91 protein-coding genes and 2 pseudogenes (1 of these 93 running past the window's edge) are annotated in these 115,343 nt (G+C 71.3%); 52 read left to right on the forward strand and 41 right to left on the reverse strand.

What is annotated here, in order from left to right:
- The 19 genes from rho to ABEA93_RS00095 form a co-directional block, all read left to right on the forward strand.
- Nucleotides 1-1,769, forward strand: a 1,769-nt coding sequence (rho, locus tag ABEA93_RS00005; RefSeq protein WP_345673086.1) for a transcription termination factor Rho, incomplete at its 5' end; no start/stop codon positions are given.
- Between the two features lie 269 nt (nt 1,770-2,038).
- Nucleotides 2,039-2,263: a 50S ribosomal protein L31 gene (gene rpmE, locus ABEA93_RS00010; RefSeq protein WP_345673087.1), complete on the forward strand. Its 225-nt coding sequence runs from the start codon at nt 2,039-2,041 to the stop codon at nt 2,261-2,263.
- Between the two features lie 172 nt (nt 2,264-2,435).
- A complete protein-coding gene (gene prfA, locus ABEA93_RS00015; RefSeq protein WP_345673088.1) occupies nt 2,436-3,506 on the forward strand; it encodes a peptide chain release factor 1 in 1,071 nt (356 codons plus the stop codon).
- Between the two features lie 117 nt (nt 3,507-3,623).
- Nucleotides 3,624-4,469 (forward strand): peptide chain release factor N(5)-glutamine methyltransferase, encoded by an 846-nt coding sequence (gene prmC / locus ABEA93_RS00020; protein WP_345673089.1) that lies wholly within the window; start codon nt 3,624-3,626, stop codon nt 4,467-4,469.
- 58 nt (nt 4,470-4,527) lie between these two features.
- The gene (locus ABEA93_RS00025) at nt 4,528-5,175 is read left to right on the forward strand and encodes an L-threonylcarbamoyladenylate synthase (protein ID WP_345673090.1); all 648 of its coding nucleotides are present in this window, start codon (nt 4,528-4,530) and stop codon (nt 5,173-5,175) included.
- Nucleotides 5,172-5,801, forward strand: a complete 630-nt coding sequence (locus ABEA93_RS00030; RefSeq protein ID WP_425584753.1) for an arsenate reductase/protein-tyrosine-phosphatase family protein — start codon at nt 5,172-5,174, stop codon at nt 5,799-5,801. The genes ABEA93_RS00025 and ABEA93_RS00030 overlap by 4 nt, the downstream gene beginning before the upstream one ends.
- A gap of 64 nt (nt 5,802-5,865) precedes the next feature.
- Nucleotides 5,866-7,155, forward strand: a complete 1,290-nt coding sequence (locus ABEA93_RS00035; protein WP_345673092.1) for a serine hydroxymethyltransferase — start codon at nt 5,866-5,868, stop codon at nt 7,153-7,155.
- A gap of 99 nt (nt 7,156-7,254) precedes the next feature.
- On the forward strand, nt 7,255-8,616 hold the full coding sequence (locus tag ABEA93_RS00040) for an MraY family glycosyltransferase (protein ID WP_345673093.1): 1,362 nt from the start codon (nt 7,255-7,257) through the stop codon (nt 8,614-8,616).
- 223 nt (nt 8,617-8,839) lie between these two features.
- Nucleotides 8,840-9,244 (forward strand): Cg1360 family ATP-synthase-associated protein, encoded by a 405-nt coding sequence (locus ABEA93_RS00045; protein ID WP_345673094.1) that lies wholly within the window; start codon nt 8,840-8,842, stop codon nt 9,242-9,244.
- A gap of 61 nt (nt 9,245-9,305) precedes the next feature.
- The gene (locus ABEA93_RS00050; RefSeq protein WP_345673095.1) at nt 9,306-9,551 is read left to right on the forward strand and encodes an AtpZ/AtpI family protein; all 246 of its coding nucleotides are present in this window, start codon (nt 9,306-9,308) and stop codon (nt 9,549-9,551) included.
- Nucleotides 9,552-9,638: 87 nt separating this feature from the next.
- The gene (gene atpB / locus ABEA93_RS00055) at nt 9,639-10,448 is read left to right on the forward strand and encodes a F0F1 ATP synthase subunit A (RefSeq protein ID WP_345673096.1); all 810 of its coding nucleotides are present in this window, start codon (nt 9,639-9,641) and stop codon (nt 10,446-10,448) included.
- 77 nt (nt 10,449-10,525) lie between these two features.
- Nucleotides 10,526-10,750, forward strand: a complete 225-nt coding sequence (atpE, locus tag ABEA93_RS00060) for an ATP synthase F0 subunit C (RefSeq protein ID WP_345673097.1) — start codon at nt 10,526-10,528, stop codon at nt 10,748-10,750.
- 29 nt (nt 10,751-10,779) lie between these two features.
- Nucleotides 10,780-11,331: a F0F1 ATP synthase subunit B gene (locus ABEA93_RS00065; protein ID WP_345673098.1), complete on the forward strand. Its 552-nt coding sequence runs from the start codon at nt 10,780-10,782 to the stop codon at nt 11,329-11,331.
- Nucleotides 11,331-12,146, forward strand: coding sequence for a F0F1 ATP synthase subunit delta (locus tag ABEA93_RS00070; protein WP_345673099.1), 816 nt, complete (start codon nt 11,331-11,333; stop codon nt 12,144-12,146). Before ABEA93_RS00065 ends, ABEA93_RS00070 begins: the two co-directional genes overlap by 1 nt.
- Before the next feature lie 129 nt (nt 12,147-12,275).
- Nucleotides 12,276-13,919: a F0F1 ATP synthase subunit alpha gene (gene atpA, locus ABEA93_RS00075; protein ID WP_345673100.1), complete on the forward strand. Its 1,644-nt coding sequence runs from the start codon at nt 12,276-12,278 to the stop codon at nt 13,917-13,919.
- A gap of 19 nt (nt 13,920-13,938) precedes the next feature.
- A complete protein-coding gene (locus ABEA93_RS00080) occupies nt 13,939-14,847 on the forward strand; it encodes a F0F1 ATP synthase subunit gamma (protein ID WP_345673101.1) in 909 nt (302 codons plus the stop codon).
- A gap of 2 nt (nt 14,848-14,849) precedes the next feature.
- On the forward strand, nt 14,850-16,298 hold the full coding sequence (atpD, locus tag ABEA93_RS00085) for a F0F1 ATP synthase subunit beta (RefSeq protein WP_345673102.1): 1,449 nt from the start codon (nt 14,850-14,852) through the stop codon (nt 16,296-16,298).
- A gap of 293 nt (nt 16,299-16,591) precedes the next feature.
- Complete coding sequence (locus tag ABEA93_RS00090) at nt 16,592-16,966, forward strand: F0F1 ATP synthase subunit epsilon (RefSeq protein ID WP_345673103.1); 375 nt, start codon at nt 16,592-16,594, stop codon at nt 16,964-16,966.
- 58 nt (nt 16,967-17,024) lie between these two features.
- Complete coding sequence (locus ABEA93_RS00095) at nt 17,025-17,630, forward strand: DUF2550 domain-containing protein (RefSeq protein WP_345673104.1); 606 nt, start codon at nt 17,025-17,027, stop codon at nt 17,628-17,630.
- Between the two features lie 31 nt (nt 17,631-17,661).
- Here the strand turns inward: ABEA93_RS00095 and ABEA93_RS00100 are convergent, their stop codons facing one another.
- Nucleotides 17,662-18,234 carry a cob(I)yrinic acid a,c-diamide adenosyltransferase gene (locus tag ABEA93_RS00100; RefSeq protein WP_345673105.1) on the reverse strand — a complete coding sequence of 191 codons (573 nt, stop codon included), beginning with the start codon at nt 18,232-18,234 and terminating at the stop codon, nt 17,662-17,664.
- A 100-nt stretch (nt 18,235-18,334) separates the two neighbouring features.
- Here ABEA93_RS00100 and murA point away from each other — a divergent pair, with 100 nt between their 5' ends.
- Nucleotides 18,335-19,609, forward strand: coding sequence for a UDP-N-acetylglucosamine 1-carboxyvinyltransferase (gene murA / locus ABEA93_RS00105; RefSeq protein WP_345673106.1), 1,275 nt, complete (start codon nt 18,335-18,337; stop codon nt 19,607-19,609).
- 53 nt (nt 19,610-19,662) lie between these two features.
- On the opposite strand, the gene ABEA93_RS00110 is transcribed toward murA, so the two are convergent.
- Both ABEA93_RS00110 and ABEA93_RS00115 read right to left on the reverse strand, forming a co-directional pair.
- A complete protein-coding gene (locus ABEA93_RS00110; protein ID WP_345673107.1) occupies nt 19,663-22,188 on the reverse strand; it encodes a hypothetical protein in 2,526 nt (841 codons plus the stop codon).
- Between the two features lie 179 nt (nt 22,189-22,367).
- Complete coding sequence (locus tag ABEA93_RS00115) at nt 22,368-22,685, reverse strand: hypothetical protein (protein WP_345673108.1); 318 nt, start codon at nt 22,683-22,685, stop codon at nt 22,368-22,370.
- Nucleotides 22,686-22,821: 136 nt separating this feature from the next.
- Here ABEA93_RS00115 and ABEA93_RS00120 point away from each other — a divergent pair, with 136 nt between their 5' ends.
- The 3 genes from ABEA93_RS00120 (at nt 22,822) to ABEA93_RS00130 (ending at nt 26,621) form a co-directional block, all read left to right on the forward strand.
- Nucleotides 22,822-23,673, forward strand: coding sequence for a 3-hydroxyacyl-CoA dehydrogenase family protein (locus ABEA93_RS00120; RefSeq protein ID WP_345673109.1), 852 nt, complete (start codon nt 22,822-22,824; stop codon nt 23,671-23,673).
- 303 nt (nt 23,674-23,976) lie between these two features.
- Nucleotides 23,977-24,282 carry an STAS domain-containing protein gene (locus ABEA93_RS00125; protein ID WP_345673110.1) on the forward strand — a complete coding sequence of 102 codons (306 nt, stop codon included), beginning with the start codon at nt 23,977-23,979 and terminating at the stop codon, nt 24,280-24,282.
- Nucleotides 24,283-24,638: 356 nt separating this feature from the next.
- The gene (locus tag ABEA93_RS00130; protein ID WP_425584775.1) at nt 24,639-26,621 is read left to right on the forward strand and encodes a protein meaA; all 1,983 of its coding nucleotides are present in this window, start codon (nt 24,639-24,641) and stop codon (nt 26,619-26,621) included.
- Nucleotides 26,622-26,789: 168 nt separating this feature from the next.
- Here the strand turns inward: ABEA93_RS00130 and ABEA93_RS00135 are convergent, their stop codons facing one another.
- Nucleotides 26,790-29,777, reverse strand: a complete 2,988-nt coding sequence (locus ABEA93_RS00135) for a LamG-like jellyroll fold domain-containing protein (protein WP_345673112.1) — start codon at nt 29,775-29,777, stop codon at nt 26,790-26,792.
- 1,012 nt (nt 29,778-30,789) lie between these two features.
- Here ABEA93_RS00135 and ABEA93_RS00140 point away from each other — a divergent pair.
- The 4 genes from ABEA93_RS00140 (at nt 30,790) to ABEA93_RS00155 (ending at nt 36,961) form a co-directional block, all read left to right on the forward strand.
- Nucleotides 30,790-33,591, forward strand: a complete 2,802-nt coding sequence (locus tag ABEA93_RS00140; RefSeq protein ID WP_345673113.1) for an ATP-binding protein — start codon at nt 30,790-30,792, stop codon at nt 33,589-33,591.
- A 109-nt stretch (nt 33,592-33,700) separates the two neighbouring features.
- Nucleotides 33,701-34,141: a hypothetical protein gene (locus ABEA93_RS00145; RefSeq protein WP_345673114.1), complete on the forward strand. Its 441-nt coding sequence runs from the start codon at nt 33,701-33,703 to the stop codon at nt 34,139-34,141.
- 10 nt (nt 34,142-34,151) lie between these two features.
- On the forward strand, nt 34,152-35,657 hold the full coding sequence (locus ABEA93_RS00150; protein WP_345673115.1) for a hypothetical protein: 1,506 nt from the start codon (nt 34,152-34,154) through the stop codon (nt 35,655-35,657).
- A 23-nt stretch (nt 35,658-35,680) separates the two neighbouring features.
- Entirely contained in the window at nt 35,681-36,961 is a 1,281-nt protein-coding gene (locus ABEA93_RS00155; protein WP_345673116.1) for a S8 family serine peptidase, read from the forward strand.
- 10 nt (nt 36,962-36,971) lie between these two features.
- Here the strand turns inward: ABEA93_RS00155 and ABEA93_RS00160 are convergent, their stop codons facing one another.
- Together ABEA93_RS00160 and nucS are read right to left on the reverse strand one after the other, a co-directional pair.
- Nucleotides 36,972-37,559 carry an SH3 domain-containing protein gene (locus ABEA93_RS00160; protein ID WP_345673117.1) on the reverse strand — a complete coding sequence of 196 codons (588 nt, stop codon included), beginning with the start codon at nt 37,557-37,559 and terminating at the stop codon, nt 36,972-36,974.
- A gap of 161 nt (nt 37,560-37,720) precedes the next feature.
- A complete protein-coding gene (gene nucS, locus ABEA93_RS00165; RefSeq protein ID WP_345673118.1) occupies nt 37,721-38,380 on the reverse strand; it encodes an endonuclease NucS in 660 nt (219 codons plus the stop codon).
- Nucleotides 38,381-38,507: 127 nt separating this feature from the next.
- On the opposite strand from nucS, the gene ABEA93_RS00170 reads away from it, so the two are divergent.
- From ABEA93_RS00170 to ABEA93_RS00200, 7 genes are all read left to right on the forward strand, one after another.
- Nucleotides 38,508-38,918, forward strand: a complete 411-nt coding sequence (locus tag ABEA93_RS00170) for a type VII secretion target (protein WP_345673119.1) — start codon at nt 38,508-38,510, stop codon at nt 38,916-38,918.
- A gap of 6 nt (nt 38,919-38,924) precedes the next feature.
- Complete coding sequence (locus ABEA93_RS00175) at nt 38,925-41,030, forward strand: hypothetical protein (protein ID WP_345673120.1); 2,106 nt, start codon at nt 38,925-38,927, stop codon at nt 41,028-41,030.
- Between the two features lie 32 nt (nt 41,031-41,062).
- Nucleotides 41,063-42,025, forward strand: a complete 963-nt coding sequence (locus ABEA93_RS00180; RefSeq protein WP_345673121.1) for a hypothetical protein — start codon at nt 41,063-41,065, stop codon at nt 42,023-42,025.
- A gap of 191 nt (nt 42,026-42,216) precedes the next feature.
- Entirely contained in the window at nt 42,217-42,609 is a 393-nt protein-coding gene (locus ABEA93_RS00185) for an SCO5389 family protein (RefSeq protein WP_345673122.1), read from the forward strand.
- Between the two features lie 240 nt (nt 42,610-42,849).
- Nucleotides 42,850-44,511 (forward strand): acyl-CoA synthetase, encoded by a 1,662-nt coding sequence (locus ABEA93_RS00190; protein WP_345673123.1) that lies wholly within the window; start codon nt 42,850-42,852, stop codon nt 44,509-44,511.
- The gene (locus ABEA93_RS00195; protein ID WP_345673124.1) at nt 44,508-46,022 is read left to right on the forward strand and encodes an aldehyde dehydrogenase family protein; all 1,515 of its coding nucleotides are present in this window, start codon (nt 44,508-44,510) and stop codon (nt 46,020-46,022) included. Before ABEA93_RS00190 ends, ABEA93_RS00195 begins: the two co-directional genes overlap by 4 nt.
- Nucleotides 46,023-46,180: 158 nt before the next feature.
- Nucleotides 46,181-47,005 carry a class I SAM-dependent methyltransferase gene (locus tag ABEA93_RS00200; protein WP_345673125.1) on the forward strand — a complete coding sequence of 275 codons (825 nt, stop codon included), beginning with the start codon at nt 46,181-46,183 and terminating at the stop codon, nt 47,003-47,005.
- A 3-nt stretch (nt 47,006-47,008) separates the two neighbouring features.
- Here the strand turns inward: ABEA93_RS00200 and ABEA93_RS00205 are convergent, their stop codons facing one another.
- The gene (locus ABEA93_RS00205) at nt 47,009-47,812 is read right to left on the reverse strand and encodes a leucine-rich repeat domain-containing protein (protein WP_345673126.1); all 804 of its coding nucleotides are present in this window, start codon (nt 47,810-47,812) and stop codon (nt 47,009-47,011) included.
- Between the two features lie 194 nt (nt 47,813-48,006).
- Between ABEA93_RS00205 and ABEA93_RS00210 the strand changes: the two genes are divergently transcribed.
- Entirely contained in the window at nt 48,007-49,404 is a 1,398-nt protein-coding gene (locus tag ABEA93_RS00210) for an LPXTG cell wall anchor domain-containing protein (RefSeq protein WP_345673127.1), read from the forward strand.
- A 27-nt stretch (nt 49,405-49,431) separates the two neighbouring features.
- Here the strand turns inward: ABEA93_RS00210 and ABEA93_RS00215 are convergent, their stop codons facing one another.
- On the reverse strand, nt 49,432-49,842 hold the full coding sequence (locus ABEA93_RS00215; RefSeq protein ID WP_345673128.1) for an ATP-binding protein: 411 nt from the start codon (nt 49,840-49,842) through the stop codon (nt 49,432-49,434).
- Between the two features lie 181 nt (nt 49,843-50,023).
- Between ABEA93_RS00215 and ABEA93_RS00220 the strand changes: the two genes are divergently transcribed.
- Both ABEA93_RS00220 and ABEA93_RS00225 read left to right on the forward strand, forming a co-directional pair.
- A complete protein-coding gene (locus ABEA93_RS00220) occupies nt 50,024-50,836 on the forward strand; it encodes a helix-turn-helix domain-containing protein (RefSeq protein WP_345673129.1) in 813 nt (270 codons plus the stop codon).
- Nucleotides 50,833-51,081, forward strand: a complete 249-nt coding sequence (locus ABEA93_RS00225) for a DUF397 domain-containing protein (protein WP_345673130.1) — start codon at nt 50,833-50,835, stop codon at nt 51,079-51,081. The genes ABEA93_RS00220 and ABEA93_RS00225 overlap by 4 nt, the downstream gene beginning before the upstream one ends.
- On the opposite strand, the gene ABEA93_RS00230 is transcribed toward ABEA93_RS00225, so the two are convergent.
- The 3 genes from ABEA93_RS00230 to ABEA93_RS00240 form a co-directional block, all read right to left on the reverse strand.
- Complete coding sequence (locus tag ABEA93_RS00230; protein WP_345673131.1) at nt 51,050-52,447, reverse strand: flavin-containing monooxygenase; 1,398 nt, start codon at nt 52,445-52,447, stop codon at nt 51,050-51,052. The two genes, ABEA93_RS00225 and ABEA93_RS00230, sit on opposite strands and share 32 nt — an antisense overlap.
- Before the next feature lie 100 nt (nt 52,448-52,547).
- Nucleotides 52,548-54,425 carry a hydroxysqualene dehydroxylase gene (locus ABEA93_RS00235; RefSeq protein WP_345673132.1) on the reverse strand — a complete coding sequence of 626 codons (1,878 nt, stop codon included), beginning with the start codon at nt 54,423-54,425 and terminating at the stop codon, nt 52,548-52,550.
- A gap of 134 nt (nt 54,426-54,559) precedes the next feature.
- The gene (locus ABEA93_RS00240; RefSeq protein WP_345673133.1) at nt 54,560-55,270 is read right to left on the reverse strand and encodes a TetR/AcrR family transcriptional regulator; all 711 of its coding nucleotides are present in this window, start codon (nt 55,268-55,270) and stop codon (nt 54,560-54,562) included.
- A gap of 148 nt (nt 55,271-55,418) precedes the next feature.
- On the opposite strand from ABEA93_RS00240, the gene ABEA93_RS00245 reads away from it, so the two are divergent.
- Nucleotides 55,419-56,747, forward strand: a complete 1,329-nt coding sequence (locus ABEA93_RS00245; RefSeq protein ID WP_345673134.1) for an NAD(P)/FAD-dependent oxidoreductase — start codon at nt 55,419-55,421, stop codon at nt 56,745-56,747.
- A gap of 21 nt (nt 56,748-56,768) precedes the next feature.
- Here the strand turns inward: ABEA93_RS00245 and ABEA93_RS00250 are convergent, their stop codons facing one another.
- Together ABEA93_RS00250 and ABEA93_RS00255 are read right to left on the reverse strand one after the other, a co-directional pair.
- Complete coding sequence (locus ABEA93_RS00250) at nt 56,769-57,128, reverse strand: helix-turn-helix domain-containing protein (RefSeq protein WP_345673135.1); 360 nt, start codon at nt 57,126-57,128, stop codon at nt 56,769-56,771.
- Nucleotides 57,125-57,490, reverse strand: a complete 366-nt coding sequence (locus tag ABEA93_RS00255) for a type II toxin-antitoxin system RelE/ParE family toxin (RefSeq protein WP_345673136.1) — start codon at nt 57,488-57,490, stop codon at nt 57,125-57,127. Before ABEA93_RS00255 ends, ABEA93_RS00250 begins: the two co-directional genes overlap by 4 nt.
- A gap of 189 nt (nt 57,491-57,679) precedes the next feature.
- Here ABEA93_RS00255 and ABEA93_RS00260 point away from each other — a divergent pair, with 189 nt between their 5' ends.
- From ABEA93_RS00260 to ABEA93_RS00275, 4 genes are all read left to right on the forward strand, one after another.
- On the forward strand, nt 57,680-58,945 hold the full coding sequence (locus ABEA93_RS00260; RefSeq protein WP_345673137.1) for an MFS transporter: 1,266 nt from the start codon (nt 57,680-57,682) through the stop codon (nt 58,943-58,945).
- A gap of 79 nt (nt 58,946-59,024) precedes the next feature.
- Complete coding sequence (locus ABEA93_RS00265; protein WP_345673138.1) at nt 59,025-60,107, forward strand: nitronate monooxygenase; 1,083 nt, start codon at nt 59,025-59,027, stop codon at nt 60,105-60,107.
- Nucleotides 60,108-60,225: 118 nt separating this feature from the next.
- A complete protein-coding gene (locus ABEA93_RS00270; protein WP_345673533.1) occupies nt 60,226-61,167 on the forward strand; it encodes an RNA polymerase sigma-70 factor in 942 nt (313 codons plus the stop codon).
- 415 nt (nt 61,168-61,582) lie between these two features.
- Nucleotides 61,583-63,358, forward strand: coding sequence for a 3-hydroxyacyl-CoA dehydrogenase family protein (locus ABEA93_RS00275; RefSeq protein WP_345673139.1), 1,776 nt, complete (start codon nt 61,583-61,585; stop codon nt 63,356-63,358).
- A gap of 160 nt (nt 63,359-63,518) precedes the next feature.
- On the opposite strand, the gene ABEA93_RS00280 is transcribed toward ABEA93_RS00275, so the two are convergent.
- The 5 genes from ABEA93_RS00280 to ABEA93_RS00300 all read right to left on the reverse strand — a co-directional run bounded on the left by ABEA93_RS00280 (nt 63,519) and on the right by ABEA93_RS00300 (nt 71,434).
- Nucleotides 63,519-64,139, reverse strand: coding sequence for a hypothetical protein (locus tag ABEA93_RS00280; protein WP_345673140.1), 621 nt, complete (start codon nt 64,137-64,139; stop codon nt 63,519-63,521).
- A 62-nt stretch (nt 64,140-64,201) separates the two neighbouring features.
- The gene (locus ABEA93_RS00285; protein WP_345673141.1) at nt 64,202-66,715 is read right to left on the reverse strand and encodes an Hsp70 family protein; all 2,514 of its coding nucleotides are present in this window, start codon (nt 66,713-66,715) and stop codon (nt 64,202-64,204) included.
- A gap of 3 nt (nt 66,716-66,718) precedes the next feature.
- Nucleotides 66,719-67,321 carry a nucleotide exchange factor GrpE gene (locus ABEA93_RS00290; RefSeq protein ID WP_345673142.1) on the reverse strand — a complete coding sequence of 201 codons (603 nt, stop codon included), beginning with the start codon at nt 67,319-67,321 and terminating at the stop codon, nt 66,719-66,721.
- 62 nt (nt 67,322-67,383) lie between these two features.
- The gene (locus ABEA93_RS00295) at nt 67,384-67,779 is read right to left on the reverse strand and encodes a hypothetical protein (protein ID WP_345673143.1); all 396 of its coding nucleotides are present in this window, start codon (nt 67,777-67,779) and stop codon (nt 67,384-67,386) included.
- 19 nt (nt 67,780-67,798) lie between these two features.
- Nucleotides 67,799-71,434, reverse strand: coding sequence for a hypothetical protein (locus ABEA93_RS00300; protein WP_345673144.1), 3,636 nt, complete (start codon nt 71,432-71,434; stop codon nt 67,799-67,801).
- A 210-nt stretch (nt 71,435-71,644) separates the two neighbouring features.
- On the opposite strand from ABEA93_RS00300, the gene ABEA93_RS00305 reads away from it, so the two are divergent.
- Complete coding sequence (locus ABEA93_RS00305) at nt 71,645-71,989, forward strand: hypothetical protein (protein ID WP_345673145.1); 345 nt, start codon at nt 71,645-71,647, stop codon at nt 71,987-71,989.
- A 23-nt stretch (nt 71,990-72,012) separates the two neighbouring features.
- Here the strand turns inward: ABEA93_RS00305 and ABEA93_RS00310 are convergent, their stop codons facing one another.
- The 11 genes from ABEA93_RS00310 to mce all read right to left on the reverse strand — a co-directional run bounded on the left by ABEA93_RS00310 (nt 72,013) and on the right by mce (nt 88,411).
- Nucleotides 72,013-73,245, reverse strand: coding sequence for a styrene monooxygenase/indole monooxygenase family protein (locus ABEA93_RS00310; protein ID WP_345673146.1), 1,233 nt, complete (start codon nt 73,243-73,245; stop codon nt 72,013-72,015).
- Between the two features lie 2 nt (nt 73,246-73,247).
- Nucleotides 73,248-73,874 (reverse strand): GTP-binding protein, encoded by a 627-nt coding sequence (locus ABEA93_RS00315; protein ID WP_425584754.1) that lies wholly within the window; start codon nt 73,872-73,874, stop codon nt 73,248-73,250.
- Nucleotides 73,855-74,268, reverse strand: a complete 414-nt coding sequence (locus ABEA93_RS00320; RefSeq protein ID WP_345673147.1) for a DUF742 domain-containing protein — start codon at nt 74,266-74,268, stop codon at nt 73,855-73,857. The genes ABEA93_RS00315 and ABEA93_RS00320 overlap by 20 nt, the downstream gene beginning before the upstream one ends.
- A 5-nt stretch (nt 74,269-74,273) precedes the next feature.
- Complete coding sequence (locus ABEA93_RS00325; protein WP_345673148.1) at nt 74,274-74,726, reverse strand: roadblock/LC7 domain-containing protein; 453 nt, start codon at nt 74,724-74,726, stop codon at nt 74,274-74,276.
- A complete protein-coding gene (locus ABEA93_RS00330; RefSeq protein WP_345673149.1) occupies nt 74,723-77,032 on the reverse strand; it encodes an ATP-binding protein in 2,310 nt (769 codons plus the stop codon). The genes ABEA93_RS00325 and ABEA93_RS00330 overlap by 4 nt, the downstream gene beginning before the upstream one ends.
- Before the next feature lie 270 nt (nt 77,033-77,302).
- Nucleotides 77,303-78,250, reverse strand: a complete 948-nt coding sequence (locus tag ABEA93_RS00335) for a hypothetical protein (protein WP_345673150.1) — start codon at nt 78,248-78,250, stop codon at nt 77,303-77,305.
- Nucleotides 78,251-78,252: 2 nt separating this feature from the next.
- Nucleotides 78,253-79,317 (reverse strand): ABC transporter ATP-binding protein, encoded by a 1,065-nt coding sequence (locus ABEA93_RS00340; protein ID WP_345673151.1) that lies wholly within the window; start codon nt 79,315-79,317, stop codon nt 78,253-78,255.
- Nucleotides 79,318-79,636: 319 nt separating this feature from the next.
- Nucleotides 79,637-80,575, reverse strand: a complete 939-nt coding sequence (locus tag ABEA93_RS00345; RefSeq protein ID WP_345673152.1) for a coiled-coil domain-containing protein — start codon at nt 80,573-80,575, stop codon at nt 79,637-79,639.
- A 109-nt stretch (nt 80,576-80,684) separates the two neighbouring features.
- Nucleotides 80,685-85,310 (reverse strand): hypothetical protein, encoded by a 4,626-nt coding sequence (locus ABEA93_RS00350; protein ID WP_345673153.1) that lies wholly within the window; start codon nt 85,308-85,310, stop codon nt 80,685-80,687.
- 1,136 nt (nt 85,311-86,446) lie between these two features.
- A complete protein-coding gene (gene ccrA / locus ABEA93_RS00355; RefSeq protein WP_345673154.1) occupies nt 86,447-87,784 on the reverse strand; it encodes a crotonyl-CoA carboxylase/reductase in 1,338 nt (445 codons plus the stop codon).
- Between the two features lie 186 nt (nt 87,785-87,970).
- A complete protein-coding gene (gene mce, locus ABEA93_RS00360; RefSeq protein WP_345673155.1) occupies nt 87,971-88,411 on the reverse strand; it encodes a methylmalonyl-CoA epimerase in 441 nt (146 codons plus the stop codon).
- Nucleotides 88,412-88,630: 219 nt separating this feature from the next.
- Here mce and ABEA93_RS00365 point away from each other — a divergent pair, with 219 nt between their 5' ends.
- Nucleotides 88,631-89,818 carry an acetyl-CoA C-acetyltransferase gene (locus ABEA93_RS00365; RefSeq protein WP_345673156.1) on the forward strand — a complete coding sequence of 396 codons (1,188 nt, stop codon included), beginning with the start codon at nt 88,631-88,633 and terminating at the stop codon, nt 89,816-89,818.
- 140 nt (nt 89,819-89,958) lie between these two features.
- The gene (meaB, locus tag ABEA93_RS00370) at nt 89,959-90,933 is read left to right on the forward strand and encodes a methylmalonyl Co-A mutase-associated GTPase MeaB (protein ID WP_345673157.1); all 975 of its coding nucleotides are present in this window, start codon (nt 89,959-89,961) and stop codon (nt 90,931-90,933) included.
- Between the two features lie 133 nt (nt 90,934-91,066).
- Here the strand turns inward: meaB and ABEA93_RS00375 are convergent.
- Both ABEA93_RS00375 and ABEA93_RS00380 read right to left on the reverse strand, forming a co-directional pair.
- Nucleotides 91,067-91,519, reverse strand: a pseudogene (locus ABEA93_RS00375) (MarR family winged helix-turn-helix transcriptional regulator); the annotation flags it as partial.
- 121 nt (nt 91,520-91,640) lie between these two features.
- On the reverse strand, nt 91,641-92,516 hold the full coding sequence (locus tag ABEA93_RS00380; protein ID WP_345673159.1) for a DUF2127 domain-containing protein: 876 nt from the start codon (nt 92,514-92,516) through the stop codon (nt 91,641-91,643).
- Between the two features lie 111 nt (nt 92,517-92,627).
- Here ABEA93_RS00380 and ABEA93_RS00385 point away from each other — a divergent pair.
- From ABEA93_RS00385 to ABEA93_RS00395, 3 genes and pseudogenes are all read left to right on the forward strand, one after another.
- A pseudogene (locus ABEA93_RS00385) lies at nt 92,628-93,125 on the forward strand (MarR family transcriptional regulator); the annotation flags it as partial.
- Between the two features lie 217 nt (nt 93,126-93,342).
- Nucleotides 93,343-93,669: a DUF3817 domain-containing protein gene (locus tag ABEA93_RS00390; protein ID WP_345673160.1), complete on the forward strand. Its 327-nt coding sequence runs from the start codon at nt 93,343-93,345 to the stop codon at nt 93,667-93,669.
- Nucleotides 93,670-93,761: 92 nt separating this feature from the next.
- Nucleotides 93,762-94,094, forward strand: a complete 333-nt coding sequence (locus tag ABEA93_RS00395; RefSeq protein WP_345673161.1) for a DUF3817 domain-containing protein — start codon at nt 93,762-93,764, stop codon at nt 94,092-94,094.
- Nucleotides 94,095-94,196: 102 nt separating this feature from the next.
- Here ABEA93_RS00395 and ABEA93_RS00400 read toward each other — a convergent pair whose 3' ends face one another.
- A complete protein-coding gene (locus ABEA93_RS00400) occupies nt 94,197-94,823 on the reverse strand; it encodes a TetR/AcrR family transcriptional regulator (RefSeq protein ID WP_345673162.1) in 627 nt (208 codons plus the stop codon).
- Nucleotides 94,824-95,223: 400 nt separating this feature from the next.
- Between ABEA93_RS00400 and ABEA93_RS00405 the strand changes: the two genes are divergently transcribed.
- The 3 genes from ABEA93_RS00405 (at nt 95,224) to ABEA93_RS00415 (ending at nt 99,447) form a co-directional block, all read left to right on the forward strand.
- Nucleotides 95,224-96,207, forward strand: coding sequence for a tetratricopeptide repeat protein (locus tag ABEA93_RS00405; RefSeq protein ID WP_345673163.1), 984 nt, complete (start codon nt 95,224-95,226; stop codon nt 96,205-96,207).
- A 561-nt stretch (nt 96,208-96,768) separates the two neighbouring features.
- Complete coding sequence (locus tag ABEA93_RS00410; RefSeq protein WP_345673164.1) at nt 96,769-97,398, forward strand: DUF6230 family protein; 630 nt, start codon at nt 96,769-96,771, stop codon at nt 97,396-97,398.
- Between the two features lie 111 nt (nt 97,399-97,509).
- Nucleotides 97,510-99,447 (forward strand): DUF6114 domain-containing protein, encoded by a 1,938-nt coding sequence (locus ABEA93_RS00415; protein WP_345673165.1) that lies wholly within the window; start codon nt 97,510-97,512, stop codon nt 99,445-99,447.
- A 149-nt stretch (nt 99,448-99,596) separates the two neighbouring features.
- Here the strand turns inward: ABEA93_RS00415 and glgB are convergent, their stop codons facing one another.
- The 4 genes from glgB to ABEA93_RS00435 all read right to left on the reverse strand — a co-directional run bounded on the left by glgB (nt 99,597) and on the right by ABEA93_RS00435 (nt 107,179).
- Entirely contained in the window at nt 99,597-101,924 is a 2,328-nt protein-coding gene (glgB, locus tag ABEA93_RS00420; RefSeq protein ID WP_425584756.1) for a 1,4-alpha-glucan branching protein GlgB, read from the reverse strand.
- Between the two features lie 64 nt (nt 101,925-101,988).
- Nucleotides 101,989-103,506, reverse strand: coding sequence for a maltokinase N-terminal cap-like domain-containing protein (locus ABEA93_RS00425; protein WP_345673167.1), 1,518 nt, complete (start codon nt 103,504-103,506; stop codon nt 101,989-101,991).
- Nucleotides 103,503-105,197: a maltose alpha-D-glucosyltransferase gene (gene treS / locus ABEA93_RS00430; protein ID WP_345673168.1), complete on the reverse strand. Its 1,695-nt coding sequence runs from the start codon at nt 105,195-105,197 to the stop codon at nt 103,503-103,505. Before treS ends, ABEA93_RS00425 begins: the two co-directional genes overlap by 4 nt.
- Nucleotides 105,194-107,179, reverse strand: a complete 1,986-nt coding sequence (locus ABEA93_RS00435) for an alpha-1,4-glucan--maltose-1-phosphate maltosyltransferase (RefSeq protein WP_345673169.1) — start codon at nt 107,177-107,179, stop codon at nt 105,194-105,196. The genes treS and ABEA93_RS00435 overlap by 4 nt, the downstream gene beginning before the upstream one ends.
- Before the next feature lie 482 nt (nt 107,180-107,661).
- Here ABEA93_RS00435 and glgP point away from each other — a divergent pair, with 482 nt between their 5' ends.
- Entirely contained in the window at nt 107,662-110,286 is a 2,625-nt protein-coding gene (gene glgP, locus ABEA93_RS00440) for an alpha-glucan family phosphorylase (protein WP_345673170.1), read from the forward strand.
- A 66-nt stretch (nt 110,287-110,352) separates the two neighbouring features.
- On the opposite strand, the gene ABEA93_RS00445 is transcribed toward glgP, so the two are convergent.
- The 5 genes from ABEA93_RS00445 to ABEA93_RS00465 all read right to left on the reverse strand — a co-directional run.
- Nucleotides 110,353-111,009: a hypothetical protein gene (locus tag ABEA93_RS00445; protein ID WP_345673171.1), complete on the reverse strand. Its 657-nt coding sequence runs from the start codon at nt 111,007-111,009 to the stop codon at nt 110,353-110,355.
- Complete coding sequence (locus ABEA93_RS00450; RefSeq protein ID WP_345673172.1) at nt 111,006-112,640, reverse strand: alpha/beta hydrolase; 1,635 nt, start codon at nt 112,638-112,640, stop codon at nt 111,006-111,008. Before ABEA93_RS00450 ends, ABEA93_RS00445 begins: the two co-directional genes overlap by 4 nt.
- A gap of 10 nt (nt 112,641-112,650) precedes the next feature.
- Nucleotides 112,651-113,109, reverse strand: a complete 459-nt coding sequence (locus ABEA93_RS00455; RefSeq protein ID WP_345673173.1) for a hypothetical protein — start codon at nt 113,107-113,109, stop codon at nt 112,651-112,653.
- A 318-nt stretch (nt 113,110-113,427) separates the two neighbouring features.
- Entirely contained in the window at nt 113,428-114,975 is a 1,548-nt protein-coding gene (locus ABEA93_RS00460) for a M28 family metallopeptidase (RefSeq protein WP_345673174.1), read from the reverse strand.
- A 244-nt stretch (nt 114,976-115,219) separates the two neighbouring features.
- Nucleotides 115,220-115,343: the 3' portion of a hypothetical protein gene (locus tag ABEA93_RS00465; protein WP_345673175.1), read on the reverse strand. 29 nt of this gene lie beyond the right edge of the window; only the last 124 of its 153 coding nucleotides appear in the window; its start codon lies off the right edge, out of view; it ends in the stop codon at nt 115,220-115,222.

The raw sequence follows: 115,343 nt of genomic DNA on the forward strand, positions 1-115,343 counted from the left end.
AGCCCGCCGCCGACAGCGCCGCGCAGGCCCCCGCCGAGCCCGCCGCCCGCCCGCGCCGTGCCGCGCGCCGTGGCGTCACCGACGTCTCGCAGAGCGCCCCGAGCACCGCCGCGCAGACCACCGCCGCCGCGACCGGCGCGCCGGTCGCGCCGCAGACCATCGAAATCCCCGAGCAGCCGGCCGGCGAGGTCGCCCGCTCGCGCCGCGGCGAGGCCGCGGACACCGCCGAAGCCGCGCCGCGCCGCGGCCGTGCCGCCGAGCGTGCCGCCGAGAAGGCCGAGGGCGAGCAGCCCGCGGCCGCCGCCGAGGAAGGCCAGTCCGGCCGCGGCGAAGGCGGCGAGCGGGAAAGCCGCCGGGACCGCCGGGAGCGAGGCCAGCGCCGCGACCGCGGCGGCGACGGCGTCGATCAGCGCGACGGCCAGCGCGCCGGGCGCGACCGCAACCGCGACCGCGACCGGGACCGCGGCGCCGACCGCGGCGAGCAGCAGCAGCGCGGCGGCGGCGACAACGCCCAGCCGCAGGACGACGACGACTTCGAGGGCGGCGGCCGCCGTCGCCGCGGCCGCTACCGCGACCGCAACCGGCGCCGCGGCCGCGACGGCTTCGAGACGAACGAGCCCGTGGTCGCCGACGACGACGTCCTGATCCCGGTCGCGGGCATCCTGGACATCCTCGACAACTACGCCTTCGTGCGGACCTCCGGCTACCTGCCGGGCCCGAACGACGTGTACGTCTCCCTCGCCCAGGTCCGCAAGAACGGCCTGCGCAAGGGCGACGCGATCGTCGGCGCGGTGCGCCAGCCGCGCGACGGCGAGCGCCGCGAGAAGTTCAACGCGCTCGTCCGCCTGGACACCGTGAACGGTTCCGAGCCGGAACACTCGCGCCAGCGCCCGGACTTCACCAAGCTGACCCCGCTGTACCCGCAGGACCGGCTGCGTCTGGAGACCGAGCCGAACATCCTGACGACCCGGATCATCGACCTGGTCGCCCCCATCGGCAAGGGCCAGCGCGGCCTCATCGTGGCGCCGCCGAAGGCCGGCAAGACGATGGTGCTGCAGGCGATCGCCAACGCGATCACGCACAACAACCCCGAGTGCCACCTGATGGTCGTCCTGGTCGACGAGCGTCCGGAGGAAGTCACCGACATGCAGCGGTCGGTCAAGGGCGAGGTCATCTCCTCGACCTTCGACCGCCCGGCCGAGGACCACACGATCGTCGCCGAGCTGGCGATCGAGCGGGCCAAGCGGCTCGTCGAACTGGGCCACGACGTCGTCGTGCTGCTCGACTCGATCACCCGCCTGGGCCGTGCGTACAACCTCGCCGCGCCGGCGTCCGGCCGCATCCTGTCCGGTGGTGTCGACTCGACCGCGCTGTACCCGCCGAAGCGCTTCTTCGGTGCCGCGCGCAACATCGAGAACGGCGGCTCCCTGACGATCCTCGCCACCGCGCTGGTGGAGACCGGCTCGCGCATGGACGAGGTGATCTTCGAGGAGTTCAAGGGCACCGGCAACATGGAGCTGAAGCTCGACCGGAAGCTCGCCGACAAGCGCATCTTCCCGGCGGTGGACGTCGACGCGTCCAGCACCCGCAAGGAAGAGATCCTGGTCGCCGCGGACGAGCTCGCGGTCGTGTGGAAGCTGCGGCGCGTGCTGCACGCGCTCGAGCAGCAGCAGGCGATCGAACTGCTCCAGGACAAGATGCGCAAGACCAAGAGCAACGCCGAGTTCCTGCTGCAGATCCAGAAGACCACGCCGATGCCGAACGACTGACGTCGGTCCGGCGCCGCGGGGGCCCTGCCGCAGTAGTCGCAGCAGAGCCGAAGCAGCGCCGAAAGCAGTCAGGAGGGCCCCGCCGCGGCGGGGCCCTCCGCTGCGTCCGCCGCTCCGCGCGGCCTCGCCGGTTCCCCCTGCGGGGACCCGATTTTGGTCGGGGCCGGGCGGACTGGCAGACTGGTATGTCGGCCCCGGTTCACGTCCGCCTCGCCCGTCCGGCGAGGGCGGCGACCCGGTGCCCTCCCGAATTCGTCAAGGAGACTCCTGTGAAGCCCGACATCCACCCGGAGTACGTGGAGACCGTCGTCACCTGCACGTGCGGCGCCTCGTTCACCACCCGCAGCACTGCGCCGAACGGCCAGATCAAGGCCGAGGTCTGCTCGCAGTGCCACCCGTTCTACACGGGCAAGCAGAAGATCCTCGACACCGGCGGCCGCGTCGCCCGCTTCGAGAAGCGCTTCGGCAAGGGCCCGGTCGCGGGGACCAAGTAGCGACCTTCGGCGCCGGAGGGGACCGTGCGGCTCTGCTGAGCCGCACCCACCCCCCTCCGGCGCCGTTTTGGTTTCTCCGCCCCTCCCGAGGCACCCCGCATTCCGAGCGGTTTTCCCGAGCGGCATTCCCCAGCGAATCCCACGCGACTTTTCCGAGCGACAGGAGCACCCCGTGTTCGAGGCGATGGACGAACTGCTCGCCGAGCACGCCGATCTCGAACGGCGGCTCGCCGATCCGCAGGTCCACGCCGACCAGGCGAAGGCCCGCACGCTCGGCCGCCGGTACGCCGAGCTGAGCCCGATCGTCGACACGTACCGCTCCTGGGTGCAGACCGGCGACGACATCGCCACCGCCCGCGAACTCGCCGCCGAGGACCCGGACTTCGCCGCGGAGGCGGACGAGCAGGAGCGGCGCCGCGAGGGACTCGCCGAGCGTCTGCGACACCTGCTCGTGCCGCGCGACCCGGCGGACGACAAGGACGTCATCCTGGAGATCAAGGCGGGTGAAGGCGGCGAGGAGTCCGCGCTGTTCGCGGGCGACCTGCTGCGCATGTACCTGCGCTACGCGGAGCGGGTGGGCTGGAAGACCGAGGTGATCGACGCCAACGCGTCGGACCTCGGCGGCTACAAGGACGTGTCCGTCGCGGTGAAGGCGAAGGGCAGCCCGGCGCCCGGCGAAGGGGTGTTCGCGCGGCTGAAATTCGAGGGCGGCGTGCACCGCGTGCAGCGGGTTCCGGCCACCGAGTCGCAGGGCCGCATCCACACGTCCGCGGCGGGCGTGCTGGTGCTGCCCGAGGCCGAGGACGTCGACGTCGAGATCAACCCGAACGACCTGCGCATCGACGTGTACCGGTCGTCCGGGCCGGGCGGGCAGTCGGTCAACACCACCGACTCGGCGGTCCGCATCACGCACCTGCCGACCGGTGTCGTGGCGTCCTGCCAGAACGAGAAGAGCCAGCTCCAGAACAAGGAGCAGGCGATGCGGATCCTGCGGTCCCGGCTGCTCGCCGCGGCGCAGGAGGAGGCCGAGCGCGAGGCCGCCGACCAACGGCGCAGCCAGGTTCGCACGGTCGACCGGTCGGAGCGGATCCGGACCTACAACTTCCCGGAGAACCGGATTTCGGACCACCGGGTGGGCTACAAGGCGTACAACCTGGACCAGGTGCTCGACGGCGACCTGGATGCCGTGGTCCAGGCGTGCGTGGACGCCGACATGGCGGCCAGACTGGCCCACGCGGGCTGAGCGCGGGCCGGCCCACCCGACGGGGTGGCGACCGGCCGCCGGGCGGCTCCCGGGCCGCCCGGGCACCTTCACGGCACCTTCCCGAGGACCAGCCCCCGGGACTGCGGACGGAGAAAGATGAACCTGCTGCTCGCCGAGGTGGCCCAGGCCACCCTGCGACTGGCCGACGCGGGCGTCCCCTCGCCGCGCTTCGACGCCGAGGAGCTGGCCGCCTACATCCACGGGGTCAAGCGGGGCGAGCTGCACACGGTCGCCGACGGCGATTTCGACGCGCGGTTCTGGGAGGCGGTGGCGCGCCGCGAAGCCCGTGAGCCGTTGCAGCACATCACCGGGCGGGCGTTCTTCCGCTACCTGGAACTCGAGGTCGGCCCGGGGGTGTTCGTGCCGCGCCCGGAGACCGAGGTGGTCGTCGGGTGGGCGATAGACGCGCTGCGTGCGATGGATGTTGCCGAGCCTCTGGTGGTCGACCTGTGCACGGGGTCCGGCGCGGTCGCGCTGGCGGTCGCGCAGGAGGTGCCGCGGTCGGTGGTGCACGCCGTCGAGCTGGACGAGCGGGCGTTCGCGTTCGCGATGCGCAATGCCTCCGGGTCGCGCGTGAACCTGCACCACGGGGACGCACTCCTCGCGCTGCCGCAGCTCAACGGCACGGTGGACCTGGTGATCAGCAATCCGCCGTACATCCCGCTCGAGGAGTGGGAGAACGTGGCCCCCGAGGCCCGCGACCACGATCCGGAGATGGCGCTGTTCTCCGGGCAGGACGGGCTCGACGTGATCCGCGGCCTGTGCGCGACCGCGTACCGGCTGCTGCGTCCGGGCGGCCTGGTGGTCGTCGAGCACGCGGACACGCAGGGCGGCACCGTGCCGTGGATCTTCAACGAGGAATCCGGCTGGGTGGACGCGGCGGACCACCGCGACCTCAACAACAGACCGCGGTTCACCACGGCGCGCAAGGAGGGGGCGTGACCGCGCGCCTCTCGTGCTTCCCGCCTTCTGCCGACCTCCCCCTGAAAGGCGTCTTCCGATGAGCCGACGGTACGACTGCTCGGACCCGACGGACCGCGCGCTCGGCCTGCGCGAGGCGGCCAGTGCGGTCAAGCGCGGCGAGGTCGTGGTGCTGCCCACCGACACGCTGTACGGCGTCGGCGCCGACGCGTTCTCCCCGCATGCCGTCAAGGCCGTGCTGGACGCCAAGGGCCGCGGCCGCAGCATGCCCTCGCCCGTCCTGATCGGCTCGCCGACGACCCTGCACGGCCTGGTCACCGGCTTCCCGGAGGTCGGCTGGGAGCTCGTCGACGCGTTCTGGCCGGGCGGGCTGACGATCGTGGCGTTCCACCAGCCGTCGCTGCAGTGGGACCTGGGGGAGACCCGCGGCACCGTCGCGGTGCGCATGCCGCTGCACCCCGTCGCGATCGAGCTGCTCAACGAGACCGGGCCGATGGCGGTCAGCAGCGCGAACCGCTCCGGCAACCCGGCGGCGACCACCGTCGACGAGGCCGTGGCGCAGCTCGGCGAGTCCGTGTCGGTGTACCTGGACGGCGGCCCGTGCCCGGCGACGCTGCCGTCGTCGATCGTCGACGTCACCGGCGGCCGCCCGCGCCTGCTGCGCGAGGGTGCGCTGTCCCTGGAGACGCTGCGCGAGGTCGTGCCCGACTTGGAGGGCGTCAATTGACGCCGCCCCCGCCCTCGGAGCCCGTCCCCGGCGGGGGTCCGTTCCGCATCCTTTTCGTGTGCACGGGCAGCATCTGCCGGTCGCCCATCGCCGAGCGGCTCACCCAGTTGGGCCTGTCGCGCCGGCTGGCCGGCTACGAGTCGGGCCGGATCGCCCTCGCGAGCGCCGGCACGTGGGGCCACGAAGGCGCCCTGATGGAGCCGTTCGCCGCCGAGGTGGTGCGCGAATTCGGCGGCGACCCGGAGGACTTCCGCGGGCGCGAACTCCAGGACGAGCACGTCGCGGAGGCCGACCTGGTGCTCACCGCGACGCTCGACCACCGGGCGCACGTGGTGTCGATGGGGCATGCGTCCGGTCTGCGGACCTTCACGCTCAAGGAGTTCACCCGTCTGGTCGGCGTCCTGGACGGGTCCGCGGTGCCGGACGGCGACCTGGTGGAACGCGGCCGCTTCCTGGTGCGCGCCGCGGCCGCGCTGCGCGGCAGACTGGCCGCGCCCGGCCCGGAATGGGACGAGGTGGCGGACCCGTACGGGTCGCCGCTGACCGTCTTCCGGGCCTGCGCGTCGGAGATCAACACGGCGATCGACCCGATGTTGACGGCGTTGACTGCCCGGACGGGGATGTGATGTAGGTCTCTCCGACCTACAGTGGAGGTGCCTTCCTCCCCGTCCCTCCGTGAGGAGTTGTGCCATGGGCACGACCGACGTCCCCTTCTGGGGCCCGGACTTCTCTTTGCTCCGCGAGACCGACCCGGACATCGCCGACGTGGTCCTCGGCGAACTGTCCAGGCAGCGCGAAGGCCTGCAGCTGATCGCGAGCGAGAACTTCACCTCACCGGCGGTGCTCGCGGTCCTCGGGAGCACCCTCTCCAACAAATACGCGGAGGGCTACCCGGGCCGCCGCTATTACGGAGGCTGCGCCTTCGTCGACCGCGCCGAGGAGATCGGCGTCGAACGCGCCCGGATGCTGTTCGGCGCGGAGCACGCGAACGTCCAGCCCCATTCGGGCGCCTCGGCGAACCTCGCCGCGTACGCGGCGCTGCTGGTGCCGGGCGACACCGTGCTGGCCATGTCGCTGCCGCACGGCGGGCACCTCACCCACGGGTCCCGGGTGAACTTCTCGGGGCGCTGGTTCAGCACCGTGGCCTATGGGGTGGACGAGCGCACCGAGACGATCGACTACGACCAGGTCCGTGATCTGGCACTGCGGCACCGGCCGAAGATGATCATCTGCGGGGCCACCGCCTACCCGCGCTTGGTCGATTTCTCGCTCTTCCGAGAAATCGCCGACGAGGCGGACGCGTACCTGGTCGTGGACGCCGCGCACTTCATCGGCCTGGTGGCCGGCGGGGCGGTCCCGTCGCCCGTTCCGTACGCGGATGTGGTGACTTGCACCACCCACAAAGCCCTGCGCGGGCCGCGCGGCGGCATGATCCTGTGCCGCGAGGAAATTGCGGAACGAATCGACAAAGCGGTGTTCCCCTTCTGTCAGGGCGGCCCGCTGATGCACGCCGTGGCGGCCAAAGCGGTCGCGCTGCGCGAAGCCGCGCAGCCCGGTTTCGCGGCCTACACCCGGCAGGTGATCGCCAACGCGCAGGCCCTCGCGACCGGCCTGGAAGCCGAGGGCATGCGGGCGGTCTCCGGCGGCACCGACACCCATCTGGCGCTGCTCGACCTGCGCGGCCTCGGGGTGAGCGGACGGGACGCGGAGATCCGCTGCGAACGCGCCGGGATCACCCTCAACAAGAACGCGATCCCGTTCGACCCGGTCAAGCCGATGATCGCGTCCGGCATCCGGGTGGGCACCCCGGCGGTGACCACGCAGGGCATGGCGGACGGCGAGATGAAGGAGATCGCGACGCTCGTCGGACGGGCCGTGCGGGACACCGACGGGAGCGCCGCGCCGGAGATCCGGGCCGCGGTCGCGGATCTGGTGGCCTCGCATCCGGCGTACCCTGCTCCGGTGGATGCATCCCTCTGACGCCTGACGTGCGTCGGAACGACGATGACCCTTAATGTGCTGCCCGTGCTGAGTACCTGTGTGCGGCGGTTGGCAGAGTCCGGGGACGGTGGCTGAGTCTTGCGCGAGTACCTGCTGACGCTGTTCGTCTCGGCAGCCGTCACCTACCTCCTGACGGGTGCCGTCCGCAGGTTCGCGATCGCGGCGGGCGCCATGCCCGAGATCCGCGCCCGCGACGTGCACAAGGAACCCACCCCGCGGCTCGGCGGCATGGCGATGTTCGGCGGCCTGTGCGCCGGCCTGCTGATCGCCCGTCACCTGCCGGGCATGGAAGTCGTGTTCACCGGCTCCACCGACGTGCAGGCGCTGCTGTCCGGGTGCGCGCTGATCTGCCTGCTCGGCGTCGTCGACGACAAGTGGGGCGTCGACGCGATCATCAAGCTGCTCGGCCAGGCGCTGGCCGCGGGCGTCATGGTGTGGCAGGGCATCGTCATCCTGTGGCTGCCGATCCCGGGCCAGGGCACCGTCAGCCTCACGCCCACCCAGGGCGCCATCCTCACCATCGCCGTCGTGGTGATCACCATCAACGCGGTGAACTTCGTCGACGGCCTCGACGGCCTGGCCGCGGGCATGGTCTGCATCGCCGCCGTCGCGTTCTTCGCCTACGCCTACCGGCTCTGGTTCGGTTACGGCATCGAAGGCGCCGCCGCACCGACCATGTTCACCGCGCTCCTCATCGGCATCTGCGCCGGCTTCCTCCCGCACAACCTGCACCCGGCGCGGATCTTCATGGGCGACTCCGGCTCGATGCTGATCGGCCTGATGCTCGCCGCCGCCGCGATCACGCTGACCGGGCGCCTGGACCCCGAGGTCATCGCCGCGCAGGCGGGCTCCGAGACGTTCGCCACCCACAAGCTCGTGCCGGTGTACATCCCGCTGGTGCTGCCGTTCGCGGTGCTCATCGTGCCGCTGATCGACCTGGTGATGGCGGTCACCCGGCGCGGCTGGGCCGGCCGGTCGCCGTTCGCCGCGGACAAGGGCCACCTGCACCACCGGCTGCTGGAGATCGGGCACTCGCACAGCCGCGCGGTGCTGATCATGTACTTCTGGTCCGGCCTGATCGCGTCGTTCACGGTGCTGATTTCGGTCCGTCCGGACCGGCGGCCGATCGTGTACGCGGGTCTCGGATTCATCGCGCTGGGACTGCTGGTGCTGATGCTGCCGTGGTTCCGGCCGCGGGTTCCGAAGACGCTGCACGGTGTGGTGCCGCCGCGGTACCGCGGGCGCGGCCGCCGTCGCGCACGTGACGTAGCCGACAGCGCCGGAAGCGCCGACGGCTCTGTCATAACGGCCGAGGACGAGCACCACCGCGCGACCGCCGAACACGGCCAACAGCCTTGGCGGGGAAGCGAGTCCGGGACGCAGCCGGGGTCGGCTCCGGTATCGGGAACGCGCTCGCGTTCCCAGTCTCCGCTGCTGTGAGCTTGGGCACAGGAACGGGTAAAGCTCTGCTCAAATAGTTTGTGATACCGTTCACGAACCAGGAGTAAGGGCCGATGGACCCTAGGGAAACCGAGAGATCGGGGTCCCGAACTCAGCGCAGTCCGGGGGACATCACCCCAGGCCTCCCGGTGACGCACCGGAATTGCCCTTGAACGACCCTGGAACACCCCCCGCACCCCAGACTCTTGCCGGAGACACCGACATGCAGGCCAATGACGCACGGCTTCTGCGCGGCTCGGCCATCCCCACGGCCGTCGTCGCGATCGTCGCGATGATCGTGGGCACGGTTGTCGCAGGATCCAAGGGCCTCATCGGCGCGGCGTTCGCGTCGGTGGTCGTCCTTGCGTTCTTCTCGCTCGGGCAGATCGCCATCGGAAAGATCACGAACGGCAACCCGTTCATGATCATGAACATGGCGATGCTGACGTATCTCGTTCAGGTGGGCGCTGTCGCGATCCTGCTGTTCGCGTTCGCCGATGCCACGTGGTTCGACACCAAGGTGTTCGCCTTGGCGATTCTGGCCGCGACGCTCGTGTGGATCGCCGCGCAGGTGCGGGTGTTCAGCCAGCTCAAGATCGCTTACGTCGAGCCGGACGGGAAGCGATGACGCATGATCGACGGGGCGGGTGCAGAAACCGGCCTTGCCTCCTGCTATCGTCCGGTGCGTCATGAGCGAGAGTGGACGCCGCCACGGTCCGAACGGTTCCCGAGACGAGGTTCCGAAGGACCCGAAGCTGGCCGACGCCGCTTGGTCGAGCATCAGCTACATCCTGGCCGGAATGGCCGTGTACGGGGGCCTGGGCTGGCTGATCGACCGGTGGACGGGGCATTCCACGCTCTTCCTGCCGATCGGCGTGATCGTCGGAGTCGCTCTGTCCCTGGTCCTTGTCTATGTCCGCCACGGCAGGTCGTAAACCGCTCCTGCTGCGTGCCGCTCCGTGGCCGAAAGCCACGCCGACACACTGAGGTTGCCGCAAAGATGCTTCACGACGAAGGAGTCGATGGTGGCTGCTGACGTCCAGCTCGCCAGCAGCTGTCACCTGTTTGACGACGGCTGCGGCTTCCCCGCCCCCGGTCTGGACATCTTCGAGTTCAAGCCGATCTTCTCGATCGGCAGCTTCGACTTCACCAAGCCGATGCTGCTCTGCCTGATCTCGATGCTCATCGTGATCAGCTTCTTCTGGGCTTCGTTCTCGAAGCCGAAGCTGGTTCCGCGCGGTATCCAGAACGTGGGCGAACTCGGCTACCTGTTCGTACGCGACCAGATCTCGCGGGAGACGATCGGCAAGAAGGGCGACAAGTTCGTCCCCTTCCTGGTCTCGATGTTCTTCTTCGTATGGATCATGAACTTGATGTCGATCATCCCGATCGCTCAGTTCCCGGTCACCTCGCGTATCGCGTACCCGGTCTCCATCGTCGCCATGGTGTGGCTCACCTACCTGTACCTGGGCATCAAGCACCAGGGCTTCGTGGGCTACTTCAAGAACATGATGTTCCCGCCCGGCCTGCCGAAGTGGATCTACGTCCTCCTCGCGCCGATCGAGTTCCTCTCGAACATCATCGTCCGGCCCTTCACCCTGGCCGTGCGGCTCTTTGCCAACATGTTCGCCGGCCACATGCTGATCGTGACCTTCAGCGTCGCGGCCTGGTACCTGCTCGGCCCGACCATCGGCGCCCTGTACTCGGCGACGTCGTTCGTCGTGGTCGTCGCTCTGACCGCGTTCGAGCTGCTGATCCAGGGGCTGCAGGCGTACATCATCACCCTGCTGACCGCCTCCTACATCTCCAGCTCGCTCGAATCAGAGCACTGAGAGACACCAGACCAACTCTCTCCTCGACCGTCGTCCGGTGGAAAGTCCACCGGCCTCGAATAAAGGAAACAGCCCAAATGCTTCTCGCTGAAGTTACCGGCAGCCTCGGTTCCATCGGTTACGGCCTCGCGGCGATCGGCCCCGGCGTCGGCATCGGCATCATCTTCGGTAACGGTGTCCAGGCGATGGCCCGCCAGCCCGAGGCGACCGGCCTGATCCGCCAGAACATGCTGCTCGGCTTCGCCCTCGCCGAGGCGCTCGCCCTCATCGGCGTCGTGATGCCGTTCGTCTTCGGTAAGTGACGCTTAACCCCCCAACGGAGGTTCCCACCGTGATTTACCTCGCCAGCGAAGGTGAGCAGAACCCTCTGCTCCCGCCGCTCGACGAAATCATCATCGGTGGCGTGGCGTTCCTCATCGTCTTCTTCTTCCTCGGCAAGGTCCTCCTGCCGCGGATCGCGAAGACGCTGGCGGACCGTACGGACGCCATCGAAGGCGGCCTTGCGCGTGCGGAAGAGGCCCAGGCCGAGGCCCAGGCCGAGCTGGAGCGCTACCGCGCTCAGCTGATCGACGCCCGTCGTGAAGCCGGCCGCCTGACCGAGGACGCCCGTGAGCAGGGCGCCGCGGCGATCGCCGACATGCGCGCCGAAGGCGCCCGCATCAAGGACGAGATCGTCGCGTCCGGCCACGCTCAGATCGAGGCCGACCGCAACCAGGCGCAGACCGTGCTGCGGAACGACATCGGCAAGCTCGCCACCGAGCTGGCCGGCCGGATCGTCGGAGAGTCCCTGGAAGACGAGGCGCGCCAGCGCCGCATCGTCGACCGCTTCCTCGACGAACTGGACACCAAGGCCGCGGCCGCGACCGCCGAGCAGGTGCGCTGATGCAGGGCGCCAGCCGGCAGTCGCTCACCGAGGCCCGCGAGCGCCTGGACGGGCTCGCCCAGTCCACCGGCTCGTCCATGGTGGCCTTGGCCGAGGACCTCAACTCCGTCGTGCTGCTGCTCGACCGCACGCCGGTGCTGCGCCGGGTCCTGACCGACCCGGCGCGCTCCGGGGAGTCCCGGGCCGCGTTCCTGGCCCAGCTCCTCGACGGCCAGATCGGCGGCGAGTCCGCCGACCTGCTCGGCGGACTGGTCCGGGCGCGCTGGTCGCAGCCGCGCGACCTGGTCGACGCGATCGACGAACTGTCGGTCGACGCCGAACTCATCAGTGCCGAACGGGACGGCGACCTCGACGACGTCGAGGACGAACTGTTCCGCTTCGGCCGCATCGTGGCCGGCCAGCGCGAGCTGCGGTCCACGCTGACGAACCCGTCCATCGCGGACAGCCGCAAGGCCGAGCTGGTGTCCGGGCTCCTGGAGGGACGCGCCCACGCGTCCAGCCGCCGCCTGATCACCCGCCTGGTCGCGCAGCCGCGGGGCCGTAGCCTGGAGGCAGGGCTCGAGGGCTACGCCCGGCTCGCCGCCGAGCGCAGGCGCCGCATGGTCGCCCTGGTCACGGTGGCTCTGCCCCTCACGCAGGAGCAGAACACCCGCCTGGCCGCCGCGCTGGGCCGCCTCTACGGGCGCCCGGTGCACCTCAACGTCGAGGTCGACCCCGAGGTTCTCGGGGGCGTGCGCGTGCGGATCGGTGACGACGTCATCGACGGCACCGTCGCGACCCGCCTTGAGGAGGCCGGACGCACCCTGGTGCGTTGACCGGCGCGAACGTTGGCCCGCGGTCGACTCAGTGGTTGACAGCGTAAACAGACACAGCAGCACGCGGTTCCGAGATTCCGTCGCCACGGCGGACCGTAACCCCACCACCTAGGAGAGCAGGGACACCAGATGGCGGAGCTCACGATCCGGCCGGAGGAGATCCGGGACGCGCTGGAGCGCTTCGTCGACTCGTACGAGCCCGACGCGGCGTCGCGCGAGGAAGTCGGCACTGTCAGCGACTGCGCGGACGGCATCGCCCATGTCGAGGGCCTGCCCTCGGTCATGGCCAACGAACTGCTGAAGTTCGAGGACGGCACCCTCGGCCTCGCGCTGAACCTCGACGTGCGCGAGATCGGTGTCGTCATCCTCGGTGACTTCAGCTCGATCGAAGAGGGTCAGACGGTTCGCCGCACGGGCGAGGTCCTCTCGGTGCCGATCGGCGACGGCTTCCTCGGCCGCGTCGTCGACCCGCTGGGCAACCCGATCGACGGCAAGGGCGAGATCGAGAACGAGGGCCGCCGCGCCCTCGAGCTGCAGGCCCCCGGCGTCATGATGCGCAAGTCGGTCCACGAGCCGATGCAGACCGGCATCAAGGCCATCGACTCGATGACCCCCATCGGCCGCGGCCAGCGCCAGCTGATCATCGGCGACCGCCAGACCGGCAAGACCGCGGTCTGCGTCGACACGATCATCAACCAGCGTGAGAACTGGAAGTCGGGCGACCCGAAGAAGCAGGTCCGCTGCATCTACGTCGCCGTCGGCCAGAAGGGCTCGACGATCGCGGGCGTTCGCCGCTCGCTCGAAGAGGCCGGCGCGATGGAGTACACGACCATCGTCGCCGCCCCGGCGTCCGACCCGGCCGGCTTCAAGTACCTGTCGCCGTACACCGGTTCGGCCATCGGCCAGCACTGGATGTACCAGGGCAAGCACGTCCTCATCGTCTTCGACGACCTGACCAAGCAGGCCGAGGCGTACCGCGCCGTGTCGCTGCTGCTGCGCCGCCCGCCGGGGCGCGAGGCCTACCCGGGCGACGTCTTCTACTTGCACTCCCGCCTGCTCGAGCGCTGCGCGAAGCTCTCGGACGAGCTGGGCGCGGGCTCGATGACCGGTCTGCCGATCATCGAGACCAAGGCGAACGACGTGTCGGCGTACATTCCGACCAACGTCATCTCCATCACCGACGGCCAGTGCTTCCTGGAGTCGGACCTGTTCAACCAGGGCGTCCGCCCGGCCGTCAACGTCGGTATCTCGGTCTCCCGCGTCGGTGGTTCCGCGCAGACCAAGGCGATGAAGTCGGTCTCCGGCCAGCTGCGTCTGACGCTCGCCCAGTACCGCGAGCTGGAGGCGTTCGCCGCCTTCGGTTCCGACCTGGACGCCGCGTCGAAGAGCTCGCTGGAGCGCGGTGCGCGCATGGTCGAGCTGCTCAAGCAGGGCCAGTACCAGCCCTTCCCGATGGAGGAGCAGGTCGTCTCCATCTGGGCCGGCACCACCGGCAAGCTGGACGACGTCCCGGTCGAGGACATCCGCCGCTTCGAGCGCGAGTTCCTGGACACCCTGCGCACCTCGCGCAAGGAGATCCTGACCACCATCGCCGAGACGGGCAAGCTGGAAGACGGCACCATCGACGCGATGACGGACGCGATCACGTCCTTCAAGCAGATCTTCACCAAGGCCGACGGTTCGCCGCTGATCAGCGACGTCGCGGTGGAGGCGCTGGGCAAGGACGAGGTCGGCCAGGAGACCATCAAGCGCCACGTCAAGTCCGGCCACTGAGAACGGAGAGTCCTGACCCATGGGAGCCCAACTTCGGGTCTACCGGCGTCGGATCCGTTCCGTGTCGGCGACCAAGAAGATCACGCGCGCCCAGGAGCTGATCGCGGCGTCACGGATCGTCAAGGCGCAGCAGCGCGTGGCGGCGGCCAAGCCGTACGCCGACGCGCTGACCCGCGCGGTTTCCGCGGTCGCCACCTTCTCCAACGCGCAGCACCCGCTGACCGAGGCCAAGCCGGACGCGAAGCGTGCGGCCGTGCTGCTGGTCACCAGTGACCGCGGTTTCGCGGGCGCGTACAACTCCGGTGCCATCAAGACCGCGGAGCAGCTCGTCGAGCTGCTCCAGGGCGAGGGCAAGGAAGTACTGCGCTTCGTCATCGGCGCCAAGGGTGTCGGCTACAACCGGTTCCGCGACCGGACGCTGGCCGGCGAGTGGAGCGGTTTCTCCGACAACCCGGAGTACACCGACGCGAAGAAGGTGGCCGGCGCGCTCATCGACGCGTTCGTCACGCCTACCGAGGAAGGCGGTGTGGACGAGATCCACATCGTCAGCACCGACTTCGTCTCGATGCTCACGCAGCAGCCGGTCGCGCACCGGGTCCTGCCGCTGGTCGTCGAGGACACGGACGAGGAGCCCCCGGGCGGCGCCTTCCCGCTCTACGAGTTCGAGCCCTCGGCGGACGGCGTGCTCGACGCGCTGCTGCCGCGGTACGTCGAGAGCCGCATCTACAACGCCCTCCTGCAGTCCGCGGCTTCCGAGCACGCGGCGCGGCGCAAGGCGATGAAGTCGGCCACCGAGAACGCCGAGGAACTCATCCGTACGCTGACGCGGCTCGCGAACAACGCCCGTCAGGCCGAAATCACCAATGAAATCAGCGAGATCGTCGGTGGCGCTGACGCCCTGGCCGACGCGACCGCGGGGAGTGAATGAGAATGACTGCCACTGCAACGACGGCCGAGGCCACGGGCCGCGTCGCCCGGGTCATCGGCCCGGTCGTCGACGTGGAGTTCCCCGTCGACGCGATGCCCGAGGTCTACAACGCGCTCAAGGTCACCGTCGACCTGACCGGCCAGGGCGAGGGCGAGGGCCTCAAGACCCTCACCCTCGAGGTCGAGCAGCACCTCGGTGACGGCATCGTCCGCGCGGTTTCGATGCAGCCGACGGACGGCCTGACCCGCGGCGCCTCGGTGACCGACACCGGCTCGCCGATCATGGTGCCGGTCGGCGACATCACCAAGGGCGTGGTGTTCAACGCCCTCGGCGAGCCGCTGAACGTCGAGAAGGCGAAGTTCGAGGTCGCCGAGCGCTGGGGCATCCACCGCAAGGCCCCGGACTTCGACCAGCTCGACTCGAAGACCGAGATGTTCGAGACCGGCATCAAGGTCATCGACCTGCTGACCCCGTACGTCAAGGGCGGCAAGATCGGCCTCTTCGGTGGTGCGGGCGTCGGCAAGACGGTCCTCATCCAGGAGATGATCGTCCGTGTCGCGCGCAACCACGACGGTGTGTCGGTGTTCGCGGGCGTCGGCGAGCGTACCCGTGAGGGCAACGACCTCATCGACGAAATGCGCGACTCGAACGTGCTCGAGCAGACCGCGCTGGTCTTCGGCCAGATGGACGAGCCGCCGGGCACCCGGCTGCGCGTCGCCCTGTCGGCGCTGACGATGGCGGAGTACTTCCGCGACGTGCAGAAGCAGGACGTGCTTCTGTTCATCGACAACATCTTCCGCTTCACGCAGGCCGGCTCCGAGGTGTCCACGCTCCTCGGCCGCATGCCTTCCGCGGTGGGTTACCAGCCGACGCTGGCCGACGAGATGGGCATCCTCCAGGAGCGCATCACCTCGACCCGCGGCCACTCGATCACCTCGATGCAGGCGATCTACGTCCCCGCGGACGACCTGACCGACCCGGCCCCGGCGACGACGTTCGCGCACCTCGACGCCACGACGGTGCTCTCGCGTCCGATCTCCGAGCTGGGCATCTACCCGGCCGTGGACCCGCTGGACTCGACGTCCCGCATCCTCGACCCGCGGTACATCGCGCAGGACCACTACGACACCGCGATGCGGGTCAAGAACATCCTGCAGAAGTACAAGGACCTCCAGGACATCATCGCGATCCTCGGTATCGACGAGCTTTCCGAAGAGGACAAGCTGGTCGTGCACCGCGCTCGCCGCATCCAGCGGTTCCTGTCGCAGAACACCCACGTCGCCAAGCAGTTCACCGGTCTCGACGGATCGGACGTGCCGCTGTCGGAGACGATCGAGGCGTTCAACGCGATCGCGGACGGCAAGTACGACCACGCTCCGGAGCAGGCGTTCTTCATGCTGGGTGGTCTCGACGACCTGGAGAAGAAGATCGCGGAACTCGCCAAGAGCTGACGCGGTCCGCGGCGGCCGACGGGTTTCCGACAGGTTCCCGGCGGCCGCCCGGCAGGCGGTACGTCCGTACAGGTGCGAGGGGCGGTCCGGTCCGGGCCGTCCCTCGCCCTGCGCGGAGCCCCGCGCGTCCCGGCCTCCCGGGCCGGACGCGCGGTCCAGCGGTCTCCGCGGTCCCGGTTGGAATCGGGGTCCGCGGGGCGGATATTCTGACAGCATCCCGCGCCGGAGGCATTCCGGGCCGCGGGCCACGGCCGGGCGGAGCGCGCCCGTCCGTACGACCTGAGGAGCCCACGTTGGCTGAGCTGCACGTCGAGCTGGTCGCGGCCGACCGCAAGGTGTGGTCGGGCGAGGCCACGATCGTGGTCGCCCGCACGACCGACGGCGACGTCGGTCTGCAGCCCGGGCACACGCCCCTGCTCGGTGTCCTGGAGTCCGGCCCGGTGACGATCCGCCAGGCCGACGGGAACACCGTCGTCGCGGCGGTGCACGGCGGGTTCGTGTCGTTCGAGAACAACCGTCTCGCGGTGCTCGCGGAAATCGCCGAGCTGGCCGACGAGATCGACGTCGCCCGCGCCGAGCGCGCGTTCGAGCGGGCCGGACACGACAAGGACGTGGCCGCGGAGCGCCGGGCCGACACGCGCCTGCGCGTGGCCACGCACGGACGCTGACGCGAGTCCACGGCCGGCCGGGGACCAGGACGCAGACGGAACGAGGAGGTCTGACGAGATGGTCCTCGTACTGCTGGCGGTGGTCCTTGCCGTCGTCGTCGCGACCGCGCTGGCGATCGGCGTGTTCGCGTTGCGGCGCCGGCTGATCCAGCGGCCGGGCGGCACGTTCGACTGTTCGCTGCGCGTTTTGCCCGAGGTACCACCCGCCCCCTCCCGCGAGGGGGCGGATTCCGCCGCGGCGCCGTCCGGGAGTTCGGTCCCGGAAGGCGCCGCGTCCGATTCCCGGGGAAGTTCTCCCGCGGATCCCGCAGACCCTGCCGAGCCCGCCTCCGCCGACGGCGAGGCCGTGCCGCCGCTCGCGGTGGACCACGGCAAGGGCTGGGTGTTCGGCATCGCCCGCTACAGCGGCGACCGCATCGAGTGGTTCCGGGTCTTCTCTTATGCGCCCCGTCCGCGCCGGACGCTGGAGCGCCACGACATCGTCGTCATCGAACGCCGCCTGCCCGTCGGGCAGGAGGAACTCGCGCTGCTGGCCGGGGCCGTGGTGCTGGTGTGCAGCCACGGCGGGCGGCTCCTGGAGCTGGCGATGAGCGAGGACGCGCTGACCGGGTTCCTGGCGTGGCTGGAGGCGGCGCCTCCCGGACAGCGCGTCAACGTCGCCTGAGCGCGACGGGTCCCGCTCGGGCTGACGGTGCTCAGCGGTTGGCGCCGGGAACCCACAGGATGTCGCCGTTCTCCCGGTTCGCGTGCCGGGCGAGGATGAACAGCAGGTCCGACAGCCGGTTGAGGTACTTCGCGGTCAGCGGGTTCATCGCTTCGCCGTGCGCGTCCAGCGCGGCCCACGTGCTGCGTTCCGCGCGGCGGGCGACGGTGCGGGCCCGGTGCAGCAGCGCGGCGCCGGGGGTGCCGCCGTTGAGGATGAAGCTGCGGAGCTTCGGCAGGTCGTCGTTGTAGCGGTCGCACGCGGCTTCGAGGGCGTCCACGTAGGACTGCTCGACGCGCAGCGGCGGGTACTTCGGGTCCTCGACGATCGGCGTGCACAGGTCGGCGCCGACGTCGAACAGGTCGTTCTGGATGCGGGTCAGCAGGTCCGCGACGTCCTGCTCCAGGCGGCCGAGCGCGAGGGCCACCCCGAGGACCGCGTTGGTCTCGTCGACGTCCGCGTACGCCACCAGGCGCGGGTCGTTCTTGGATGTGCGGCTCATGTCGCCGAGCGCTGTCGTACCGTCGTCGCCGGTACGCGTATAGATGCGTGTCAGGTTGACCATGTCCGCAAATTTACGCGGACGTGTCACACCTGTGCGACGGTGCCCACCCGGCTTTCGGACGGTGGTCGGAACGGGTCTCCGGAGACCCTACGATGCCGTGATGGACAGGTTCCGGGTGACAGGCGGGGCTCGGCTCGCCGGTGAGGTGCGCGTGACGGGCGCGAAGAACAGCGCGCTCAAGTTGATGGCCGCGGCGTTGCTCGCGGAGGGGGTGACCGTCCTCGACGAGGTGCCCCGGATCCTGGACGTGTCGATCATGAGCGAGCTGCTGCGCCGGCTCGGCTGCGTGGTCGAAGGAGTCGGCACCGGCACGTTGTCGATCGACGTGCCGGCCGTGCCCGGCCACGAGGCGGACTACGACCTGGTGCGCAGCATGCGGGCGTCGATCTCGGTGCTGGGCCCGCTGCTCGCCCGCTGCGGCGAGGTGCATGTGGCGTTCCCGGGGGGCGACGCGATCGGGTCGCGCGGTCTGGACATGCACATAGACGGGCTGGTCAAGCTCGGTGCGACGGTGGAGAACGAGCACGGCTACCTGATCGCCAAGGCCCCCAAGGGCCTGGTGGGTACGTCGGTGTGGCTGGACTTCCCGAGCGTGGGCGCGACCGAGAACATCCTCATGGCGGCGGTGCTGGCCAAGGGCACCACGGTGATCGACAACGCGGCGCGCGAGCCGGAGATCGTCGACATCTGCGCGATGCTGACCGCGATGGGCGCGAAGATCGACGGCGCGGGCACGTCGATGCTGGAGATCCACGGGGTGGACGGGCTGGCGCCGGTGCGGCACCGCACCGTCCCGGACCGGATCGTGGCGGCCACGTTCGCGGTTGCGGCGGCGGTGACGCACGGGGACGTGATGGTGCGGAACGCGCGCTCCGAGCACCTGGAGATCGCGCTGGACAAGCTGACCGCGGCGGGGGCCGCGGTGTCCGCGCTGGACGACGGGTTCCGCGTGGTGATGGAACGGCGGCCGCACGCGGTGGACGTGGTGACGCTGCCGTATCCGGGGTTCGCGACCGACATGCAGCCGCAGTTCGCGGTGCTGAACGCGGTCTCCGACGGGCACGCGATGATCACCGAGAACATCTTCGAGGCGCGGTTCGTGTTCCTCCAGGAACTGCTGCGGCTGGGCGCCTCGATCCGCACCGACGGCCACCACGCGATCGTGCGCGGCGTGGAGCGGCTCTCCGGTGCCCCGGTCGTGGCCACCGACGTGCGGGCGGGGGCCGGGCTGGTGCTGGCGGGGCTGGTCGCGGACGGCGAGACGCTGGTCAGCGGCGTGCACCACATCGACCGCGGCTATGACGACCTGGTCAGCCAGCTCACCGCGCTGGGCGGCTCGATCCAGCGCGAGTTGGAGCCGGAACCGCGCTTCTGACGGCCTGCCGGATCGGCTGTCCGGGAGGGCCGCGGGGAGCGGCGCCTCGGGCGCTACCGGCCGAGCAGGCGCACGATTTCCCGGGTGCGCCGGTCCGGCCCGCGGGCCGCCTGACGGTCGGTGGGCGGCTTCTGCGGGGCGACGTGCCGCGCGCCGCGCGTCCGGCCGGCCCGCGTGACCGGGCCCGTGAGGCGGCTCGCCACGGCCCGTCCGGCCGCCACGAGGCCGGAGCGTGCCGCGACTTGGACGGGGACGGCTCGGCGCCGCGTTTCGGCGGCTTGGAGCGGCGCCGGTGCGTTCGGGGCGACGGCGACGCCGGGCGGGATCCGGGGGCCCGCGATGTTGACCGCGGAGGCGAGCGGGTGGCGTCCGGTGATCTCGCCGACGACCGCCGAGATCACCGCCTGCGGCCCGGCCGCGGGGAAGTGCCCGCTGTCGTTGGCGATCACGTAGAGGTACCCGCGGGGTCCGTCCTTGAGCTTGTCGGCGAATGGGCCGAGCCGACGCAACTGGGCGTCTTCCAGAGCCGCAGCCGTTCGCAGCACGCCTTCGGGCGGGACGCGGAAATCGACGACACCGGGGATGAGCCTGATCGGCTTGCGGGGGCCGGTCGGCGCTTCCCGGATACCTCCCGCCTGGGCATGCCCGGCGCGCCGGTCGCGCCGCAGGTCGATACGCATGTGGACCGGGTGGTTTCCCCGGCCCTTGCGCAGCGAATCGGTTGCCGGGACGTTGCCCACGAATCCCGCGAACCGGTGCGGCAGATGGCGGACGGCATCGAGCAGGGTCATGCCGCCGGCGGACTGGAAGAAGCCGAAGCGCCGTGCGCGGTCCAATCCCGGTACGCCGTCGAGGAACCGGGTGCCGGCGGCCATGTCGCGGACCGCGCGGCGGCGCGCCACCGCCCGTGGGGCGGTCACTTCGCGGTAGCTGTGCGCGCCGCCCCCGTAAACCGGCGCGTGGACCCACGCGATGTCCTTGGCCAGCGCCTTGGCCATCGCCGGGTCGAAATTCGGGTTCTGTACGGCGAGGTTGAAGAAGGGATAGGCCGAGTACATGTAGGGGAGCTTCACCTCGGCCGGGACGTGCGTGGGCCGCACGACGAGCAGTGACGTTTTGCGGAGGGCGCCGCTGCGGGCCCGGTGCAGGGTGACGGTGACGTCCGGGACGCCCTTGGCACGTGCTTCGGCTCGGCTCGGGCCGGCGACGCGGCGGGGCGCGACACCGGGCTTGATCGTGTCGAGGTGGTAGAGCCGGTGCGGGACGGACTCGCGGGCGGCGTACTCGATGTGCAGGCCGCCGCGGCCGTCCAGGCCGGGCCTGGGCGTCATGGCCGCGATGGTGCCGTACCACCCGCGGACCGGGACACGCCTGTCGGTGGCGGTGACGGGCTGGGCGTCCGGGAGGGGCACCGTCCAGCGGCGTGCGGCCGTCGGCCGGCCGCGCCACCGCGATTTCTTCAGGTCGACGATGTCCACCCGGGCTTCGGCGCCGTGACGGCGGATGGACAGGGCGAGCGAGGGGAGCCGCCCGGGGCCGCGATCGATCACCTCGATCTCGCGGATGACGTCGCCGCGCCGGCCCGCGACGATTTGCCGCCGACGTGGTCGGCGGAACCAGCGGCGTTTGGGTGGTTCGACGAGGACGACGCGTCCGGCCCGGAACGACCGCAGGTCGTTCCGCAGCACGAACAGCGGGCGGGCGCCGTCTTCGCGGGCCGGCCCGGGGCGGACCCGGGCCAGGACCCGGTTCTCGCGCTGCACGGGGAAGCCGCGGCCCCGGCCGTCGAGGTCGACGACCCGGACGGACTGCGGGGTGTTGAGGATGTTGCTGTAGGAGAGCAGTGTTGCCGTGCCGGGGAACGGGCCGGGCACGACGTCGTAGCGGGAGCCGTCGGCGGCGCGCTCGAACTCCGGCACAGGCCGATCGGTGGCGTTTCCGTCCGGGCCGAGGGTCCGCAGGAAGAGCCGCCAATGCTGACGCCAAGGCTGCTCTTCGCCGGGAGCGGCCTTGGCGAAGAGGAACCGGCGGTCGTCGATCCAACTGCCGGACGGGAAACCGGCTTCGATCGGCGCAGTGACGGCTTCGCCGGTATCGGTCCGCACCATGTGCAGCGTTGCGCCGCTCTCGTCGACGTGGTCGGCGTCGGAATAGATGACGTGCGCCCCGTCCGGCGAGGCCCAGAACCCGCGCGGATACACGTCGGGGTACTCCAGGCTGGGCGAGAAGTCCTCTTTGAGGACGCGCAGTCGACCGGCGGTGTCGCGGAACATCAGCTTCGTGGTGTCCGCACCGGACTCGCGGTGGACGTAGACCGCCCCGCGGCCGGTCGCGACGTCGGGGTGCCGCCGCTCGAAGCGGCGCATCTCCGTGATGGCGCGGGCGTCGTCCTCGACGACCGCGCGGAGCGATGCCAGGTAGCGTGCCGACTGCTCGTAGTGCTGCCGGGCGAAGGCGTTGCCCGGCTCGCCCGCCCGGTGGTACTCGTCCGGATAGAGGTCGCCGCTGTCGTAGGGCGACGGCATCACTGCCCCGGGGGTGCGTATGGCATCGAGTGCGGTCCGTCGGCCGGTGAACAAGAGGGCCCTCCCAGCGTGTCCCACGCGTGTCCCAGCGTGTTTCGGACTGCCGATGCAGGTCCCCGAGCCGTCATCGCAGTGGGCTCATGCTAGGGAGCCGCCGCCGGGCCCACCGGCCTTCGCGCTGTTCGGCCACGTCGGCGCGCCTGCCGGCAACCGCGTTCGGCGGGCGGGCGGATTCAGCCTTGGTGACGTTCCAGCACCGATTTGGCGGCTTCCTCGTCGGGCGGCCAGACCATGAGGCGAAGGCCTTCGGTGGTGTCGACCAGGGTGCAGCGGATTCCGTCGGCGACCAGCACCTGGCAGAGGCGGCGTCCGGCGGCCCGGTCGGCGGGCTCGGCGATCGCGACCAGCAGGCCGTAGTCGTCGGGTGTGCTTTGCCGTGGGACACGCGCGACGAGCGAATGCCCGCGCGAGAACGTCCAGCGCAGCATTGCCGCGAGGACGGCCACCACGGCGAACCCGACCAGCGGCGTGAGCAGGTACGAACGGTCCATTTCGCCTCCCCTTCCAGGGTGCCCCAGGGGGTGTATACGGGACCAGCGGCAGGGGCCGATCGAGTGGCCGTTACTCTCGCGACAGGTATCGCATGTACGAGCGCATGTACGTGAACGTGTACGAGAGAGGTTCGACGTGACGAAGAAGATCGCAGTGATCGGTGCCGGGCTGATGGGCGCCGGCATCGCGCAGGTGTCCGCCCAGAACGGCTACGAGGTGACCCTGCGCGACGTGACCGACGCCGCGCTGGAGCGGGCGAAGTCGGGCATCGGCGCGTCGTACGAGAAGTTCGTCGCCAAGGGCAGGATGTCCGCGGAGGACGCCGAGGCGGCCCTCGCGCGCCTGACCGTCACGACCGACCTGGACGCGGTCGCCGACGCGGACCTCGTCGTCGAGGCCGTGTTCGAGAAGATCGAGGTCAAGCAGGAGGTGTTCCGGCAGCTCGACGCCGTCGCCAAGGACGGTGCGGTGCTGGCTTCCAACACCTCGGCGCTGCCGATCACCCAGATCGCCGCGGTCACGTCGCGTCCGGAGTTCGTCGTCGGCACGCACTTCTTCTCCCCGGTCCCGCTCATGCAGCTGTGCGAACTGGTGCGCGGCTACAAGACGTCCGACGAGACGCTGGCCGTGGCCCGCACGTTCGCCGAGAACGTCGGCAAGACCTGCATCGTGGTGAACCGGGACGTCGCCGGTTTCGTCACCACACGCCTGATCACCGCGCTGACCACCGAGGCCGTGCGCCTGTACGAGGCGGGCGTCGCGACGGCGGAGGACATCGACATCGCGTGCAAGCTCGGCTTCGGCCACGCGATGGGCCCGCTCGCGACGATCGACCTCACGGGCGTCGACATCATGCGGAACGCCACGAGCAACATCTACGACGAGACCAAGGACGAGAAGTTCGCGGCCCCCGAGCTGCTGAACCGCATGGTCACGGCGGGGGACCTGGGCCGGAAGAGCGGCAAGGGCTTCTACTCGTACGAGTGATCCGCGCGACGTTCGGGTGATCCGGGGCGCCCTGCGGATTCGCGGGCGGCCGACGGGGCACAACGGCGTCGGGAGGCGGAGCGTGCGTGATGAGACGTACGCGACAGGTGGTGCGCAGCCGGTCCGGGAATGATCCCGGACCGGCTGTTGTCGCTCGAAGGGGTGGTTTTCCTCAAGGAATCGGAGCAATCGGGAACTCCGGTGGTCTGATGGGCACTCTCTGACGCAAAGGCCTGACGTGCACGCCCGGCGGCCAGGCGCCAGCAGAGGCCCGACGGGCCGCTCCCACCCGGAGGAGGCGACATGCATGTCTGGGGCGACGACCACGAGCTTCATCTGCGCGGGGCGTTGGACGTGCACACGGCCGCCGATGTCCGCCAGCGCGTGCACACCGCGGTCGACCGCGGCGTGGGGGACTTCGTCCTCGACGTGTCCGAGGTCGAGATCCTCGACGCGACCGGGCTCGGCCTGCTCGTCGCGATACACCGCCGCGCCGGCCGCCGGGAGCGGCGCTTCGTGCTGCGCGGGGTGACACCCCCGGTGCACCGCATTCTGGTGATCACCAAACTGCACCGGATCCTGGCGCTGGAAGGGGCGGTCGCCGCCTGACCCGGCCCGTTCCGCCGGGGTGGGCACGGGTGTCCGCTGCGCGCCGGAATGACACGGTGTCAGGCGGATGGCGGAACCCGTGGCGGGTTGTGGCGTGACACACCCTCCCCCCTGCTATTACCCGTCAGTACACTCCGAGGTAAGCAGGGCCGCGCCTGGTGCGGCGTACGCCGGACCCTTCGGACGTGGTGCGCGGATCGCGGATCCGGCCACGACCACCGGGCCGGCAGTCGCCGTGGCCGTGCCGGCCCGGAACCCTCCGGAGGTCTCCCGTGGCGAGCCAGACGCCCTCAGCTCAGCCTGCCCCTTCTTCCCACTCTCCCGCCGAGCGGCCGCAGCGCGACCGTCCGTGGGTGATGCGCACGTACGCCGGCCACTCCTCGCCCGCCGAGTCGAACGCCCTGTACCGCCGCAACCTGGCCAAGGGCCAGACCGGCCTGTCGGTGGCGTTCGACCTGCCGACGCAGACCGGCTACGACCCGGACCACGAGCTGGCCCGCGGCGAGGTCGGCAAGGTCGGCGTGCCGGTGTCGCACATCGGCGACATGCGGCAGCTCTTCGACGGGATTCCGTTGGAGGGCATGAACACGTCGATGACCATCAACGCGGTGGCGCTGTGGATGCTCGCGCTCTACCAGGTCGCGGCGGAGGAGCAGGGCGCGGACATCGCCAAGCTCAACGGGACGACGCAGAACGACATCATCAAGGAGTACCTGTCGCGGGGGACGTACGTCTTCCCGCCCGGGCCGTCGCTGAAGCTGATCACCGACACCGTCGCGTACACGGTCGCGAACATTCCCAAGTGGAACCCGATAAACATCTGCTCGTACCACCTCCAGGAGGCCGGTGCGACGCCGGTGCAGGAGATCGCGTACGCGATGTGCACGGCGATCGCGGTGCTGGACGCGGTGCGGGACAGCGGGCAGGTGCCGCCGGAGCGCATGGGCGACGTCGTCGCGCGGATCTCGTTCTTCGTGAACGCGGGCGTGCGGTTCGTCGAAGAGATGTGCAAGATGCGCGCGTTCGTCGAGCTGTGGGACGAGCTGACGCGCGAGCGGTACGGGGTGACCGACGCGAAGCAGCGGCGGTTCCGGTACGGCGTGCAGGTCAACTCGCTGGGCCTGACGGAGGCGCAGCCGGAGAACAACGTCCAGCGGATCGTGCTGGAGATGCTCGCGGTGACGCTGTCGAAGGACGCGCGGGCGCGTGCCGTGCAGCTTCCGGCGTGGAACGAGGCGCTCGGGCTGCCGCGGCCGTGGGACCAGCAGTGGTCGCTGCGGATCCAGCAGGTGCTCGCCTACGAGTCGGACCTGCTGGAGTACGACGACATCTTCACCGGGTCGGTGGTCGTCGAGCGCAAGGTCGCCGAGCTGATCGCGGGCGCGAAGGAAGAGATCGACCGGGTCCAGGCGATGGGCGGCGCGGTCGCCGCGATCGAGTCCGGCTACATGAAGTCGCAGCTGGTGGCGTCGCACGCGGCGCGGCGGGCGCGGATCGAAGCCGGCCTGGAGACCGTGGTCGGCGTCAACAAGTTCGACACGACCGAGCCGAACCCGCTGACGGCGGACCTGGACACGGCGATCTTCGTGCCGGACGCGGCGGTCGAGGCGTCCGCCTCGGCGGCGGTGCAGGCGTGGCGTGCCGGGCGCGACCAGGCCGCGGTCGACGCGTCGCTGGACCGGCTGCGGGTCGACGCGCGGGCGTGGAAGTCGGCGGGGACGAACGCGGCGGTCAACCTGATGCCCGCGACGCTGGAGTGCGTGCGGGCCGGGGTGACGACCGGGGAGTGGGCCGGGGCGCTCCGCGAGGAGTTCGGCGAGTACCGGGCGCCGACCGGGGTGTCGGGCGTCGTGGGCGTGCAGGAAGGCGGCGCGGAACTGACCGCGGTGCGGGAGTCCGTGCGGGCGACCGGCGAGGAACTCGGCGGACGGCTGCGGCTGCTGGTCGGGAAGCCGGGCCTGGACGGGCACTCGAACGGCGCGGAGCAGATCGCGGTGCGGGCGCGCGACGTCGGCTTCGAGGTGGTGTACCAGGGCATCCGGCTGACCCCGGCGCAGATCGTGGCGGCGGCGGTCGAGGAGGACGTGCACTGCGTGGGACTGTCGATCCTGTCGGGGTCGCACTTGGAGCTGATCCCGGACGTGCTCGCGCGGATGCGGGAGGCCGGTTTGGACGACGTGCCGGTGGTGGTCGGCGGGATCATCCCGGCGGCGGACGAGCAGGCGCTGCTGGCGCAGGGGGTCGCGGCGGTGTTCACGCCGAAGGACTTCGGGATCACCGAGATCATGGGGCGGATCGTGGGGGAGATCCGGAAGGCGAACGGGTTGCCGGTGGAGTGAGGCCGACTCGGTCTGGCTTGTGGACGACGCGGTGACTGTGGACGGCCGGTTGCGGGCTCCTCGCTGAGTTCGGAAGGCTTTTGTCAAGGGGATCCCCCTTGGCCGGTGCGATGATCACACCGGCCAGGGGGGATCTTTGGCGCCCGCTCAGGTCTCAGTGTTCCGGGCTCAGATCGCCGTGTTCATATCCGTGGCGATCTCCGCCGCGCTCAACGCCCGGCTGTAGATCCGCACTTCGTCGATCTGCCCGCTGAAGTACTCCCCCCACACCGCATTTCCGCCGATCCGCAGCGGGTCGCTCCCCGCCGCGATCGTCCCGGTCTGGGCGCGCGAGCCGACCTGCACGCCGTTCACGAAGAACTTCAGGGTCGCGCCGTCGTACGTCACCGCGATGTGCGACCACGCGTTGGCCGTCAGGTTCCCCGTCGCGCCGATCCCCTGGTCGTCGGCGCCGATGCGGATGTAACCCGCCGCGAAGTCGTCGCCGCCGGCGTACAACCCGTACGACAGCCCGCCGCTGCGTTCCTTGAGGACCACGTTGCGCCAGCCGCTCACCGTGGTCGGCTTGACCCACGCCTCCAGGGTCATCTTCGTGGTCAACGTCTGCGAGGCCGTGTTCGGCACGGTCACCATCGAGCTGGTCCCGTTGAACGTCATCGCCTGCCCGAACTTGCCCGCGCCCCACGCCGCGTTCGCCGCGGTGCCGTTGTTGCCGTTGCCGGACGCATCGGCGACGGCCGTGCCGCTGCCCGCGTTGAACCCGTACGCCGCCACGAGACCGCTCGGCGTGGCGACCTCCTGGTAGACCGCGGTCAGCGTCGTGGCCGTCGCGGGTGCGGTGATGTTGTGCGACTGCGCACCGCCGTCCGACCACGAAACGAACCGGTAGGTCTTCCCGTTGAGCGTCTGCGGCGACGGCGCCGCGATGGACCCCGTGCCGCCGACGATCAGCGTCTTCGTCACCGGGCCGGCCTGCTGGGTCTGGTTGAACCCGAGCGTCAGTCCGGACGGCGAGCTGGCGAGCGTGATGTCGGCGGTCTTCGGGTCGAGCCGCACCGACGCGGTGCTGGTCAGGCCTCCGGAGTCCTGCGCGGTCAGCCGGACTTCGAGCCACGACGGGTACTCGTGGTCGACCGCCGTGAACGTTCCGCTCGCCACCCCGTCGAGTGCGGTGATGACATGCTCGTGGCAGGCGCTCGGCGTCGTGCAGTGGTGCATGATCAGCTGCCAGTGCAGGTTCGTCGCGGGGAGGGTGCCGTCCTGGGGGTCGGTGGCGTGGCCGGCGAACGGGATCGGATCGCCGACCTTCCACGTCAGCGAGGCCGCCGGGGTGTCGATGACCGCCGTCGGCGGTGCGTTGCCCGCGACGATCGTGGTCTCCGCGGTGCCGGTCAGGCCCGTCGGGTCGGTCACGGTCAGCTGCGGGTGGTAGGTGCCGGGCGCCGAGTAGGTCCAGGTCGCGGTGGGCGTCGTGGCGTCGGTGGTGCCGTTGCGGTCGAAGTCCCACGCATAGCCGAGCGTTTGTCCGGCGTCCGGGTCGCTGGACGCGGTGCCGTCGAAGGCGACGGTGAGCGGCACGGTGCCGTTCGTCGGCGTCGCGGTCAGACGTGCGGTCGGACGGTTGCCGGTGTAGTGCAGGCGGGCGACGCGGCCGCCTTCGAGGTCGACGTAGTAGATGTCGCCGTCGGGGCCGGTCTTCAGCTGCACCGGGTTCACGTTGGACGCGAAGACGCTGATCTTGGTCGGGTCGGGAAGCCCGTTGGCGTCCGGCGCCATCGTCCAGATGCAGCGGCGGCTGTGGTCCGCGAAGAACAGCGACTTCTGGTACTGCGACGGGTAGTTGGTCGCGGGGGAGAAGGCGATACCGCTGATCGCGGAGCCGTTCGCGGTCGGGCAGCCGTCGTTCGCGGCGACTGCGGCGCCGTGGTTGTAGGCGTAGTGCGGGGCCTTCACGGCACCGGCGCCCTGCGCGTACAGGGACGTGCACAGATTCAGGTTGTTCGACTCGTAGCCGCCCTGGCGCGCGTTGCCTTCGTAGCAGGGCCAGCCGAAGTTGGTCGCGGACGACGTGGTGGTGATCCGGTCGACCTCCTCCCAGGTCGACCAGCCGACGTCGCCGACCCACAGCTCGCTCGTGCCCGGGCGGAAGCCGATGCGGAACGGGTTGCGCATGCCGTACGCGACGATCCGGCGCGCGTTCGCGTCGCCGCTGCTCGCAAACGGGTTGCCGGGCGCGCCCTGGCCGGTGGCCGGGTCGATGCGGATGACCGAGCCGTTGAGCGCGGTCGGGTCGCCGGTGGTGCGCACGTCCTGCGCGCGCAGGGCGCCGCCTTCCGCGGTGGGCGCGGTCAGCGCGGTGCCGACCGGCGAGGGGGCGTCACCGCACGGGTTCGCCGGGATCGGATCCTTGCCGGCGATCGGGCCGCTGGCGCCGGTCTGGCCGTAGTCCGCCCAGTCGAAGCTGGCGCCGTCGCCCGCGGAGGCGTAGAGGTAGCCGTCGGGGCCGAAGGCGAGGGAGCCGGTGGAGTGCGAGGGGAACTGCTGGCACCAGTCGGTGATCAGTACCTGCTCCGGCCCGGCGGTGTTGCCGGTGGCGGTGAGCTTGGACAGGCGGCCGGTGACGACGCAGCCGTAGGTCTGCGGGCCGGGCGGGTTGGGGCAGCCGTCCGCGTCGGCACCGGCGGTGCCCCAGTAGGGGGCGGACTTGCCGGGCGGGGCGTCGTAGGCGTACAGCACGTAGACGGACGGGTCGGCGGGGAAGTTCGGCGCGAGGGCCATGCCGAGGAGTCCGCGGTCCCAGTAGTTGTGCACTTGGGTGCGCAGGTCGGCGAAGACCGTGGGAGTGGTGGCGGAGGTGCTCGCGAAGACCTTGATGATGCCGGACTTCTCGGCGACGAAAACCCGCCCGTCGGAGGCGAATTCGACGTCGATCGGAGAGCTGAGCCCGGAGAACACGGTCTGGTCCTGGAACGAGGCCGGGACGGTGCCGGCCGCGGCTTGGGCTTGTGCCGGTCCTGACGCGGCTGCCGACGCCGGTCCGGCGGCGCCGGCGACGGACGGGGCGGAGGCGAGCGTGAGCGCGGTGAGCAGCGCCGCGCCTGCGGCGATCAGCCTGCGGACGCGCGTGGGCGTGCGGAATCTGGTGGTGCCGGTCATGGAGCCCCCCTGGGCATGTACCGGTACGGATGCGGTGCGCGGTTCGTCGGACGGCCGCCGGGCCGGGTGGCCGCGGGCGCGGTGTGCGAGTGCGGTGTGCGCGAATCCGGTGCACCCCCGAGCCGCGGGGGACACATGGGGAGAACGATAGGTCTGCTCGGGTATCGGCCGGGATCGCTTTGCCTTAAAGAAGACTGATGGTCCGTTAGGGAACTGCGGGGCGCTCGGCGCTTTGCGGCGGTATATCGGGATATGCAGCGGACGCGTGGCGTCGTGCGGGTTGGGGGCGTTGTGGAGAGTGGGCGAAGGTTTGGTCTCGACCACAGCCGTCTCCTCCACGGCAATGGCACGCTGGGGTGGTGTGGCGACCGAAGGTGCGGCGCGGCACACTGATCATCCACATCCGGGCCGTACTCCCTGGTACGGCTGGTGCAGCGGGGGCGGATGCGCCGATGGCGACGGGGACCGAAGGAGACGCATGAACGCAACCCCGCGGGATGTCGCGGACGAGCCGCCGACACCGCAGGGCCGCGCCGGCACCGCGACGGGCACGAGCGGGGGACCGGGGAAGACCGGGACCGCGGGCGCCGCAGGCGCCTTGGGCGCCCCCGGGCCCGCAGGTGCAGCGGGAGAGGCCGTGAACACGGCACGGACGCCGGTGCCGGACACCGAAGTCCGGGGCGGACACGAGGCTCATGACGAGACATCAGGCCGACCGGCGCGCGACGCGCCCGGCCGGACAGCGGCCGAGCGCTACGCCGCCGCACCGCCGCTGCCGCGGCGCAGGCCCGCCCGTTCGACCGAGTCGGCACGTGACGACCATGCGGCCGCACGGCCCGGGGCCGCACCGGGGGCCGGCGAGAACGGCGCGGGCGGGGCGAGTTGGTTCGGCGGCGCGCCGGCGGAGGCCACGACCGAGGCGGGGGCCGGGGCTGCTGCGGCTGCCCCTCCCGGGGGCTTGAGCGGGACACCCGCGGCGGCTGCCGGCACGGCCGGCGCCGAGGCCGATGCCGTGTCCGATGCCGTGTCCGACGGGGCATCCGCGGCGGCGGACCGGGAGCGGGCGGCCGAGGAGGCCCGCCGGATGCGCGAGGCCCGCGCGGCCCGCGGTGCGGCGGAGTGGGCCCGGGTCATCGACGAGGCGTTCGAGGACGCGGTGGTGCCGGAGTACGGCGGAGCGTCGGCGGACGGGGCTTCGGAGGAGGACTCGTCGGAGGTCTCGGCGACGTCGTTCCTGGTGGACATCTTCGGCCCGGCGGCCGGAGCGGGCGACCGCGGGGCCGCGAAGGCTGCGGACGCTTCCGGGGCTTCCCAAGCTTCCGTTGCTCCCGGGATCTCCAAGGATGCGCGGGCTTTGGAGGATGCGGAAACCGAGGTCGGAACGGTGCCCGGTGGTGCGTCGGGGTTCGCCGAGGACTTCGACGCGGCGTTTGACGCGGCGTTCGAGGCCGGGGTTGGTGTCTCGGGCGGCAGCGGCAGCGGGAGCGGGAGCGGGTCCGCGGGCAAGGGCGGGGTTGAGGCGGAGGGGAAGGGCAAGGGGAAGCCGGGGAGCGGGGGTTCGGTCGGGATCGGGGGCGGGTTCCAGGACGCGGCCTCCGGTGCGTCGGCCGGTGCTGATGCCGGTGTCCCTGCGGGTGTTGGCACGGGTGTCCGTGCAGCACCGGGGGCCGCGGAGGGGTATGGCGGGGCGGGGTTGCCCGGGACGGGTACCGGGGCCGGTGTCGGCGCGGGTGCCGCGGGTGCCGCGGGTGCCGGTGGTGTCGGTGGCGTCGGGGTGTCGTCCACCGCGCCGGGGCCGACGACGCTGACGCAGATCGCGGTCGGACACCACCTGCTGACCGTCGGCGGGCCCGACGGTACCGAGGCGGTGCCATTGCCCGCCTCGTCGCGGCCGTTGCCACGGCGGCGTGCGGCGGCCCGGCGGCCTTCGGGGTACCCCCCGTTGGGGCGGCAGGCGGAGATTGCGGAAGTGCGGGGGCTGCTCGGGCGCGGTACGTCCGTGCGCATCGGCGGTCCTGCGGGCATCGGCCGCAGCACGCTGCTCAAGCACTTGGCGTCGGGCGACGCGGCCGGTGCGCCCGACGGCGTGGTCGTCCTCGACGGGTACCGCAGTGGGCTGGACGACCTGCTCCAGCAGTTCCACGACGCGTGCTTCGAGGCGGAGGCGTACCGTCCGACCCGTGAGGCGCTCGGCGAACTGCTGGGGGGTGTCGCGGCGTTGATCGTCATCGACGACCTCGACCTGCGGCCGGACGAGATGACCGAACTGCTCGCCATCGCGCCCGAGTGCGTGTTCCTCGTGTCGGCGCCGTCACCGGCTCCCACCCCAGACGGGACCCCCGCTCCCGCCAGTGCGGCCTTCGGGGGCGAACTCTCCCGGGCTGAATCCCCGTTCCACGAGATCATGCTGGGCGGGCTGCCGCAGGATGCGGCGTTCGCCCTGCTGAACCGGGTCGCCGGACGCGAACTCGACGACGAGGAACTGGCGTGGGCTGCCGCGCTGTGGTTCGAAGTCGACGGCCACCCGGGCCGATTCGCACAGGCCGGAGCGCTGCTCGCCCGGCTCGGTACGGCGGTCCCGCGCGACGATTACGACAACCTGCCGGAACTCCCGTCGCCGGGTGAACCGCAGCTGTTCGTGCCGCGGCTGGTGCCGCTGCTGTCCCGTCCGGCACAGCAGGTCCTGCGCTTGGGCGCGGCGCTCGACGGCGTCCTTCCCGACCCGGCGCACCTGCCCGCGCTCACCGGCGCCAACGGCGCGCACAGCGCGGCGAACGAACTCGTCGAGGCGGGGCTGGTCGTCGTCGAGAACGGCCGGTACCGGCTGGCGGGCGGAGTCGCCGACGAGGCCGCGGGGCAGATGCGGGGACCGTCGTCGTGGGCGGTCGCGGCGATCCAGCACTTCACGTGGTGGGTGTCGCATCCGACGGTCACGCCCGCGGAGATCGCGGAGGAAGCCGACGTCGTCCTGGCGTGCATGCGCGAGGTCGAGCGGCTGGGCAAGTCCAGCTCGGTACGCGTGCTCGCGCGGGCGGCGGCCCCGGCGTTCGCCACCGCTCTGCGGTTCGAGGCGTGGCGGGCGACGCTCCTGCTCGGCAGCTCCACCTCCGCGGCCACCGGCGCGGTGGCCGACCAGGCCTGGTTCCACCACGAGTTGGCGATCCTGGCGCTGTGTACCGGGGAGAACGCGAAGGCGCGGGAAGAGGCGTCCACGGCTTCCCGGCTGCGGGACGCGGGGGACATGCGGGGGTTGGCGGCCGACCGCCGGATCCTCGTCCTCGCCGGCGAACGGCCCGGCACCTTCGGGGCCGAAGCGGGCGTCGTGCAGCGGCGCGTCACCATGGCGGGCAAGCGCGGCGTGCTGACGCTGGCGGCGGCGGGCGTCCTGGTGGTGACCCTCGCCGTGGTCGTCGCCATCGGCAGCGACGACCCGAGCGGCGGCGGCAACCCGGGCAACACGTCCGTCAGCGTGACCAACGGCGTCCCGGCGGCCGGCGGCAACCCGGCGGCGCCGGGCGCGCCGGGGTCGTCGAACGCGCCCGGGACGTCGGGGACACCGTCGGCCACGCGCGCGACGACGACGGCGACGGCCACGTCCACGGCGACGAAGAGCGCCACGTCGACGAAGTCGGCGTCGGCCACATCGACCAAGGGGAGCACGCAGGTGGCGCCGCCGCCGGGGGATACGCCGGGATCGCCGCCGAATTCGCCGAAGCCGCCGTCGTCTTCCCCGCCGTCAAGCGGGCCGGCGACACAGTCGACACCCCCGACGGGGCCGACGGGATCGACCGGGTCCGAATCGCCGACCAACTGAGCCCAGACCGCTTCGCGGCGGTGCGAACCGTTACATGGCACGACGTGACGGATAGACTCGCACCGCCGCACCAAGCGGTTGTGAAGCTTCCACGGGGGAGGCGCGGACAATGGGCCAGTTGTTGCCGGAAGACAAGGCAGCACTCGACCAGATGACGGTCGACTTGGAGTCGCTGCGGACGTTCGAGCGCGAAGTGCAGGCCGTACTGGCGGATATGAGCGGTGGGGACGTCTCGCTCAAGAACCCGGTGGCGGGCGCTGTTTCGATGAACGACTTCGGCCAGGACTTCGAGGAAGTCACGGCCGTTTCGCTTCTGCTGGCATTCACCGAGATGCGGATCTCGGACCTCGCCGACAAGCTGCACCAGCACATCGAGGCCATGGCGCTGACGGTGAAGATGGCCAGTGACTCGACGGCGGCGGCGGAAGAGAGCAATCGCCATCGGATGGCGAAGATGCTGTACGACCTCGGGCTGCGGCCGGCGGACGGGGCTCCGGCGGCGGCTGCCGATGGGGCGCCGACGAAGCCGTCGAACGCCCAGGTCGGCTGAGGGGGCGGACGTGGCCACGAACGTCGACGGACTGTCGCACCACGAAATCCAGCACATGGTCAAGCCCGTGAACGCGGACCGGGTCATGGTGGCAGCGGACCGGATCCGCACGGCCGCTGCCCGAATCAAAGAGGCTGCCGATGGGGTGCTGGCCAAACCGGGTCAGATCGTCTGGCAAGGCAAGGCGGCGGACACGTTCCGCACGTGGAACGAGCAGGTGGCCAAGGCAGGCCAGGACACCGCGTTCTATACGGACATGGTGGGCATGCACCTGGGCATCCTGGGCAGCGAACTCGCCGACGCGATGGCCCGCATGCCCGCGGTGCCGCAGCAGGACATGGACAAGCTCGAAGTGCTGGGCAAGGCCGACCCGACGGTGCTCGCGCAGGTCGACCCCGACACCGGGAAGACCGGCGCCGTGTTGAAGACCGAGCTGAAGGCGACGGTCGAGGAGGCCCACCAAGCGGCGTTGTCCCAGATGCGGAACATCGTCATGGTGTATCAGTCGGGGATCGCCAACATCGGGGGGTTGTCGGTTCCGGGGTTTCCGCCGCCGGGGAATCCCTTCGGATATGAACCGAGCCCCGAGGACGTCGGTGCGGCCACCGGCGTGGCGGCCGCAACCGCAGCCGGCCTGCTGGCAGCTCATCCAGATGCCGGCACAGGTGCTCCTCCCCACGCCGGAACGCGAATCCAAGGCGCGGTTTCCCCGACCCAGGCGGCGTGGCCCGGGACACCGGGTGGAGCCGTGCCTCAGGTGGTGACGACCGACCATCAGGTGGGCTTCGCACCCGGTGGCCGTCCGGTCAACACCGCTGGGTCAAGCCCCCTCCCGGACGCCACCACACTCGCTGGCGGCTCACAGGCGCAGCCGAACGTGACCGCGCCTGGTTCCTCTCCGCCAGGCGGTGTGGGACAGGGCGATCCGCAAGGCATGCGTTCTAGTTGGGGCGGAAGCCCCGTTGTAGGCAAGCCAGCCGCGGGTATGAGCGAGCGTCAGCAGAGCGCCCCGAGCCGGAGTGGCACCGCAGGTCTGCGTGGCGAGGAAGTCAGCGGAGGAATCTCGCGGTTCGCGAAGCCAGGCGAACCAGGAGGGCCGGGCGCGCCGATGCGTGGCGGTGTGCCGATGGGGGGTGCACCCGGCGGGATGCCTACAGGTGGCGGTGGACCGCGTGGCGGCCGCGTCGGAGGAGCACGACCTGTCGGCATGCCGGGCGGGATTGTCGGAGGTCGGCCGTCGTCGTCCGAGGGCAATGCGGGACGTGCGGTGTTCTCGCCCGGCGGATCAGGGCTGCGCGCCGATCGGGCGGAGACGGCGGGACGCGCCGGGGGCGGCACGCGGGTGGAGCCGGGGAGTGCAGGGCGAAATAGTCGCGTGGGGCCTATGGGTGGTGGCCAGGGCCCGAGCGACTCTGAACCCGGGCGGCGGCGGGCGCGACGTCCCGACTACCTGCAAGCAGACGAAGACGATTGGGACGGTCGTGGACCTGGTGCCGTCCCGCCGGTCATCGGATGACTCCGAACAGAGGACAGCGGCCCGTGAGCTTCTCTCCGATGCGCCTGCTGCGTTGCGCTGTCGTGCTCGTCTTGGTGAGCGTGCTTGTGGCAGTGGCGGGACCGGCGCATGCGACGGAGCCGATTCGTCCCATGCAGTGGTACCTGGACGCCTGGAAGATCGACGAAGTGTGGAAGATCTCGCGGGGACAGGGCATCACGGTTGCTTTGATCGACAGTGGTGTCAACGCTGATCATGCGGACCTGCAGGGCCAAGTGCTCCCCTCAGCGAAAGAGGGCGACAGCGACACCCAGGGCAAGGGCCACGGCACGTCGATGGCGGCGTTGATCGCCGGTACGGGCAAAGGCGTTGCCGGACACGGCGTTTACGGCATCGCACCCGAAGCCAAGGTCCTCCCGTATCAAGTGCCTTTCAACATGGGCGTCCTGGGCATGGGCGCCATGATCGACGCGCTCAATGCGGCGGCCGAATCGTCCGCAAAGATCATCAACGTGTCGATGGGAAGTGCCGCCGATCCGGGCTTGGCCCAAGCCATTGCCCTTGCGCAGAGTCGCGGAAAGCTGGTCATCGCCGGTGTCGGGAACCTGGAAACGCCCGTCTCCGGCGGTCGGGCCTACCCCGCCGCGTACCCCGGTGTCCTCGGGGTCAGTGCGTTCGACCGCAGCGGTACCTTCTGGAGCGGGAGCTATCAGGGTGACTTGGTCTCGATCTCGGCGCCCGGCGTCGACATCGTCAGCGCCTGCAACGGCCCCACCGGCTACTGCAAGGGCAGCGGCACCTCCAACTCCACCGCCCTGGCCTCCGGCGTGGCCGCGCTGGTCTGGTCCCAGCACCCGGACTGGACGGCCAACCAGGTCATCAAGGTCCTGATCGACTCGGCGAACAAGCCCTCCGACGGATCCGGTCTCGACAACATGCTCGGCTACGGCGGCATCAGCCCCCGCCGCGCGCTCGGCTGGACCGGCGATCCGGGCCCGCCGGACGTCAATCCGCTCGTCGGCAAGCGCGGGGACCCTCCGGCGGCCTCGGCCTCGGCCTCGCCGTCCGCCGCACCCTCGGCGGCCTCTGCCGCCCCGGCTCCGGCGGATTCCCCCGCCCCGGTCCAAGCCGCGCCAAGCAACAGCGGCGGAAGCTCGAACAACCTCATCGTCATCGGAGCGATCATCGGCGGCGTGGTCGTCCTCGCCGCCCTCACCGTCTTGGTGCTCCGTGGTCGTCGCCGTCCGCCGCCTCCCGCGGCGCCGGGCGCCGGCGGCGAAGCGCCCTACGCCGACTACCCTCCGCCGCCGTCGCGGGAGCCGTGACGGTCGGGGTTCAGCATGCTTCCACCAGTTCCGTCGTCAGGGATTGGGTGGCCACCCACTCGTCGGGGATGTATCCGACCTTGCCTTCGCCGGTCCGGACCTTGTCCCAGAGTTTCGATGCGCGGCCGTTCATGCCGTAGATCGAGGGGCCTTCGGTGTGGCAGATCAGGGTGACCTCGGTGTCGTACGGGAGGTTCTCCAGGATCCGGCCGTCGGTGTCCGGCTTCTCGCGCAGGAACAGCGCGCGTTGCTGGCGGGTGTAGCCGGTGGTGCCGCTGGGGGAGTGCTTGGTGGTCGCGCCCGGTTTGGCGGCGTTGCCGCCGCCGGAGGACTGCGGGTTGGGGGTGCGGTCGGCTTGTTCGGCCGGGGAGGCGTCGGAACTCGCGCTGGGGGAGGCCGAATTGGCGGCGGACTTGGCGGGGGTGCCGCCGTTCTTGGACGTGAGTACCAGGATGATCACCACCACCGCCAGCACCAAGGCGACCGCCAGCCCCCTGGAGACGCGCAGGCCGCGGATGCCGGGAGCCGCCTCGCCCTCACCCTTGCGCCGCAATTGCTCGCGGAGCCAGTCGAGTGCGGAAGGCGCGTCGTCCGCCACGGGATGCCTCCTGATCGGCTGCGGGGTCGGCCTGTAGGTCCGCCACCAGGCTACCTATCCGAACCGCATCCAGCCGGGGCAAACCCGTTGACGCGCCGAAAGGTTGGTACGCCGCGCGGACTGCACTCCGGCCCGCGCCCCCGGCCGCGCCCCGGCTTCCGTCAGAACAGCTTGAGCTTGTCGTCTTCCACGCCGCGCAGCGCGTCGTAGTCCAGGACGACGCAGCCGATGCCGCGGTCGGTGGCGAGCACCTTGGCCTGCGGCTTGATCTCCTGCGCGGCGAAGATGCCGCGGACCGGGGCGAGCAGCGGGTCGCGGTTGAGCAGCTCCAGGTAGCGGGTGAGCTGCTCGACGCCGTCGATCTCGCCGCGGCGCTTGATCTCCACGGCGACGGTGGCGCCGTCCGAGTCCCGGCACAGGATGTCGACGGGGCCGATCGCGGTCGGGTACTCGCGGCGGACGAGGGTCCAGCCGGCCCCGAGGGTGGTGATGCGGTCGGCCAGGAGTTCCTGGAGGTGGGCTTCGACGCCGTCCTTGACCAGGCCGGGGTCGACACCCAGCTCGTGGGACGAGTCGTGGATGGTCTCTTCGATCGAGATGATGAGCTTCTCGCCGGCCTTGTTGACGACCGTCCAGGTGCCGTCCTCTTCCTTGAGGCTGCACGGCGGACTCATCCAGTTCAGCGGTTTGTACGCCCGGTCGTCCGCGTGGATGCTGACGCTCCCGTCGGCCTTGACCATGATGAGCCGCAGCGCAGAGGGCAGGTGAGCGGAGAGCCGCCCGGCATAGTCGACGGTGCAGCGGGCGATGACAAGACGCATGACGCCCAGCCTAACGGCCTCCACCGACACCGCTTGCCGCCCCCGCGACCGTCGCAGGGCGTACAGCGTGCGACCACACGGTAGCCTCGGTGCCTTCGCCGGATCTCGACAGGCAACGGGGGCCTTGATGGGCGATTCCGCGGACATAGACCGCGTCCTCAGTCCGTGGCTGTACTCCTCCGGACGTGAGGAATCCGTTCCGGAAACACGTCTTTTGTCCGGTTCTGCTCCGGCGGCCGGCAGCGTCAAAGTCACACCCGAGGCACTGCGCGAGTCCGCCCGCGCCGCCGGGGACATCGCCGCCGACCTGCGCCTGACAACCCGGTCGTCCGCGGGCCACATCGACAACGCCGCCTCGGGTCTGCGGGGATGGGAGACCGCCGCGGCACTGCGCTACGTCGGGGAGACCTGGGGCCACCAAGTCGACAGCCTCCACGCGGCCTTGATGTCCGGGCAGGCCAGACTCACCCAGTCCGCGGTGAACTACGAGGTCGACGAGAAGAAGATCTCCGACGGTTTCAGCGGGATGGGTGGCTGATCGCCGATGTCGGATCTGACGATCGCCGACGTCCTGAACGCGAACCTGGGGACACTCGCCGAAGCCGCCGACCACTGGAGCGGTGTCGCGGGCCGCCTGGCCCAGCTGGATTCCTGGTTCGACGGCTCGGTGGCCAAGACGGTGCGGGCGCATTGGAGCGGCGCTCTTTCGTCCACCGTGGCGGCCGGCGAGCTCCAGCGTTCCAACCGGCAATTGACCGATGCGACGACCGAAGCGCGAGCGCTGTCGGACGCGCTGCGCAAAGCACACGACGACTTCCAATCGGCCAAGAACGCCGTGCGGAAAGCGCTCGACGACGTCGGTGCGGCGGGCATGACCTGGCGTGAAGACCCGCGGATCGGGCAGTGGATCGGCGGAGTCCGCGTCGAATGGCCTCCGCTGCCGGCGGGGGCGGTCATGGACGACCAGGAGTTCACCCGCTACAAGACGGAGCGCGAGCAGACCGCGGCCCGCCTCGCCGACGGTATAGGCACTGCCTTGGCGGCGGCGTCCGCTGCGGACGCCGCGGCGGCCCAGGCCCTGACCCGGGTGGTCGGCGGCAACGACGACCGGTTCAACACGGCCTCGACGGGTGACCCGTTCCGGGACGTCGCGCGCGCGACGGAGCTGATGAACAAGATCCCGGGGCTGTCGTCCGCGGAACGCATCGAGCTGGAATCGCTTCTCAACGCGAACGACGGCAACGACCTGTTCGCCGAGACGCTGCTGACGAGCATCGGGCCGCGCAAGCTGCTGGAGGTCGCCCGGGAGCTGCAGCCCGAGGCGGCGCCGACGCCCGGGCGAAACGTCCCTGCCGCCAAAAACGACCAGCCGCTCATCGACCTCCTGGGCCGCACCCTCGCCGCGGCGAGCGAAGGCCTCGCCAAGAACTCGACGTGGATGGACGGGCTCAAAGAGGCCGGGAAGGAGGCGATCACCTCCGGCTCCGTTCCGCCGGTCAACCTGCAGACCAAGTACGGCTACCAGGACCTCAGCCGGCTGCTCCGGAACGGCGAGTTCGCGACACCGTTCCTCAACGCCGTCGGCCCGGACATGTACGAGTTCGACCGGAAGTCCAAGGGCTGGGCCATCGGGTCCGCGGACCCGAACGAGGACGCGATCACGGGGCTCATGACCGCCTACGCCAACAGCCCCGAGGCGGCGACCGAGTTCTTCAAGGGCGCGAAGGGGGCGGAGCGGATCGAGTACCTGATGGAGCGCACGTACCCGAAGGACCGGTTCGTGAACATCCCACCGCAGCTGGACGCGCTGGGGGAGGCCTTGGACGCGGCGACGACGGGGAAACCGCCGACGGAGGCGAGCATGAGTGCGTTGCAGAACACGGTCGACTACCTCGGAAAGGGCAGGCCGCCCGAGATTCCCGACGTGATGCAGGACAGCGTGACCGACATCATGGCGCACAACATCGTCTCGGTGAATGCGCGGCTGACCAACTCCATGGGCGAAGAGTTCGTCTTCCCGGGCGGCCAAGCCGAGCCGATCGCGCGCTTCGGCACGGAGAACGGGATCCGGGTGATCGCCGCATTGTCCGGCGACGAGGAGAACATCGCGCGCATCGCGCAGGCCCAGGACGCCTACACTGCTGCCGGCCTGGCGGCGATCGGGCACTATCAGAACAACGAAGTCGTGGCCGTCAAGGAACACCTGGACAACTCGGCGCAGGTCTACGGGATTCTCACGGGCAGCGTGGTCGAGGAAACCCTGGCCGCCCAGGCGGCCAAGGACGGGGCAACCGCGGAGTCCCGGCAGCAGATCGCGGACTGGACGTCGCAGGCGATCGGCACCGCCGTCGGCTACATCCCGTTGGTGGGGCCGGTGTTGGAAACCGAGATAGGCATCGCCACCGATAGCGTGATGGGGTCCGTAGGGACTCCCGACGGATCGGCGTCGGCGATGCGGCGGAGTGAGATTCTGCACCGGGGTTCACTCGGGATGTTGAACTCGATCGCGCATGAGTGGTCGAAGGAGCATCCTTATCAGTCGGCCAATCCGGTGCTGGTGAATCCCTATGCGGACATCGACGTGAACTACAACAACGGGATCGCCGATCTGCAGCGTGCGCTGTATGGCGAGCCCGGGAAGACCGAATGAACGCCGACGCGCCGAGGGGGCGCACGAGGCGTATGCGGCGGTGGATCGCACTGATCGTCGTCTTGGCTGCCGGCATTGCCGTGGGATTCGTCTTCTTCCCGGATTCGGACGACGACTCGCCGACCTGCTGGGGGCTGGTCGAGCGGGACGAGGTGCGGCAAATGGCGCCGGGTGCGCCCGATCGCTTGGCGGAGATCGGCATGCCCGGTCTCACCGGGCGGATGGACTGTGTCTCCCGGAGCAAAAAGGGAGAGTTTCGGGTCTCGGTGTCCCAGACGCTGAAGATGCCGGACCGGATGACCGTCCAGGACGAGGTCACCTACGCCTACGCGCCCCTTGGTCCGGGCTTGTTCGGGTTTGCCTCGGACACGTACGCATGGATGAAGGTCCGTTCGTGCCGCTGGGGAGGGTTGGACGGATACGTCGACGTGGCGGCGACGTCGCGGGGCACGGGAGACGAGTCGCGGAAGGACCGTCCCGCGCGTGACGACAACCGCGAGCGCCTGGGAAGGTTCGCCGTCGAGTTCGCGAACCGGCTGTTGGCGATGGAGGGTTGCGGACAGCTGCCGATGCCGCAGATTGCCCCGGTGCAGAAGGCTCTCGTGTCCGAGCAGGACGGGCTTTGCGGACTTGCCGGGGTTCCGCTGCCCAAGGAGACCGCCGGCCTGACCGCCGTCGTGGCGCGCGAAGGCGACGATTGGCTGGACTGCGTCGTGTACGGGCGTGACGGCGGGGACGCCGTGCTGCGGATCACCGCCGCCCGCGGGGCGTACGCCGACATGCGCGGGCAAGTCTGGCCGGCGGCCCCGATGAACACCGAGTTCTCGGGCAGGGAACTGATCACCCACGCCAAGGCCGACTGCCAGGGACGCCCCGCCGTCTACATGCTCGCCCAGTCCAAGTCCGAGCCCGTCGTCGACCGCGAGGCCGCTTTCCGCGCGCTGGTGCGGACCTTGGCCGCCCAAGGCAACTGCACCATCCCCGCGCTGGTGTGACCGGCAGCGGGCTCCCCGCATCGGTATGGCCACCGGCTTCGTACCTTTGGCGGGATTGGGTCGGTCTTGATCGGGAGTGCGTGATCTGGCCTGGTTCTCCTGTGAGGGCTGGCCTACGGTGAGTCAGGACGGAGCACATGCACGGTTGCCGGCCGGGCGGCGGGGTCGTCCGGGGGAGAGGAGCTGAGGTCGTGTCGCTTGATGTCTCGCCGGAGTTGTTGGCCCAGGCGGAAGCCGGGGAAGTGGACGAGGCCGCGTTCGTGGAGTGCATTCGGACGTCGTTGCCGTACGCATGGGAGATGGTCGCCGAGTTGGTCGTGCGGCTCGACGTGGACGGCGGGGAGTTCGCGGACAACCAGGTGCCGCCGCCGGACGAGCAGGCGCGCGGGCAGTTGCTGCGGGCCATGGCGAGTGACGCGATCCGCGGTGCGTTGGAGCGGCACCACGGTGTGAAGCTCGCGTTCCAGAACTGCCACCGGGTGGGGGTGTTCCCGGCCGGGACGGAGGACTCCGCGCGGTACCGGGCGTTCACGTCCGTGCGCGGGCAACTGCTCAACCAGTCACCGCTGTTGCGCGACTGCTGAGCGAGGCGGCTGCACGGGGCGCGTGAGGCGCCTCGCCAACCGAATGCTCGTCGACGACATCGGCCGGGCCTGTTGCCAGCAGGTCCGGCCTGCGGTTTGCTGGGGCTTAGCGAGCGCTCGGGTATCACTCTGCGCCGCACCGCCAAGCACCACGCGCCAAGCACCGCGAAGCACCCGCGCACGGCACGCCCCCCGCACCCACCGCACCTCCTCCTGTCGTCCTTTCCTCCAGGGGAGCCCATGGGCATCACGCAGCCGCTGCACCGCGAAGCACAGCAGAATCCGGACAAGGTGGCGTTCGTCGAAGGCGACACCACGGTCACCTTCCGGGAGTTCCGGGACCGCACCGCGCTGGCCGCAGGTGTGCTGCGCGGGCTGGGCGTCGGGACGGGAGACCGGGTGGCGATCCTGTCGCTCAACTCGGTCCGGTACCTCGAACTCCTGGTCGGCACCGTCTGGACGGGCGGCGTCGTCAACCCGGTCAACATCCGGTGGAGCCCCGCCGAGATCGCCTACTCGCTCGACGACTCCGGGACGCAACTGCTGTTCGTGGACGACGTCTTCGCGGCGATGGTGCCGAAGCTGCGCGAGCTGAGCCGGGATCTGGCGACAGTCGTGCACATGGGGAACGGGCCTACCCCCGACGGGACCCTGGCCTATCGACAACTCCTCGCGACCGCCGAACCCGTCGTCGACGTCGGCCGCACCGGGGACGAACTCGCCGGCATTTTCTACACCGGCGGCACGACCGGCTTCCCCAAAGGCGTCATGCTCAGCCACACCAACCTCCTCACCTCGGCCTACGGCGGCCTCGTCGCCACCGCGGGCCTGCGTGCGGGAGACGACGCGGTGTCGCTGCACGCCGCGCCGCTGTTCCACATCGCCGGTGTCGGGACGTGGCTGATCGCGTCGCTGCTCGGTATGCGGCAGGTGATGCTGCCGTTCTTCGAGCCGAAGGCGGTGATGGAGGCGATCCAGGATCGGCGCGCGAGCGAGGTCTTCCTCGTCCCGACGATGGTGCAGATGGTCTTGGACCACCCGGACTTCGAGAAGTACGACCTGACGTCGCTGCGCTTCCTCACATACGGCGCTTCCCCGATCAGCGCCGCCCTGCTCGACCGGACCCGCGCCGCGCTGCCCGGGGCCCGCTTGTGCCAGGCCTATGGGCAGACCGAACTCTCCCCGCTGGCCACGCTGTTGATGCCCGCCGATCACGAAGCCGGGAACGCGAAGAGGCTGCGCAGCGCGGGGCGGCCGTTGGCGCACACCGAAGTGGTGATCGTCGACGCGGACGACGTCGAATGCCCGCGGGGTGCCGTCGGGGAGATCGCCGCGCGCGGTGCGCACGTCATGCTCGGCTACTGGAACCGGCCCGAGGAGACCGCGGCGGCCTTGCGGGGCGGCTGGATGCACACCGGCGACCTCGGGTTCATGGACGAGGACGGCTACGTCACCGTCGTCGACCGGCTCAAGGACATGATCGTGACCGGCGCCGAGAACGTGTACTCGGCGGAGGTCGAGAACGCCATCGGCGCCCACCCGGCGGTGGCGTCGTGCGCGGTGATCGGCGTGCCGGACGCGCGGTGGGGCGAGCGGGTGCACGCCGTGGTCGTGCTGCATCCCGGCGCTGTGTTGTCGGAGGACGACATCCGGACGCACACGCGCGGCCTGATCGCGGGCTACAAGTGCCCGCGCAGTGTCGAGTTCGTCACCGAACTGCCGTTGACCGCGGCGGGGAAGGTCGCCAAGACGGTGCTCCGGGAGCACGCCGACGACGGCGGGACGGGGATCGCGGGGCCGGGCGGATCGGCAGCAGCGGAGACGGCAACAGCAGCAACAGCAGCAGCTCCAGCGGAAGACACCCACACTTCGGCACAACCGACGGAAGAAGGTGCCTCATGACCACGTCGGTCGAGGCGACGGCGCGACCGGCGGCGCGGGAGACGTTCGCGTCGTTGAACCCCGCCACCGGGGAGGAGATCGGCCGCTATCCGGTGGACGGGCCCGAGGAGGTCGCCGCCGCGGTGGCGCGGGCGCGCACCGGCGCCGCGTGGTGGGCGGGGCTGACGCCCGGCGAGCGGAAGCGGCGGCTCGGTGCGTGGGCCGCGCTGATCGCCCGCGAACGGCACGAGCTGTGTGCGCTGATCCACGAGGAGAACGGCAAGCCGAAGGACGACGCGTTCCTCGAACTGCTGCTGTCCCTGGAGCACCTGAAGTGGGCCGCGGCCCATGCCGGCCGCGTGCTCAAGCGGCGGCGGGTCGCGAGCGGTCTGGCGATGGCGAACCAGACCGCGACGCTGGAGTACCGGCCGTTGGGCGTGGTCGGCGTCGTCGGCCCGTGGAACTACCCGATGTTCACGCCGATGGGCTCCATCGGGTACGCGCTGGCCGCGGGCAACGCGGTGGTGTTCAAGCCGAGCGAGTTCACCCCGGGGGTCGGGGTGTGGCTGGCGGACGCGTTCGCGCGGGCGAACCCGGATGCCACCAGCGGGGTCTTCCAGGTGGTGACCGGCCTGGGCGTGACCGGCGCAGCGTTGTGCACGTCGGGTGTGGACAAGCTCGCGTTCACCGGGTCGGCGCGCACCGGGCGCAAGGTGATGGCCGCGTGTGCGGAGACCCTGACGCCGGTGTTGATGGAGTGCGGCGGCAAGGACGCGCTGATCGTCGCCGAGGGCGCCGACATCAAGGCGGCCGCCGAAGGCGCGCTGTGGGGCGCGATGGCCAACGCCGGACAGACGTGTGTCGGCATCGAGCGGGTATACGTGGTCCGCGGGCTCGAATCCGCCTTCCTGGACGAACTCAAGGCCGGGATCGCCGAGTTGAAGACCGGGGTGGACGAGCCGGAGCGCTCCTACGGGCCGATGACGATGCCTGCGCAGGTGGACGTCGTCCGCCGGCACATCGAGGACGCGATCGCCAAGGGCGCCACCGCGGTCATCGGCGGTGCCGACGCGGTACGGGAGCCGTTCATCGCACCGGTCGTGCTGGTGGACGCGCCGGAGGACAGCGCGGCGGTCCGCGAGGAGACGTTCGGCCCCACGGTGACCGTCCGCACGGTCGAGGACGTCGACGAGGCGGTCAAACTGGCGAACGCGACGGGCTACGGCCTCGCCGCGTCCGTGTACGCGGGCCCCACCCGCCGCGGCACCGAGATCGCCCGCCGTCTGCGCACCGGCATGGTGTCGGTGAACGCGGTGATCGCCTTCGCCGGAATCCCCTCCCTGCCGTTCGGCGGCGTGGGCGAGAGCGGCTTCGGGCGCATCCACGGCGAGGACGGCCTGCGCGAGTTCGCCCGCGCGCAGTCGGTCACCCACAAGCGCTTCGCGACGCCGATGGACCCGGCGACGTTCCGGCGCACGGCGAAGACGATGGGGATGCTGGACCGGTATGTGGGGCTGCGGTTCCGGAAATGATGCGGGGGTTGCGGCGCGGGTGCGGCGGGGGTCCGGGGCGGGCTGACCGTCGGGGGCTCGGCGTTCGTGCACGAGTGGGCCTTGCGCCAGGGTGATTCCGCGGCGACCGGGTGGAAAACGGGTGCGTGCCCGGACCGGTCGTCGGCGACACTCGGCGCATGACCGAGAACCCGCCCGAGCCGACGCCGCCGAACCGCGACCTGTGGGATGCCCGCGCCCTCGCGCACGGCACGACGGCCAACGACCGCTTCTACGACGTCGACGCGTTCCTCGCCGGCCGCCAGACCCTCTACCGCACCGAACGCGAGCTGGCCGGAGACGTCGCCGGCCGGGACCTGCTGCACCTGCAGTGCCACTTCGGCATGGACACCCTCAACTGGGCCCGGCTCGGCGCCACCGTCACCGGCGTCGACTTCTCGCCGAACGCCGTTGCCCGGGCCCGCGACCTGGCGGAGCGGGCCGGGCTGGCGGCGGACTTCGTGGAGGCCGATACGCAGGCGCTGCCCGCGTCGCTGTACGGGCGCTTCGACATCGTGGTGGCCACCTACGGGGTGCTGTGCTGGATCCGCGACCTGGGCGCCTGGATGCGCGGCGCGGCGGGGGCGCTGCGGCCGGGCGGGCGCCTGGTGCTGGTCGACGTGCACCCGCTGTACCAGGTCTTCGCGTCCCGGGAGCCGCTGGTGGCGGACTGGCCGTACGGCGGCGGCGCGGAGCAACGCGAGCTGTCGACCACGACCTACGCCGACCCGGACGTGGCGATGGAGCCGCACGAAGCCGTCGAGTTTCCGTACTCGCTCGGCGAGGTCGTGACGGCGGCGGTGGACGCGGGCCTCGCGATCGAGGACCTCGCCGAACTCGTCGAGGCGGAGTTGGACCCGCGGGGGCTGCTCCCGGCGCCGGTCGACGGGCTGTACCGGTTCCCGCTGGGGGAGACGCAGCTGCCTTTCCTGTACGCGCTGCGGGCCCGGCGACCGGAGGCGTGAGCCCTACCTGCGGGGCGGCTGGACCACGTCCGGTCCGCCGGTGTGCGGCTCTTGGACGTAGCCGTCGGTCGGCGTCGGCAGCGCGTCGACGCATGCCGCCGAGCAGGCGTTGACGAGCAGTGGGAGGACGTCGGCGCCGGAGGTGCGGAGGGATATCCACACCTGGCGGAGCGCGGTGCCGTCCACCGGCCCGTCGCAGACGCTGCAGCTGCGGATCTCGGTGGCGCCGCGGATGGCGGGGTCCGTCCCGGGAAGGCCGGTGGCGGCGTCCCCCGGCGCGGGCAGGGTCGGGAAGGGCGGCCGGGTCTTGTAGTTGCCGTAGAGCGCACGGGTGCTCACCGTGCTGCGGCGCAGGGCAGGGCACCGGGTGATCTCGTACGGGAACCAGTGCAGGCGGTAGGACGTGTAGGGCGTGAACTCTTCAAGGCTGCGCATCGCGCCGATCTCGGGTGGGATGCGGACCAGGTTGCTGCGGTACAGCACGAGGTGCTTCACCGCGGTGAGCTTGGCGATGCTCGCGGGCAGCGTGACGATCTGACGGCGCTGCTCGACGGTGAGATCGACGAGCGGCTTGAATTCCTCGCGGCCGTCTTCGGCGGCTTCGTCGACGAGTTCGAGCAGGCGCAGCCAGCCGGGGGCGGCGCTGTCCTGGAGTTCGCGGTGGAAATGCGGCACACGCGCCGCCGGGCCGCGGGCGCGGTATCCGCGAACGCAGTTGCAGACGTCCTGCGGAGCGGTGTCGGCGCCGGGGCCGGCGGCGTCAGCCCAGCGATTGGCGAACATCCGAGGCTGCGTGTTGTCGGTCATGCGGCCACGGTATTCCGGGGATTTCCGTGCCGTGTCGCTGTGCCGATCGGTCCTCGGGCGTCGCGGTGGCGCGGGTATTCAGCCATATCGCGCCAGGAGGCGGGCGCCGGCCGTTCCGGTTGAGAACGTGGCGTTCGATCGCCCCGTCATGCCGTCGTGGCCAAGGGCGGGCATGCCTCTCGGAGGGGTGGGAGATGACTGGACGCGCGAGACGGCGCGTGGCGGGGCGCGGCGCGGGTGTCGCCGCGATGGCGGTGACGTTTGCCGCGGTTTCGACGGGGTTCGGCGCGAACGCGGGTGCGGTGGAAGCCCGTGCCACGCTCACCGCCGATGTGGCGTTGAGCGTCGCCAAGGGCAAGGCGCAGAGCGAGAAGGGTGTGGACTCCACGACCCTGACCTACACGCTCAGCAACAAGGGACCGGGGGACGCACCCGACGGCAAGGTCCATGTGACCTTGGCGAAGGGCGCCGCTTTCGGGAGCCTTCCCAAGGAGTGCCGCCACGACCTCGACGCGGTGACGTGCGGCCTCGGCACGATCGCCAAGGGCAAGTCGAAGACCGTGGCGCTGACGGTGAAGTTGACCGGGACGCGGCACGAGATCGAGGGCGTGGGGTCGGGGGCGGTCGACATCGACCCCGATCTGCGCAACAACGTGGCGAATGCGACGTGGGATTCCCAGGCGGAGGACCCGAAGCCGGGTTCCTCGCCGAGCAAGCCGGAGTCCAAGCCGAGTACGAAGCCCAGCGCGAAGCCGAGCCCGAGTACGTCGGCTTCGGCCAAGCCGAAGCCGAAGTGCAGCCCGGCGAAGATCGAGTACTCGAAGGACGGCGGGAAGACCTGGACCCGCTCCGGTCTGATCGGCGGCTTCTACGGCAAGATCCAGGTGCGGCTGGTCGACAAGAGCAAGGTCGAGAAGAACTGCCAGTACAAGGTGTCGCTCGCCTCGTACAGCGCGGACGGCCCGACCTGGAAGACGTCCGGCACGCAGCGCTACATCGGCAAGGACACGGTGACGCTGACGGCCAAGAAGCCGTCGGCGACGCTGGACATCAAGAAGTACCTGCCGCCGTGCTACGGGCAGATCGACCTCTACGGCGGCGGTGACAAGTTCACCGGCGCGAAGACGCCGCACTACCCGGACAAGAAGTACCCGACGAACATGATCGCCGGCTGGAACGGCGGCAAGGCGTGCGCGCCGAAGCCGCCGTCGTCGAGCCCGACGCCGTCGAAGTCGCCGTCGACGTCGCCCAAGCCGTCACCTTCGGTGTCGGCGTCGCCGTCCCCGTCGGCGTCGGAGTCTCCCTCGGCTTCGCCGTCGCCTTCGGTTTCGGAGAGCCCGTCGGCGACGCCGTCCGAGGTGCCGTCGACCCCGCCGGCGTCGCAGCCGCCGGTGCAGCAGCCACCCGCTGAGGTCCCGGTGGTCGCACAGCCGGACGACCAGCAGCCGGTCGCCGCCGAACCGGTGGTGGAAGGCAGCCTGCCGAAGACGGGCGCGAGCCGGATCCCGTACCTGATCGCGCTGGGCGTGTTCACGGTGCTGCTGGGCGCGCTCGCGGTGTGGTGGACGCGGCAGAGGCCGCAGCAGATGTAGCCGTTGACCCGAGAGCCGCCCGGTGCGTTATGCGCCGGGCGGCTTTTGGTTTTCCGGGGCGGAGAGTTCGGCCCAGACGGTCTTGCCGGGGGCGCTGTCGTGGCAGCCCCAGCGGGTGGCGAGCGCTTCGACGATGAGTAAGCCGCGGCTGGATTCGGTGCCGGGGGTGGGAGCTGCTTTGACGGGGAGCTGCGCGCTGCCGTCGGTGACTTCGACTCGGAGGGTGTGGTCGGCGCCGGTGGTGAGGCGGAGGTGGAAGTCGTCGCCGGACGTGTGGCGGATGGCGTTGGTGGCGAGTTCGCTGGTGATGAGGGAGAGGGTCTCGCTGGTCACGCCGCCGAAGGGGTAGCCCCACTTTTCGAGCTGATCGGCGACGAGGTGACGGGCGAGGCGCGCGCCGCGAGGGGTGAGGGTGAAGCGCATGGAGAAGTCGGTCATGGGAGGAGATTGGCGGGATTGGGGTGGCTGGAACTAGCTGTGATGCGGGTACGGAGGGCGCTTTGTACACGCGGCGGCTGGGTTTGTACACGGCTGACAGGAGCGAGATTTCGCCAACCGACCATGCGGGGGTAGTTGCACGTCGTAGCGTGACGGAAACACGACGTGATCGGGGGTTCTGATGGCGGATCAGGATGACGGAGTTCGGTTCCTGCGGTCATTCGGGCGGCAGCTGCGGATCCTGCGAGAGGCGGCGGGGCTTTCGCGTGCGGAACTGGGCGCGCGGCTCGGGTACGGAGAGGACCAGATCACCTCAATCGAGTTGGGCCGGCGGATCGCCAGGCCTGAGGCCATTGATCGGGCAGATGAAGTGCTCAACACCGGCGGGTTGTTGGGTGTGATGAAGGAGGAGGTTGAGCAGGCGCGCTATCCGGCGTTCTTCCGTGACGCGGCGCGGCTTGAGGGCGATGCAGTGGAACGGTGTTGCTACGCCGTGCACGTCGTGGACGGATTGCTGCAGACCGAGGGTTACGTCCGGGCGCTGCTGCGTATGCGGAGGCCTGTGCTGGCGGAGGAAACCATCGAGCAGCGAGTTGCTGCGCGGCTCGACAGGCAGAAGGTGCTCACCAAGACCCCATTGCCCTTGTTCAGTTTCGTGCTGGAGGAATCGGTGCTGCGTCGTCGGCTTGGCGGAGCAGCGGTGTTGCGGGATCAACTGCGGCAGATCGTGGAAGTCGGGCGCTTGCGCAATGTCGAGGTGCAGGTCATGCCGCTGGATCGCGAGGACAACGCGGGCGTGGATGGGGAATTCCTGCTCATCACGCGCAATGGTGGGCAGCACGTGGGGTATGTGGAAGCGCAGGGGCGGAGCGTGCTTGTGAACAGGCGGGAAGAGACGGCTGCACTCGCTGCCCGCTACGGGATCATCCGAGCACAGGCGCTGACTCCGCACGAGTCGCTTGCGTTCATCGAATCACTGATGGGAGACCTGTGAACCGCAACATGCTCAGGTGGGTCAAGAGCAGCTACAGCGGTGCCGAGGGTGGCAACTGCGTAGAAATCGCTTGGCGCAAAGCTACTTACAGCAGCGAAGAAGGCGGCGAATGCGTCGAGGTCGCGCTGACCGATCCGAGCGTCCTCGTCCGTGACTCCAAGATCGCCGGCAGCCCCATCGTTCCCCTCACCTCCTCCGCCTGGTCCTCCTTCCTCACCCTCGCCTTGTCGCCATCCGGTAAGTGAGCGTTCGGCGCGGCCAGTTCGTCGTGACCTTCCCGTCCGCGGTCTTGTACCAGCTGGTGCAGTCCGCCGCGAATGCCGTGTCCTGCAACGCCGCTTCCACCTGCGACTGCTGGGCGTCGAACTGGCCCTGCGTGACCTCGTGCGTGCCGCCTCGCAACACCCGCTTCAGCACGAACTCCACCTGCGACTCGATCATGTAGATGATCGAGTTGTGGCCCAGGTTGGTGCCCGGTCCGTAGAGCATGAAGAAGTTCGGGAAAGCCGGGACCGTCAACCCCAGATACGCCGCCGCGCCGTCCTTCCACACGTCGTGCAGGCGCGCGCCGTCCCGTCCGGTGATCTCCATCGGGCGCAGGAACTCCGTGGCCAGGAAGCCCGTCCCGTAGATGATCGTGTCGATGGGGCGATGGGTGCCGTCCGCCGTGTCGATGCCGGTGCGGATGATCCTGGAGATCGGGTCGGTGACCAGCTCGACGTTCTCCCGCGCAAGCGTCGGGTACCAGTCGTCCGAGATCAGGATCCGCTTGCAGCCGATCGGAAATCCGGGCGTCAGGCGCGCCCGCAGGGCCGGGTTCGGGATCTGGGACCTCAGGTGGCGCTTCGCCATGAACTCGACGAGCTTGCCGCGGCGGCGGCCGCGGATTGCCCAGTACAGGGCCGTCTCGGCGCGCAGGTAGATCGCGCCGCGCAAGCCCAGACGCGCCGGGGGTACTTTGGACAGCAACGTCAGGGCCAGACGGCCGTATTCGCGGTCCGGTTTGGGGATCACCCAGTTCGCCGAGCGCTGGAATACGTAGAGCCGCCCCGCCTGCTTGGCCACCTCCGGGACGAACTGCACGGCGCTCGGGCCGGTGCCGATCACCGCAACCCGGCGGCCGGTCAAGTCGTGGTCGTGGCGCCACTCCGCGGAATGGAACGACGTACCCAGGAACTGGTGGCGGCCCGGCACCTCCGGGTAGCGCGGGCGGTTGAGCTGGCCCACGCCGGTGACCAGGAACTGCGCCGATTCCTCCGTACCGTCCGACAGCGAGATGTGCCAGAGACCCGCCGCGGCGTCGTAGCGGGCGGCGGTCACCTCCGTGCGGAAACGTAGGTTGCGGGCCAGGTCGAAGCGGGCCGCGCAGGCGTGGAGATAGTCCAGGATCTCGCCTTGCAGCGGAAACGAGCGCGACCAATGGCCGTTCTGGGCGAAGGAGTAGGAGTACAGGACGCTGGGGACGTCGCAGCCCGCGCCGGGATAGGTGTTGTCGCGCCAGACGCCACCCAGGTCGTCGGCCTTCTCGTACACCACGAAGTCGTCGATCCCCGCGCGCCGCAGGCGGATGGCCATGCACAGTCCGGCGAAACCGGCGCCGATGATGGCCACCCGCCGCACATCGGGCCCGGGAGGGACAACGTCTTTCGGTCCTTGCTTACCTGGCACGACCCGGTACCCCTCCGTCACGGCACGCCCCCTGCCGGGCGTACTACGGCCAGTACGGTTTGATCACGTCGAACGCGTTCGGCAGCCCGAGCCGGTACCGCCAGTCGTCGGCGTCGCGGAAGCCCTTCAACGCCGGCTCCTGGTACAGCTCGAAGATCCCGGCCGGAGTGGCTGACGAACCGGACGCCTGCAACACGCCGTTCGCCGCCCGCCGGCCGGACTCGTTGGCACCCTCCATGGTGGCCAGGTTCACCGACACCCGTACATAGTCGCCGCCGAGGAACAGATTCGGAATGCGCGTCACGGCATCGGGCCGGTCGTCCCACGAACCGATCGTGTTGACCAGCAGCGGCTCGTCGTTCGCCACCGCGGGCGTACCCGATCCGATGATGCCCGGGTCGAGGAACCAGGAGTGGACGAGCGAGTCCGGCAGGATCGTCGCGCCGTTGTCGAGGTTCGCCCGGACCTGCGCGAGGACTTCGTCGACGATCTGGCGCGGGGTGCACTTGCGGGCCGAGACGCCGTAGAGGAGGCCCGGGGCATCCCAGTCGGACAGGTCGAGGGACAGGACGTCCCGCACCGTGCCGTCGCCGTACGTCGACGGGAAGTCGTTGCGCCAGAACTGGCCTTGGGTGAGGCCGGTGACCGCCCACGGCGAGTCCATGAACGCCATGTGGCCGTGCGTGATGGGCGTCTTCTGCTTCAGGTACAGCATCAGCCCGTTCATCCAGTCGGTCTGGAGCCGGCGCAGGCGGCCGAGTGCCGGGTCGGCGGCGATCATCGCCGGGGACATGAGCGGCACCGCACGTTCGACGGGCACCGCGAGGACGTAGTAGTCCGCATCGACCACGCCCGCGTTGCCGAGCGGGTCGGTGACGCGCGCGCCGGTGATCTTGCCGCCCGCATAGTCGAGGCCGGTGACCGTCCAGCCGACGTTGAACGTCACGCCGAGGGACGTGAGCAGTTGATGCCACGGCTCGACCCACACCTCGGACGTCGGGCCGTTGAGGACCCGGTCGGGTGCGCCGTCGTTGCCGCGGCCGAGCATCGTCCACAGGAAGATCTCGACCATCATGGTGATCGTGCGGGTGCTGGCGACGGTCTCCTTGGCGGCGACCAGCGTCGACGTGAAGGACTTGATGAGGATGTTGCGGTAGCCCGCGGACATCTTGTCGGCCTGGAGGTACTCCGAATACGGCATGTACTCCCACTGCTTGCGGCGCCGCAGATCGCCGCTGGTGAGGAACACGACCATCTTCTCGGCCCAGAACGCGACCTCCCACAGAGGGACTTGGCTCGCCACACTGGCGGCCGCGATCAGCGCGTCGCGGAGGGCCTCGGGGGTGATGTTCTCGATGCCGTTCGGCAGCGTCAGGTGCATGTCCGGGCGGCCGGCCTGCGCGAAGATCGCCTGCGGGGCGGACACCAGGTTGTCCCACACGCCGTTGGCGTTGCCGGGGAACGGGATGCGGCGCATCGAGTCCGGGACGTTCCGGTAGAAGCCCGGGAAGAACCGGAACCCGTGCTCGCCGGGCAGGTCGCGGCGGCCGCCCGCGGCGGTGCCCGGGACCGGGATGCTGCGGGCCTTGCCGCCGAGCGACTTGCGCTCGTAGACGGTGACCTGGAAGCCGCGTTCGGCGAGTTCGTGGGCCGCGGTGAGGCCCGCCATTCCGCCGCCGAGGACGGCCACCCGCTTGCCCGGGGACGACGACACCAGCGATGCGCCGAAGGCGGGGGCGGCTCCGGCGGTCACGCCGGCGGCGAGGACGCCCGCGCCGAGGGCACCCGCCCCGAGGGCGCCGGTGACGAACGCGCGGCGCGACGGCGGGGCGGCCTGGTCGCGGGAGGGCTCTACGGGCCGTGGTTCCGGCTCTGCGGGGAGTGCTGCGCTGTGCGGGAGGTGCTTCTCGTGCGTGGACACGGATCCTCCTAGCGGTGCTCCTCTGGAGTTGTAACCGACACACCTGTCGGCAGCATGCAGAGCGACTATCGCCGGGCCCGGCGGGCAGGGTCAAGACCCGGGTATGCGCGTGTTTTTGACTGTCTGTCAGATGTTCATTCGGCCGGATCGCGGCGCGGGTTGAGGCCCTCCAGGCCGCTCCACAGGACGCCGGCCGCCATCGTCTCCAGCGTGGCGCGCGGGGTGTCCGGGTGGTGCGCCCACCACTGGGCGACGCCGTCGAGGCTGCTGATGAGCAGCTCGATGAGCACCTCGGCGTCGGAGGACCGCGGGTCCAGGCCGGCGCGCTCGGTGTCGTGCGCCATCATCGCCATCACGGCGCGTGTCCGGGTCTGCCGGATGCCCCAGCGGACCGCGCTCAGTTCCGGATCACCCTCGTCGGTCTGGTCGAACAGCAGACGGCGGGCGGTCGGGTTCGCCTCGGCAAAGTCGAAGTACGCGGCCACAGTTGCCCGCATGCGCGTACGTCGGCCGCCGCGGCCCGTGATGGCGGTGCCCATGTGCGCGACCAGGGCGGCGTTCTGCGTGCCGAGCACGGTCAGGAACAGCACGCGCTTGGTCGCGAAGTGCTCGTACAGCACGCTGCGGGTCACGCCCGCGGCCTCGGCGATCTCGCCCATCGACGCGGCGCCGTAGCCCTTCGCGCTGAAGACCGCGAGCGCGGCATCCTCGATCCGCCGCCGCCGGGCAGGGCCGGACATGCGGCGGCGGACGGGCTTGCGGGCGGCGCTGCCGGGCGTCTCGGCCTCGGAGGCGTCGGCCTCGGTCGCGTCGGGGGCCGGCTCGGGGCTCGGCAGCGCAGACATGCCCTCAGCCTAGCTGCGGGAAAGGTCTTGTCCGAGGGGGACCGGCGGGTCTACCGTCGCGATAACCGACACTGCTGTCGGTTCGATCTTCGGTACTGCGCCCGGGTTTTGACGAGGTATCACGCAGAGGTACACGCAGGGGGATCCCGTGTCCGAAGAGCACGTCGACGCGATCGTGGTCGGAGCACGCTGCGCCGGTTCGGCGGCGGCGACGGCCCTGGCCGGAGCCGGACGGCGGGTGGTCGCGGTGGACGCGGCGAAGTTCCCGTCCACGACGATCTCGACACACCTGCTGTTCGCGGGCGGTGTGGCCGAACTCGCGCGCGTGGGGGCGCTGGAGCGGGTCGAAGCGCTGGGCGCGCCGCGGCACGACGAGGCGTACATCGGCATGCCGGGGGCCGAAGTGCGCGGCACGTACTCGCCGGTGGACGGCATCGCCTACGGCATGTGCGTACGGCGCGCGGGGCTCGACCTGGCACTGGTGGAGACGGCGCGGGCGGCGGGAGCGGACGTCCGCGAGGGCGTGAAGGTGACGTCGCTCGTCGAGGAGGACGGCCGGGTCGCCGGAGTGCGGGTTTCGGCACGCGGGATGCAGGGCGAACACACCCTGCGGGCGCCGCTGGTGATCGGTGCCGACGGACGGCGGTCGACGGTGGCGCGGCTGGTCGGCGCGTCGGAGCACCTGAGCAACCCGAACGAGCGGGCGTGCTACTACGCGTACTACGAAGACCCGCGGACCGAGTGGCGCGGCACGGCCGCGATGTGGCTCGCGGGCCGCGAACTCGGCACCGTCTTCCCGACGGACGGCGGCCTGGCGCTGAGCCTGCTGATGCCGCCGAAGGAGCGGGCGGACGAATTCCGGCTGGACTTGGAAGGCGAGTACGACCGCACGGTGGCCATGCTGCCGGGCATGGCGGAACGCCTGGCGGGCCGCACCCGGGTGACGAAGATCGTGCAGTCGGTCGAACAGCCTTCGTATTTCCGGCGGTCGTCGGGCCCGGGGTGGGCGTTGGCGGGGGACGCGGGGCACTTCAAGGACCCGGTGACGGCCCAGGGCATCCGGGACGCGCTGCGGTTCGGCCGGCTGCTGGGCGAGGCGGCGGCACCGGTGCTGGACCACCCGGCGCGGCTGGACGCGGTCGTGCGCAAGTGGGAGCTGCGCCGCGAAGCCGAGTGCCTGGAGACGTACCACTGGACGAACCGGCTGGCCCGGGCCGACGAGGTCAACCCACTGCAGGAGCAGATGCTCCGGATGCTGGCGAAGGAACCCGAGGGCTCCCGGCGCCTGCTGGACGTGTACTCGCGCGTGCGGCGCCCGGGTCAGCTGCTGACCCCGGGCTTCCTGGCGGGCTGCGCGGTAGGGGCGTTCAGGCGGCGCGGGGTCGATCGGCGGGCACTGCTCCGGACCCTGACCGCGGAAGCCCGGACGGAACTGACGACGCGTCGGGATCTGTTCCGGGCGGCTCGCATGCGCTGAGCCGCCCGGGGTGGGGCGGGACTACGCAACCTTGACGCTGTGCGGTCCGACGCGCACGGTGATGTCGAGTTCGCCGCCGAGCGCGGCGGCGTACGCGCGCAGCGTCTCGACGCCCATCACCTCGACTCGGCCGTGCTCGATCTGCGACACCCGAGCCTGCGACACCCCCAGGGCGGCGGCGACTTCCTTCTGCGTCTTGCCGACGGACTTGCGCAGCTCCGCGAGGTGGTAACCGGCGATGTAGGCGTCGAGGCGGGCTTTGGCAGCGGCGCGTCGTTCAGGGTCGTCCCGCGTCGGATCGATGCGACGGGCTTCGGCTTTGACGTCTTCCCAGCGGCGTGCGGTCATCTGCTTGACTTCCTCTGATTCGAGTGCGGTCACTTGGCCGACTCCCTCTGCTCCAGGTAGTCCGCGTAGCGTGCCTCCGCCAGCGGGATGGCTTCCTCGTACCAACGACTCCAGCGACCAGCCTTGTCCCCGGCAACCAAAACCACGGCTTGGCGTTGCGGGTCGAAGACGAAGAGCATGCGGATCTCGGAACGGCCGCTAGAGCCCGGCCGCAGCTCTTTGAGGTTGTGGAGGCCGCTGTGTTCCAAGGTGTCGACCAGCGGCCGGTTCAGCGTCGGTCCCACCCTCGCGAGCTGGTCCAACGCGTCTTCGATCAGGTCGGACGTTGCCCGATCGGACACGCAGAGTTCCAAGAACCACTCGTTGACAGGTTGCAATAGCACGATCTCCCACATGGGGCGAACATAAGGTCCAGGTTAATCCCTGTCCTGGGTTTGGTGCCAGTTCACCGTACGGAGCGAATGCGTCGGCGTATGGAACACAACCGGCAGTTGTCTTGCCCCCCTGCGTAGGTTGTTTGCCGCTGATCCGCGCCCCCGGTTGGATCGACCCCGGTCGGCAACCGCAGGTGGGTGGAGGATCCGATGCCGCACGAACCGCTACCCCCGGACTTCACCTGGCTCTGGGCCGCCTACGCCGTCAGCACCCTTGGCACTTACCTCGCCCTCGACGCCTTCCCCTTGGTCGCCCTCACCGTCCTCGACGCGACCACCACCCAGATCTCCCTCCTCGCCTCCGTCGGCCTTGCCGTCGGGGCTCTCGTCGCCGTTCCTCTCGGGCCCTGGGTGGAGTTCCGGCGCAAGCGGCCGGTCATGATCGGCGCGGACATCGTGCGCTTCGCCGCGCTGATGACGCTGCCCGTCGCGTACCTGTTCGGCGCCTTTTCCTTCGCGCAGATGATGGCCGTCTCGACCGTCATCGCCGCCGCCGACATCGTCTTCCTCGCGGCCAGTGGCGCGTGTCTCAAGGCGCTGGTGCCGCCTGACCAACTGCTGCTCGCCAGCGGTCGCTACGAAGCCACCCTCTGGACCTCCAGCGTCGTCGGTCCGCCCCTCGGCGGAGCCGCGATCGGCATCCTCGGCCCGCTGGCCACCATCGTCGCGAACGCCGTCAGCTTCCTGCTCTCCGCGCTCGGCGTCCGCGCCATCCGCACCGCCGAGCCCGAGCCGCCCGCGAAGACCGCGCACACGACCGAGCAGCGGAACCCGGGCCTCACCGAAGGCTGGCGCTACATCCTCCGCCACCCCGTCCTCCGCCCGCTGTTCGTCAACAGCGTCCTCATGCGCTGTCTGATCCTGGGCACCAGCCCCCTCCTCGCCGTCCTCATGCTCCGCATCGTCGGCGTCGCCCCCTGGCAGTACGGCCTCGCCTTCGGCATCGCCTGTCTCGGCGGCCTTGTCGGCTCCCGCCTCAGCCGCCTCCTCGTCGCGCGCCACGGCGAACGCCGCGTCCTGCTCGGCTCCGGCGTGCTGCGGGTGTGCTGGCCCGTGCTGCTCGCGTTCGTCGGTCCCGGCTGGTGGGGCGTGGCCCTGGTCGTCGCCGTCGAGTTCGTGCTCATCACGTGCATCGGGGTCTTCAACCCGGTCTTCGCCGCCTACCGGCTCCGCAGCACCGACAGCGCGTACATCTCCCGCGTCCTCGCCGCCTGGTCGGTCACCAACAACGCGGCCGTGGCGCTGAGCACCGTGGCGTGGGGGCTGCTCGCCTCGGTCATCGGCGTCCGCGAAGGCCTCGCCCTCGCCGGTGTGCTCCTGCTCGCGACCCCGCTCGTCCTGCCGTGGCGCGCGACCAGGACGACGACCGCGTCCGCGGCCTCGGCACCGGCGGTGCAGGAGCCGGCCGCTCCCTGACCGGCTGGCACGTGCCTGTGGCCCTCTTGTGAATCCCTTGTGAGTCGGCTCACACGCTGTCACAGCCCCCCGTGCCCCGGTGTCCAGTGGACGTGGCGACACCCGCCGCGCCACCGACCGGAAGGGCTTCACGGCTATGGCACTCGCGACGGACTTCACCGACCTCCTCGGCGTGCGGCACCCCATCGCGCTGGCACCCATGGGCGGTTCGGCCGGCGGCGCGCTCGCCGCCGCGGTGTCGCGGGCGGGCGGCCTGGGGCTGCTCGGCGGCGCCAACGGCGATCCGGTGTGGCTGGAACGCGAGTTGCCGGTCGTCGCGGAACGCGCCGGCGGGCCGTGGGGCGTCGGCTTCTGGAACTGGGCGATCGAGGAGGACGCCGTCGTCCGGGCGTTGGAGTACGGACCCGACGCCGTCTTCCTGTCCTTCGGCGACCCGGCACCGTTCGTCGACGCCGTCCGGCGGACCGACGCCGTGCTGATCGTGCAGGTCACCGACCTCGACGAGGCGAAGCGGGCGCTCGAGGTCGGCGCCGACGTCCTCGTCGCGCAGGGCACCGAGAGCGGCGGCCACGGCGCCCGGAACGGGCGGTCGACGCTGCCGTTCGTGCCGCTCGTCGCCGACCTCGCCGGTTCCGTGCCGGTGCTGGCCGCGGGCGGCATCGCGGACGGGCGCGGTTTGGCCGCGGCGCTGGCGCTGGGCGCGGCCGGGGCGCTCGTCGGCACCCGGTTCCAGGCCACCGCGGAGGCGGCGATCGACCCGGCGATCGGCTGGGCGCTGGTCGCCGGCCGGGGCCAGGACACCGAGCGCAACGCGGTGCTGGACCTCGCCCGCGGGGCGAGCTGGCCCACCGCCACGTACACCGCCCGCACCCTCGGCCACCCCTACCTCGACCGCTGGCGCGGCCGGGAAACCGAACTGGCGAGCGATCCCGCACCGGCGCGCGCGGCCTACGCGGAGGACATCGCAAGCGGCGCGATCCCGCCGATCCCGGTCTGGGCCGGCGAAGGCGTCGACCTGGTCACCGACCGCCCGCCCGCCGCCGACGTCGTCGCCGCGATGGCCGCGCAGGCCGAAGCGGCGCTGCACCGGGCGGTCACCCGGGAGCCGCGCGACCGCACCCGGGACGAACCGACGGACGGCCAGGTGAAAACGCGCACCTGACCCCGCGCTCCCCGGCCAGACCACAGCCCGGAACCCGGGTAACGTGCGGTACTCGGAGGTCCCCGCCATGCACGACGCCAGCAAAGCCACCGAAGTCGGCACTCCCGACGAAATCGGCATGCCCGGTGAAGGCGGCAAGGTCGGGGGAGACCACTCCGCCGACCCCGCGACCGAGGCGTTCGTCGCCCACCGCAACCTCCTCTTCACCGTCGCCTACGAGATGCTCGGCTCGGCCGTCGACGCCGAAGACGTGCTCCAGGAGACGTGGCTGCGCTGGGCGAACGTCGACCTGGCGCGGGTGGCGGACCGGCGGGCCTACCTGATCCGCATCACCACCCGGCAGGCGCTCAACCGGCTCCGCACGCTCAAGCGCCGCCGGGAGTCCTACGTCGGCGAGTGGCTCCCCGAGCCGCTGCTGACCGCGCCCGACGTCGCCGACGACGTGGAACTCGCGGAGAGCGTGTCGATGGCGATGATGCTGGTGCTGGAGACGCTGTCGCCGACCGAACGCGCCGTGTTCGTGCTCCGCGAGGCTTTCGACGTCGGCTACCCGGACATCGCCGCCGCCGTCGACAAGACCCCCGACGCGGTCCGCCAGATCGCCCACCGGGCCCGCCGCCACGTGGACGCCCGGCGGCCCCGCCAGGTCGTGTCGGCGGCCAAGAACCGGGCCGCGGTCGACGCGTTCCGGCGCGCCCTGGAAACCGGCGACCCGCAGGGGCTCCTCGACGTCCTCGCGCCCGACGTGGTGCTGGTCGGCGACGGCGGCGGCATCAAGAAGGCCGGGCGCCGGGCGGTCGTCGGGGCCGACAAGGTGGCCCGGTACATCGCCGGCGGGAAGGGCAAGGTCGACCAGGCGATCGCCCTCACGGTGGCCGAGGTCAACGGCCGGCCGGGTCTCGCCGTGCACCTGGACGGCGTGCTCGACGGCGTCATGGCCATCGCCGTGTCCGAGGGCCGGATCGCCGGGATCTACTACGTCCGCAACCCGGAGAAGCTGACCCGGGTGGGGGAGGAGACGCCGCTCACGCGCGGGGCGGCGGCGGGGCTCGCCGGCTGAAGGCGGCAGAGCGGACGGGCAGCAAGTAAAGCGGAATGCGCGTTCGCTGACACACTGATGCGCCGTCCCTACTCGCAGGCTCTGCCTACGCCCCAGTAGCATGGCGACAAAAGTGACCGTGACGGGCACAACCCGTACGGCACACCAGGGTGCTCGGCGATCCATGCCTCGTCGGAAACGGCCTCGAACCAGGCCGCGCGCAGGAAGATCCCCACCGTCACGGCCGGCGTTCCGGCCACGTCTCCGCATCTCGGGAAACCCGGGAATTCCGGTGCAAAGCCGGGCCTGCCATACTCCCCGCAGCAACGGGATTACCAGGCGGTAACCCGAGGAAAACCTGCAGTACCGCTGAACCCTCACGGCAACCCTCAAGGCGTACTCCCTTCTCCGGGAGACGGCATTCAAGGAGCGCATGATGGCGCGTGACATCACTACGGTCGGCGTGGTCGGCCTCGGCACCATGGGTGCCGGAATCGTCGAGGTCCTCGCCCGCGGCGGCGTGACCGTCGTCGGCGTCGAGGTCGACGACGCCGCGGTCGAACGCGGCCGGGCCCGCATCAAGCACTCCACGGCGCGGGCCGTCGAGCGCGGCAAGCTCACCGAGGACGACGAGCGCGCCATTTTCGACCGGATCACCCTCGTGAGCGACCTCGGCGCGGTCGCGGACGCCGACCTGGTCCTCGAAGCCATACCGGAGCAGCTCGACGCCAAGCTGGAGATCTTCGCGCAGCTCGACAAGATCTGCCGCGCGGACACCATCCTCGCCACCAACACGTCGTCGCTGTCGGTCACCGAGCTTTCCGTCGCCACCGGCCGCTCCGCGCGGGTCGTCGGCCTGCACTTCTTCAACCCGGCGCCGGTCATGAAGCTCGTCGAGGTCGTCCGCACCGTGGTCACCGAGCCGGAGGTGCTCGAAGACGTCGTCGCGCTCGCCGAGAAGCTCGGCAAGTCGCCGGTCGTCGCGGGGGACCGCGCCGGGTTCATCGCCAACGGCCTGCTGTTCGCCTACCTCAACCACGCCGCGGCGATGTTCGAGGAGAAGTACGCGACGCGCGAGGACATCGACGCCGCGATGCGCTTCGGCTGCGGCCTGCCGATGGGCCCGCTCGCGGTGCTCGACCTGGTCGGCATCGACACGGCGTACAACATCCTCCAGCAGATGTACCGCCAGTCCCGCGACCGGCTGCACGCCCCCGCGCCGATCCTCAAGCAGATGGCGACCGCGGGCCTGCTCGGCCGCAAGAGCGGCCGCGGCTTCTACCGCTACGAAGAGCCCGGCTCGTCGGTCGTCGTCGCGGACGCCGCCGGCTCCGCCGCGGTCGCCGGGACGCCGCGCGAGGTCGCCGCGGTCGGCGTGGTCGGCTCCGGCACGATGGCCACCGGCATCGTCGAGGTGTTCGCCAAGTCCGGCTACACCGTGACGTTCGTGGCGCGCAGCGAGCAGAAGGTCGAGGCGGTCGTCACCGCGCTGACCCGCTCGCTCGACAAGCAGGTGCAGCGCGGCCGCCTCGCCGAGGGGGACCGCGACGCGGCCCTCGCCCGGGTGACCGGCACCACCAAGTTGGACGACCTGGCCGACGCCGACCTGGTCCTCGAAGCCGTCGTCGAGGAACTCTCGGTCAAGCAGGCGCTGTTCGAGAACTTCGACGAGATCTGCAAGCCGGGCGCGGTGCTCGCCACCACGACGTCGTCGCTGCCGGTCATCGAGTGCGCGATGGCGACGAAGCGTCCCGAGGACGTCGTCGGCATGCACTTCTTCAACCCGGCGCCGGTGATGAAGCTCGTCGAGGTGGTGCGGACGGTGACGACGTCGGACGACGTCGTGGCGACCATCCACGAGGTGTGCAAGCGGACCCGCAAGCACGCGGTGGACTGCGGCGACCGGGCCGGGTTCATCGTCAACGCGCTGCTGTTCCCGTACCTGAACGACGCGGTCAAGATGCTCCAGGCCAACTACGCGACGGCCGACGAGATCGACACGGCGATCAAGACCGGCGCGGGCTACCCGATGGGCCCGTTCGAACTCCTCGACGTGGTCGGCCTGGACGTGTCGCTGGCCATCGAGCAGGTGCTGTTCGCCGAGTTCCGCGAGCCGGGCTGGGCGCCCGCGACGCTGCTCGAGCACCTGGTGACCGCGGGCTACCTCGGCCGCAAGACCGGCCGCGGCTTCCGCGACTACGCGAAGAAGTAGGCAGAACGGCCGACCGGGCCGGCGCGGCAAGCGCCGGCCCGGTCGGCCGTCGAGCAGCCGACCGGGCGCGGGCCGGCCCCGGGAGCGGCAGACCACGGCGGCCGCGGGATCCTCTGCCAGGGATCCCGCGGCCGCCGTGTCGCGTTTTGGGGGAGAGGCGTCAGCCGTCGGCGGGCAAGGCCCCCAGGCAGGCGGTGGCGGTCTCGTGCCCCGGTGCGAGGCGGAGTGCGCGTTGCCAGGCCGCGCGGGCGTCCGTGTCGGCGCCGAGCCGGGCGTGCACCTTGCCGAGCAGGACGAGGGCCGGAACGTGCCGGGCGTTGTCGGCGAGGACCCACCGGAGTCCGTCGAGAGCCGCCGCGTGGCGGCCGTCGACCGCGTCGGCGAGCGCCGCGTTGTAGCCGCGGTCCGCGCGCGACCGCAGGAACAGCAGCGGGGCGAGGTCCTCGCGGCAGTCGGGGCACGTGGTGACGCCGGGCGCGGGCGGGATGCGGCACACCGGGCACAGGGTTGATTCGGGCTGCCAAGCGCGCGGAGATGTGCCGTTGTCCCCGGTGGCGGAAGGCAGGAGCACGGTGTGGGTCGGCGCGGCTGCGGGAGACTCGGCGGGGGCCGGGGCCTCGACCACCTCCGCGGTGGTGCCGACTTCGCCGTCCGCGGTCGTGGCCGTGCCAGAGCTGCCCGTGCCGTCGCCGGCCCGGCCGAGGTCCGCCGTCCTGCCCGGGTCCGTGTCCGCGCCCGGATCCGCTCCGCCCGTCACCGGCCCGTCGGCCGTCCGCTCCACCGGCCGATTCGTCCGTCCTCGTCCCTTGCCGCTCTGCCGCCGTCCCCGCCCGCTGCGGACCATCAGTTCCCCCGATCCGTCGGCTTGACCGGGCCCGCGGGGCCGCGGCGGTCTTCGGCGAGTTCCGTCATGACCTCGGACCAGCGTTCCGGCAGTTCCTTCAGCGCCGCGTCCAAAGCCATCGTGTCGTCGGCTTCCACCGCGTCGTCGAGGCGGCTCATCAGCTGGTTGACGCGCATCGTCAGGCCCGGCGACAGGTCGCCCTGACCGGCGAACGCCCGGCAGTCCACGATCATCGAGATCACCTGCGGCAGCGCCGCCAACGCGCTGCGGGCCTGCTCCGCGGTCGCCAGACCCGCGATCCAGTCACCCCGTTCGCGCGTGGCCTTGAGCTGCTCGCGGTACGACGCCAGGGACACGTTCTGCTCCGCGGTCAGGAACTTCCCCGCGAGCGCCAACGTCACCGACAACTGCGCCGACACCCCGCGGATCTCCCGCACCGCGGCGAGCTGCTCACGGGTGCGCCGGATCTCCCGGTCGACCGGCTCACTCCCCGGACCTTCCAACAAGATCCCCTCCAGCTGCTGAACGGACGCCAGCAGTTGGCTGCGCTCCCGCTCGGTCATCTCGCGGTCCCAGGTGTCCAGGAACCCGACGACGCCCTCCCGGACCTCGGAGATCTCGCTGCGCTTCGCGGGGTCGAGCCGCCCGAAGCGCTGGAGCTGCACGGTGTGCGGCTGCATGCCCGGCGCCTTCACGTGCACCGACACGGTGATCGTCCGGTCGCCCGACAGACCGAACGACACGGTCAGCGGCGTCCCGTTGGGCAGGTCGGGCGGGAGCTGGACGTTGACGTGGCCGCACAGCTCGTTCAACTCGGCGATGTCGTGCGTGCCTTCGTACACCGACACTTCCAGGCGGGTGGACCCGCCGCCCGCGGTGCGGAAGTCGCGGCTGACCGGGCTCGATGTCGGATACGTGGTGCCCTTCGGGATCACCACGCTCATCCGGCCGTCGTCCAGCTCCACCCCGAGGTCCTTCGGCGTGATGTCCTGCGGGTTCGAAATGGGCATCGCGGCTCCGCAGCCCACGCAGTCGTCCACACCCGTCGGGTTGATCCGGGAGCACGACGGGCAGCGCAGCCCGGCGTCGGCGGCCGTCGCCCCGCACACCGAACAGGCCTTGGCTTCCGGCGCATTGGCCTTGCCGCAGCGGTCGCACGCCCACAGTTCGGCGGTCGGCTCGACCCCGGAAGACCCGGCGGAAGCCGTCGGCGAGGCAGGGCTGTCCGCCACCGCGGTGCCGCACTTGCCGCAGGCCGCGGCGGTGGCGTCGACGGGCAGGAAGCACGTCGCGCAATCCACCTTCGGGCTGCCGACGAGCGACGCCCCGCACGCGCACGCCTCGTCCTGGAGCGCATTGGACAGCCCGCAGGAGGGGCACTCGATGTGCGCCAGCAGCGCCGTCTGGATCGCCGCGCCGACCGCGACGCATTGCATCGGGTTGACGTCCTTGCGGATCCGCCCCGCGCCGAACACCGCGGTCAGCCGCTGCTCGACCATGGGGATCGCGGTCGACCCGCCGACCAGCAGCACCTGGTCGACCGACGCCACGTCCAAGTGCGCGTCGGCCAGCGCCTGCCGCACCAGGTCGACGGTGCGGTCGATCGCGGGCCCGACCAGCGCCTCGAACTCCTCGCGCGACACCTCGGTGTCCAGGCTGATCGCCTCGCGGCCCAGCGCGGGCAGCACGATGTCGGTGGCGAGCTGGTCGGACAGCGCGACCTTCGCCTCCTCGGCGGCGGACCGCAGCCGCACCTGCGCCGACACGTCGTCCGCGAGGTCCACGCCGTGCTCCGCGGCGGCGGCCTCGCTCAGCCGGCGGCGCAGCAGGTCGTCGAAGTCGTCGCCGCCGAGCAGGTTGTCGCCGCGGATGCCGATCACGTCGATCATGCCCTGCACGAGCAGCAGGATGGAGATGTCGAACGTGCCGCCGCCCAGGTCGTACACGAGGATCGTGCGCGGCTCGTCGCCCGCGTCCGCGGTCAGGCCGAACGCGATGGCCGCGGCGGTCGGCTCGTTGATGATCTTCAGGACCTGGAAACCGGCCAGCCGGCCCGCCTCGCGGGTCGCCGCGACCTGGCGTTCCCCGAAGTACGCCGGGACGGTGATCACCGCCCGGTTGAACTCCTCGTGCGTGCGCAGCTCGGCGTCCAGCTTGAGGCGGCGCAGGATCAGCGCGGACACCTCGATCGGCGAGTAGTCGCGGCCGCCGAGCCGCACCTGCACGTCGCCGTCCGGGCTGCGGCCGAGGTCGTAGGCGACCCGGTCCAAGGCGGCCTGCACTTCCGCGTCGTCGAACCGGCGGCCCATGAAGCGCTTGACCGAGACGATCGCCTCGGCGCCGCGGCCGCGCGCCGGAGCGCCCACGAGCAGGTCGCCGCGCTTGCCGAGCGCCACCGCGGACGGCGTCGAGTCGCGGTTCTGGCGGTTGAGCAGGATCTTCGGCTCTCCGCGCGACAGGTACGCCATCACGGAGTTGGTGGTGCCGAGGTCGATGCCGAGCGTGCGCTGCACGGATCATCCTTCCGTGTCATCGGGGGATTCGGGCGGTCGGGGCGGTTCGGGCGCCGCGGGGTCCGCGGGCGGTGCCGGGGCGGCCGGGACGTCGGGGGCTTCCGGGGGCGTGTCGGGCAGCCGGCTGACCACCACGCGGGCGCGGCGCAGCACCCCGCCGTCCTGCCAGTAGCCCGCGGTGACCTCGGCGAGGATGGTGTCTTCCGGCAGCCCCGCGCGGTCCTCGACGGCGACGATGTCGCAGCGTTCCGGGTCGGCGACGTTGCTGCGCCGCATGCGGGTCACGCCGAGCCGGCCGAGGTTGCGCTGCATCAGCCGCTGGGTGGCTTCGAGGTTGTCGCGGAGCTTGTCGACGGCTGCGCTGACGCCGGACAGTTCGCGCGGGAGTTGGCGCAGCAGTACCTGGTCGAGGGCGTCGCACACGTCGAGGAGGCCGAGCGCGAGTTCGCGGCGTTCCGCGTCGATGCGGTCGCGTTCCTGGACGAGCAGCGATTCGAGGGTGGCGCGGCGTTCCATGAGGCGCGCGAACGCGTCGTACAGGTCGACGCCGGGCGGCTCCCCGGCGACCGGGACGGGCTGTTCGTCGATCCGGAAGGGATCGGACATCGGGTTCTCCTCGTCGGTCACAAGGGCGGATCGCGGGGTTTCGGCCGCCCGGCCGGATGCGGTCACAGCGGCGGCCGCAGCGCGGGCAGGTCGTCCGGGTCCGGCGGCGGGAAGGGCGGGAGCGGCACGGGCGGGGGCGGCGGGAGGGGGCGGTGGTCGCGGGCGCGTTCCGCGTCGGACGCCCGGTACATCGCGGTCAGGTCGAGGGGCGGGAGGTGCCGCGGGTCGAGGAGGTCGCCGCCGTCGCCGAGTTCCGCGGCGGGGTCGTCGGGCAGGTCCGGGTCGAAGTAGTACAGGACGTCGTGTTCCAGCCGGTTCCGCAGCAGTTCCTGCCGGGCCTGGGTGATTTCCTGGCGCCGGTCCCGGTGGCGGGTGATGGCGCGGGCATAGGCCGCGTGCACGGCTTTCGCGTCGGCGTCGGGGGTGATGCCGAGCAGCGTGTACAGCGATTCGTCCACGATCCTCCTCGCAGCCGTGTCAGTAGCCTCGCGCCAGCAGGTGGATTTTTCCCTGGAGTTCGAGGAATTCGGCATCATGCGGCTTGAGTTGCACGGCCTGGTCGATCAGCGTCCGCGCCTCCCGGAAGGCCCGGCTGTTGGTGCGGTCGACGGCCCAGACCGCGTAGCACTGCGCCATCATGTTGCGCGTGGTCTCCGACCCGCCCGCGTCGAGTGCGGCCCGGAACTGGGTGATGGCCGCCGAGTAGTCGCCGCCGTCGGTGAGCGCCATGGCGTGGTTGTGCCGGGCGACCGGCAGCAGGCCGCGCATGCGCTCCAGGTTCTCGGCTGCCACATCATCGGTGCGGGGTGTGCGGCGCTGGGCGTCCTCGATGGCCTCGGCGGCCTCCCGGAAACGCTTCAGGTCCATGAGGAAGTTGACCAGCAGCCAGCGGAGTTGCGCGTCGTCACGCCGGCCGATCGCGTACTCGAGGACGTCGATCCCGGCCGGGATGCCGTCGCGGCCGCGGTATGTGGCGGCCTGCTCGGCGACCTCGGAGGCGTAGCGCCCGACGGCCACCCGCCAGGCCTTGTCCGCCTCGGCGCCGGGGGCGAGGTAGCGGGCCGCGTCGGCGAGCCGGTCGATCCGCGCCAGGCAGTAGAACAGCAGGTCGAGTTCCTTCGGCTCGCCGAGGCGCTCGCGCAGTTCGAGGAGCACGTCGGCGGCCTCGCCGAACCGGTCGGAACGCATCAGCTTCGACGCCCAATTGGACGCGCTCACCGTGTAGTTCTCCCGGAAAAGCGGCTCCTGCGGGGACAGTGCCAGCGCCTTGCCGACCAGCCGGTGCGCCTTCCCGGTCTCCTCGCGGCGGCTCAGCATCGCCGCCCAGGCGTTGTACGTCGCCGCCAGGTCGCCGATGATCCGCGCGTCGCCCGGGGCGTACCGCAGGCCGCGCTCCAGTGCCTCCACCGCGCTCGCCCGGTCGTCGCCGGCGAGCGCCGTTTTGGCGAGTGCCTGTGCGGCGTCGGCGATCATCGACTCCATGCCGCGCACCGGACCCGCATCGGCCCACACGGCGGCGAGCTGTTCGAAGAACGGCTCCCACGCGGCGCGGCCGTGCAGCGTGGTGATCTTGGCGGCGTATGCGGCGACCAGGTAGGTGGCGGTGGTGCCGGTCGGTTTGGTGCCCGCGAGTTCGTCGATGACCGCGTCGTAGTCGCCCTCGTCGAGCAGGAACGGGTAGCGGCCCGCACCCAGCAGCGCCGCGAGTTCGGGAAAGGCGTCGGCGTCCTCGCAGAGCGCGGCGTAGCGCTTGATGTGCTTCACGATGCGGTCGAGGGCCATGGCGAGGCACGGTCCGTAGTCGGGGAGGAGGATCCCGCCGGGTTGCGCGCGCAGCGGCTCCGCGCGCTCCAGGAAGGCGCATTCCAGTCGCCAGGTCGTGGCCAGCGAGCGGAAGTCGCGGCTTTCCGAGGCGCGTTCGCCGATCAGACGGGATATTCGCTCGCGGTGGAAGTCGCGTGCCGTGGCGATGCGTTCGGGATCGGCCGGACGGCCGGTGCGGCCGGCCAGATCGGCCCAGTAGGCGGGGCTGTAGAGCATCGCGGCCCAGGTGCCGACGAGCAGCCGCCACACGTCGCCGAACGGGGCACCGCCGCGCGCGCACTGCTCGGCGACCAGCGCGGTCCGCCGCAGCACGGGCGGCGACTCGTCCAGGCGCAGGGCGCGCAGCATGTGCACGTACGCCTCGGTCCGTCGCCCCTCGCGCAAGTGCCGTCCGGCGGCGCGCTGCAAGAGCGTGGCCTGGAGGTGCTTCGGCCCCTGCTCGCCGAGTACGGCCAGCGCGGCGGCTTCGTCGCCCGCGGCGAGCGCCCGCCGGGCCCGCTCGCCGGCCACCGGGCCTTCGGCGGGAGTACCGCGGGCGAACTCGGCCGCCCGGGTGAGGGATTGCGTGGCCTCGGCGGGGTTCATGCCGCGGGTGTCGGCGGCGACGAGGGCCCGGACGGCGTTGAGGTAGGCCGGGTCGACGGCGGCCGGTCCGGTCCCGAAGCGGGCGGTGATCCGGTCGGACAGGGTCCGCACCGTTTCCCGGTCGCCGCGCTCCACCGCCCAGGCGAGCCGGGCGAGGTCGGTGAGCGGTGCGGGGGAGCCGGCGATCTCGGCGAGCCGCGCGGCGGTCGCCGGTTTGCCGAGTTCCAGGTAGGCGGCGGCGCGCCAGCGCAGCGTGCGCGAATCGGGGTCGTCGGCCAGCGGCCCGTCGAGCAGGGTGCGCAGCACGGTTTCGACCTGCCGTTCCCGCGGCTCGGCCGTTCGGGCGGCGGTGCGGATGGGGGTCGGGCCGAGGAGTGCCGCCTGGGCTTCGTAGCGGCGGGCCCGCAGGTCGTCCGGTGCGGCGCGGCCCAGGGCGGTCACGGCCGCGGCGTCGGTTTGGGCGGCACCGGCGAGGTCGCGGACGTGCGTTTCGGCGATGGCGAGCGGGTAGGCGGGTTCGCCGGGCACCGCGTCACGGGCCGCCTGCCAGTGGGTGCGGGCCGTCGTGCGGTCGCCCGCGTCGAAGGCCGCCCGGGCGAGCCGGTCGGCGCGGGCGGCGGTGAGGACGGCGAGGGCTTCGGGGGCGGTGCCGAGCGTGTTCCAGCGGGCGACCGCCGCGTCGTATTGCCGCAGGTGCGCGTGCAGGAGTCCGCGCAGGTAGGGGTCGGCGACCGTGTCGAGCAGGGCCGCGTCCGCGCCGATGCCGGTCCGGACGGCGGTCACCGCGAGCCGCGGGGACGCCACGCGGGTGGTGTCGCGGTAGTCCTCGTAGGCCGCGTGCGCCTGCACGAGGTTGCCGTCCAGTTCGCAGGCCATGCCGAGGCCGAGCCGGGCCGCACCGTAGCGCGGGTCCTGCTCCAACGCCGCGGAGAAGTGCGTGCGGGCGGTCGCCGGATCGTCGTCGGCCAAGGCGAGGCGGCCGCGCGTGTAGGACACCGCGGCTCCGGGCTCGGCGCGGTCGAGATCGGTCTTCGCGCGGTGCAGGTGCCCCAGCCGCAGCAGGACATCCGCGCGGTACAGGTGGATGCCGGGGGTCTCGGGCGCCGCGTCGTAGGCGGCCAGCGCCTCGGCCGGACGTCCGGCCGCGGCCAGCACGTGGCCGAGTTGCAGCTGCACCGCAGGCTCCCCGCGCAGTGCCTCGGCGGCACCCGCCAGGTCGCCGCCGCGCGCGAGCGCGTGCCCGAGCAGCGCGGTCTCGCGCGGCCCCCGCGCGTCGTGCGCCCGCAGCACGGCGGCCACCGCGGCGAGCTGTCCGGACGAGAACAGCCGGTAGCCCAGCGTGAACCGCAAATCGTTGGCCCGGGAACGGAGTTCGGGATCCAGGGGGAGCCGGTGGACGAGCAGGCGCGCGGCGTCCTCGACCCAGTACGGGTTCGCGGCGAGTGCCTCCGCGTGCGCGTACACCTCGTCCGCGGCACCCGCCTCGACGGCGATCTCGCCCAGGCCGACGAGCGACAGCCGCCGGGATTCGTGCAGGTTCGGCGGTGTGCCGAGCCGGGCGATGTTGGCCAGCACGCGCTCGTACTGCCGCTTGGCGCGCGGGGCGTGGCCGTTGGCCCGAAACTGCGCGGCGCGCTCGACGGCGGCGACGTGCTCCGCGGGGCTGTCGCCGATCCGGCCGAAGGCGTTGAACAGCCCCGACATCAGCAAACGCCCCGGCGGCCCAGCAGGGTGGGGACCATGGTGCCGATGGCTAACCCCCCGTCACGACCGAGAACCACAGGGGGAGCTTGGCACGCCAAGAGCGGCCGGGGAATAGGGACTTGCCTCACGACCCGGCGAAGAGCGGCGCCGTCACCCGCTCGGCCGCTCTCCGACTCCCTACCGGCGGAAACCCGCCGATACCCTGGTCATGTGCCACGCCGAAACCGTCCCGAGCGCCGCGACCGCGGCGACCACCGCCCGCGCCCCGACGCCGACCCCGAGTCCGACGGCGGGTCCGAGGGCGTCAGCGGCAGCTGGTTCGGGCTGGAAGCACGCGAAACCGACCGGGACGGCGAGTGGATCGTCCGCCCGGTGACCGGCGCCGCCGCGGGCAAGGTCTACCGGTGCCCGGGGTGCGACCACGAGATCGCCGTCGGCACCCCGCACATCGTCGCCTGGCGTGCCGACGGCCTGACCTCCGTCGAGGACCGCCGCCACTGGCACCGCACCTGCTGGGCCAACCGCTCCCACCGGCACCGCGGCCGCCGCCGCTGAGGCGGCCTGCCCGTTTCCCACGCTCAGGCCAGCGACGCCAGGTAGGTATGCGCCTGCTCCGGCGTGTAGAACCACGCGTCGAAGTCCGCGGGCTCGTCGAACCCGTTGGCGAAACGGTCCGCCAGAACGGGGTGATGCTCCGCGGCCGCCAGCAGCTCCTGCACATGCGGCTCCGGCGGCGCCAGCATCGCGTTCGTCCACGCCGTCACCGGCCGCCCGGCCTGCGCCCAGAACGCCTCGAACGTCCGCTCCATCCACGCCCGGTCGAACGGTTCTTCACCGCGGTCCTCGATCGCCGCGAGATAGACCGCCGCGCACCGCGCCGCGGTGTTGGAGCCCTGCCCGGTGATCGGATCGTTCGCCACCACCGCGTCCGCCACGCCCAGCACCAGCCCGCCGGACGGCAGCGAAGACACCGGACGGCGCACCGTCGGCGCATAGCGCCCGGCGAGGATGCCGCGCGCGTCGGTCAGCTCCACGCCGCCGGCCGCGCGGGCGTACTCCCACGGCACGAACTCGCGCATCAGATCCAGGGTGAGCCGCAGATGCGCCTCGGGGTCGCGGATACCCTGGAACGCATCCAGCGGCCCGCCCGGCACCCCCTCGAAGAACAGGATGTCGCACGGGCCCGACCCGGTCAGCGCCGGAATCACGATGAGTTCGCCGACGCCGGGCACCACACTGATTCCGACCGGCGCCAGATCGCTGTCCGGGCGCGGCGCGAGACCGTGCACGTAGGCCACCGCCAGCGACCGCATCGGCTGCTCGAAAGGCGAGCGCGCCGGATCCCGGTCGAACATCGCCGCCAGCGCACCCTTGCCCGCGGCGAGCAGCACCAGGTCGAACTTGCGCGCATACCAGTCCAGATCGGACAGCGACACCGGGTGCACCACCAGGTTGCCGCCGCGGTCCACGAACCGCTCCAGCCACCCGGCCATCTTCACCCGCTGGTCGACCGACTGCGCGAAGCCGTCCAGGCGGCCGACCCAGTCGATCGCGCGCGTGCCGTCCGGTGCCGCGACCGCGACGCCGAGACCGTGCACGCACGGCGCCTCGTCCTCCCACAGGCCCAGGCCCAGATCGCGCTCCAGGTCCAGCGCGGTGGCGAACATGCACTGCGTGGACATCACCTGACCGGCGCGGATCTCGTCGGGGCCGCGGTCGGACATGACGGTGACCTCGTACCCGCGGTCCTGCAGGCCGAGCGCCAGCTGGAGGCCGGACTGCCCGGCCCCGACAATCAGGATCTTGCGCACGATCAGCCCGTCGCCACCTGCAGCGCGTGCATCACCACCGACGCCAGCGCATCCGCGGCACTGCGCCGGTCGCGCGCGTCGCAGGCGATGAGCGGCGTCTGCGGCCGCAGCGACAGCGCGTCGCGCAGATCGGCGTCCTGGTAGATCGGCGCACCGTCGAACGTGTTGATCGCCACCACGAACGGCAGCCCGCTGCGCTCGAAGTAGTCGATCGCCGGGAAGCACTCCTCGACCCGGCGGGTGTCCACCAGCACCACGGCGCCGACCGCGCCGCGCACCAAGTCGTCCCACATGAACTGGAAACGGCCCTGCCCCGGGGTGCCGAACAGGTAGAGCACCAGGTCGTCGGCCAGGGTGACGCGGCCGAAGTCCATGGCGACGGTGGTGGTGACCTTGTCCGGCAGGCCGTCCAGCCGGTCGGTCGCCTCGCTCATCACGGTCATGACGGACTCGGTGGTCAGCGGTTCGATCTCCGACACGGAGGTGACGAGCGTGGTCTTGCCGACGCCGAAACCGCCGGACACCACGATCTTCGTCGAGGTGATCGGCGGCGCGCCGTCGTCCCGCCGGGCCGGCGGGACCGCCAGCGGCGGCACGTGCAGGCCGCGGTCAGAGCTTCCGTAGTCCACCGAGGAGCCTTTCGAGCAGTGCGCGGTCGGGGCCGCCGGCGTCGCCGGCGGTCTGGTAGACGCTGATACGGCCCTGCGCGGCCAGATCGCCGATCAGGACCCGGACCACGCCCAGCGGCAGGTCCAGCAAGGCGGAGACCTCGGCGACCGACCGGACGCCCCGGCACAGCGCGACGATGGCGCGGACCTCCGGCATGTCGCCGTCGGCGGCGTCCGCGGCCGGCTCCGGGGCGTTCGAGCCGTCCGGGCCGCCGGGTTCGCAGTCGAGGGTGGTGACGAGCGTTTCGACGGACAGGATCGGTCCGTGGCCGGTGCGTCCTCGGGTCATCGCGTAGGGGCGCACGCGCGACGAGCGCCCCGCGTTGCCGACCCGTCCCCCGTCCTCAGCGGCCATCGCGACTACCTCCCTGCCTCGGTGCCCGGTTCGTGGCTGCGGTGGAGCTGCGCGCGGAGGGCCGGGGTGAGAACGTGTCCGGCCCTGCGGACGAATGCTGTCATCTGATAGGCGACCACGGCCAGATCGCAGGTGCCGGAAGCGTGCACGCCGAGGCAGGAACCGTCGCTGATGGACATCGCCACGACGTGCCCTTCGGCCATCGTGACGATCTGCTGGCGCACTTCGCCGAGGCCCATGACGCGGGAGGCGCCCTGCGCGAGGCTGACGAGACCGGACACGATCGCCCCGAGGCGCTCGCCGCCCGACTCGCCGTCCGCGTCGACGAGGTCGCCCGCCGCGGCGAGCAGCAGGCCGTCCGACGAGACCAGGACGACCTGCCGGACCCCCGGCACGTCCTGCGCGAGGGCTTCCACCAACCACTTGACGTGTCCTGCGGCGGTGTCCTGAGCGTTCACCGAGTGTCACCTCCGGAAGCCGGTGCGGCGGATGGTGGGCCGGATGCGGGACCGGCGGACTGCCCGGAGTCGGCGGACCCGGACGGTGCGGACGGCTCGGGCGGCCCCTCCGCACCGAGCGCTTCCCGCGCGGCAGTGCTGCCCAGTTGGAACCCGCTGAGCCTACGCCGCAGTTCCTCGGCGGCGATAGGACCGTTCTCACGCAACCCGGACGCGGGGGCCGCGTCGGACGCGCCGCCCTTGGGCACCCGCTTGGGCAGACCGGACGGTGTGGCGGCGGTCGGCCGGACGGTGGCCCGCGACGGGAGCGGGGGAGTGGAGCCGACGGAGGCTGACGTGCCGTCGTCGCCGGAAGCCGCGCCCGGCGAAGCCCCGCGCTGCGCGGCGGCCGCACCCGACTGCCAGGTGGGCGAGTGGGCGGGCTCAGCTCCGCGATCGGCGGCGTGGGTGTCTTCCGACCCCGCGGCGGCCGGGTGGGACAGCGGGTCGGGCGAAGCCTGTTCCGCCGCGGCGCCGGGCGGCCGTCGATGCGGCAACGCGGCCGCGGGCGCCGCCGCGTCCGACAGCGCCGACACGGCATCGGACGCCGCGCGACGCCGGGTCTTCGGGGTTTCCGCGGGCGACTCGGCCGCCGCGGCGCGGGCCGCCGCGGCGTGAGGCTCCGACGGGTCGGGACCCTGTGCGGTGACGTGGTCCGTCTGGGCAGCTGCGGGGTGGTGACCGGAGGCGGTGGAGTCGCGTCCTGCGTCGGCGATCCGCTCCGAGACGTCGCGCGGGACCGTGCCGCGCCCGCCCCCGCCCGGGCCCGTCGGCTCGCCCGCGCGCTGTCGTGGTGTCGGTGCAGCCTTCGGCACGCGGCGCGGCAACCCCGAGGCGGTGGCGCCAGGGGGCGTCGCTCCAGCGCCGCTTGGCGGGGCCTCGCCTGGCGCGCGGCTCGTCGGTGCGTCCGCCGTCCGGTCCGTCCCTGCCCCTTCGGCCGTCGCCGCGGCGGCAGCGCCGAGCCGCGAGTCGCCGACCGCCGGCGCCCCCTCGGCCGGGGTCTCCTCGGCCGAGGCCGCCGATGTCCCTTGTGCCGGGGTCTCCACCACCGGAACCCCGTGTGCGGGTGTCCCGGTCCGCGTCCCCTGCGTGGGCGTCCGCACCACCGGTGTCCCGTACACCGGCGTGGCCGGGCCCGCGCTCTCCCTCCGGCCCCGGTCCTTCTCGTGGCTGATTTCCGTCGGGCTGGGGCCGGTGCCGTGGACCAGGCCCGCCGGGAGCATGACGATCGCGGCGAGGCCGCCGTCGCGGCGGGGGCGGAGTTGGACGCGGACGCCGTGCCGGACGGCGAGGGTGCCCACCACGAAGACGCCGAGGCCGGCGAGGTCGGAAGCCGAGGCCGCCGCGCGGCCGCCCTGGAGTTGGGCGTTCAGCTCCGGAAGGCGCTCCGGGGGGACGCCGAAGCCCTCGTCCTCGACGGTCAGCAGGATCCCGCGGTTCTCCAGCGTGCGCGCCGCGACCGTGACGCGGGTGCTCGGCGGGGAGTACTCGACCGCGTTCTCCAGCAGTTCGGAGATCAGGTGGCTGATGTCGTCGGCCGCGTGGCCGGACAGGTCGGCGCGCGGAATGTGGCCGATGTCCACCCGTTCGTAGAACTCGATTTCGGACACCGCCGCCCGCACCACGTCGAGCAGCGTCCCCGGCGGCCGGTGCCCGTGCCGCTCGTCGGCGTTCGCGAGCACCAGTACGTTCTCGCTGTTGCGCCGCATCCGGGTGGCCAAGTGGTCGAGCCGGAACAGGTCGTCGAGGCGCTTCGCGTCCTCTTCGCCGCGTTCCAGGCGCTCGATCAAGGAGAGCTGGCGTTCGACCAGCGTCAGCGTCCGCATCGACAGGTTCACGAACGATTCCTGCATGCGTTCGCGCAGCAGGTCGTCTTCCGCGAGCAGCAGTTGCCGACTGCGTTTGAGTTCGGCGATCTCCGTGCCGCGGCGTTCTATTTCGTCGGCGAGGCGGCGCTGCCCGTCGGCCCGCCGGGCGATCTCGGCCTGCAGCGCGGCGAAGCGCGCGCCGACGAACCGGTGCTGAAGCCGGGCGGAGATCACGCCGACGATTCCGGAGGGCAGGTAGAACAGCGCGACTATGCCCGCGTGCAGGTTCGCCCCGTCGGAATGCAGGGTGAGGACCGACAGGATCGCCGCGGTGAGGCCGAGCATCGCGGCGGCGGTCGCGGTGGCGATCGCCGCACCGCTCATCGGCGCGATCCGGCTGCCCGGCATGGCCCATTCGGCCGCGGGCGGTTCGGCGGGCGGGTCCGCGAGGGGGAGCACGGGCGCACGCGAATCGGCCGCGGGGTCCGCGGATATGGCGTTTCCCCCGACCATTTTCGTCCCCTCCCGAAACATGGCTAGGGATCCTATCCTCACACTCCCGGGCCGGAAGGTCCCGGTTCCCGCAACTCCTTTGTCATCTTTGGCTATACGGATGCGTATGTTCCGGTTGGGCGGAAACGGCATGTCCGTCCAAATGCCGTGAAAACGCAAAGGGCCCCGTCCGGCACGGGAATTGCCGGACGGGGCCGAAGCGAAGCGGGAGGCGGATCAGACGTCGCGCGACCGCAGCAGGATCGCGCCGCCGATCAGCGACGCCCCCGCGTAGACCGCCATGAGCAGCATGCCCGGCCACGGTTCGATCTTGCCGCCCACGTCGCCCGCGCCCGCGATCATCTTCAGCAGCAGGTTCATCGGGTTGTAGTGCGAGATCGCCTCGCCCAGCTTGCCCGGCACGAACCCGCCGAACATCGACGGCAGCAGCATCAGGCCGAGCACCGTGGTGATCGCCCCCGCCGAGTGCCGCAGCATCGTCCCGATACCGAGGCTGAAAAGGCCGATCAGCGCGAGGTAGACGGCGCTGCCGACAAGGCCGCGCACGATGTCGCTGTTCGTCGGCTCCCGCGCGACTTCGCTCGACATCATCGCGTCGCCGAGCAGGTACGCGAGGGTGCACGACACCAGGCCGACCACGAACATGATCGCGGCGAACACCACGGCCTTCGCCGCGAGCACGCTCACCCGGCGCGGATACGCGGTCAGCGTCGACCGGATCATCCCGGTCGTGTACTCCGCGGAAATCGTCAGCACGCCCAGCGACGCCGCGGCGATCTGCGCGATCATCACGCCGATCAGGCTCAGCGTCACCGTGGTGTCCGGGTCGGTGTTCGGGTTCGCCGAGCCGCCGACGATCGCCGCCATGCCGATGATGATCGTGGCCATCACCAGCAGCGTCCACGTCGTCGACCGGACGGTGCGGATCTTCGTCCACTCGGACAGCAGGATCCGCCCGAAGTGCGGATGCGCCGGACCGGGCACGCCGAACTGCGCGGGCTGTGCCGGATGAGCGGGCTGCGCACCGGGCATGCCCGGCTGCGGCGGGTACGGCTGGGCGTAGGGCTGCTGCCCGTAGCTCGGCGCCTGATGACCGTACGGCGCACCGTGGCCGTTCGGCGCCGCGGAACCCGGCGGCGCCGGCGGGGGAGTCGGAGTTGCCATGGTCAGCGCTCGCTTCCGTGGGCGGGGATCTGCGGGGCGGGGTACGCGGCCGGCGGCGCACCGGCCGGCGGCATCGCCGTTCCGGGCGGCGGAGCACCCCACCCGGCGGGCGCCCCCCAGCCCTGCGGGGCACCCGGCGCGCCCGGGTGCGGCGGCTGCCCCGGAACCCCGGCGCGGTACTCGACGGCGTTCCCCGTCAGCGCCATGTAGACCTCTTCGAGCGACGCGAACTTCGGCGCCAGCTCGTGCAGGGCGATGCCGTGCGCCGCCGCCATGTCGCCGATCGCGGCCGGTTCCGGCCCGGTGACCCGCACCGCGCCGCCCTCGTCCGGGGCGACCGTCCCGCCCTTCGCCTCCACCAGCGCCGTCAGCTTGTCCAGCTGCGGCGAGCGGACGATCGTGTACGCCTGCGAGTTCCGCTCGATGAAGTCCCGCATGGACATGTCCGCGATCATCCGGCCCTGGCCGATGACGATCAGATGGTCCGCGGTCACCTGCATCTCGCTCATCAGGTGGCTCGACACGAACACCGTGCGGCCTTCCGCGGCGAGCGCCTTCATCAGGTTGCGGATCCAGAGGATGCCCTCCGGGTCCAGGCCGTTGACCGGCTCGTCGAACATCAGGATGCCCGGGTCGCCGAGCAGCGCGGTGGCGATGCCGAGCCGCTGGCCCATGCCGAGCGAGAAGCCGCGGGTGCGCTTCTTCGCGACCGCCCGGACGCCGACGATGTCGAGCACCTCGTCGACCCGGCGGCTCGGGATGCCGTTGCTCTGCGCCAGGCACAGCAAGTGGTTGTAGGCGGTGCGCCCGCCGTGCATCGCCTTGGCGTCCAGCAGCGCTCCGACTTCGCGCAGCGGCGCGGCGACGTGCCGGTACGGACGGCCGTTGACCAGAACGTTGCCCGCGGTCGGCGAGTCGAGGCCGAGGATCATCCGCATCGTCGTGGACTTCCCGGAACCGTTCGGGCCGAGGAAGCCGGTCACCGTACCCGGCCGGACCTGGAACGAGAGCTGATCGACCGCCAGCTTGGTGCCGTACCGTTTCGTCAAGCCTTGGGCTTCGATCATCACGTCCTCGTAGGGGTCGGCTTGTGCGGGTGCCGCTCCGGTGGGGCCGGCTGCGGGGTGCCCGGTGCCCTACCACCATAGAGAACCGGCGGTGATCGCTTTGCCGCCCGCAAGGCCCGTTCGGAGACGTTCTCAAGTTCGAGGGAGGTCCCTCGTCTCCTCCGCGAGACGTAGGGGACCACGCCGCCGTGCGGCGTACCGGGGCCGGACAAAAGCCGTACGGCCGCTCCGACGGATCGGAACGGCCGTACCGGCAAACGGGCGCGGCGTGCGGGAACGTGCCGCCCGGACCGCGCGGTGTCCGCGGACCCGGGGCGCGCTATCGGGTCTGCTGGGCCGGAACCCCGGTCAGCTTGTCGTCGTCGTCCCCGACCCCGCCGGCCGCGGCAACTGCCGCACCGGTCAGCGTCGCGAGCATCTCGCGGACGTTGGTCAGCTGGGCGTTGATGCTGTCGCGGCGGTGCGTCAGCGCCGCCAGCTCGCGCTCCGACTCGCTGCGGATGCGGTCGGCCTTCGCGCGGGCGTCCGCGACGATGTCGTCCGCCTGGCGCTGGGCGGTCTCGATCGTCTGGCGCGAACGGCGCTCCGCGTCGGTGCGCAGCTTCTCCGCCTCCAGACGCAGCTGCTCGGCGCGGTGCTCCACCTCGGACAGGCGCTTCTCGGCCTTCGCCTGGCGGGCGGCCAGGTCGCGCTCGGACTGCTCGCGGCGCTTGGCCAGGTTGGTCTCGAAGTCGGCGGCGGCCTGGGCGGCCTTGGCGCGGGTCTCCTCGAACAGCGCGTCGGCTTCCTCGCGCTTGGTCGCGGCGTCCTTCGACGCCTCCGCGCGCAGCTGGTTCGCGTCGGTCTTGGCCTTGTCGAGGATGCGCGAACCCTCGTCCTCGGCCTTCGCCTTGCGCTCCTTGCTGTACTGCTCGGCCTCGGCGCGGGTGTTCTGCGCCGCGGCCTCCGCCAGCTCGCGGTGCTGCTCGGCGGCCCGGCGGGCCTCCTCGCGCAGGTCCTTGGCCTCTTCCTCGGCCAGCCGCAGGATCTTCTCGACGCGCGCACCCAGGCCCGCGTACGACGGCTCGGCATCGGCAAGCTGGGCCTGCACGTTCTGGCTTTCGAGGTGGAGTTCCTCGATGCGCTTCTCCAGGGCGGAGATGCGGGCCAGGGCGCTGTCCCGGTCAGAGACGAGCTTCGTGATGCGGTCGTCGACCTGCGAACGGTCGTAGCCCCGGCGGACGAGATCGAAGCCGTGCGGAGAGTGTGTGTCGCTCATGGGGTTCCTGTCGTATGACCGGTGCGGTTAATGAGGTGACGGGTGGAATCCTGGCACGAAACAGACGGCTCATCGACCTACGCTGCGGAGAACAACCGCCTTTCGTCCCTCAATCGGGTGGTGACGCGCTGCTGTTCTTGCCCGACGACGAGCCGGCGGGAGACGCCAGTGCGTCCAAGACGCCTTGCACGCGCGCCATTTCGGTGGCGATGTCCTTGCGGCGGCGGTTGAGTTCGTCCAACTTGCGCTGACCCTCGGCCCGGGACCGCTCGGCTTCCCTGCGAGCCTCGGTGCGCAGGCGTTCCGCCTCCCTCCGCGCGTCGTCCAGAATCCTGTCCGCGTCGGCCGCGGTCTTGCGGCGGACGGCCTGGGCCTCGCGCTGGGCGGCGGCGATCTGTTCGGCCACCTTCGCACGCAGGTCGTCCGCGCCCTTCTGGGCATCGCCAAGCCGCTGCTCCGCCTCGGAAAGCAGCGCCTCGGCCTTCTTTACCGCGGCAATACGTACCCTATCGGCCTCGGCGCTGGCCTTGTCGCGGATCCGCTCGGCTTCTTCCGTGGCATCCGCTTTCGCCTTCTCGCCCTCGGCAACGGACTTGGCGCACTGTTCCTCGGCCGCTTCGACGAGCGCGTCGACACGCTTGCCCGCCGCCTTGAGGCTTTCCGCGGCCTGCTTGCGGGCGCCTTCGACGGCTTCTTCGGCTTCCTTGTCCGCACGTTCGCGGGTCGCGGAGGTGTCCCGGCGGGTCTCCGCGATCATCTTGTCGGAGTCCTTGCGGGCCTTCTCGATGACGTCGGCGGCCTCGGTGCGCAGCCGGTTGTCCTCGGCCTCCGCCTCCGCGACGAGCTTGGTGGCCTGCTCGGACGCGGACTTCAGCTTCTGCTCGGCCTTGCGCTCGGCCTGCGCGACCAGTTCGGTGACGTGGCCCTTGGTCTTGACCAGCGTTTCCTCGGCCTCGTCGACCGCCTGGTCGAGGGTCGCCTTGGCCTTCTCGCGCATCGACTTGGCGTCGGAATCCGCGGACTTCAGCGTCGCGGTCGCCTCGTCGCGGCCCGCGGTGCGGGTGCGTTCGGCTTCGCGCTCGGAGTCGTTCTTGAGGCGTTCGGCGAGCTTGCGGGCCGCGGTGACCGTGGCGTCCGCCTCGGCGCGGGCGCGCACCAGGTGGGTCTGCGCCTCGTCGCGGGACTTGGCCAACTCCCGTTCGGCCTCGGTGCGCAGCCGCGCCATCTCTTCGTGCGCCGCGTCCTCTATGCCGGAGACGGCCGCGCGGATGGTGTCGGCTTCGCCCTTGGCCTCGCGGATCGTGCGGGCGCCTTCTTCGTCCGCCTTGCGGAGCTTGAGCTGTGCGGCGTCCTGGATCTCGCGGGCCTTGGTCTCGGCAGCCTCGACGAGTTCGCGGGCCCGGGCCTGCGTGCGGTCGCGCAGGTCGACGACCTCCAGGCGGGCCTCTTCGAGGGCCTGCCGGGCGGTCTCGCGGACCTCGGCGGACATGCGCTCGGCTTCCGCGACCGTGCGCGCCGCGCCCGCTTCGGATTCCTCGCGCTGCCGGCGGACCGCCGCTTCGGTGTCGGCGCGCAGTTCGGCGGCGTCGCGGCGGGCGGCGTTGCGGATGCCTTCGCCTTCGCCGCGGGCGTCGCCGAGGATCTCCTCGGCTTCGGCGCGGATCTTGGCGAGCAGTTGTTCGGCGTTGCGGGCCGCGGTCTCGGTCCGCTTGGCCGCCTCGGCGGCGGCGCGTTCGGTGACGGACGCGGCTTCCGCGGCGGCGTGTTCGGTCAGCGCCGCGGCTTCGGCGCGCGCCGCCTTGAGGGTGGCCTGCGCCTCGCGGCGGTCGGTCTCGGACGCCCGGCGCAGCTCGGCGGCCCGCGTCTCGGCGTCGCGGTCCATCTCGGCGACCAGCGCTTCGGTCGTGCCGCGCAGGTCCGCGGCCCAGGCCTCGGTCGCGGTGCGCAGCTCTTCGGCCTGCGCTTCGGTGGTGGTGCGGACCTTGGCCGCCCACGCCTCGGTGGCGTCGCGGAGTTCCTCGGCCTGCGCCTTCGTCGTGGCGCGGAGTTCGGAGGCCTGGAACTCGGACGTGGTGCGGAGCTTTTCGGCTTCGGACTCGGACGCCGTGCGCAGCTCGCGGGACCACGTCTCGGTCTCGCCGCGCAGCGCGCCGGCCCAGGCCTCCGTCTTGCGGCGCAAGTCGTCGGCCCACGACTCGGTTTCGGTCTGCAGCTCGGCGGCGCGGGTCTCGGCCTCGGTACGGACGCCGGTCGCCCACGTCTCGGCGTCGTTGCGCAGGTTGTCGGCCCACGCCTCGGACTCCGCGCGCAGTTCGTTCGACCACGTCTCGGCTTCGCGCACGAGGTCCTGGGCGCGGCGGGTGGCCGTCTCGGTGTTCTTCGTCGCGTCGGCGCGGGCGGTGGCGAGGAGTTCCTCGGCCTCCGCGTGTGCGCGTCCGGCGGTCTCGGCGGCCTGCTGCTGGACGCGCTCGGCCTCCGCCTTGGCGGTGGCGACGAGTTCGCCGGCGGTGGTCTCGGCTTCCGCGCGCACCTGCGCGGCGGCTTCCGCGGAATCCGTGGCCAGGCGCTCGGCCTCGGCCCGCGCGGCCTCCAACCGTTCGGCGGACTCGGCCTGCTGACGTTGCGTCAGGTCCCGGAGCCGGGCGGTGTCGGCGACCGCCTTCTCGCGCAGCTTGCCGGACTCGGCCTGCGCGCGCTCCAGGATCTCCTCGGCCGCGGCCTCGGCACGCGCCTTGACGTCGTCGGTGTGCGTCTTCGCCTCGGCGAGGAGGCGTTCCCCGGTCTCGCGGGTGCGCGCTTCCACGGCTTCGGCGTCCGCCTGGGCACGCGAGCGGAGTTCGTCCGCTTCGGTACGCGCTTCCGCGGTCGCCCGCTCGGCCTCCGCACGTGCTTTGGCGAGCACCTCGTCGGCCGCCGCGGACGCCGACTCCAGCCGCTCGCCCGCCTGCGCCTCCGACTCGGCGACCATCCGGTCGGCCTCGGACCGCAGCCGCTCGGCCTCGGCGCGGGCCTGGCCCAGGAGTTCCTCGGCCGCCGCGGTCGCCGCCGCCAACCGCTCCGCGGCACCGGACTCGGCCTGCGCGAGCGCCTGCGCCGCGTCGGCCTGCTGCTTCGCGGCAGCGGCTTCGGCCTTCGCGAGCATCTCGTCGGCACGCGCGGTCGCCGCCGCCAGACGCTCGGCGGACTCCTCTTCGGCCTGCTGCTTCGCGGCGGCGGCCTCGGACTTGAGCCGGTCGGCCTCGGCACGCTGCTCTTCTATCGCCGCCGTGACCTCGGCGTGCATGCCGAGCGCCTTCTCGCGGGCCTGCGCGGCCTCGTCGAGCGCGGCGTCCCGGTCGGCCTCCGCCTGGGCGACCGTTTCGGTGCGCAGGCTCTCCGCGGCGGCTTCCGCCTCGGCACGCAGCCGGTTGGCCTCGGCCCGGGCCTGGTCGGCGAGTTCGGCGGCCTCGGCGCGGGCGGCCTCCAGCAGACCGGACACCTCGCCGCGGATGCGCTCGGCTTCCGCGGCGGCCTCGGTGCGTACCCGTTCGGCCTGTTCGTCGGCGTCGCCGCGGACCTGCGCCGCGTGCTTGTCGGCTTCGCCCTTGACCTTCGCGGTGTGCTCGTCGGCGCTGGTACGCGCCTTCGTCAGGACGTCCTCGGCCTCTTCGCGGGCCTTGGACAGGAGTTCGTCGGCGTCGTTGCGGGCTTTGCCGACCAGCGTCTCGGCGGTGCTGGTCGCCTTCTCCATGCGGTCCGCGGCGTCGGTGCCGGCGACCTGGAGGAGGGCTTCGGCTTCGCCCTTGAGGCGCTCGGCCTCCGCCTGGTGGCGCTCGGCCTCGGCGGCCGCTTCGGCGCGCAGGCGGGCGACTTCCTCCTGCGCGTCGCGCAGCATGCTCGCGGTGTTCGCCGAGGCGCCTTCGGCGCGTTCGGCGGCCTCGCCGGTGACCCGGTGCGCTTCGGCGCGGGCCTCGTGGCGGATCCGGTCGGCTTCCTGCCGGGCGCCGTCCACCATCGCCTCGGCCTGGCTGCGGTGGTCCGACGTGATCTGGTCGACCTGTTCGCCGACCGAGTCCGCGCGCTTCTGCGCGGCGGCCAGCATGCGGTCGGCCTCGGCCTGGGCGCGGGCCAGCACGGTGTCCGCGTCGGCCTGCGCGCGGTGCGCGGCGCCGGACGCCTGGTCGCGGGCGGTGATGGCCTGCGCGGACGCCTCGGCGAGCAGCCGCTCGGCTTCGGCGCGGGCCTGGTCGACGACCTGGCGGGCGCGTTCGTCGGCCTGCGCGCGGACCTGCTCGGCCCACTGGACGTTCTCGCCGACGCGGGCCTCGGTCTGCTGCCGGGCGTGCGCCAGCTCTTCGTCGAGACGGCGGCGGCGGGCCGCGAGTTCGGCCTGCCAGTCGGCCTCGAACTGCGCGGAGCGCTGCTGGGCCTCCTGCATGAGGCGCTGCGTGTGGGCGCGGGACTCGGCGACTTCGCGCTCGGCGTCCGCGCGGACCTGCTCGGCCTGCAGCTGGGCGTTGCGGAGCATCTGCTCGGCTTGGCCGCCGATGCTGTCGAAACGGGGGGTGGCGAGCTGGCGTCTGAGGTCATGCAGCTTCGCGCGAAGCACCTCGACCTGATAACCGAGGTCCTCCGCGTGCGCGACACTCTCCTCGCGCTCAGTTCGCAGCCGCTTCATCTCGGCTTCGATCTGGCCGAGGCCGTCGTCAACCTCGAAGCGGTCGTCGTAGCCCCGCACTGTGGGGTCCCACTCCATCCCCTGGCCGCGTCTTCACCAGCGCCGTTACCGTATCCGACCCATCCCCGGGGCTGACCAGACCCGGACCGGCCCGAATCCGCCCGAGAACCGAACTCTTCCGGACTCCTCCGGACCCGAGCTGTTCCGACCCGATCCCGACCGGTCTCCGATCCACGTTCGACCGGAAAACGGGGGATCCGCCGGATCTCGACCGTATCCGCCGGGCGGAGGCCGGTGCAGGCAGCCACCGTAATGCCCCGGCGCGCGAGCCGCCCGCCTGCCCGTGCGCCGCCAGGGGAAATGGTGTCAGATCCCGGGAGAGCTTAGTGCCGCCTCGGCGAACGATTTCCCGCCCGCACCCCCCAACCACGCCCCCAGCCCCCCGCGTTCCACCCCCCGCCACGTGACCCGACTCACACGACCGGCGGCCACCCGGCCGGGGAAAGGGGCCGGACGAGGCAACCGCGCCCTGACGGACGGGCACCCGACGCGACGCAAGAGCCGCGACGAACACCCGACGGGCGACGGGCGACGGGCGGGCGAGAGGCGAGGGTGGAGGGGAAGTGGACGACCAGCGCGATCGGCGGATGCCAGGCGCTCGGCAGCGCGCCACGGTTTGGGCCGGAGTCGGCGCGCCGCCGAGGCAGCATCGAGCCGCGGTCCCAGGCAACGGGCGGCCGGGAAACGGCGAGATCGGGTCGGACGTCGAGCCGGTTCCGCCCGCCAATGCCTCGCAGCGCCGCCGTCCGCGGCCCCGGCCCGCCGGCCTCGTGACCGGGCCCTGCCCTGCCGCCGGCCCGGCGCCTTCGCTTCGCGCCCTTGTCCGACACCCGCGGTTTCGGCTGCCTCCCAGCCCGCCCCGCGTCCGCTGCGACCACCGCGCGGCCCCGTCGGCGCGCGTCCGCCCCGACACCACACGCCCGTGCCCGACGCCCCGCGGTTTCGTCGGGCGCCCGCCGCCCGGCCTCGTGTCGGCCCCGACACCGCGCGCCCGTCGGCTCGTGTCGGCCCAGACAGCCCGCAGCCCGCAGCCCGTCGGCTCGCGTCCGCCGCAACAGTCCGCAGCCCTCGGCTCGCGTCCGCCCGAACAGCGCGCGGCCCCGCCCCCGCGCCGTTCGGCGTCGGGGCGGGGCCGCGGGTGGCGTGTGCGGTCGTCAGATGTTGCGGAAGCGGTTGATCTCGTTGATGTGCTTCGCGCGGAGTTCCGGGTTGCGGACGCCGAGGCCCTCCTCCGGGGCCAGGCACAGGACGCCGACCTTGCCCTGGTGCAGGTTGCGGTGCACGTCGAACGCCGCCTGGCCGGTCTCCTCCATGGCGTACGTGCGCGACACCGTCGGGTGGATCTTGCCCTTGGCGACGAGGCGGTTCGCCTCCCACGCCTCGCGGTAGTTCGCGAAGTGCGAGCCCACGATGCGCTTGAGGTTCATCCACAGGTACCGGTTGTCGTACTCGTGCACGAAGCCCGAGGTCGACGCGCAGGTCACGATCGTGCCGCCCTTGCGCGTCACGTAGACCGACGCGCCGAACGTCTCACGGCCCGGGTGCTCGAAGACGATGTCGACGTCCTCGCCGCCGGTCAGCTCGCGGATGAGCTTGCCGAAGCGGTTCCACTCCCTCGGGTCCTGGTTGTGCTCGTCCTTCCAGAACTTGAAGCCCTCGGCCTTGCGGTCGATGACGAGGTCGGCGCCCATGTCGCGGCAGATCTGCGCCTTGTCCTCGGAGGACACCACGCAGATCGGCGTCGCGCCGCCGTTGAGCGCGAACTGCGTCGCGTACGACCCCAGCCCGCCCGACGCGCCCCAGATCAGCACGTTGTCGCCCTGCTTCATGCCCGCGCCGTTGCGCGACACCAGCTGGCGGTAGGCGGTGGAGTTCACCAGGCCGGGGGAGGCGGCTTCCTCCCACGACAGGTGCGCCGGCTTCGGCATGAGCTGGTTCGACTTCACCAGCGCGATGTCCGCGAGGCCGCCGAAGTTCGTCTCGAAGCCCCAGATCCGCTGCTCGGGGTCGAGCATCGTGTCGTTGTGGCCGTCCGCGCTCTCCAGCTCGACGGAGAGGCAGTGCGCGACGACCTCGTCGCCCGCCTTCCACGCGTGCACGCCGGGGCCGGTCCGCAGCACGACGCCGGCCAGGTCCGAGCCGAGGACGTGGTACGGCAGGTCGTGCCGCTTGGTGAGGGGGGACATGCGGCCGTAGCGCTCCAGGAACCGGAACGTGGAGACCGGCTCGAAGATCGAGGACCACACGGTGTTGTAGTTGATCGCGGACGCCATGACGGCGACCAGGGCCTCGCCCGGGCCCAGCTCGGGGAGGGCCACCTCGTCGAGGTGCAGCGAGCGGCGCGGGTCCTTCTCGCGGGAGTCCATCCCGTCGAACATCGTCTCTTCGTCCTTGTGGACGGTGACGGCACGGGTGGACTCGGGCAGGGGAAGGGCTTCGTACGCTTCCTGCGGGGTGTCCCCAGCAAGGATGGCGTCGAGGATCTCCTTCATCGTCGGCCTCCAGGGTCGGCGTCGGGAGTTGAGGGTGTGCGGAAACTACCCATCGGTAACGTAACGGTGATCACCGGGGCGTGCCAAGGGGCGGGTCCGTAGGAATCCCGCCCCCTGTTTGACGCTGTGTCAGCGTTTTTGCCGGTTGCCGTGTCGGCATGTAACCGGGCCGGCGCCCGGTGCGGCTCAGTGCCCGGCGGCGTCCGCGGGCGCGGAGGTGACCAGCTCGGTGAGCACGCCGTGGCAGTCCTTGGGGTGCAGGAACGTGATGCGGGAGCCCATCGAACCGCGCCGCGGCTCGTCGTACAACACCCGGACGCCCTTGCCGCGGATGGCTTCGCTCTCGCCGTCCACGTCCGCGGTGCCGAAGGCGATGTGGTGGACGCCCTCGCCGTTCTTCTCGAGCCACTTCGCGACCGTCGAGTCCTCGCGGATCGGCTCCAGGAGCTGGAGGTAGGACGCGCCGCCGTCGTCCGTCTCGTTGATCTTGAGCATGGCCTCGCGGACGCCCTGCTCCTCGTTGACCTCGGTGTGGAACACCTCGAAGCCGTACGTGGCCCGGTAGAACTCCACGGTTTCGTCGAGGTTGCGGCAGGCGATGCCGATGTGGTCGATGCGCGTGAGCACGATGCCCTCCCGGGTCGTCGGGTTACCTCTGGGTAGGTACCCTGCATGTCGAAGCGACACTAGAGCGACACTATGGATCGAGACCTCATCGGGTCTCCCGAGGTGGGTCGTGCGTTCCGTCACAACGGGACCCCTGCCGACCAAGCATCGCATCCGGGTATGTTTCCGCCCACACCCTCAACTTCCCATCAGGGCTGACCTTCTTAGGAGGCCACTGTCATGGCCGGTTCTGTCATCGTCGCGGGGGCTCGTACCCCCATGGGCCGTCTCCTCGGCTCGCTCAAGGGCTTCTCCGCGACCGACCTCGGCGGCATCGTGATCAAGGCCGCGCTGGAGCGCGCCGGCGTCACGGGCGAGCAGGTGCAGTACGTGATCCTCGGCCAGGTGCTGCAGGCCGGTGCCGGGCAGATGCCCGCCCGCCAGGCCGCGGTCAAGGGCGGCATCCCGATGAACGTGCCGTCGCTGACCATCAACAAGGTGTGCCTCTCCGGCCTCGACTCCATCGCGCTGGCCGACCAGCTCATCCGCGCGGGCGAGTTCGACATCGTCGTCGCGGGCGGCATGGAGTCCATGACGAACGCGCCGCACCTGCTGCCGAAGTCGCGCGAGGGCTTCAAGTACGGCGCGATCGAGATGCTCGACGCGATGGCGTACGACGGCCTCACCGACGTGTTCGACAAGATCCCGATGGGCGAGTCGACCGAGTACCACAACGCCAAGCTCGGCATCACGCGCGAAGAGCAGGACGAGTTCTCCGCCCGATCGCACCAGCGTGCCGCCGCCGCGCAGAAGAACGGCGTGTACGACGACGAGATCGTCCCGGTCGCCATCCCGCAGCGGAAGGGCGAGCCGGTGCAGTTCTCGGTCGACGAGGGTGTGCGTGCCGACACCACCGCGGAGTCGCTGGCCAAGCTCCGCCCGGCGTTCACCAAGGACGGCACGATCACCGCCGGCTCGGCGTCGCAGATCTCCGACGGCGCCTGCGCGGTCGTCGTCATGTCCAAGGCCAAGGCCGAAGAGCTGGGCCTCGAGTGGCTGGCCGAGATCGGCGCGCACGGCAACGTCGCGGGCCCGGACAACTCGCTCCAGTCGCAGCCGTCGAACGCGATCAAGCACGCGCTCGGCAAGCAGGACCTCACGGTTGACGACCTGGACCTCATCGAGATCAACGAGGCGTTCGCGTCGGTCGGCGTCCAGTCGATGCGCGACCTCGGCGTCGACGAGGCGAAGGTCAACGTCAACGGCGGCGCGATCGCGCTCGGCCACCCGATCGGCATGTCCGGCGCCCGCGTGGTGCTGCACCTGGCGCTCGAGCTGAAGCGCCGCGGCGGCGGCACCGGCGCGGCCGCGCTGTGCGGCGGCGGCGGTCAGGGCGACGCCCTGATCCTCACGGTGCCGCAGAGCTGACGCGGACCGGACCACCACGACGCGCGGGCGGCCTGGCCGCCCGCGCGTCGCATTTGTTCGGGCGGGCGCTCGTTCGGGCGGCCGGGTACCCGGGCAGTGTGTGCTGAAGGCCGTGATTCGTGACCCGTGAAGGAGCTGCCGTGCCGCGGCGCACCGATGTACCGACGCTCGTCGCGCAGGCCCGGGACGGGCAGCCGCGCGCCGTGGCCCGGCTGATCTCGCTGGTGGAGGACGCCTCGCCGGTGCTCCGCGAGGTCATGGCCGCGCTCGCGCCGCACACCGGGCACGCGTACGTCGTCGGCCTCACCGGCCCTCCCGGCGTCGGCAAGTCCACGTCGACCTCGGCGCTGGTCGGCGCCTTCCGGGCGCGCGGCAAGCGGGTCGGCGTGCTGGCGGTCGACCCGTCGTCGCCGTTCTCCGGCGGGGCGCTGCTCGGCGACCGGATCCGCATGCAGGACCACGCGACCGACCCGGAGGTGTTCATCCGGTCGATGGCGTCTCGCGGGCACCTGGGCGGCCTGGCGTGGGCGACCCCGCAGGCGCTGCGGGTGCTGGACGCGGCCGGGTGCGACGTGATCCTCGTCGAGACGGTCGGCGTCGGGCAGTCGGAGATCGAGGTCGCGTCGGCCGCGGACACCACCGTCGTGCTGATGGCGCCGGGCATGGGGGACGGCATCCAGGCCGCGAAGGCCGGGATCCTTGAGATCGGCGATGTCTACGTGGTCAACAAGGCCGACCGGGACGGCGCGCAGACCACGGCGCGCGAACTCAACCACATGCTGTCCCTCGGCCCCGCCCGCGAGGCGGGCGCATGGCGGCCGCCGATCCTCAAGACCGTCGCCTCACGCGGCGAAGGCCTCGACGAGGTCGTCGAGGCCTTGGAGAAGCACCACGCGTGGATGTCCGGCAACGGCACGCTGCGCACGCGCCGCCAACGGCGGGTGCGCGCGGAAATCGAGGCCATCGCCCTGGCCGCGGTGCGCGCCCGCATGGGCGGCCTGTCGGCGGCCGGCGACGCGCTGGCCGACCGCGTGGTGGACGGCACGCTCGACCCCTATGCGGCGGCCGACGAGCTGGTGGCCGGACTCGGCGCGGGGCAGCCGAGCGCGGGGTAAGCGGGCGCGGAACAACCGGGCGCGGAGCGGCTCAGCGCGGAGCGACGGCCTCGGCCGTCCCGGGCCGCGGCTTCGGCCGCGCTCCGGCGCGCTCGCCCGCCAGCGACGGGCAGGTCGCCCCGTTGTCGACGCCGCGCAGGTGCTCGACGACGTCCGCGAAGGCCTCCAGGATGGCCCGCTTCTGCTCGTCGGTCAGCAGGTCCAGGTAGTGCCGCCGGACACTCTCCACGTGGTCGGGCGCGGCCTTGACCAGCCGGTCCCAGCCCGCGTCGGTGAGCACCGCCCACTGGCCGCGCCGGTCCGAGTCGCAGCTCTCGCGCACCACCAGCCCCGCGTTCTCCATGCGGGTCATCTGGTGCGACAGGCGGCTCTTCGACTGGTGGCTCAGGCCCGCCAGCTCGGTCAGCCGGATGCGGCGCTCGGGAGCCTCGGACAGCCGGACGAGGATCTCGTAGTCGTGCATGGTCAGGCCGTGCTGCTGGAGGTCGCGTTCCAGGTACAGAGGAAGCAGATTGAGCACGCCCAGGGAGGCCCGCCACATCTGCTGTTCTTCGTCGCTCAGCCAGCGAGTCTCCGGTTCGTTCATGAGACCAGGGTACCTCGTTCAGTTGAACATTCAATAATGTTTGGCGCCGCACGATCGCGTTCGGGGGACCGGTCATCCGATCCCCCGAAGCAATAACACCGTAAAATCGGCGCGCCATCCATCACCCGACCGGTTTGGCCGCCTCCATCGCCGGCGGACCGCCCTGGCCGACCAGGCGCTCCTGCCACGGCTGGCGTACCGGACCGCCGTGCGCGGCGTCCTGGACCTCCAGCAGCGACTCCTCGCGGCGCGCCGCCTCGAACGCGGCGTGGCCGCCGCGCACCCCGAAGAGCCGTTTCGCGACCACGATGTAGAGGACGGCGAGGATGTTGAGGGCGAGCGTGGCGATCTTGACGTAGCTGATCTTCTCGGTCAGCTCGTAGACCTCCAGCGGCAGGAACATCGCCGTCGCGACCACGGTGAGGTACTCGGCCCAGCGCTTCATCATCCAGAGGCCGACGGCCTCGACGATCTCGATGACCGCGTACACGGCGAGGCCGATGGCGACGTACACCAGCGTCGAGTGCTTGTACTCGAAGGTCTTGCGGATCGACTCGACCATCGCCGAATGGTCGATGTCCCAGCCGTAGTGCTCGGCGAGCGGCTTCAGCAGCGTGACGTCTTCCTCGAAGACCCGGCGCACCGAGTCGCGCGAGTTGCTGAAGCGCCACACGCCGTAGGCCGCGGCCAGCACCAGCAGTCCGCGCAGGGCACGCTCGATGGCGAGGAAGCGCAGGATCAGCACGTCGCGCAGCGCGCGGCCGCGCAGCACCTCCGGGGCTTCCTCGGCCGGGCCGGTGCCCTTCGGACCGCCGAGGACGAAGTCGCCGCAGCGTAGGCAGCGCCAGGCCTCACCCATCGGTGTCTCGGTGTGCAGGCGGCCCCGCAGTACGGGCTCGTCAGGGGCGTAAGTCTCATGTCCGCGGCGTGCGCAGGCTCGGCGATTCCAGTCCACCTCGCGCACGGTAGGGGCGCGGGGACATGCTGCGCAGTCCATCGGTTAACGGACGCGTCAAGGGCGAGTCATCAAAGGGTGAAGGCCGGATGATGGTGGCCGTATTGTGGGCGCTTCGTACCCGTCGGTAGGGATCGGGGCTACGCTGCGCCCGTGTCCAAGCCGCTGAACCTCCCCTTCGACCCGATCGCCCGCGCCGCCCAATCCTGGGAGCGGCACTGGGGCCCGTGCCCCCCGATGGCCGCCATCACGTCGATCATGCGGGCCCAGCAGATCCTGCTCGCGGAAGCGGACGCGGTGCTCAAGCCGTACGGGCTCACCTTCGCCCGCTACGAGGCTCTCGTGCTGCTCACGTTCAGCCGCAGCGGCGCGCTGCCGCTCTCCAAGATCGGCGAGCGCCTCATGGTGCATCCGACGAGCGTGACGAACACCATCGACCGCCTGGAGAAGTCCGAGTTCGTCGCCCGCCGCCCCAACCCCCGGGACGGCCGCGGCACCCTGGCCACCATCACGGACAAGGGCCGCGACGTCGTCGAACGCGCCACCGCCGAGCTGGTGGCCAACGACTTCGGGCTCGGCGTGTACGACGCCGAGCAGTGCGCCGAGATCTTCCGCGTCCTGCTGCCGCTGCGCGTCGACGCGGGCGACTTCACCCCGGACGAGCAGCCGGCCGAAGAGCCGACCGAGGAGCACGCCGAGGAACCGGTCGGGGGCGCGGCCGGAGAGCCGGTCGGAAAGCCGGGCGGGGAGGCCGCCGCGGTGCCGGAACAGGGGGCCGATTCGGAGCCTGCGGGGAGCGCGACGTAGTCTGCTTGCGCGCTCGTGAATCGGAGCGCAAACGTGGCGAAACGTCGATGAAGGTGTACCCGTGAAGCCTGCTGTCCTGACCCGCTACCGCGTGATGGCCTACGTCACCGGTGTATGGCTGCTCCTGCTCTGCCTGTGCATGGTCTTCAAGTACGGCTTCGACATGGGCGCCACCCTCACCCTGTACGTCAGCCAGCTGCACGGCCTCTTCTACATGATCTACCTGGTCACCGCGTTCGACCTGAGCATGAAGATGAAGTGGCCGGTCGGGCGCATGCTGGCGATCATGCTCGCCGGAACCCTCCCCGGCGCGTCGTTCGTTGCCGAGCGGAAGGTCGTCGAGTCCGTCCGGGAGAACGGACGGGCCGCGGAGCCGGTCCAGGCCTGACGCCCCGCCGGGCCCCGTCGAAGCGCGGGTCCGGCCCTTCCCGCGGAGTGCCGGTTCGGCCACTCCGAACCGCCGTATCCGAAGGTGAACTCATGCTGTCCAACCCCGTGTCCCGGTTCCGGCTGGTCGCGACCCTCGAAGGCCTGTCCTTCCCGGCGCTGCTGATCTTCGGATCGCTGCTCAGCCGCATCTCCGACATCGACTACCTGATGATGCCGCTGGGCCTCATCCACGGTGTGCTGTTCGTCGCGTACATCCTGCTGGCCCTCGACCTGCGCACGAAGCTCGGCTGGGACGGCAAGAAGACGGCGATCGCGATCGCCTGGGCGATCCCGCCGTTCGGCAGCTTCTACTTCAAGGCCAAGGCCAAGGACGAACTCGACGCCGCCGAGCGCGCCGAGGCCCCCGCGGCCGCGTCGGCCTGACGCCGTCCGGGCCGGTAGGCAGCCCGGGTACCCGCCGGCAAACGAAGGGATCGGCCGCGCATCGCGCGGCCGGTCCCTTCGCGTTCCCCGGCGGTCTCCGGGTCAGTCCTCGGGCAGGCCCTCCGCCGTCCCCATCAGTCCCGCGCCGACGAACGCCACGAACTTCTTCACCCACACGTCCGCAGCCGGTTCGGCGCTCACCAGCATGTGCTGCACGACCGTGCCCGCGATGATGTCGAAGACCAGGTCCACGTCGATCGCGTTCGCCGCGGTCGTCTCGCCGCGGGCGCGGGCCTGCGCGCGGCCCTCGACCACCAGGCGCTTCTGCGGGTCGACGATGACCTCCCGGACCCGCAGCCGGAGTTCCGGGTCCCGGGTCGAGTCGGCGACCAGGCCCATGAGCGCGGTCTGCATCTCCGGGCGGGCCAGCAGCGCCGCGAACTGGCGCACCACCGACTCCAGATCGGCCGCCAGATCGCCGCAATCGGGCAGGCGGAGCGTGTCGAGCATGTCCGCCACCGCGGCCAGCACGAGTTCCTGCTTGGACGCCCAGCGCCGGTACAGCGTGGTCTTGGCGACGCCCGCGCGGACCGCGACGTCCCCGATGGTGAGCGCCGCCCACCCGCGGTCCGCGAGCAGCGCGCGCGTCGCGTCGAGGATTGCGTCGTCCGCCGCCGGACTGCGCGGCCGGCCCTTGCGGGACGCCGCGCCGGTGCCGTTCTCGCTCATGTGTCGCTCATGCCGATCCGCGGGAGGCCGGGATACGTCCCGGTACGGCCCGTCAGGTTACCGGCTCGTAACGTCAGCGTCGATGATCGCCGTCACACGACTTGCGGGCATATGAACCGGACGGCTGGGTGAGCCAATTCACAGGCCGAATCCCCTTGATTTCGGCGGCCGGTACTTGCGGCGGACGCCCGCTTCCCCGTTACGCTACGGGTCGTAGCGAATCACGGTGCCTGGATGGGGATTCGAGCACGCCGATCGCTGCCTGCCCGCGGCCGCACGGCCCGGAACGCCGCCCCGCACGCCTCGCGGGGGCGTCCCGGACGCGGCCGCGACCACCTTGCGGGGTGAACGGGGCCGACCCGTGCGCCGCGCGGGCCCGCCACGGGGGAAGATAGGGCCTATGCAGCCACGAAACATGTCGATGCGCGGGGTCGTCGACCTCGGCGCGGTCAAGGCGGCGTCCGACGCCGCCGCGCAGCGAGCCGCACGGGCGGCCAGCGCCCCGCAGGGTGGCGCTGACCAGGGCGCGGGCTCCGGAGGGTTCGTCTTCGACCTCACCGAGGAGAACTTCGACTCGGTCCTCGCGTTGTCCCAGCAGGCTCCGGTGGTGCTGGAGTTCTCCTCGCAGCGCTCGCCGCACAGCATCGAGCTGGGCGCGGTGTTCGACCTCCTCGCCGCGGAGTACGCGGGCCGCTTCGTGCTCGCCCGCCTGGACATCGACGCCACGCCGCAGCTCGCCCAGGAACTCGTCATGCAGGCCGGCGTGCAGGGCCTGCCCGCCGCGGTCGCGGTGGTCGGCGGTCAGTTGGCCCCGATGTTCGACCGCGCCGCCCCCACCGAAGAGCAGCTCCGCGGCATCCTCGACCAGCTCATCGCGGTGGGCGAGCAGCGGTTCGGGCTGACCGGCCTGGCCGGCGCCCCGGGCGGCGCTCCCGCCGGCGAGGAGCAGGACGAGGACGCCGAGCCGCCGGGCGACCCGCTGCTGGCCCCGGCGGAAGAGGCGCTGGACGCGGGCGACTTCGCGGGTGCCGCGCAGGCGTACCGGAATGTGCTGGCGGAGTACCCCGCGCACACCGAGGCGAAGCTGGCGCTCGGGCAGGTCGAGCTGCTCCTGCGCACGCAGGACGTCGACGCCGCCGCGGCACGGCGGAAGGCCGCCGACGCCCCGACGGACGTGGACGCGCAGGCGGTCGTCGCGGACCTCGACATCGCCGGCGGGCACGTCGAGGACGCCTTCGGCCGGATGGTCGAGACCGTGCGCCGCACGGCGGGCGACGACCGCAACAAGGCACGTGTCCACCTGCTCGGGCTCTTCGACCTGGTCGGTTCGGACGACCCGCGCGTGATCAAGGCGCGGGCGGCGCTGACCAGCGTGCTGTTCTGACCGGCGATTTATCGCCATTGGCGTTCGCGGATCCCCGCGGCCTTCCGGATCTCCGGAAAGCCGCGGGGATCTTGTGTTTGCCGCCCGGCTCCGGCGGCCCACCTGGAGTCTTTGCAAATCTTTGACCGTGTGTGCTTTCGGTGGCTGTGGGTGCGCTGCGGGTTGTCGTAATTTCCGACAAGAAGGTCAAAATACCCCAGCCGAATCCGGCCGCTATTACTCCGGGTAACACGAAGCTGCGCACCCGGTAGCAGGAACGTGTTCTCGTCCATTACTTGCCGGTAACAAGACTCTTGTGCCGCGGCCCACAGTGGGCAACGATCGGCCCGCTCGGTCCATCCGTTCCCGCCCCGGCAGCCGGCCGGGTCCGGCCGGACGGACCTCATCCCCATCCAGGCCCGTGCCGGTCCTCCGCTCAGACGACCACGGACAGGTACGGCCCCCGGCCCCCTTGCTCGACGCGCACGCGCGACAACGGGGCTTGCTTTGTCGTCCTTTGCGTCCCCGTGCGCAGCGCCGCCCCGGCCGCGTACGGACGGAACCTGTCCCCTAAGGAGGACCATGGCCAAGTCCAAGGCCGCGGCCGGCCGCACGCGCTGGAAGCGGTTCGGTCTGGCGCTCATCCCGACGACCGCGGTGATCTCGGGCCTCATGGTCGCGGCGGCGAACGGCGCGATCCCGGTGTCGTTCGCGATCTCCGGCACCGCGTTCAAGGTGTCCGGCGACAAGATGGTCGCCACCGACGTCACCCAGTACGGCGGCATCGCCAAGACCGGGAGCGGCAAGAACGACGACGCGAAGCCGAACATCTACTCGGGCTTCGCGCACGCCGAGTTCGACAACCTGTGCCAGTCGGTGAAGATCCCGCTGCCGTTCTCGATCCTGGGCCACGACTCGGTGGTCATGGTCATCAAGTCGGGCGGCACCGCGAAGGCCGACAACATGGTCGCCAACCTGGCGCAGCTCCAGGGCGAGGCCACGTTCAAGGGCGTCGACATCGGCATCGACGGACAGGCGACGACCAAGGGCCCGATCGGCGGCAAGGCTCCGGCGCCCGGCATGTTCGCCCAGCAGGTCGACACCGTCATCGTGAACAACCCGCGCCAGACCGTCTACGGCGTCAGCGCGGAGACGTTCTACCTGCCGAGCCTTGATCTGTCGGTCAATTTCGACAACAAGGAATGTTTCTGATCGGACGCACGCGGGGGCGGCGCCACGGCACTCCGTGCGCCCGGCCCGCCCCCGCACCCGCCCGCACTCGGGGTGACATGTCGATCCAGGCGCCTCCCACTGGAGCTTTTCGTGAGTAGCACCCAGCCGCAGGCCTCTCCTCCGCCGGAGGGGATGCCGCAGACCTCGCACGCCAAGGCCGACCGGGCCGACGACGGGCCGAAGTTCCGCGGCCCGTTCAAGCGGGAGCGCCGCCGGGTCCACGAGTGGCGGCACGCTCGGCCGTTCTGGGCGGGGTTCTTCATCCTGCTCGGGTCCGTGCCGATCCTGTACTTCCCGTACGCCACGCTGCGGCTGGGCGACGTCAGCGTCACGATGACCACGATGGCGGGCGCGGCCTCGGCGATCATCGGCACGATGCTGATCCTGCTGGCCGTGATGATCTGGTTCCAGCCGCAATTCCGGATGTACGCCGGCGTCGTGGCGCTGGTCTGCGGGTTCATCTCGTTCATCACGTCGAACCTCGGCGGCTTCTTCATGGGGCTGCTCTCCGTATCGATCGGCGGCACCCTGGCCCTGGCCTGGGCGCCGGACGAGGACGCGGAGGAGGACGCGGACCCGGCCGACCCGGCGTCCGGCGACGGCGGCGGGGAATCCGACCTGCTGGACGGGCCGCACGACGGGCTCGACATCTTCGTGCCGCCGCCCGCACCGCCCGTCCCTCCGTCGACCGGCGAGACCACCGCGGTCCAACCCGCGGTATCGCCACCGCCGATTCCGCCGCAGCCCGCGCCGGAACCCGCTCCCCAGCCGGCCCCGCGGGCCGGCGGGAACGGCGGCGGCCTGGGGGAACCCTGGGCCGGGTCGGCGCCTAGCCGCCCCGGCAGCACCCCCGACCCGCTGAACGGCTCGTCCCGACCGCTGCACGGCGCGGCCAAGTTCACCGCGATCGCCGGCTTCCCGGCGGTGGCCCTGGTGGCCGCACTGCTGCCGATGGCCGGGCCGAGCGACCCGCTCCCGCCCAACCCGTTCGCGGACGGGCCGTGCGCGAGCGCGTCGCCTTCGGCGTCCGCTTCGGCTTCGGCCTCCGCGTCGCCCTCGGCAGCGGAATCGGCATCGGCATCTCCTTCGGCGTCGGCCTCGGCGAGCAAGGCGACGGCCGGGGCGGCGAGTTCCGCACCGGCCAAGGCGAGCACCGGAACGTCGGCCGCGGCACGGCAAGGCGTCGCGCCGCAGGCACCCGCACCCGGCGCCACCCCGCAGCCATCGGGCACGCCGACCACGGCCAAGCCCGGTCTGCTCGACCCGCTCAAGGACTTGCTGTCGCCGATTCTGTCGCCGCTGCTGCCGAAGGCGCCCACCACAGCGCCGCCCGCGGTGGCTCCGGCGGCCCCGGTGGCGACGTCCGCGCCGAGCACACCCGCCCCGGGCCCGACCACACCGTCGGCGGCACCGACCGGGGCGGCGCCGTCGACCACCAAGGCGACCACCAAGGCGACGGCCAAGCCGACCGCCACGCCGACGGCCGAGCCGTCCGGTTCCGCCTCGCCGTCGGCGTCCGCGTCGGCGACGGGGGACAAGCCCGCGTACCCGTGTCCGACCGAGGTTCCGCTGAACGCCAAGGCGGCCGCCCCCGGGGAGCCCGTCCTGCCGGACCAGCCGTGGATCCTCAAGACCAGCCTGCTCGCGATGGCCGGCATGGACTACAAGGGCGTCGTCAACGTCACCACCGGCAGCGGCAAGACCAAGCCGGTGCTGAAGTTCGAGGTCAGTGCCGGCGTGGACATCTGGAACCTGGACATGACGTCGCCGGAGGAGAACGGGCGGCACCTCCACGTGTTCTCCACGAACAACGTCAAGTCCTACATGAAGGACGGCACGGTCACGTTCTACACCGAGAGCCTGAAGGGCAACCTCTTCGGCCTCATCCCGGTCGAGTTCACCCCGACCACCCCGCCGCCGCTGAACGTCCCGGTGGCGTTCTTCACCGACGTCACCGTCACCCAGGCCGGCCAGACCGGCGCCACGCTGGTGATCCCGGACATGACGATGCGGATCGAGAAACCCTGAACCACCCCTGAACCACCCCCCGCAAAACGGACCGGCCGGCGTCTCTGGTGGATGAGACGCCGGCCGGTCCTCTTTGTGCTGTCTGTGCCGTCTGTGCCGGTGGATGCCGGTGCGGGCCGGGGGAGCACCGGCGCGGAGCCGGCGCCCGGTCAGTGCGGCTTGAGCCAGACCGTGGCCAGCGGCGGCACGGTGATCGTCGCCAGGCCGGACTCGTCGGCGACGATGTCCTGCGGGTTGCGCACGTCGCTGCCGCCGTAGACCGCGGCGTCGCTGTTGAGGACCTCGCGCCACACGCCCGGCTGCGGCAGCCGGATGCCGAAGCCCGGCCGCACCACGGGGGAGAAGTTGACGACCGCGACCAGGAGTTCGCCGTCCGCGCCGTGCCGGATGTAGGACAGCAGGTTGTCCGCCGCGTTGCCGCCGTCGATCCACGTGAAGCCGTCCGGCGTGGTGTCGCGAGACCACAGCGCCGGGTTGCCCCGGTAGACCGCGTTGAGGTCGCGGACCAGGCGCTGGACGCCCTGGTGCTCGGCGTGGTCGAGCAGCCACCAGTCCAGGCCGTGCGCCTCCGACCACTCCGCGTCCTGGGCGAACTCGGTGCCCATGTAGAGCAGCTGCTTGCCCGGGTGCGACCACATGAAGCCCAGGTACGCCCGCACGTTCGCCATCTGCTGCCACCGGTCGCCCGGCATCTTGTGCAGCAGCGACTGCTTGCCGTGCACCACCTCGTCGTGGCTGATCGGCAGGACGTAGTTCTCCGACCACGCGTACATCAGCGAGAAGGTGATCTCGTTGTGGTGGAACTGCCGGTGGATCGGCTCCTTCTGGATGTACACGAGCGAGTCGTGCATCCAGCCCATGTTCCACTTCAGGCCGAAGCCCAGCCCGCCGTGGTCGGTCGGCCGCGTCACGCCGTCCCACGCGGTGGACTCCTCGGCGATGGTGACGATGCCCGGCATCCGCCGGTACAGCGTCGCGTTCATCTCCTGGAGGAACCGCACGGCGTCCCAGTTCTCCCGGCCGCCGTGCTCGTTCGGCGCCCAGTCGCCGCCCTCGCGCGAGTAGTCGAGGTACAGCATCGAGGCGACCGCGTCGACGCGGATGCCGTCGACGTGGAACTCCTTGGCCCAGAAGACCGCATTCGCCACCAGGAAGTTCCGGACCTCGTGGCGGCCGTAGTCGAAGACCAGCGTGCCCCAGTCGGGGTGCTCGCCGCGCCGCGGGTCGGGGTGCTCGTACAGCGGCGTCCCGTCGAACCGGGCGAGCGCCCAGTCGTCCTTCGGGAAGTGCGCGGGGACCCAGTCGACGATCACGCCGATGCCCGCCTGGTGCAGCGCGTCGACGAGCATCCGGAACTCGTCCGGCGAGCCGAACCGCGACGTGGGCGCGTAGTACGACGTGACCTGGTAGCCCCACGAGCCACCGAACGGGTGCTCGGCGACCGGCATGAACTCCACGTGCGTGAAGCCCATGTCGCGGACGTACCGGGGCAGCTCCGCGGCCAGTTCGCGGTAGGACAGGCCGGGCTTCCACGAGCCGAGGTGGACTTCGTAGACGCTCATCGGCTGCGCGTGGTGCAGGCGGCCGGCGCGCGACGCCATCCACGCGTCGTCGCCCCACGCGTACCACGACGTCGACACGACGGACGCGGTCTGCGGCGGCGCCTCGGTCGCGAACGCGAGCGGGTCGGCCTTCTGGCGCAGGTGCCCGTCCCGGCCGAGGATCTCGAACTTGTACGTCGCACCGTCCGCGATGTCCGGAACGAACAGCTCCCAGACGCCGGAACGGCCGAGCGAGCGCATCGGGAAGCCGGTGCCGTCCCAGTAGTTGAAGTCGCCGACCAGGCGGACGCCCTGCGCGTTCGGCGCCCACACCGCGAACGCCGTGCCGGTCACCGCCCCGCCGGGCGTCTCGTACGCCCGCACGTGGGCGCCGAGCACCGTCCACAGCTCCTCGTGCCGGCCCTCGCTGATGAGGTGCAGGTCCAGCTCGCCGAGCGTGGGCAGGAACCGGTACGGGTCGTCCACCGCGAGCACGGTGCCGTCCTCGTAGGTGACCTCCAGCCGGTAGTCCGGCACGGGCGCGCCCGCCGGGGCGGGCAGCAGGCCGTTGAACAGGCCGTCCGCCTCGTGCGGCAGTTCGTACCGTTCGGCGCCGACCACCGCGACGACGCGTTCCGCCCACGGGCGGAGCACACGCAGCGAGACGCCGTCCTTCCCGGGGTGCGGGCCGAGCACGGAGTGCGGGTCGTAGTGCGCGGCGTCCAGCAGGCGCCGCAGCTCGCCCTCGTCGACCGGGGTTCCGGGGCGCGCCCGGACCGCATCGCCGGGCGCGGCCGCGGCGGCGGGCACGACGGGTGCGGCGGACCCGTTCGCACGGCCGTTGGCGCGGCCGTGCTCGGGGCCGGGCTCGGGGCCGGACTCCGGTGCGGACCCCGGAGCGGAGTCCACGGGGCCGACCAGGTGAGTGGGCGTCACGGTGTTGACCTCCAAAGTGCGGCGGGACAGGGACGAAGCCGGGGGAACACGGGGCACCACCGCGTCAGCCGGCGGGTGAGCTTTGCGGCGACCGCTCGGCGAGGCGGCGAATCGCGGACATCGGGACGGGCAGCCACGTGGGGCGGTTGCCGGACTCGTAGACGACCTCGTAGACCGCCTTGTCGGTCTCGAACGCGCGCAGCAGCACCGGTTCGGCGCGCGGGTCGACGGCACCGGCCTTCGCGTACCCGGCGCAGAACGCGTCGCGGTTGCGCAGCGCCCACTCCTCCGCGCGGCGCACCAGATGCGGTGCCGGGGCGCCGGATTGGCCGGTGCGGCGCTCCGCGAGGAGGTGCCGGGCGGCGTAGTCGAACGACCGCAGCATCGCCGCCACGTCGCGCAGCGGCGAGTGCAGCGCGCGCCGCTCGACCAGCGGCTGCGCGGGTTCGCCTTCGAAGTCGATGAGCACCCAGCGGGTCGACGTGCGCATGACCTGGCCGAGATGGAAGTCACCGTGCACGCGCTGCAGCGGCACCGGATGGTCCTCGCGGCGCAACTGCGCCAGGTCGCGGTAGGCGTCGCGCAGCCGGTCGGTGTACGGCTCCAGCTCGGGGACGCGCCCGGCGGCCGCGTCCAAGCGCCGGCTCATCTGCTCGGCGAGGCTCTGCAGCTCGTCCTCGCCCGCGATCGCGGTGGGCAGCGTGCGGGCCAGATCGGCGTGCACCTCCGCGGTGGCCACGCCGAGGCGGAAGGACTCGCCCGCGAAGTCGCCGCCGACCTCGTGGGCGTGCAGCGGCTCGGTGCCGCCGCCGATGCCGAGGAGGTCCTGGTCGGCGTAGAGGTCGCGCACCGAGGTCTTGGCCAGCTCCCAGCCGTCCGTGCCGGTGCGCAGGTACTCCTGGAGCAGCCCGAGCGTCGTGGCCTCGCCTTCGAAGTCGGCCTCGAACCAGGCGACCGGCTGCGGGATGCGCCGCGAGCCGGCGCCCGCGAGCGCCAGGCACAGTTCCAGGTCCGGGTTGACCCCGGGGGTGAGGCGGCGGAACAGCTTGAGGATCACGTCGTCGCCGAACACGATCGACGTGTTCGACTGCTCGGCGCCGACCACCAGGCCCGCGAGGCGGCCGCGCGGCGCGCGTTCCGCGCAGCGCTGGAACACCAGCGGGCCGACCTCGCACGGATCGCCGGCGTCCGCCGCGGCAAACCGTTCCAGCAGCCACGTGGTCAGCTCGCTGTCGTGCGCGGCGTCGTACAGCACGGCGCCGGCGGCCGGGTCGCCGCCGACCCGGCCGATCGTCGCGTGGTCGAGCCGGTCCACCCGCCACCGGCGCACGCCGAGTAGCAGCTGGTAGTGGTCCACCACGGCCGGCAAGCCGCGGCTGCCTTCCAGCGCGACGCCGAGGACGAGGTGGAACATCCCCGGATCGCCGCGCACCAGTTCGACCGCGGACACCACCTCGACCCCGCGGATCGTCCGGCCTTTGCCGGCGAACCATCTCTGCCGCGGCAGCCACGGCAGCAGCTGCGCGCACACCGCCTCGGCGGGAATGCCGCGCAGGTCCTGGGGTCGGGTGGAGTGAGTCACAGCGTCCGCGCCCCTCGCGTGAGTCGGAACCAGTAGAAGCCGTGTCCGGCGAGCGTCAGCAGGTACGGCAGCTCGCCGATCGCGGGGAAGGTCACCCCGCCGAGCAGTTCGACCGGCTGGTACGTCTCGAACTGCCGCAGGTCCAGCTCGGTCGGCTGGGCGAAGCGCGAGAAGTTGTGCACGCACAGCACGACGTCGTCCTCGTACTCGCGCAGGAACGCCAGCACGGACGGGTTGGACGAGGCCAGTTCGTTGTAGACGCCCAGCCCGAACGCCGGATTCTGCTTGCGCACCTCGATCATCCGGCGGGTCCAGTGCAGCAGCGACGACGCGCTGCTCATCTGCGCCTCGACGTTGGTGACCTGGTAGCCGTAGACCGGGTCCATGATCGTCGGCAGGTACAGCCGGCCCGGGTCGCAGGCGGAGAAGCCCGCGTTGCGGTCCGGCGTCCACTGCATCGGGGTGCGCACGCCGTCCCGGTCGCCGAGCCAGATGTTGTCGCCCATGCCGATCTCGTCGCCGTAGTACAGGACCGGCGAGCCGGGCAGCGACAGCAGCAGGGCGGTGAACAGCTCGATCTGGTTGCGGTCGTTGTCGAGCAGCGGCGCGAGGCGGCGGCGGATGCCGACGTTGGCGCGCATGCGCGGGTCCTTGGCGTACTCCGCGTACATGTAGTCGCGTTCTTCGTCGGTGACCATTTCGAGGGTCAGCTCGTCGTGGTTCCGCAGGAAGATGCCCCACTGGCAGTTCAGCGGGATCGACGGGGTGCCGGCCAGGATCTCCGACACCGGGTAGCGCGACTCGCGGCGGACCGCCATGAAGATGCGCGGCATGACCGGGAAGTGGAACGCCATGTGGCACTCGTCGCCGTCGCCGAAGTAGTCGACGACGTCCTCGGGCCACTGGTTGGCTTCGGCGAGCAGCACCGTGTCCGGGTACTTGTCGTCGATCTCCTTGCGGACCCGCTGCAGGAACTCGTGGGTCGCCGGGAGGTTCTCGCAGTTGGTGCCCTCTTCGGCGAACAGGTACGGGACCGCGTCGAGGCGGAACCCGTCGATGCCGAGGTCGAGCCAGAACCGCAGGCCCGCCAGCATCTCCTCCTGCACCCGGGGGTTCTCGTAGTTGAGGTCCGGCTGGTGGCTGAAGAAGCGGTGCCAGAAGTACTGCTTGCGGACCGGGTCGTAGGTCCAGTTGGACGACTCGGTGTCGACGAAGATGATCCGGGCGTCCTCGTACTGCTTGTCGTCGTCGGCCCAGACGTAGTAGTCGCCGTAGGGGCCGTCCGGGTTGTTGCGCGATTCCTGGAACCACATGTGCTGGTCGCTGGTGTGGTTCATGACGAAGTCGATGATGATCCGCATGCCGCGTTTGTGGGCGGCGTCCACGAACTCCACGAAGTCCGCGAGGTCGCCGAACTCGGGAAGCACCGCGGTGTAGTCGGAGACGTCGTAGCCGCCGTCGCGCAGCGGGGACGCGAAGAAGGGCGGCAGCCACAGGCAGTCGACGCCGAGCCACTGGAGGTAGTCCAGCTTGGCGGTCAGGCCTCGCAGATCGCCGACGCCGTCGCCGTTGCTGTCCTGGAAGGAGCGGACGAGGACTTCGTAGAAGACCGCCCGCTTGAACCACAAGGGGTCGCGTTGGCTGCGCGGCGTGTCGTCGAACGTGTCGGCGATGGGTTCATTGACGATCACGGGTTGTTCCTCCGGACCGAGAAGAGATGCGCGGGTTCTTCGGCGGGGTCCAGACGGACGTAATTCCGCTGGCCCCAGCGGTAACTCGCCCCGGTGAACGCGTCGTGCACCGGGAACGTGTCCTGCCAGTCCATGCCGAGGGCGGGCATGTCCAAGGACACGGTGGCCTCGTGCGTGGCATGGGGGTCGAGGTTGACGACCACCACCACGAGATCCTCTGCATCACCCGTGCGGGTGCGCTTGGAGAAGGCCATCACCGCATCGTTGTCGGTGTGGTGGAATTTCAGGTTTCGCAGGTGTTGCAGCGACGGATGGTGCCGGCGCACCCGGTTCAGGGTCGTGATGTAGGGCGCCAGTGAGCGGCCCTCACGCTCGGCGGCGGCCCAATCGCGAGGCCGGTACTGGTACTTCTCGGAGTCGAGGTACTCCTCGCTGCCCGGCGCGACCGCTCTGTGTTCGAACAGTTCGAAGCCGGAATAGACGCCCCAGGTCGGGGACAGGGTGGCGGCGAGCACCGCGCGGATCTTGAACGCGGAGGGGCCGCCGTACTGCAGGTACTCGTGAAGGATGTCGGGGGTGTTGACGAAGAAGTTGGGCCGCATGTACGCGGCGGCGGGGCCGGACAGCTCGGCGAGGTAGTCCTCCAGCTCGTGCTTGCCGGTACGCCAGGTGAAGTACGTGTAGGACTGCTGGAACCCGATCCGGCCGAGGGTGTGCATCATCGCCGGACGGGTGAACGCCTCCGCCAGGAACACCACGTCGGGGTCGCGGCCGTTGATCTCGGAGATGACCTTCTCCCAGAACACCACCGGCTTGGTGTGCGGGTTGTCGACGCGGAACACGCGGACGCCGTGCGCCATCCAGAAGCGCAGGACCCGCAGCGTCTCGCGGACGATCCCGTTGAAGTCCTCGTCGAAGTTGACCGGGTAGATGTCCTGGTACTTCTTGGGCGGGTTCTCCGCGTAGGCGATCGAACCGTCCGCCCTTCGGGTGAACCAGTCGGGGTGCTTCTCGACCCACGGGTGGTCCGGGGACACCTGGAGGGCGAAGTCGAGGGCGACCTCCAGGCGCAGCTCGCGGGCACGCGCGACGAAGGCGTCGAAGTCCTCGATGGTGCCCAGGTCGGGGTGGATGCTGTCGTGGCCGCCTTCCGGCGAGCCGATCGCCCACGGCGACCCGGGGTCGTACGGGCCCGCTTCCAGGCCGTTGTTCGGCCCCTTGCGGTAGGCGCGGCCGATCGGGTGAATCGGCGGCAGGTAGAGCACGTCGAAGCCCATCGCGGCGATCGCGGGCAGCCGCTCCATCGCCGTGCGGAAATTGCCGGACACCGGCGGCCGCAGGCCCTCGGGGTCGACCTGGGCACCCTCCGAACGGGGGAACATCTCGTACCAGGACCCGAACAGCGCACGCTGCCGCTCCACTTGCAGCGGGTACCGCGGGCTCGACGTGATCAGGTCGCGCAGCGGGGACGCGGCCAGGGCCAGGGTCACCGCGGGGGCGAGTGCCGCATCGAGCCGCTCCTGCGCCGGACGGGTGACGTCGCGCAGCACGTCGACGGCGTCCAGCACCGGCGCGCGGCCCGCCCGCTTCGACACGCCCGCGGCGGCGCGCTCCAGCAGGAGGGCGCCTTCTTCGAGCACGAGTTCGGTGTCGATCCCGGCCGGGACCTTGATCCGCGCGGCGTGTCGCCACGTGCCGACCGGGTCGCTCCACGCCTCGACGGCGTACGACCACATGCCTTCGGCGGGCGGGGTGATCTCCACGCGGTAGCGGTCGGTGCCCGGCGCGGCCTCGGTCATCGGCAGGAACTGCCCGGCGCGGCCGCGGGGGTCGCGCAGCACCAGGTTCACCCCGAGCGCGTCGTGGCCCTCGCGGAACACCGTCGCGGCGACCTCGAAGGTCTCACCCACGACACAGCGCGCGGGGCGCGTGCCGCAGTCGACGAGGGGCTGGACGTCGAGGATGGGAATGCGACCGATCATCGGCTCCGGTCCTGATCTCGCGCGGGCGGCTGGGGACTTCGCGGCCGGCGGCTTCGAGGCCGGGGACTTCGAAGCCGGAGCGGCCGCGGCGTGGGCGGCGGGCTTGGTTTCCGCGGCGCGGCCCGGTTCCTCCGCGGGCGCGACGGGCGCGGCGGGGGCCTTCCGCGAGGCCCCGGCCGGCACGCCGGCACGCTTCCTGGCCGCACTGCTGCCCATGCCCACGCTCCTGCTCGACTGCCCGATAACGGGGATTGCACACGTGTACTCACCCGCGCAGAGGAGGCGGGCGAGTCGGGGACACGCTCTTTCAACTCCAACGATCACGAGCCTGTGCGGGTGACGGCTCAAATGGCGCAATTACCGCACCATGCACCATTGGTAGGGGTGGTCTGCAAGACTTCCTGCAAGATTTTTCTTTTGCTGCAACCACAACGCATCCACTGTCGCAAGACGTGCCCGGTTCCGGCTAGTGTCTGATGGTTGTGAGAGCAATCCGCCGATTCACCGTGCGCACGGTTCTGCCCGCTCCGCTGGAGCCCCTGGGCGAACTCGCCATGAATCTCCGCTGGTCCTGGCACGCGGAGACGCGCGACCTGTTCGAATCCATCGACCCGGAGACCTGGGCGGCCGTCGGCCACGACCCCGTCCGGCTCCTCGGCGCGGTGCCGACCGGCAAACTCGCCGCGCTCGCCGAAGACCGCAGATTCCTCGCCCGGCTCGCCGTCGCGGCCGAGGACCTGACCGACTACCTGACCGGTGCGCGCTGGTACCAGTCGCTGCCGGAACCCGGCTCGGCGCCCGACGGGGCGCCCGCCGCGATCGCGTACTTCTCCCCGGAGTTCGGCATCACCGCGGCCCTGCCGCAGTACTCCGGGGGCCTGGGCATCCTGGCCGGCGACCATCTCAAGGCGGCCAGCGACCTCGGCGTGCCGATCATCGGCGTCGGGCTGCTCTACCGGCACGGGTACTTCCGCCAGTCGCTGTCCCGCGACGGCTGGCAGCAGGAGCGTTATCCGCTGCTCGACCCCAACGAACTGCCGCTCACCCTGCTGCGTTCCGCCGACGGGACGCCCGCCCGGGTGCGCATCGGCCTGCCCGGCAACCGCGAACTGCACGCCCGGATCTGGAAGGCCCAGGTCGGCCGGGTTCCGCTGCTGATGCTGGACTCGGACATCGAGGACAACGAGCCGTTCGAACGCGAGGTGACCGACCGGCTGTACGGCGGCACCAGCGAGCACCGGCTGCACCAGGAGATGCTGCTGGGCATCGGCGGCGTCCGCGCGGTCCGCGAATTCTGCGCGATCACCGGCCACGCGCAGCCCGAGGTCTTCCACACCAACGAAGGCCACGCGGGGTTCCTCGGCATCGAACGCATTCGCGAGTTCCACGAGAGCGAGGGCCTCGACTTCGACGCCGCGCTCGAAGCGGTGCGGGCCGGCACGGTCTTCACCACGCACACCCCCGTCCCGGCCGGCATCGACCGGTTCGACCGCGAACTCGTCGCCAAGCACTTCGGCGGCGACAACGCGGTGCCGGGCGTCCCGGTGGAGCGCGTGCTCGGCCTGGGCGCGGAGTCGTTCCCGGGCGGCGAGACCGGCGTGTTCAACATGGCGGTCATGGGCCTGCGGCTCGCCCAGCGGGCCAACGGCGTCAGCAAGCTGCACGGCGACGTCAGCCGGGGCATGTTCGCCGGACTGTGGCCGGGATTCGACCTCGCCGAGGTCCCGATCGGCTCGATCACCAACGGCGTGCACGCGCCGACGTGGGTCGACCGCGACGTCCTCGACCTCGCCTCGCGCGAACTCGGCCCCGGCCTGGTCGAGGAAGCCCGCGGCTGGGAAGCCATCGGCAAGATCCCGGCCCGCGCGGTCTGGGACATGCGCCGCACGCTGCGCGGCAAGCTGGTCACCGAGGCCCGGACCCGGCTGCGCGCGTCGTGGAAGCAGCGCGGCGCGGGCGACGCGGAACTCGGCTGGATCGACGAGGCCCTGGACCCGGACGTGCTGACCATCGGGTTCGCCCGCCGGGTGCCGTCCTACAAGCGCCTCACCCTGATGCTGCGCGACCCGGAGCGGCTGCGGTCGCTGCTGCTGCACCCGACCCGGCCGATCCAGATCGTGGTCGCGGGCAAGGCGCACCCGGCCGACGAGGGCGGCAAGAAGCTCGTCCGGGAGCTGGTGAAGTTCTCCGACAGCGAGGACGTGCGGCACCGCATCGTCTTCCTGCCGGACTACGACATCGCCATGGCGCAGCACCTGTACCCGGGCTGCGACGTGTGGCTCAACAACCCGCTGCGGCCGCTGGAGGCGTGCGGCACGTCGGGCATGAAGGCCGCGCTGAACGGGTGCCTCAACCTGTCGATCCTCGACGGGTGGTGGGACGAGTGGTTCGACGGTTCGAACGGCTGGGCGATCCCGACCGCGGACGGCGTCGAGGACCCGGACCGGCGCGACGACCTGGAGGCCAACGCGCTCTACGACCTGATCGAGAACCGTGTCGCGGCGCGGTTCTACGACCGGGGCCCGGAGGACCTGCCCGGCCGCTGGCTGGAAATGGTCCGGCACACGCTCGTGTCGCTCGGCCCGAAGGTGCTGGCGTCCCGCATGGTCAAGGACTACGTCAACGTGCTGTACGCGCCGGCCGCCCTGGCCGCGCGCTCGATGGCCACGGACGGCCTGGCCGGGGCGAAGACGCTGGCCGCCTGGAAGTCCGAGGTCCGCGGATCGTGGCCGCAAGTCCGGGTGGACCACGTCGAGTCGGCCGGGATAGGAGACGCCCCCGAGGTCGGCAACACGCTCGACCTGCGGGTTCTCGTCACCCTGGGCGACCTGCGGCCGTCGGACATCGAGGTCCAGGTCGTGCACGGCCGCGTCGACTCGACGGACGCGATCGTGGACGGCGCGTCGGTCCCGCTCAAGCCGGTCCGCCGCGACGAGCAGGGCCGCTGGCTGTACGAAGGCGCCCTCGCACTCGACCGCACGGGGCCGTTCGGTTACACCGTCCGGGTGATGCCCGCCCACGCGCTGCTGGCGACCCCGGCCGAACTCGGCCTGATCGCCGTACCCGCGGAGGACGGCGGGGTTGCGGACGGGCTGCCGTTGCGCTGATGCGGGCGTCGGTGGGGGCAGGCCGCTCGGTCCGCCCCCACCGCGTTCTTCGGACCGTGCGCCGCGCTACCCGAGGGCGTCGGTGATGTGCCCCAGCGGGGTGCCCGCGTCCGCCCGGGTCCCGCTCGGTTGCAGTTTCGGCGTCGGCGTCGGCGTCGGCGTTGGCATTGGCGTCGGGTGCGCTGCCGGGTCCGCCCGGGGGGCCGGTGTCCAGATCGGGGCGTCGGCCGGGAGGACGGGGACCAGCGCCGGGAGGCTGTACGGGCCCAGGTCGTCGACAGGCCCCGGGTGGCGGCGGCAGCCGTTGGGGCCCGCCGCGATGAGAGTCCAGCCGGGGTGTTCGGCGACGAAGACGGTGAAGCCGTAGCGCTGGCCGTGGTCGCCCGGGACCGAGGCCGACAGGCGCCACGCGCCGTTCGGGGTGCCGTTCGGGGGGTTCGTGTAGACGGCGATGTCGTTGCCGCGGCCGCGGGCGAAAGCGCGGAGGCGGGCGAACGTGTCGTGCTGGGTGCCGTCCGGGACGGCGATGTTGGCGAGCACACCGAGCGTGTAGTAGCCGTCGGTGATGCGGTGCCGGTCGAAGCCGTTGGTGCAGGTGCCCGGCGACAGGTCGATGTAGCCCTCGACGCGGTCGACGCCCGCGGCACCGAGGACGTCGAGCAGGAGCCGGTACGCGGAGTGCCGCGTCTCGTGCACCGGCACGTCGGGCGTGTGCTCGGTCATGGCGTCCCGGCGGGTTGGTCGACGGGCGCGGCGGCTTGCGGCCGGTACTGGTCGAGATCCCCGTATACGCCCATCGTGACGTTCGCCTGGGCAGTGAGGCTGACGTCGGGCTTGTCCGGCCCCGACTCGTTCCAGTAGCTGTAGTGGCCCCCGGCGTTGGTCGGCAGACGGGCCGCGCCGAAGTCCGGGTCGTTGGGCAGCCGGTCGTGCACCAGCGCACCCCAGGGTGCGACCGCGTCGTCGCCGGACATCCCGGCGAACACGTGTGCGGGCTCGTGCCGGAGGCCGTTCACGTTGTCCGTGTGCACGCCGGGGCTGCCCATGAACACGATGTCGTCGACGGCCAATCCGTTCGGCTGCTGTTTCGCCGCGTAGGCGATCACGTCGGTGCCGTAGCTGTGGCCGCTCGCGGTCAGGTGCTGGCCGGGCGGCCCGGCGGCGCGCATGCCGTTCACGAACTGGTTGAACGCGGACGCCCCTTCCTGCGCACGGCCGGGGCCCAGGGCGCTGCTGAACCCGGTGGCCGACATTTCCGGCGCGTCGTAGTCGAGCCACAGGATCGCGGCGGCGTCGCCGGGCTGGGCGGTGAGCTTGTCGGAGTAGTGCTGGAGCTTGGTGAGCCGGCTCAGCTGCTGGGGGAGACTGTCCTTGAGCGTGGTGTTCGCGCCGGGGACCTGCACGACGGTGTTCTTGGCGGTGTCCGGATTGCCGACCGCGATGACCACTTCGCCGTCCGCCGACTTGCTGCCGAACTCCAGCAGCATGAGCTGGGCTTCGGCCGGCCGGTCGCGGTTGGTGGCCATGGCGGCGTTGATCTGCCTGAGGTTCTCGTACTCGCGCTTCTGGCGGGACGTGGCGGTGCCGCCCGTCACCAGCGGGCCGAGTTCGGCGAGCCGGGAACTCAGCGCGAGCCGGTTGGCCTGGTCGCGGACGGTCGCGGGCAGCCCGTCCATGCCGCCCAGCTGCTGCGGGAAGTTTGCGAGGTACGTCTGCCGTTCCGCCGCGCTCAGCGACAGCCACCACGCCGCGGTCTGCTGCGGGTCCATGCCGGTGAACGTGCGGTCGAGGTCGGCCATCGCGTTCCTCAGCGCCGCGTCGTCGCACGCCGCGACCTCGTCGGGATTGAGCCGGGCGAGGGCCGCGGCGTGCCGGGCGTCCGCGGCCGAGGCCGCGTCGAGCACCTGCTGGAGGCGCTGCGCGCACACGTCGACCTTGGTCTGCGCGGCGGCCTGCTGCTGCGCGTCGCGCGGCGTCGTCGGCGGGGCGGCTTCGGTGACGAAGAACTGCCCGTTTCCGGCGGCGACGGTGAGGCCGTCGGAGAGCGCGGCGTACACCTCGGTGAAGAGCTTCGCCTGGCAGGACGTCAGTTCGTCCGCGGCGAAGTCGAGTTCGGCGGCGATGCTGCGTACTTCGAGGGAGGCGACGCGGATCCGGCGGAGCGTCTCCTCCAGTTCGAGGTTGGCGGTGCCCGCGGTGTGGCCGCGCCAGCCCGCCTGCTCCGTCGCGCCGCACACGCCGAGTTCGAAGTCGCGGACGATCTCGTCGAGTTGGTTCATCGTGCGGGTGCAGGCATCGGCGTGTGCGCGGATGCCGTCGAACTTCGCGTTCTTGAGTTCGTCGAACGTGACCATCGGGCGCGGCCTAACGCAGCGTCGAGGTGTTGGCCGACTCCGCGCGGAAATACGCCTCGGTCGTGGCCCGGATCTTCGTGGCGCACGCGTGGGCCGCCTGGGCGAGCACGTCGAGCTGGTGCGCCCACGCGTCGGCGAGCATGCCTGCCTGCCATCCGGTCTGGAATCCCGGCAGCCCCGCGGGCATGCCCAGCGCCAGGCCGCGGCTGAGCCCTTGGAGGGCGTCGCCGTCCGCGTCGGCGCGCGACGCCGCGGGCATGAGCAGCGCCGGGTCGACCGTGTAGTCGACGGCGCGCGCCGGATCGATGCCCGGCAGGTACGCCGGGTTCTGCGGATCCGGATTCCGTCCGGCCTGCGGATTCGGCAGGCCCGGCTGCGGTGTGCCGACGGACGTGCCCGGTGTGGAGCCGGGTGCGGTGCCGGTGGCGCCCGGATTCGGCTGGTTCTGCCCGGGTGGTTGATCGGCCATGACAAGTCCCCCGACTCATGTCGCCAGATCGATGCAGTTTTTGAGGTCGGTCCGTCCGAAAGCCGCCGGGATCGTGCGGTATCCGCCGGGCGGGTTTTCCGCGCCGTACTCTACTGACCGATCTGCGCGAGCGGCAGGGGAGTTGCCCGGGAACGCCGGATTCCGGCCGGTGGCGGACGCCACACCCGGTGGCCTGTCGTCCGCGGTATCGGTGCCGCATATGCAAGCGCCCCGCCGTACCCAGGGGAGTACGGCGGGGCGCCGGTGCCGGAGTGGTGCGTGTGCGGCGCTTATGCGGTGATGGTGCGGTGGTGGGCGTCAGGCCGCGACATCACCGGTCCGCAGCGCACCGGGGACCTGCTGGTTCGCGGCCGTCGCGCGCAGCGTCGGCGGGAGGCCCGGGTTGCCGTCGTTGTCGCCGTTGATCATGTGGGTGTTGTTCGCGAACACCCCCATGGCATAGGCGATCACGTCGGAGTTGAGGTCGAGCGCCCGCTTGTTGATGTTGGTGATCTTGTCGCACGCCTGGTGGTAGCAGGCGTCGTATGCGGCACCGGCCTGGCCGCCGAACTTGGCCGCCTCGTCGGCGGTCTTGATCTTCTCGGCGCCGGTGAACGTGCCGCCCGCCGGGATGCCGACCGCGATGAACGGCCCGTAGTCGGAGCGGCCGTCGAAGTCGGTGGGCCCGTACGCGGATCCCACGCGGCCCAGGTAGCCGTTGATGAACGCCTCGATCTCCGCCGAACCGGCCGGGCCGGGGTCGGCGCCGCTGCCGGACCCGTCGCCGTCGTACACGAACTCGGCGAAGTTGGGCGACGCGATCATGTCGAAGTTCAGGTACAGCGCGAGCTTGCGCTGGTCCGCCGGGGCCAGCGAGTTCACGTAGTACTCCGACCCGAGCAGGCCGAACTCCTCGGCCGACCACCATGCGAAGCGGACCTTGTTCGCCGGGTGGTCCTCGTACTTGGCGAGCTGGATCGCGGTCTCCAGCAGCGCGGCGCTGCCCGAGCCGTTGTCGTTGATGCCCGGGCCCTTGGTGACCGAGTCGAGGTGCGCGCCGGCCATGACCACGTTGTCGGCATCGCCCCACTTGGACTCGGCGACGACGTTGCGGGTGACCCGGTCCTCGCGGAACTCGCGCAGGTCCACGGTGAGGGTCACCGGACCCGCGGCGGCCTGCGCGGCGAGGGCTTCGCCGTCCGCCTGCGAGATGCCGCCGGTCGGGACGCCGCCCACGTTCGGGTCGCTCAGTGTGCCGTGGATCTCGCCCGGCACGTTGTTGTAGATGATCGTGGCGACCGCACCCGCGGCGGCCGCGACCGTGTCCTTCTGGGCGAACGTGCAGCCGCCGCGCTTGACCAGGACGATCTTCCCGGTCACCGCGCCCGCCGGGTAATCGGCCGCGTCGCAGCCGTTCGTCCCGTCCGCGTCGACCGGGGCGAGGGCGAGCTGTGCGGTGACTCCGCCGACGGGTGTCGACGGCGAGTAGCTCATGACGAAGACCGGCACGTCGGACGGGGACGGCGAGACCACCTTGAGGGACTCGGCGATCGCGTCGACGAAGGTGAACGGGAACTCCTGGATGCGGACGTCGTACCCGGCGTCCTCCAGCTTGTCCGCGACGTAGTCCACCGAAGCCTCGTGGCCGGGGGTGCTGGCCGCGCGCGTGCCGCCGTTCTTGTCGGCGATCTTCTGCAGCGCCTTGAGATGCTTCATGACGTTGTCCGCGGTGACTTTGCGGGCGAGCTTGTCGCCCAGCTTGTCGTCCTGGTGCGGGTGGGCCGCCGCCGGAGTCACGGCCAAGCCCACGAGGGCGAAGCCCGCGATGGCGGCGGTCAGGGCCTTGCCGAGGTGACGCTGCGTCATACAGGTCCTTTCCAGGGCAAAACGGGCGCACCTATGCGCGTAGCTCCCCGGGGTGACGGGAGAAAGGGCATGGTGCGCGGGACTGCGCCGAAACGTATCGTCCCGATTGCCGGTCCTACCAGAGGGCGGACCGGGATTTCTCGTCCGTCATGCGGACGGCGGAGTTCCGTACGCGGTACACGGAGACGGCGCCCGGACGCCGCCCGGACCCGGCCGGGCGCGGGCTCTCACACGTTGCCGCGGGTCAGTGCAGGACCCAGTCGCGGAACGTCCCCGAGACGGCGAGCAGCACGCCGAAGCCGATGATCGGCGTCAGGATCAGGGCGATCAGTATTCCTATGCCGTAGTCCAGCAAGCGGACACGCCAG

The sequence above is a fragment of the Yinghuangia aomiensis genome (assembly GCF_039542225.1).
Classification (GTDB): domain Bacteria; phylum Actinomycetota; class Actinomycetes; order Streptomycetales; family Streptomycetaceae; genus Yinghuangia; species Yinghuangia aomiensis.

Bases quoted from the DNA above. Each gene is read 5' to 3' on its own strand.
- ABEA93_RS00380 (WP_345673159.1), bottom strand. From the start codon at position 92,516: ATGGACTGCGCAGCATGTCCCCGCGCCCCTACCGTGCGCGAGGTGGAC.
- ABEA93_RS00270 (WP_345673533.1), top strand. From the start codon at position 60,226: ATGCCCGGTGAAGGCGGCAAGGTCGGGGGAGACCACTCCGCCGACCCC.
- ABEA93_RS00145 (WP_345673114.1), top strand. From the start codon at position 33,701: ATGGGCCAGTTGTTGCCGGAAGACAAGGCAGCACTCGACCAGATGACG.
- ABEA93_RS00070 (WP_345673099.1), top strand. From the start codon at position 11,331: ATGCAGGGCGCCAGCCGGCAGTCGCTCACCGAGGCCCGCGAGCGCCTG.
- ABEA93_RS00435 (WP_345673169.1), bottom strand. From the start codon at position 107,179: ATGATCGGTCGCATTCCCATCCTCGACGTCCAGCCCCTCGTCGACTGC.
- ABEA93_RS00260 (WP_345673137.1), top strand. From the start codon at position 57,680: ATGCCGCACGAACCGCTACCCCCGGACTTCACCTGGCTCTGGGCCGCC.
- ABEA93_RS00220 (WP_345673129.1), top strand. From the start codon at position 50,024: ATGGCGGATCAGGATGACGGAGTTCGGTTCCTGCGGTCATTCGGGCGG.
- ABEA93_RS00405 (WP_345673163.1), top strand. From the start codon at position 95,224: ATGCAGCCACGAAACATGTCGATGCGCGGGGTCGTCGACCTCGGCGCG.
- ABEA93_RS00050 (WP_345673095.1), top strand. From the start codon at position 9,306: ATGAGCGAGAGTGGACGCCGCCACGGTCCGAACGGTTCCCGAGACGAG.
- ABEA93_RS00200 (WP_345673125.1), top strand. From the start codon at position 46,181: ATGACCGAGAACCCGCCCGAGCCGACGCCGCCGAACCGCGACCTGTGG.
- ABEA93_RS00195 (WP_345673124.1), top strand. From the start codon at position 44,508: ATGACCACGTCGGTCGAGGCGACGGCGCGACCGGCGGCGCGGGAGACG.
- ABEA93_RS00045 (WP_345673094.1), top strand. From the start codon at position 8,840: ATGCAGGCCAATGACGCACGGCTTCTGCGCGGCTCGGCCATCCCCACG.
- ABEA93_RS00135 (WP_345673112.1), bottom strand. From the start codon at position 29,777: ATGACCGGCACCACCAGATTCCGCACGCCCACGCGCGTCCGCAGGCTG.
- nucS (WP_345673118.1), bottom strand. From the start codon at position 38,380: ATGCGTCTTGTCATCGCCCGCTGCACCGTCGACTATGCCGGGCGGCTC.
- ABEA93_RS00170 (WP_345673119.1), top strand. From the start codon at position 38,508: ATGGGCGATTCCGCGGACATAGACCGCGTCCTCAGTCCGTGGCTGTAC.
- ABEA93_RS00035 (WP_345673092.1), top strand. From the start codon at position 5,866: ATGGGCACGACCGACGTCCCCTTCTGGGGCCCGGACTTCTCTTTGCTC.
- ABEA93_RS00395 (WP_345673161.1), top strand. From the start codon at position 93,762: ATGCTGTCCAACCCCGTGTCCCGGTTCCGGCTGGTCGCGACCCTCGAA.
- ABEA93_RS00115 (WP_345673108.1), bottom strand. From the start codon at position 22,685: ATGGACCGTTCGTACCTGCTCACGCCGCTGGTCGGGTTCGCCGTGGTG.
- ABEA93_RS00340 (WP_345673151.1), bottom strand. From the start codon at position 79,317: ATGATCGAAGCCCAAGGCTTGACGAAACGGTACGGCACCAAGCTGGCG.
- ABEA93_RS00450 (WP_345673172.1), bottom strand. From the start codon at position 112,640: ATGGTCACGTTCGACGAACTCAAGAACGCGAAGTTCGACGGCATCCGC.
- ABEA93_RS00345 (WP_345673152.1), bottom strand. From the start codon at position 80,575: ATGAGCGACACACACTCTCCGCACGGCTTCGATCTCGTCCGCCGGGGC.
- ABEA93_RS00175 (WP_345673120.1), top strand. From the start codon at position 38,925: ATGTCGGATCTGACGATCGCCGACGTCCTGAACGCGAACCTGGGGACA.
- ABEA93_RS00455 (WP_345673173.1), bottom strand. From the start codon at position 113,109: ATGGCCGATCAACCACCCGGGCAGAACCAGCCGAATCCGGGCGCCACC.
- ccrA (WP_345673154.1), bottom strand. From the start codon at position 87,784: ATGAAGGAGATCCTCGACGCCATCCTTGCTGGGGACACCCCGCAGGAA.
- ABEA93_RS00180 (WP_345673121.1), top strand. From the start codon at position 41,063: ATGCGGCGGTGGATCGCACTGATCGTCGTCTTGGCTGCCGGCATTGCC.
- ABEA93_RS00255 (WP_345673136.1), bottom strand. From the start codon at position 57,490: ATGTGGGAGATCGTGCTATTGCAACCTGTCAACGAGTGGTTCTTGGAA.
- ABEA93_RS00365 (WP_345673156.1), top strand. From the start codon at position 88,631: ATGGCCGGTTCTGTCATCGTCGCGGGGGCTCGTACCCCCATGGGCCGT.
- ABEA93_RS00025 (WP_345673090.1), top strand. From the start codon at position 4,528: ATGAGCCGACGGTACGACTGCTCGGACCCGACGGACCGCGCGCTCGGC.
- ABEA93_RS00300 (WP_345673144.1), bottom strand. From the start codon at position 71,434: ATGTCGGGGCTGTTCAACGCCTTCGGCCGGATCGGCGACAGCCCCGCG.
- ABEA93_RS00095 (WP_345673104.1), top strand. From the start codon at position 17,025: ATGGTCCTCGTACTGCTGGCGGTGGTCCTTGCCGTCGTCGTCGCGACC.
- ABEA93_RS00335 (WP_345673150.1), bottom strand. From the start codon at position 78,250: ATGGCAACTCCGACTCCCCCGCCGGCGCCGCCGGGTTCCGCGGCGCCG.
- atpA (WP_345673100.1), top strand. From the start codon at position 12,276: ATGGCGGAGCTCACGATCCGGCCGGAGGAGATCCGGGACGCGCTGGAG.
- murA (WP_345673106.1), top strand. From the start codon at position 18,335: ATGGACAGGTTCCGGGTGACAGGCGGGGCTCGGCTCGCCGGTGAGGTG.
- ABEA93_RS00240 (WP_345673133.1), bottom strand. From the start codon at position 55,270: ATGTCTGCGCTGCCGAGCCCCGAGCCGGCCCCCGACGCGACCGAGGCC.
- ABEA93_RS00445 (WP_345673171.1), bottom strand. From the start codon at position 111,009: ATGACCGAGCACACGCCCGACGTGCCGGTGCACGAGACGCGGCACTCC.
- ABEA93_RS00210 (WP_345673127.1), top strand. From the start codon at position 48,007: ATGACTGGACGCGCGAGACGGCGCGTGGCGGGGCGCGGCGCGGGTGTC.
- ABEA93_RS00100 (WP_345673105.1), bottom strand. From the start codon at position 18,234: ATGGTCAACCTGACACGCATCTATACGCGTACCGGCGACGACGGTACG.
- ABEA93_RS00130 (WP_425584775.1), top strand. From the start codon at position 24,639: ATGCGCACGTACGCCGGCCACTCCTCGCCCGCCGAGTCGAACGCCCTG.
- ABEA93_RS00400 (WP_345673162.1), bottom strand. From the start codon at position 94,823: ATGAGCGAGAACGGCACCGGCGCGGCGTCCCGCAAGGGCCGGCCGCGC.
- ABEA93_RS00080 (WP_345673101.1), top strand. From the start codon at position 13,939: ATGGGAGCCCAACTTCGGGTCTACCGGCGTCGGATCCGTTCCGTGTCG.
- ABEA93_RS00320 (WP_345673147.1), bottom strand. From the start codon at position 74,268: ATGGCCGCTGAGGACGGGGGACGGGTCGGCAACGCGGGGCGCTCGTCG.
- ABEA93_RS00215 (WP_345673128.1), bottom strand. From the start codon at position 49,842: ATGACCGACTTCTCCATGCGCTTCACCCTCACCCCTCGCGGCGCGCGC.
- ABEA93_RS00350 (WP_345673153.1), bottom strand. From the start codon at position 85,310: ATGGAGTGGGACCCCACAGTGCGGGGCTACGACGACCGCTTCGAGGTT.
- atpB (WP_345673096.1), top strand. From the start codon at position 9,639: ATGGTGGCTGCTGACGTCCAGCTCGCCAGCAGCTGTCACCTGTTTGAC.
- prmC (WP_345673089.1), top strand. From the start codon at position 3,624: ATGAACCTGCTGCTCGCCGAGGTGGCCCAGGCCACCCTGCGACTGGCC.
- ABEA93_RS00125 (WP_345673110.1), top strand. From the start codon at position 23,977: ATGCATGTCTGGGGCGACGACCACGAGCTTCATCTGCGCGGGGCGTTG.
- ABEA93_RS00275 (WP_345673139.1), top strand. From the start codon at position 61,583: ATGGCGCGTGACATCACTACGGTCGGCGTGGTCGGCCTCGGCACCATG.
- ABEA93_RS00290 (WP_345673142.1), bottom strand. From the start codon at position 67,321: ATGTCCGATCCCTTCCGGATCGACGAACAGCCCGTCCCGGTCGCCGGG.
- ABEA93_RS00460 (WP_345673174.1), bottom strand. From the start codon at position 114,975: ATGACGCAGCGTCACCTCGGCAAGGCCCTGACCGCCGCCATCGCGGGC.
- atpD (WP_345673102.1), top strand. From the start codon at position 14,850: ATGACTGCCACTGCAACGACGGCCGAGGCCACGGGCCGCGTCGCCCGG.
- ABEA93_RS00190 (WP_345673123.1), top strand. From the start codon at position 42,850: ATGGGCATCACGCAGCCGCTGCACCGCGAAGCACAGCAGAATCCGGAC.
- ABEA93_RS00205 (WP_345673126.1), bottom strand. From the start codon at position 47,812: ATGACCGACAACACGCAGCCTCGGATGTTCGCCAATCGCTGGGCTGAC.
- ABEA93_RS00410 (WP_345673164.1), top strand. From the start codon at position 96,769: ATGGCCAAGTCCAAGGCCGCGGCCGGCCGCACGCGCTGGAAGCGGTTC.
- atpE (WP_345673097.1), top strand. From the start codon at position 10,526: ATGCTTCTCGCTGAAGTTACCGGCAGCCTCGGTTCCATCGGTTACGGC.